Source organism: Mesorhizobium sp. M3A.F.Ca.ET.175.01.1.1 (assembly GCF_004791945.1).
Taxonomy (GTDB): Bacteria; Pseudomonadota; Alphaproteobacteria; order Rhizobiales; family Rhizobiaceae; genus Mesorhizobium.
The window spans coordinates 134,742-247,259 of the sequence record NZ_SRTP01000008.1; the positions used below are offsets into that span (position 1 = coordinate 134,742).

111 protein-coding genes, 1 tRNA gene and 2 pseudogenes (2 of these 114 running past the window's edge) are annotated in these 112,518 nt (G+C 64.7%); 42 read left to right on the forward strand and 72 right to left on the reverse strand.

Annotated features, from left to right (window positions below):
- Positions 1-777, forward strand: the 3' portion of a protein-coding gene (locus tag EN818_RS19280; protein WP_135905058.1) for an LLM class flavin-dependent oxidoreductase. 165 nt of this gene lie to the left of the window's left edge; 777 of the gene's 942 nt are visible here — the last part of the coding sequence; its start codon lies beyond the left edge, outside the window; it ends in the stop codon at positions 775-777.
- Between the two features lie 35 nt (positions 778-812).
- On the opposite strand, the gene EN818_RS19285 is transcribed toward EN818_RS19280, so the two are convergent.
- A complete protein-coding gene (locus EN818_RS19285; RefSeq protein WP_135905060.1) occupies positions 813-1,028 on the reverse strand; it encodes a hypothetical protein in 216 nt (71 codons plus the stop codon).
- 68 nt (positions 1,029-1,096) lie between these two features.
- Here EN818_RS19285 and EN818_RS19290 point away from each other — a divergent pair, with 68 nt between their 5' ends.
- The 6 genes from EN818_RS19290 (at position 1,097) to EN818_RS19315 (ending at position 6,321) form a co-directional block, all read left to right on the forward strand.
- Positions 1,097-1,888 carry an ATP-binding cassette domain-containing protein gene (locus EN818_RS19290; protein ID WP_129553633.1) on the forward strand — a complete coding sequence of 264 codons (792 nt, stop codon included), beginning with the start codon at positions 1,097-1,099 and terminating at the stop codon, positions 1,886-1,888.
- Positions 1,889-1,968: 80 nt separating this feature from the next.
- Positions 1,969-2,883, forward strand: coding sequence for a tonB-system energizer ExbB (gene exbB, locus EN818_RS19295; RefSeq protein ID WP_245420291.1), 915 nt, complete (start codon positions 1,969-1,971; stop codon positions 2,881-2,883).
- A 6-nt stretch (positions 2,884-2,889) separates the two neighbouring features.
- Complete coding sequence (exbD, locus tag EN818_RS19300; RefSeq protein WP_095804788.1) at positions 2,890-3,378, forward strand: TonB system transport protein ExbD; 489 nt, start codon at positions 2,890-2,892, stop codon at positions 3,376-3,378.
- The gene (locus EN818_RS19305) at positions 3,375-4,295 is read left to right on the forward strand and encodes a TonB family protein (protein ID WP_095804789.1); all 921 of its coding nucleotides are present in this window, start codon (positions 3,375-3,377) and stop codon (positions 4,293-4,295) included. The genes exbD and EN818_RS19305 overlap by 4 nt, the downstream gene beginning before the upstream one ends.
- Positions 4,296-4,379: 84 nt before the next feature.
- The gene (locus tag EN818_RS19310) at positions 4,380-5,774 is read left to right on the forward strand and encodes a multicopper oxidase family protein (RefSeq protein WP_135905062.1); all 1,395 of its coding nucleotides are present in this window, start codon (positions 4,380-4,382) and stop codon (positions 5,772-5,774) included.
- Between the two features lie 211 nt (positions 5,775-5,985).
- Positions 5,986-6,321 carry a hypothetical protein gene (locus EN818_RS19315; RefSeq protein ID WP_129553632.1) on the forward strand — a complete coding sequence of 112 codons (336 nt, stop codon included), beginning with the start codon at positions 5,986-5,988 and terminating at the stop codon, positions 6,319-6,321.
- 224 nt (positions 6,322-6,545) lie between these two features.
- On the opposite strand, the gene EN818_RS19320 is transcribed toward EN818_RS19315, so the two are convergent.
- A tRNA-Ala gene (locus tag EN818_RS19320) sits at positions 6,546-6,621 on the reverse strand.
- A gap of 140 nt (positions 6,622-6,761) precedes the next feature.
- Here EN818_RS19320 and EN818_RS19325 point away from each other — a divergent pair.
- Entirely contained in the window at positions 6,762-7,052 is a 291-nt protein-coding gene (locus tag EN818_RS19325) for a YggT family protein (protein ID WP_095804965.1), read from the forward strand.
- A 14-nt stretch (positions 7,053-7,066) separates the two neighbouring features.
- Positions 7,067-7,378, forward strand: coding sequence for a DUF167 family protein (locus EN818_RS19330; protein ID WP_095804791.1), 312 nt, complete (start codon positions 7,067-7,069; stop codon positions 7,376-7,378).
- A 53-nt stretch (positions 7,379-7,431) separates the two neighbouring features.
- Here EN818_RS19330 and EN818_RS19335 read toward each other — a convergent pair whose 3' ends face one another.
- Together EN818_RS19335 and EN818_RS19340 are read right to left on the reverse strand one after the other, a co-directional pair.
- Positions 7,432-8,313, reverse strand: a complete 882-nt coding sequence (locus EN818_RS19335) for a MurR/RpiR family transcriptional regulator (RefSeq protein WP_095804966.1) — start codon at positions 8,311-8,313, stop codon at positions 7,432-7,434.
- 47 nt (positions 8,314-8,360) lie between these two features.
- Positions 8,361-9,131, reverse strand: coding sequence for an SDR family NAD(P)-dependent oxidoreductase (locus tag EN818_RS19340; RefSeq protein ID WP_245420292.1), 771 nt, complete (start codon positions 9,129-9,131; stop codon positions 8,361-8,363).
- Positions 9,132-9,273: 142 nt separating this feature from the next.
- Between EN818_RS19340 and EN818_RS19345 the strand changes: the two genes are divergently transcribed.
- Positions 9,274-10,746: a M81 family metallopeptidase gene (locus EN818_RS19345; protein ID WP_095804793.1), complete on the forward strand. Its 1,473-nt coding sequence runs from the start codon at positions 9,274-9,276 to the stop codon at positions 10,744-10,746.
- Between the two features lie 163 nt (positions 10,747-10,909).
- On the opposite strand, the gene EN818_RS19350 is transcribed toward EN818_RS19345, so the two are convergent.
- The 6 genes from EN818_RS19350 to EN818_RS19375 all read right to left on the reverse strand — a co-directional run bounded on the left by EN818_RS19350 (position 10,910) and on the right by EN818_RS19375 (position 16,287).
- Complete coding sequence (locus tag EN818_RS19350; RefSeq protein WP_129553630.1) at positions 10,910-12,964, reverse strand: M3 family metallopeptidase; 2,055 nt, start codon at positions 12,962-12,964, stop codon at positions 10,910-10,912.
- 136 nt (positions 12,965-13,100) lie between these two features.
- Positions 13,101-13,376 carry a hypothetical protein gene (locus EN818_RS19355; protein WP_348626965.1) on the reverse strand — a complete coding sequence of 92 codons (276 nt, stop codon included), beginning with the start codon at positions 13,374-13,376 and terminating at the stop codon, positions 13,101-13,103.
- A gap of 144 nt (positions 13,377-13,520) precedes the next feature.
- Positions 13,521-14,162 carry a carbonic anhydrase gene (locus EN818_RS19360; protein ID WP_095804795.1) on the reverse strand — a complete coding sequence of 214 codons (642 nt, stop codon included), beginning with the start codon at positions 14,160-14,162 and terminating at the stop codon, positions 13,521-13,523.
- 140 nt (positions 14,163-14,302) lie between these two features.
- Positions 14,303-15,055 (reverse strand): DUF429 domain-containing protein, encoded by a 753-nt coding sequence (locus EN818_RS19365; protein ID WP_095804796.1) that lies wholly within the window; start codon positions 15,053-15,055, stop codon positions 14,303-14,305.
- A complete protein-coding gene (gene pdxY / locus EN818_RS19370) occupies positions 15,052-15,936 on the reverse strand; it encodes a pyridoxal kinase PdxY (protein ID WP_095804797.1) in 885 nt (294 codons plus the stop codon). The genes EN818_RS19365 and pdxY overlap by 4 nt, the downstream gene beginning before the upstream one ends.
- A gap of 99 nt (positions 15,937-16,035) precedes the next feature.
- Positions 16,036-16,287 (reverse strand): hypothetical protein, encoded by a 252-nt coding sequence (locus EN818_RS19375; protein WP_095804798.1) that lies wholly within the window; start codon positions 16,285-16,287, stop codon positions 16,036-16,038.
- Between the two features lie 158 nt (positions 16,288-16,445).
- On the opposite strand from EN818_RS19375, the gene EN818_RS19380 reads away from it, so the two are divergent.
- From EN818_RS19380 to ppa, 5 genes are all read left to right on the forward strand, one after another.
- Positions 16,446-17,084 (forward strand): LemA family protein, encoded by a 639-nt coding sequence (locus tag EN818_RS19380; protein ID WP_095804799.1) that lies wholly within the window; start codon positions 16,446-16,448, stop codon positions 17,082-17,084.
- A gap of 166 nt (positions 17,085-17,250) precedes the next feature.
- Complete coding sequence (locus tag EN818_RS19390) at positions 17,251-18,093, forward strand: YgcG family protein (RefSeq protein ID WP_095804800.1); 843 nt, start codon at positions 17,251-17,253, stop codon at positions 18,091-18,093.
- A 5-nt stretch (positions 18,094-18,098) separates the two neighbouring features.
- Positions 18,099-18,737, forward strand: coding sequence for a TPM domain-containing protein (locus tag EN818_RS19395; protein ID WP_095804801.1), 639 nt, complete (start codon positions 18,099-18,101; stop codon positions 18,735-18,737).
- A 130-nt stretch (positions 18,738-18,867) separates the two neighbouring features.
- A complete protein-coding gene (locus tag EN818_RS19400; protein WP_095804802.1) occupies positions 18,868-19,374 on the forward strand; it encodes a GNAT family N-acetyltransferase in 507 nt (168 codons plus the stop codon).
- 199 nt (positions 19,375-19,573) lie between these two features.
- Positions 19,574-20,107: an inorganic diphosphatase gene (gene ppa, locus EN818_RS19405; RefSeq protein ID WP_095804803.1), complete on the forward strand. Its 534-nt coding sequence runs from the start codon at positions 19,574-19,576 to the stop codon at positions 20,105-20,107.
- On the opposite strand, the gene EN818_RS19410 is transcribed toward ppa, so the two are convergent.
- Positions 20,108-20,698 carry a hypothetical protein gene (locus EN818_RS19410; RefSeq protein ID WP_095804804.1) on the reverse strand — a complete coding sequence of 197 codons (591 nt, stop codon included), beginning with the start codon at positions 20,696-20,698 and terminating at the stop codon, positions 20,108-20,110.
- Between the two features lie 44 nt (positions 20,699-20,742).
- Positions 20,743-21,357, reverse strand: coding sequence for a TetR/AcrR family transcriptional regulator (locus EN818_RS19415; protein ID WP_095804805.1), 615 nt, complete (start codon positions 21,355-21,357; stop codon positions 20,743-20,745).
- 77 nt (positions 21,358-21,434) lie between these two features.
- Here EN818_RS19415 and EN818_RS19420 point away from each other — a divergent pair, with 77 nt between their 5' ends.
- Positions 21,435-22,718 carry an MFS transporter gene (locus EN818_RS19420; protein ID WP_095804806.1) on the forward strand — a complete coding sequence of 428 codons (1,284 nt, stop codon included), beginning with the start codon at positions 21,435-21,437 and terminating at the stop codon, positions 22,716-22,718.
- 142 nt (positions 22,719-22,860) lie between these two features.
- Complete coding sequence (locus EN818_RS19425; protein ID WP_095804967.1) at positions 22,861-24,435, forward strand: alkaline phosphatase; 1,575 nt, start codon at positions 22,861-22,863, stop codon at positions 24,433-24,435.
- A gap of 212 nt (positions 24,436-24,647) precedes the next feature.
- Here the strand turns inward: EN818_RS19425 and EN818_RS19435 are convergent, their stop codons facing one another.
- Positions 24,648-24,935: a hypothetical protein gene (locus tag EN818_RS19435; RefSeq protein ID WP_245420293.1), complete on the reverse strand. Its 288-nt coding sequence runs from the start codon at positions 24,933-24,935 to the stop codon at positions 24,648-24,650.
- Positions 24,936-25,131: 196 nt separating this feature from the next.
- Between EN818_RS19435 and typA the strand changes: the two genes are divergently transcribed.
- The gene (gene typA, locus EN818_RS19440) at positions 25,132-26,961 is read left to right on the forward strand and encodes a translational GTPase TypA (protein WP_095804807.1); all 1,830 of its coding nucleotides are present in this window, start codon (positions 25,132-25,134) and stop codon (positions 26,959-26,961) included.
- 59 nt (positions 26,962-27,020) lie between these two features.
- Here the strand turns inward: typA and EN818_RS19445 are convergent, their stop codons facing one another.
- The 3 genes from EN818_RS19445 to EN818_RS19455 form a co-directional block, all read right to left on the reverse strand.
- Complete coding sequence (locus EN818_RS19445; protein ID WP_095804808.1) at positions 27,021-27,647, reverse strand: DUF1062 domain-containing protein; 627 nt, start codon at positions 27,645-27,647, stop codon at positions 27,021-27,023.
- 419 nt (positions 27,648-28,066) lie between these two features.
- Positions 28,067-28,390, reverse strand: a complete 324-nt coding sequence (locus tag EN818_RS19450) for a YciI family protein (protein WP_095804969.1) — start codon at positions 28,388-28,390, stop codon at positions 28,067-28,069.
- A 229-nt stretch (positions 28,391-28,619) separates the two neighbouring features.
- Positions 28,620-29,183 carry a peroxidase-related enzyme gene (locus tag EN818_RS19455; protein WP_095804970.1) on the reverse strand — a complete coding sequence of 188 codons (564 nt, stop codon included), beginning with the start codon at positions 29,181-29,183 and terminating at the stop codon, positions 28,620-28,622.
- A gap of 140 nt (positions 29,184-29,323) precedes the next feature.
- On the opposite strand from EN818_RS19455, the gene EN818_RS19460 reads away from it, so the two are divergent.
- Positions 29,324-34,102 (forward strand): NAD-glutamate dehydrogenase, encoded by a 4,779-nt coding sequence (locus tag EN818_RS19460; RefSeq protein ID WP_095804809.1) that lies wholly within the window; start codon positions 29,324-29,326, stop codon positions 34,100-34,102.
- A gap of 65 nt (positions 34,103-34,167) precedes the next feature.
- Here EN818_RS19460 and EN818_RS19465 read toward each other — a convergent pair whose 3' ends face one another.
- The 8 genes from EN818_RS19465 to EN818_RS19500 all read right to left on the reverse strand — a co-directional run bounded on the left by EN818_RS19465 (position 34,168) and on the right by EN818_RS19500 (position 42,036).
- Positions 34,168-35,115, reverse strand: coding sequence for an ABC transporter permease (locus EN818_RS19465; RefSeq protein WP_095804810.1), 948 nt, complete (start codon positions 35,113-35,115; stop codon positions 34,168-34,170).
- Positions 35,116-35,118: 3 nt separating this feature from the next.
- Positions 35,119-36,096 (reverse strand): ABC transporter permease, encoded by a 978-nt coding sequence (locus EN818_RS19470; protein ID WP_095804811.1) that lies wholly within the window; start codon positions 36,094-36,096, stop codon positions 35,119-35,121.
- Between the two features lies 1 nt (position 36,097).
- Positions 36,098-37,561, reverse strand: a complete 1,464-nt coding sequence (locus EN818_RS19475) for a sugar ABC transporter ATP-binding protein (protein WP_095804812.1) — start codon at positions 37,559-37,561, stop codon at positions 36,098-36,100.
- Between the two features lie 159 nt (positions 37,562-37,720).
- Positions 37,721-38,737, reverse strand: a complete 1,017-nt coding sequence (locus EN818_RS19480; RefSeq protein ID WP_095804971.1) for an ABC transporter substrate-binding protein — start codon at positions 38,735-38,737, stop codon at positions 37,721-37,723.
- An 88-nt stretch (positions 38,738-38,825) separates the two neighbouring features.
- Entirely contained in the window at positions 38,826-39,716 is an 891-nt protein-coding gene (locus EN818_RS19485; RefSeq protein ID WP_095804813.1) for an SMP-30/gluconolactonase/LRE family protein, read from the reverse strand.
- Positions 39,716-39,910, reverse strand: a complete 195-nt coding sequence (locus tag EN818_RS19490; protein ID WP_095804814.1) for a 4-oxalocrotonate tautomerase family protein — start codon at positions 39,908-39,910, stop codon at positions 39,716-39,718. Before EN818_RS19490 ends, EN818_RS19485 begins: the two co-directional genes overlap by 1 nt.
- A 129-nt stretch (positions 39,911-40,039) precedes the next feature.
- Positions 40,040-40,774 carry a response regulator transcription factor gene (locus EN818_RS19495; protein WP_095804815.1) on the reverse strand — a complete coding sequence of 245 codons (735 nt, stop codon included), beginning with the start codon at positions 40,772-40,774 and terminating at the stop codon, positions 40,040-40,042.
- Complete coding sequence (locus EN818_RS19500; protein ID WP_095804816.1) at positions 40,774-42,036, reverse strand: GAF domain-containing sensor histidine kinase; 1,263 nt, start codon at positions 42,034-42,036, stop codon at positions 40,774-40,776. Before EN818_RS19500 ends, EN818_RS19495 begins: the two co-directional genes overlap by 1 nt.
- Before the next feature lie 225 nt (positions 42,037-42,261).
- On the opposite strand from EN818_RS19500, the gene EN818_RS19505 reads away from it, so the two are divergent.
- The 6 genes from EN818_RS19505 (at position 42,262) to EN818_RS19530 (ending at position 50,120) form a co-directional block, all read left to right on the forward strand.
- Positions 42,262-44,673, forward strand: coding sequence for a glucan 1,4-alpha-glucosidase (locus EN818_RS19505; protein ID WP_095804817.1), 2,412 nt, complete (start codon positions 42,262-42,264; stop codon positions 44,671-44,673).
- 110 nt (positions 44,674-44,783) lie between these two features.
- Positions 44,784-45,797 carry a phosphogluconate dehydrogenase (NAD(+)-dependent, decarboxylating) gene (gene gnd / locus EN818_RS19510; protein ID WP_095804818.1) on the forward strand — a complete coding sequence of 338 codons (1,014 nt, stop codon included), beginning with the start codon at positions 44,784-44,786 and terminating at the stop codon, positions 45,795-45,797.
- Positions 45,798-45,813: 16 nt separating this feature from the next.
- Positions 45,814-47,190 (forward strand): glucose-6-phosphate dehydrogenase, encoded by a 1,377-nt coding sequence (gene zwf, locus EN818_RS19515; RefSeq protein WP_095804819.1) that lies wholly within the window; start codon positions 45,814-45,816, stop codon positions 47,188-47,190.
- A gap of 14 nt (positions 47,191-47,204) precedes the next feature.
- Positions 47,205-47,909 (forward strand): ROK family protein, encoded by a 705-nt coding sequence (locus EN818_RS19520; protein ID WP_095804820.1) that lies wholly within the window; start codon positions 47,205-47,207, stop codon positions 47,907-47,909.
- Positions 47,910-48,116: 207 nt separating this feature from the next.
- Positions 48,117-48,584, forward strand: a complete 468-nt coding sequence (locus tag EN818_RS19525) for a MucR family transcriptional regulator (protein ID WP_135905064.1) — start codon at positions 48,117-48,119, stop codon at positions 48,582-48,584.
- Between the two features lie 297 nt (positions 48,585-48,881).
- Positions 48,882-50,120, forward strand: coding sequence for an MFS transporter (locus EN818_RS19530; RefSeq protein WP_135905066.1), 1,239 nt, complete (start codon positions 48,882-48,884; stop codon positions 50,118-50,120).
- A 15-nt stretch (positions 50,121-50,135) separates the two neighbouring features.
- Here EN818_RS19530 and EN818_RS19535 read toward each other — a convergent pair whose 3' ends face one another.
- Positions 50,136-50,798: a hypothetical protein gene (locus EN818_RS19535; RefSeq protein WP_129553625.1), complete on the reverse strand. Its 663-nt coding sequence runs from the start codon at positions 50,796-50,798 to the stop codon at positions 50,136-50,138.
- A gap of 313 nt (positions 50,799-51,111) precedes the next feature.
- Positions 51,112-51,342 carry a hypothetical protein gene (locus EN818_RS19540; RefSeq protein WP_095804823.1) on the reverse strand — a complete coding sequence of 77 codons (231 nt, stop codon included), beginning with the start codon at positions 51,340-51,342 and terminating at the stop codon, positions 51,112-51,114.
- A gap of 62 nt (positions 51,343-51,404) precedes the next feature.
- On the opposite strand from EN818_RS19540, the pseudogene EN818_RS33700 reads away from it, so the two are divergent.
- A pseudogene (locus tag EN818_RS33700) lies at positions 51,405-51,563 on the forward strand (MFS transporter); the annotation flags it as partial.
- A gap of 196 nt (positions 51,564-51,759) precedes the next feature.
- On the opposite strand, the gene EN818_RS19550 reads toward EN818_RS33700, so the two are convergent.
- The 12 genes from EN818_RS19550 to hemC form a co-directional block, all read right to left on the reverse strand.
- A complete protein-coding gene (locus EN818_RS19550; RefSeq protein WP_129553624.1) occupies positions 51,760-52,452 on the reverse strand; it encodes a hypothetical protein in 693 nt (230 codons plus the stop codon).
- A 32-nt stretch (positions 52,453-52,484) separates the two neighbouring features.
- Positions 52,485-53,666: a hypothetical protein gene (locus EN818_RS19555; RefSeq protein WP_165349954.1), complete on the reverse strand. Its 1,182-nt coding sequence runs from the start codon at positions 53,664-53,666 to the stop codon at positions 52,485-52,487.
- A gap of 79 nt (positions 53,667-53,745) precedes the next feature.
- Positions 53,746-54,468 (reverse strand): TfuA-like protein, encoded by a 723-nt coding sequence (locus EN818_RS19560; RefSeq protein ID WP_095804826.1) that lies wholly within the window; start codon positions 54,466-54,468, stop codon positions 53,746-53,748.
- 5 nt (positions 54,469-54,473) lie between these two features.
- Positions 54,474-55,628, reverse strand: a complete 1,155-nt coding sequence (locus tag EN818_RS19565) for a YcaO-like family protein (protein ID WP_095804827.1) — start codon at positions 55,626-55,628, stop codon at positions 54,474-54,476.
- A 23-nt stretch (positions 55,629-55,651) separates the two neighbouring features.
- Complete coding sequence (locus EN818_RS19570) at positions 55,652-58,813, reverse strand: AAA family ATPase (RefSeq protein WP_095804828.1); 3,162 nt, start codon at positions 58,811-58,813, stop codon at positions 55,652-55,654.
- Positions 58,814-58,849: 36 nt separating this feature from the next.
- A complete protein-coding gene (locus tag EN818_RS19575; protein ID WP_129553623.1) occupies positions 58,850-59,062 on the reverse strand; it encodes a hypothetical protein in 213 nt (70 codons plus the stop codon).
- Between the two features lie 33 nt (positions 59,063-59,095).
- Entirely contained in the window at positions 59,096-59,806 is a 711-nt protein-coding gene (locus EN818_RS19580) for a glutamine amidotransferase (protein ID WP_095804829.1), read from the reverse strand.
- Between the two features lie 17 nt (positions 59,807-59,823).
- The gene (locus EN818_RS19585; protein ID WP_095804830.1) at positions 59,824-60,306 is read right to left on the reverse strand and encodes a TerB family tellurite resistance protein; all 483 of its coding nucleotides are present in this window, start codon (positions 60,304-60,306) and stop codon (positions 59,824-59,826) included.
- Between the two features lie 36 nt (positions 60,307-60,342).
- Positions 60,343-61,908: a heme biosynthesis protein HemY gene (locus tag EN818_RS19590; protein ID WP_095804831.1), complete on the reverse strand. Its 1,566-nt coding sequence runs from the start codon at positions 61,906-61,908 to the stop codon at positions 60,343-60,345.
- A 10-nt stretch (positions 61,909-61,918) separates the two neighbouring features.
- Positions 61,919-63,388 (reverse strand): mitofilin family membrane protein, encoded by a 1,470-nt coding sequence (locus EN818_RS19595; RefSeq protein ID WP_095804832.1) that lies wholly within the window; start codon positions 63,386-63,388, stop codon positions 61,919-61,921.
- A gap of 105 nt (positions 63,389-63,493) precedes the next feature.
- Complete coding sequence (locus EN818_RS19600; RefSeq protein WP_095804833.1) at positions 63,494-64,207, reverse strand: uroporphyrinogen-III synthase; 714 nt, start codon at positions 64,205-64,207, stop codon at positions 63,494-63,496.
- 2 nt (positions 64,208-64,209) lie between these two features.
- Complete coding sequence (gene hemC, locus EN818_RS19605; RefSeq protein ID WP_129553622.1) at positions 64,210-65,136, reverse strand: hydroxymethylbilane synthase; 927 nt, start codon at positions 65,134-65,136, stop codon at positions 64,210-64,212.
- Between the two features lie 210 nt (positions 65,137-65,346).
- On the opposite strand from hemC, the gene tsaD reads away from it, so the two are divergent.
- The 6 genes and pseudogenes from tsaD to EN818_RS19635 all read left to right on the forward strand — a co-directional run bounded on the left by tsaD (position 65,347) and on the right by EN818_RS19635 (position 69,454).
- Complete coding sequence (gene tsaD, locus EN818_RS19610) at positions 65,347-66,432, forward strand: tRNA (adenosine(37)-N6)-threonylcarbamoyltransferase complex transferase subunit TsaD (RefSeq protein WP_176478333.1); 1,086 nt, start codon at positions 65,347-65,349, stop codon at positions 66,430-66,432.
- Entirely contained in the window at positions 66,429-67,448 is a 1,020-nt protein-coding gene (locus EN818_RS19615; RefSeq protein WP_095804836.1) for an NAD(P)H-dependent glycerol-3-phosphate dehydrogenase, read from the forward strand. The genes tsaD and EN818_RS19615 overlap by 4 nt, the downstream gene beginning before the upstream one ends.
- A 19-nt stretch (positions 67,449-67,467) precedes the next feature.
- Positions 67,468-67,764 (forward strand): YciI-like protein, encoded by a 297-nt coding sequence (locus tag EN818_RS19620; RefSeq protein WP_095804837.1) that lies wholly within the window; start codon positions 67,468-67,470, stop codon positions 67,762-67,764.
- A gap of 76 nt (positions 67,765-67,840) precedes the next feature.
- The gene (locus EN818_RS19625) at positions 67,841-68,266 is read left to right on the forward strand and encodes an EVE domain-containing protein (protein WP_095804838.1); all 426 of its coding nucleotides are present in this window, start codon (positions 67,841-67,843) and stop codon (positions 68,264-68,266) included.
- Positions 68,263-68,934 (forward strand): methyltransferase, encoded by a 672-nt coding sequence (locus EN818_RS19630; protein WP_095804839.1) that lies wholly within the window; start codon positions 68,263-68,265, stop codon positions 68,932-68,934. Before EN818_RS19625 ends, EN818_RS19630 begins: the two co-directional genes overlap by 4 nt.
- A gap of 95 nt (positions 68,935-69,029) precedes the next feature.
- Positions 69,030-69,454 (forward strand): annotated as a pseudogene (locus EN818_RS19635) (DUF1761 domain-containing protein).
- Between the two features lie 36 nt (positions 69,455-69,490).
- Here EN818_RS19635 and gcvA read toward each other — a convergent pair.
- Positions 69,491-70,417 carry a transcriptional regulator GcvA gene (gcvA, locus tag EN818_RS19640; protein WP_095804841.1) on the reverse strand — a complete coding sequence of 309 codons (927 nt, stop codon included), beginning with the start codon at positions 70,415-70,417 and terminating at the stop codon, positions 69,491-69,493.
- Between the two features lie 130 nt (positions 70,418-70,547).
- Here gcvA and EN818_RS19645 point away from each other — a divergent pair, with 130 nt between their 5' ends.
- Positions 70,548-70,805 (forward strand): hypothetical protein, encoded by a 258-nt coding sequence (locus EN818_RS19645; RefSeq protein ID WP_095804842.1) that lies wholly within the window; start codon positions 70,548-70,550, stop codon positions 70,803-70,805.
- Positions 70,806-70,952: 147 nt separating this feature from the next.
- On the opposite strand, the gene EN818_RS19655 is transcribed toward EN818_RS19645, so the two are convergent.
- Positions 70,953-71,549, reverse strand: coding sequence for a L,D-transpeptidase (locus EN818_RS19655; protein ID WP_095804843.1), 597 nt, complete (start codon positions 71,547-71,549; stop codon positions 70,953-70,955).
- Positions 71,550-71,634: 85 nt separating this feature from the next.
- Here EN818_RS19655 and EN818_RS19660 point away from each other — a divergent pair, with 85 nt between their 5' ends.
- Positions 71,635-72,318 (forward strand): response regulator transcription factor, encoded by a 684-nt coding sequence (locus tag EN818_RS19660; RefSeq protein WP_095804844.1) that lies wholly within the window; start codon positions 71,635-71,637, stop codon positions 72,316-72,318.
- Positions 72,319-72,568: 250 nt separating this feature from the next.
- Positions 72,569-73,024, forward strand: coding sequence for a cyclic nucleotide-binding domain-containing protein (locus EN818_RS19665; protein WP_095804845.1), 456 nt, complete (start codon positions 72,569-72,571; stop codon positions 73,022-73,024).
- 42 nt (positions 73,025-73,066) lie between these two features.
- On the opposite strand, the gene EN818_RS19670 is transcribed toward EN818_RS19665, so the two are convergent.
- From EN818_RS19670 to tesB, 7 genes are all read right to left on the reverse strand, one after another.
- Complete coding sequence (locus EN818_RS19670) at positions 73,067-73,873, reverse strand: exodeoxyribonuclease III (RefSeq protein ID WP_095804846.1); 807 nt, start codon at positions 73,871-73,873, stop codon at positions 73,067-73,069.
- 202 nt (positions 73,874-74,075) lie between these two features.
- Complete coding sequence (locus EN818_RS19675; RefSeq protein WP_095804972.1) at positions 74,076-74,744, reverse strand: outer membrane lipoprotein carrier protein LolA; 669 nt, start codon at positions 74,742-74,744, stop codon at positions 74,076-74,078.
- A gap of 180 nt (positions 74,745-74,924) precedes the next feature.
- Positions 74,925-77,579: a DNA translocase FtsK gene (locus EN818_RS19680; RefSeq protein WP_095804847.1), complete on the reverse strand. Its 2,655-nt coding sequence runs from the start codon at positions 77,577-77,579 to the stop codon at positions 74,925-74,927.
- 208 nt (positions 77,580-77,787) lie between these two features.
- A complete protein-coding gene (locus tag EN818_RS19685) occupies positions 77,788-78,063 on the reverse strand; it encodes a hypothetical protein (protein ID WP_095804848.1) in 276 nt (91 codons plus the stop codon).
- A gap of 274 nt (positions 78,064-78,337) precedes the next feature.
- Complete coding sequence (locus EN818_RS19690; RefSeq protein WP_095804849.1) at positions 78,338-79,768, reverse strand: ammonium transporter; 1,431 nt, start codon at positions 79,766-79,768, stop codon at positions 78,338-78,340.
- 32 nt (positions 79,769-79,800) lie between these two features.
- Positions 79,801-80,139, reverse strand: a complete 339-nt coding sequence (locus EN818_RS19695) for a P-II family nitrogen regulator (RefSeq protein ID WP_095804850.1) — start codon at positions 80,137-80,139, stop codon at positions 79,801-79,803.
- A gap of 248 nt (positions 80,140-80,387) precedes the next feature.
- Positions 80,388-81,251, reverse strand: coding sequence for an acyl-CoA thioesterase II (gene tesB, locus EN818_RS19700; protein ID WP_095804851.1), 864 nt, complete (start codon positions 81,249-81,251; stop codon positions 80,388-80,390).
- A 108-nt stretch (positions 81,252-81,359) separates the two neighbouring features.
- Here tesB and EN818_RS19705 point away from each other — a divergent pair, with 108 nt between their 5' ends.
- Complete coding sequence (locus tag EN818_RS19705; RefSeq protein ID WP_095804973.1) at positions 81,360-82,622, forward strand: ubiquinone biosynthesis hydroxylase; 1,263 nt, start codon at positions 81,360-81,362, stop codon at positions 82,620-82,622.
- Positions 82,623-82,891: 269 nt separating this feature from the next.
- Here the strand turns inward: EN818_RS19705 and EN818_RS19710 are convergent, their stop codons facing one another.
- The 3 genes from EN818_RS19710 to EN818_RS33260 form a co-directional block, all read right to left on the reverse strand.
- The gene (locus EN818_RS19710; protein ID WP_095804974.1) at positions 82,892-83,422 is read right to left on the reverse strand and encodes a hypothetical protein; all 531 of its coding nucleotides are present in this window, start codon (positions 83,420-83,422) and stop codon (positions 82,892-82,894) included.
- A gap of 173 nt (positions 83,423-83,595) precedes the next feature.
- Positions 83,596-83,952: a YciI family protein gene (locus EN818_RS19715; RefSeq protein WP_095804852.1), complete on the reverse strand. Its 357-nt coding sequence runs from the start codon at positions 83,950-83,952 to the stop codon at positions 83,596-83,598.
- On the reverse strand, positions 83,949-84,176 hold the full coding sequence (locus EN818_RS33260; RefSeq protein ID WP_095804853.1) for a hypothetical protein: 228 nt from the start codon (positions 84,174-84,176) through the stop codon (positions 83,949-83,951). The genes EN818_RS19715 and EN818_RS33260 overlap by 4 nt, the downstream gene beginning before the upstream one ends.
- A gap of 264 nt (positions 84,177-84,440) precedes the next feature.
- Here EN818_RS33260 and EN818_RS19725 point away from each other — a divergent pair, with 264 nt between their 5' ends.
- Positions 84,441-84,866 carry an OsmC family protein gene (locus EN818_RS19725; protein WP_095804854.1) on the forward strand — a complete coding sequence of 142 codons (426 nt, stop codon included), beginning with the start codon at positions 84,441-84,443 and terminating at the stop codon, positions 84,864-84,866.
- A 210-nt stretch (positions 84,867-85,076) separates the two neighbouring features.
- Here the strand turns inward: EN818_RS19725 and EN818_RS19730 are convergent, their stop codons facing one another.
- The 6 genes from EN818_RS19730 to sdhC form a co-directional block, all read right to left on the reverse strand.
- A complete protein-coding gene (locus EN818_RS19730; RefSeq protein WP_095804855.1) occupies positions 85,077-85,703 on the reverse strand; it encodes a DUF480 domain-containing protein in 627 nt (208 codons plus the stop codon).
- Positions 85,704-85,926: 223 nt separating this feature from the next.
- Positions 85,927-86,706 carry a succinate dehydrogenase iron-sulfur subunit gene (locus tag EN818_RS19735; RefSeq protein WP_095804856.1) on the reverse strand — a complete coding sequence of 260 codons (780 nt, stop codon included), beginning with the start codon at positions 86,704-86,706 and terminating at the stop codon, positions 85,927-85,929.
- Positions 86,706-87,140 (reverse strand): DUF3052 domain-containing protein, encoded by a 435-nt coding sequence (locus EN818_RS19740; RefSeq protein ID WP_095804857.1) that lies wholly within the window; start codon positions 87,138-87,140, stop codon positions 86,706-86,708. Before EN818_RS19740 ends, EN818_RS19735 begins: the two co-directional genes overlap by 1 nt.
- A gap of 2 nt (positions 87,141-87,142) precedes the next feature.
- Complete coding sequence (gene sdhA, locus EN818_RS19745) at positions 87,143-88,972, reverse strand: succinate dehydrogenase flavoprotein subunit (RefSeq protein ID WP_095804858.1); 1,830 nt, start codon at positions 88,970-88,972, stop codon at positions 87,143-87,145.
- Positions 88,973-88,976: 4 nt separating this feature from the next.
- The gene (gene sdhD / locus EN818_RS19750) at positions 88,977-89,372 is read right to left on the reverse strand and encodes a succinate dehydrogenase, hydrophobic membrane anchor protein (protein WP_095804859.1); all 396 of its coding nucleotides are present in this window, start codon (positions 89,370-89,372) and stop codon (positions 88,977-88,979) included.
- Positions 89,372-89,794, reverse strand: coding sequence for a succinate dehydrogenase, cytochrome b556 subunit (gene sdhC, locus EN818_RS19755; RefSeq protein WP_095804860.1), 423 nt, complete (start codon positions 89,792-89,794; stop codon positions 89,372-89,374). The genes sdhD and sdhC overlap by 1 nt, the downstream gene beginning before the upstream one ends.
- Positions 89,795-90,311: 517 nt before the next feature.
- On the opposite strand from sdhC, the gene EN818_RS19760 reads away from it, so the two are divergent.
- Positions 90,312-90,668: a hypothetical protein gene (locus EN818_RS19760; protein WP_095804861.1), complete on the forward strand. Its 357-nt coding sequence runs from the start codon at positions 90,312-90,314 to the stop codon at positions 90,666-90,668.
- Here the strand turns inward: EN818_RS19760 and EN818_RS19765 are convergent.
- Positions 90,652-91,851, reverse strand: coding sequence for a GGDEF domain-containing protein (locus EN818_RS19765; RefSeq protein ID WP_095804975.1), 1,200 nt, complete (start codon positions 91,849-91,851; stop codon positions 90,652-90,654). The genes EN818_RS19760 and EN818_RS19765 overlap by 17 nt on opposite strands.
- 107 nt (positions 91,852-91,958) lie before the next feature.
- The gene (locus tag EN818_RS19770) at positions 91,959-93,155 is read right to left on the reverse strand and encodes a GGDEF domain-containing protein (protein ID WP_095804862.1); all 1,197 of its coding nucleotides are present in this window, start codon (positions 93,153-93,155) and stop codon (positions 91,959-91,961) included.
- A 147-nt stretch (positions 93,156-93,302) separates the two neighbouring features.
- Between EN818_RS19770 and EN818_RS19775 the strand changes: the two genes are divergently transcribed.
- Entirely contained in the window at positions 93,303-93,608 is a 306-nt protein-coding gene (locus EN818_RS19775; protein WP_095804863.1) for a hypothetical protein, read from the forward strand.
- A gap of 71 nt (positions 93,609-93,679) precedes the next feature.
- Here the strand turns inward: EN818_RS19775 and leuC are convergent, their stop codons facing one another.
- From leuC to rplS, 6 genes are all read right to left on the reverse strand, one after another.
- Positions 93,680-95,089, reverse strand: a complete 1,410-nt coding sequence (gene leuC / locus EN818_RS19780) for a 3-isopropylmalate dehydratase large subunit (protein WP_095804864.1) — start codon at positions 95,087-95,089, stop codon at positions 93,680-93,682.
- 283 nt (positions 95,090-95,372) lie between these two features.
- Positions 95,373-96,008, reverse strand: a complete 636-nt coding sequence (locus EN818_RS19790) for a class I SAM-dependent methyltransferase (protein WP_095804865.1) — start codon at positions 96,006-96,008, stop codon at positions 95,373-95,375.
- A gap of 110 nt (positions 96,009-96,118) precedes the next feature.
- Positions 96,119-96,931 carry an amino acid ABC transporter permease gene (locus EN818_RS19795; RefSeq protein ID WP_095804866.1) on the reverse strand — a complete coding sequence of 271 codons (813 nt, stop codon included), beginning with the start codon at positions 96,929-96,931 and terminating at the stop codon, positions 96,119-96,121.
- Positions 96,932-97,198: 267 nt separating this feature from the next.
- Complete coding sequence (locus EN818_RS19805) at positions 97,199-97,996, reverse strand: transporter substrate-binding domain-containing protein (RefSeq protein ID WP_095804977.1); 798 nt, start codon at positions 97,994-97,996, stop codon at positions 97,199-97,201.
- Positions 97,997-98,244: 248 nt separating this feature from the next.
- Positions 98,245-99,066 (reverse strand): class I SAM-dependent methyltransferase, encoded by an 822-nt coding sequence (locus EN818_RS19810; RefSeq protein ID WP_095804867.1) that lies wholly within the window; start codon positions 99,064-99,066, stop codon positions 98,245-98,247.
- Between the two features lie 93 nt (positions 99,067-99,159).
- Positions 99,160-99,690: a 50S ribosomal protein L19 gene (gene rplS, locus EN818_RS19815; RefSeq protein WP_095804868.1), complete on the reverse strand. Its 531-nt coding sequence runs from the start codon at positions 99,688-99,690 to the stop codon at positions 99,160-99,162.
- A 403-nt stretch (positions 99,691-100,093) separates the two neighbouring features.
- Here rplS and EN818_RS19820 point away from each other — a divergent pair, with 403 nt between their 5' ends.
- On the forward strand, positions 100,094-100,846 hold the full coding sequence (locus EN818_RS19820; protein WP_095804870.1) for a sulfite exporter TauE/SafE family protein: 753 nt from the start codon (positions 100,094-100,096) through the stop codon (positions 100,844-100,846).
- Here the strand turns inward: EN818_RS19820 and trmD are convergent.
- On the reverse strand, positions 100,828-101,529 hold the full coding sequence (gene trmD / locus EN818_RS19825) for a tRNA (guanosine(37)-N1)-methyltransferase TrmD (RefSeq protein ID WP_095804871.1): 702 nt from the start codon (positions 101,527-101,529) through the stop codon (positions 100,828-100,830). The two genes, EN818_RS19820 and trmD, sit on opposite strands and share 19 nt — an antisense overlap.
- The gene (gene rimM / locus EN818_RS19830; RefSeq protein WP_095804978.1) at positions 101,526-102,122 is read right to left on the reverse strand and encodes a ribosome maturation factor RimM; all 597 of its coding nucleotides are present in this window, start codon (positions 102,120-102,122) and stop codon (positions 101,526-101,528) included. Before rimM ends, trmD begins: the two co-directional genes overlap by 4 nt.
- 95 nt (positions 102,123-102,217) lie before the next feature.
- Here rimM and EN818_RS19835 point away from each other — a divergent pair, with 95 nt between their 5' ends.
- A complete protein-coding gene (locus EN818_RS19835; protein WP_095804979.1) occupies positions 102,218-103,156 on the forward strand; it encodes a tyrosine recombinase XerC in 939 nt (312 codons plus the stop codon).
- Between the two features lie 372 nt (positions 103,157-103,528).
- Positions 103,529-104,593, forward strand: a complete 1,065-nt coding sequence (locus EN818_RS19840; RefSeq protein WP_095804872.1) for a TraB/GumN family protein — start codon at positions 103,529-103,531, stop codon at positions 104,591-104,593.
- Between the two features lie 641 nt (positions 104,594-105,234).
- Here EN818_RS19840 and lpdA read toward each other — a convergent pair.
- From lpdA to EN818_RS19875, 6 genes are all read right to left on the reverse strand, one after another.
- Positions 105,235-106,641: a dihydrolipoyl dehydrogenase gene (lpdA, locus tag EN818_RS19850; protein WP_095804874.1), complete on the reverse strand. Its 1,407-nt coding sequence runs from the start codon at positions 106,639-106,641 to the stop codon at positions 105,235-105,237.
- Between the two features lie 23 nt (positions 106,642-106,664).
- Positions 106,665-107,420 carry an SDR family oxidoreductase gene (locus EN818_RS19855; protein ID WP_095804875.1) on the reverse strand — a complete coding sequence of 252 codons (756 nt, stop codon included), beginning with the start codon at positions 107,418-107,420 and terminating at the stop codon, positions 106,665-106,667.
- Positions 107,417-107,926, reverse strand: coding sequence for a hypothetical protein (locus tag EN818_RS19860; RefSeq protein ID WP_095804876.1), 510 nt, complete (start codon positions 107,924-107,926; stop codon positions 107,417-107,419). Before EN818_RS19860 ends, EN818_RS19855 begins: the two co-directional genes overlap by 4 nt.
- Positions 107,926-108,654, reverse strand: a complete 729-nt coding sequence (locus tag EN818_RS19865) for a DUF4241 domain-containing protein (RefSeq protein ID WP_095804877.1) — start codon at positions 108,652-108,654, stop codon at positions 107,926-107,928. The genes EN818_RS19860 and EN818_RS19865 overlap by 1 nt, the downstream gene beginning before the upstream one ends.
- Before the next feature lie 70 nt (positions 108,655-108,724).
- Positions 108,725-110,011, reverse strand: coding sequence for a 2-oxoglutarate dehydrogenase complex dihydrolipoyllysine-residue succinyltransferase (gene odhB, locus EN818_RS19870; protein ID WP_095804878.1), 1,287 nt, complete (start codon positions 110,009-110,011; stop codon positions 108,725-108,727).
- 67 nt (positions 110,012-110,078) lie between these two features.
- Positions 110,079-112,518, reverse strand: partial view of a 2-oxoglutarate dehydrogenase E1 component gene (locus EN818_RS19875; RefSeq protein ID WP_095804879.1) — the 3' portion only. 548 nt of this gene lie beyond the right edge of the window; the window shows 2,440 of its 2,988 coding nt (coding positions 549-2,988); the start codon falls outside the window, past its right edge — the gene reads right to left on this strand; its stop codon occupies positions 110,079-110,081.

Sequence of the window (112,518 nt, forward strand, 5' to 3'; positions counted from 1 at the left end):
CAGACGCTCGCCCGCACCGGCTCGTTGGAGGTGGTGCTGACACATTGGGCCGGCGTGATCGAGCCGACGGTGGCGGCAAGGCAGCTCGCAGCGCTCCACGCCAGGAGCGATGGCCGGCTGTCGCTCCGCATGCTGAACGAGCCGCTCAAGGATAGCGACGCCGAGGCGCGGCCGGTCGGCCACAGCCTGGTCTGGCAGCGCACCGACGAATATCTGGTGCTGCTGAAACGCCTGTGGTCGAACGAAAGGCCGTTCGACCATGAAGGCGCTTTTTACAGCGTGCGCGGCGGCTACGTGCCGCGCAAGGGACCGCATGGCGCTGATGTCGCCATTCGTCTCGGCGGAGAGTCCGGCACAGCGCTGAAAGCCGCCGGCCGCCACGCCGACATCTTCGAGCTCGCCGCCGGATCGCCTGATGAAGTCAGGCACTTGATCCAGCGCGTGCGGAGCGCCGCCGCCGAGCACGGCCGCGCCGGCAGGCTGCGCTTCGCGCTTCCCGTACGCATCCGTCCCGAGGGCTGGGTCGGTGCCGCCGACCACCAAGCGGTCGATGTTGCGGGACCACCGGCACGGCTTGCCCTGGCACTGTTGCCCTATGCTGCACTCGGCATCGAGGAATTCATGGTCGCCGGCATTGACCGGCCGAGCGAGATCGGCCGGATCGGACGCGAGACGATCACCTTGCTCTCCAATTCGCTGGCGCGGCGCGACGCCGAGATACCGCAGCCCGGCGCCTTCGCCGGGCGCCAGCCGCCGGCCGTTCGTTCGCCCTGGTGAGGCGAAGGTGCCCGCGATTGCTCGGTTAGAGCGGTTCAGCTTTTCTCAGAATCGCTGATCCGCTCTAAAGTTGTTTGTTTTCGCGCAATTCCGGACGGAAAACCGCTACGCACTTTTCCTGGAATTGCTCTAGGCGCGCCTGCCAGCAGCGCCAGCGCGGCTGCCGTCCAGAGCTCATAGCCCAGTCGATCAGCACGCAACGGCGATTCTTGATCGACAATGTCACCTTTAGAGTTGACTATAAAGATCATGTTTTCTAGTCAGGCGGGAATTGCCCGCTTGCGGACAGCCTGAAGCAGCGGCCGCTCGGAGACGGATATTGACCGATACCGGTGCCCAGACAGCCTTCCATGTCGAGGCGGTGCGCTTTGCCGTCGGCGAACGCACGCTGCTCGGGCCGGTCACTCTCGAGCTGCAGCGCTCGCGCGTCTACGGGCTGATCGGCCACAACGGCTCAGGCAAATCGACGCTGATCAAGCTGCTGGCACGCCAGCAGCCGGCAAGCTCCGGCGACATCCGCTTCGCCGAGCGCCCCTTGGCCGGATGGGGCGCGCGCGAGCTGGCGCGGGCGCTCGCCTACCTGCCGCAGACGACGCCGGCGGCAACGGGGCTCACCGTGCGCGAGCTCGCCGCGCTCGGGCGCTACCCATGGCATGGCGCGCTCGGCCGCTTCCGGCCGCAAGACAGAAGCCATGTCGAGGAAGCACTCGCGCTCACCGACATGAGCGCATTCGCCGACCGGCTGGTCGACGAGCTTTCCGGCGGTGAGCGCCAGCGCGCCTGGCTCGCCATGCTGGTGGCGCAGAATGCCGGCGTCATGCTGCTCGACGAGCCGATCTCGGCACTCGACATCGCGCACCAGGTCGAGGTGCTGGCGCTGGTCAGGGATCTCAGCCGCAAGCGCGATCTTTGCGTCGTCGTGGTGCTGCACGACCCCAACATGGCAGCGCGCTATTGCGACGAGCTGATCGCGCTGAAGCAGGGCCGACTGCTCAGGCGCGGGACGCCGAACGAGATCATGCAGGGCGACGTGCTCAAGGACATTTTCGGTGTCGACATGGGCGTGCTCAAGCATCCCGTCACCGGCCAGCCCATCAGTTACGTGCAATGAGGAAGCGAATGCCAGGCTTGTCCCGAAACGGCTTTTCTTTGGCTGCGGCCGCATACCTCGTGTTTTCGAGCAGCTTTGCCATGGCGCAGGCGCAACCGGCGACGCCCACGCAGCCCGCCGCGCAGCAGCCGACGACAACCGCCCCTGCAATCGAACAGACTCCCGCGGCGCAGGCGCCCACGGTCCAGGTGCCGGCGACGCCCTCTGCCCCTGCCCCGGCCGAGCCACCCGCCCAGCCGGCACCGAGCGCGGTCCCCGCCGGCGAGGCGTCCTCCGCTGTCGCGCTGACGCTGCCGCATGACCTCTCGCCCTGGGGCATGTTCATGGCCGCCGACATCGTCGTGAAGGCGGTGATGGTCGGGCTTGGCTTCGCCTCGCTTGTCACCTGGACGATCTGGCTCGCCAAATCGCTGGAAATTCTCGGCGGCAAGCTGAGAGCCCGCCGCGCGGCCAGTGCGATCGGCAATGCCGCGACGCTTATGCAGGCCGGCCGCGCGCTCGGCCATAGTGCCGGCCCCGGCGCGCTGCTGGTGCGTGCGGCGGAGGAGGAGCGGGCGCTTTCGGCCGGCGCGCTCGACCATGCTCCTGGCGACGGCTTGAAGGAACGTGTTGCCTCCCGGCTCTCGCGCATCGAGGCGGCCGCGGCGCGGCGCATGTCGCGCGGCACCGGTCTGCTCGCCACCATCGGCTCGACGGCGCCCTTCGTCGGGCTGTTCGGCACGGTCTGGGGCATCATGAACGCCTTCATCGGCATCTCGCAGGCGCAGACCACCAATCTTGCGGTGGTGGCGCCCGGCATCGCCGAAGCGCTGCTCGCCACGGCGATGGGGCTGGTCGCGGCAATTCCGGCGGTCGTCATCTACAACGTCTTTGCGCGCTCGATAGCCGGCTACAGGCAGATCCTTGCCGATGCATCGGCGGGCGTCGAGCGGCTGGTCAGCCGCGACCTCGATTTCCGCACCGTGCCGCCGGCAAGCGCCTTGGCGGCGGAGTGACTCCCCATGGCTGCGCGGATTCGTGAAACAGCCGACGATCTCGAGGAAAGCCACGAGATCAATGTCACGCCGTTCATCGACGTCATCCTAGTGCTTTTGATCATCTTCATGGTCGCAGCACCCCTGGCGACGGTCGACGTCAATGTCGACCTGCCGGGCTCGACGGCATCGCCCGCGCCACGGCCCGAGACGCCGCTGTTCCTGACGTTGAAAAGCGACCTGACGCTCGCCATCGGCAATGACAGCCTGCCGCGCCCCAGCTTCGCCGCCGCGCTCGGCTCCAAGACCAAGGGCGACAAGCAGACGCGCATCTTCCTGCGCGCCGACAAGACGGTCGGCTATGGCGACCTGATGGAGGTGATGAACCTCTTGCGCGCCGCCGGCTACCTGAAGATTGCGCTGGTCGGCCTGGAGGCGGCGTCCAATGCCGAGAGCGTTAGCCCGGCAGGCAGTGTCCGGGCCACCGGCAGTGCCGCGCCGGGTACCGGCCTATGACGCCCGACATCTTGTCCGAAGTCCGCCAGCCGCGCCTGCGCCTGCGTGTCGGCGGCCTGTGGGCGGGCGCTGCCGCGATCGTCTTTGCCGGTCATGTGGCGGTCGCCTATGCGGTCCAGAACCTGAGCTTTGAAACGCCGGACGGCGGGCCGCCCCCAGCATTGGCGATCGAAATGGCGCCGCTGGTGACGGCGCCGCCCTTGCCGGAAGAAACGGCCATGCTCGACAGGGTGACGCCGGATCGGCCAGACCCGGTCGAGGAGGCGGAAACGGTCACCGACCAGTCGGCTGACGCCGCCGAGGCGGAGCATGTCGAGCAGGCCGAACCGACCGTCGCCGCGCTGAGCGACCAGCCGCCACTGGAAGAAATCGTGCCCGAGCCCATCGAAACGGTCGCGCCGGAGGCGGTCGTGCCACTGCCGAAGCCGGTCGAGACGGAGGTCAAACCAACCAAGCCGGTCGAAGCGAAGAAAAAGGCCGATAAGAAACTGCTTGAAAAGCCGAAAGAGCGGCCAAAGAAGGAAAAGGCGGCCAAACCTCCAAAGGCGATGATGACGGCGAGCATCGATGCCAGAGCAGGGGCGAAAGCCGCCGCACTGCAATCCTCCGACGCGGCGCCGCGCTCAAGCGCCAGCCCATCGCGCTGGAATGCCAGCCTGAAGGCCTGGATCAGGCGGCACACGCGCTATCCAAGCGCCGCAAAATCGAGGAAGGCGGAAGGCAGCCCGAACGTGACCTTCACGGTGGATGCATCGGGGCGGGTGGTCTCGGCCCGGCTGGCGCGATCATCGGGCGACGCGGACCTCGATCGCGCTGCGCTCGCCGCGCTGCAGGGCGCCTCGGTGCCGGCGCCGCCGGCGGAGCTCGGCGCGCCCGTCACCCGCACGGCGCCATTCGTGTTCAGCCTTCGGGACTAGGCTGGGGACGCGGATAGTGATAGGCGCCCGAGCGGGCGGCATTATCGTGAACTGCCCCGGGGGACCTGCCGGCCGGAAAGCCAGATGACCGTATTCACGCGACGCAATTTTCTCAAAGCCAGCGCTGCCGCTGGTCTCGCCGGAATCGGCGCCTCGACGATCGGCAGATTGAGCGGCCTTGCGGCGGCGCGGACCGACCCGGTGGTGCTGAAGACCGCGACCATCGAGGCGCAGTTGATGAACGGCGCGCCGACGAAGAATGTCTTGACCTATGGCGACGCCGTCATGCCGCCGGTTATCAGGATGAGAAAGGGCGAACCCTTCGCCGCGCGGCTCGTCAACGGCATCGACGACCCGACGACGATCCACTGGCACGGCATCCGCGTTCCCAACAAGATGGACGGCGTGCCGTTCATGATCCAGCCCTATGTCTATCAGGGCGACCATTTCGACTATGCCTTCACGCCGCCCGACGCCGGCACCTTCTGGTATCATCCGCACTGCAACACGCTGACCCAGATGGGCCATGGCCTGACCGGCGTGATCGTGGTCGAGAACCCGAACGATCCGGCGTTCGATGCCGAAGTGGTGATCAACCTGCGCGACTGGCGCCTCGGCGATGACGGCCAGTTCATCGAGCAGTTCCGGCCGCGCGACGCGGCCAAGACCGGCACCTATGGCACGCTGCGCACCGCCAACTGGCTCGATCAGCCGCAATATGACGCGCCCGCCGGCGGGCTGGTGCGGCTGAGGGCAGCCATCACCGACGTCACCCGCGTCTATGCGTTTCGCGTCGACGGCGCCGAGGCGGCGGTCATCGCGCTCGACGGAAATCCGGTGCCGCAGCGCTTTGCGCCCGATGCCCTGCAACTCGGACCCGGACAGCGGCTGGAGCTTGCCATCCGCATGCCCGACGACGAAGGCGCGATCGTCAGCCTGCGCGACGTCCGGGGCACCAAGCCGAAAATCCTGGCAACGCTGCGCTCGGTTGGAAAGTCGCTCAAGCGCGATGTTCGCGATCTCGGCCCATTAGAGGCCAATCCGGTCGCCGAGGTGGACCTCGCCGGCGCGCAGCATATTCCGCTGGCGCTCAGCGCCACGGCGGAAAACGTTCCGAACAATGGCATCTGCGGTTCGCTTGGCTACAGTTTCTGGGCCATCAACAAGGTGCCGTGGTCCGGCGACTCACCGGACCCGACCGCTCCGCTGGCGGAGCTCAAGCTCGGCCAGAGCTATGTCGTCGACATGGAGAACCTGACGCCGCATGCGCACCCGATCCACCTGCACGGCATGAGCTTCAAGGTGCTGTCGTCCTCGACCCGGCCGGTCCAGCCGCTGATATCGGATACCTACCTGATCGAGGCCAACGAAAAGGTCCAGCTCGGCTTCGTCGCCGACAACCCCGGCGACTGGCTGCTCCACTGCCACATCATTGAACACCAGAAGACCGGCATGACGAGTTATCTGCGGGTTGTATGAAACGCCGTCGTGCCGGCGCGGAAATCGCGAAGGATTGCTTGCGCCCCGATGAACCGCCAATCGAGCCGAAGTCGTGCTCTGGTCGTCGGTGGTGATGGCACATCATCTGACGCTCATATGTGCGGCGGGAAAGAAAAGTGAATGCGTCCGCCCCAAATCGTCCCGAATCAGGAGGTTTTTCCGGCCCAAACCGCAGACGATGGAGAGGTCGATGAAATTTTCCGTACTTGCCCTTGCGGGCGTCATGCTGGCGCCGGTGCCTGTGGTCCATGCCGCGCCGGTGATTGCTATGCCGGCCAGAGATAGCCTGGTGCAGGAGGCGCACGTGACATGCGCGTACCTGACCGAGGACGGCTACTGCGTGCGGCCGCACAAGAAGCACAAGTACTGGAAGCCCAAGCATCACGATCGGCAAATCTACCGCAGCTATGAACCGGCAGCGCCCGACGAATATTACTGGCGCTATCAGCGTCCACAGCCGGTTATCCGGGTCATTCCCGACTATCCGCGGCAGGATGAAGACGACTGGGACGATTGGGACGACTGAGGCTTTCGAAGCCGAAGGCCGTGCTGCATTCTGCCAAGGAGCCTTCACGGGCCTGGCGGCCTGTCCAGGAATGATCGACGGCGGAGGCTGGCCGACAGGTCGGCACCGCGGGGCAGCCCTGACTCGCCGCCTATCTTGCGGCCAACAAACCGTTTTGGACTGCTCACATATGGAGAGTTGGTCGGCTAGCCCGGCATTCGCCGCGGTGGCGCCGCCGATTCGGCTGGTGGAGCTGAGGGGGATCGAACCCCTGACCTCATCATTGCGAACGATGCGCTCTCCCAGCTGAGCTACAGCCCCGTTCCAGCGGATCGGCTTGTATCGGTCGCGGCGGTTTGATGTCAAGGCGAAACGGTCTGTCCCGCGGGCCGGCGCCGAGCGGCGGGCCTTGCCGGTTCCGCGCGCAATGGCTACATGTCGGCGACAATTTGGAGACCGGCATGATCGCCCTCATTCAAACCATCGTCATGGCGCTTGATATCTACTGGTGGATCATCATCGCTTCGGCGATCTTTTCCTGGCTCTACGCCTTCAACGTCGTCAACTCGCGCAATCAGTTCGTCGGCACCGTCGGCAACATGCTCTACCGGCTCACCGAACCGGCGCTGAGGCCGATCCGCCGCTACATGCCGGATCTCGGCGGTATCGACATTTCGCCGATCATCCTTCTTCTGCTCATCTTCTTCATCCGGCAGTTCCTGCTCACCACCGTGATTTCCTGGGTGGTCTGAGGCCATCCTGATCGATGAACGCTCCGTTTCGCCCGCGCGCGGACGGCATCGATCTCTACGTGCGACTGACGCCGAAGGCGGCGATTGACCGGATCGAGGGCGTCGAGACAGCGGACGACGGACGCAGCCATCTCAAGGCCCGCGTGCGCGCCGTGCCGGAGAACGGCGCTGCCAACAAGGCATTGGAACGGCTTGTCGCCAAGGCGCTGGGAGTCCCGGGCTCGTCGGTCTCGGTGGTGAGCGGTGGCACATCGCGGCTGAAGACGCTGCGGGTGCTGGGCGATCCGGCGGCGCTGGCGAAAAGGGTCGAGGGGCTTTCCGGGTGATCCATGTTGGCGGGACAGCGCCAAGGTCAACGGGAGCGGCGCGACTGCCGTCCTCAATCCCCCAGCGGCAGCCTTGGATCGTCGACCTTAAGCGTGTTCACGCTCTGCTTGATGCGACGCAGGGTCTCCAGCGCCGTTGGGCCGCGCGATTCCGCCACCACGGTGGCGATCATGTCGACGATGGCGAGCAGCGCGTAACGTGACGAGGTGGGCTTGTAGATGTTGCCGTCCTCGACAGGCAGAAAAGCGATGACCGTGTCGGCGGCCTTGGCCAAAGCCGAACCCGGCGCGGTGACCGCGACGGTGGTCGCGCCATATTGCTGCGCAACCTCGACCGCCTCGATGACCGAGCGCGCATGGCCCGAGACCGAGAAGGCGATCAGCGTCGTTTCCGGCGTCGCGGCCGCGGCATACATGCACTGCAGTTGGCCATCCACCTGAGCGAGGGCCGGGAGGCCCAGCCGGAACAGGCGGTTCTGCATCTCGGTCGCCATCATCGAGGAAATGCCGCCGGAACCGATGCAGAGCACATTGCCGGAACCGGCGATGCGCGCTGCCACAGCCGTCAGCGTCGCCATATCGAGGGCCTCGCCGGCGCGCTGGATAGCGGCGATCGCCGCTTCGGTGATGGCGAAGGCAATGCGCTGCTCGCGCGCGTCGCGGCTGAGCGGCGCCGGCGACAGATACGCGCCACCGATGGCGATCGCCTGCGCCAGGTAGAATTTGAAGTCGCGCAGGCCCTCGCAGCCGAGATTGCGGCAGAAGCGGGTGACCGTCGGCTCGCTGACGCCGACGCGCGCGGCAATTTCCGAGATCGCGGCCTTGGAGGCGAAATCGAGGTCGGAAAGCACCAGCCCGGCCAGCCGGCGGTCCGATTTGGTGCCGTCCTGCGACATCAATTGCAGGCGGGTGATGATGTCGGTCGGGGTTTTCATCCACTTGCCTTCACGGACGGCAGGACCATCGCCTTTGGGGCTCACGGTCACGCCCCCAGAATGTCTTCGATGAAAGGCAGGTATCCCGCTGTCACTCCGGCGTCCACCGGCAGCACCGCGCCGGTTATGCCGGAAGCGCGGTCGGAGGCAAGAAAGGCCACCGCTTCCGCCACTTCGGACGGGTTGACGATGCGGCCGAGCGGATAGAGCCGCTTCAGCCGGGCCAGGATTTCGGGATTGTTGGCCAGCCGATGATCCCAGGCGGCGGTGCGGATCGAGCCCGGGCAGACGACGTTGGCGCGCACACCGCTGCGGCCGAGCTCGACGGCGATCGCCTTGGCATAGGCGTTGATGCCGGCCTTGGCGGCGGCATAGGCCGGATTGCCAAAATGCGCGATGGCGTTGACGGAGGAGACGAAGACCGCGCTGCCCGCGCCGCGCCCGGCCATCGCCTTGACGATCGGGTCGGCGAAGGTCATCACGCCGGTCAGGTTGAGATCGAGCTCCTGCTCTATTCTGTCCGCCGTCAGCGCATCGATGGTCTCGGCGCGCGTCCAGCCGGCATTGCTGATGAGGATGTCCGGCACGCCGTCCCTGTCGAGCAGGGCGCGGATCGCCGCCTCGATCGAAGCCCGGTCGAGCAGATCGAAGACGTGGCGCGAGGCGATATGCGGGCTGGCCAGCGCATCGGCCGACCGGTCGCATCCGACGATCCGCGCCCCGCGTTCGGCCAACTGCGCCACAATCGCCGAGCCGAGGCCGCCGCCCGCGCCGGTCACCACAGCGGTCTTGCCCTCGAAATCGGCCTTCAGCGCCACCCGTCTCCCTCCATCACTTCGGTCAGAGGTCACGCTACTCAACGGAATGTAATTTAGCAACATCGCTGGCCGCTTGTATGGCCGCTAAATGATCGATAATGTAGGAAAGTCACACCATATGTGCCTGCCGCCCGGAGCTTTCATGCGCATCTTCACGGCCTCGCTGGCGACGGAAACCAACACCTTCTCGCCGGTGCCGACAGACCGGGCCTCGTTCGAGATGGCCTTCTACGCCGGTCCGGGAAAGCACCCGGAGACGCCGACGCTGTGCTCCTCGCCGATCGTGGCATTGCGCCGACGCGCCGAGAGAGAGGAACTGACCGTGATCGAAGGCACCGCCACCTGGGCGGAGCCTGGCGGGCTGGTGCAGCGGCAAACGTTCGAGGCGCTGCGCGACGAGATCCTCGATCAGCTCAAAGCAGCCCTGCCGGTCGATGCCGTCATCCTCGGCCTGCATGGCGCGATGGTGGCGCAAGGCTATGACGACTGCGAAGGCGATCTGCTCGAGCGCGTGCGCGCCATCGTCGGGCCGCAGGTGGTGATCGCCTCGGAGTTCGATCCGCACAGCCATTTGACGCCGAAGCGCGTGGCGGCCTGCGATGTCATGGCCTATTTTCTCGAATTCCCGCACACCGATTTCTACGAGCGCGGCGAGCATGTCGTCGAGCTCGGCCTGGCCGCGGCGCGCGGCGAGATCAGGCCGGTCATCTCCACCTTCGACTGCCGCATGATCCAGGTGCTGCCGACCAGCCGCGAGCCGATGCGCTCCTTCGTCGACAAAATCAAAGCTTTGCACGGCAAGGACGGCGTGCTGTCGGTCTCGGTCGTCCACGGCTTCATGGCGGCCGATGTGCCGGAAATGGGCACGCGCATTCTGGTCGTCACCGACAATGACAAGGCCAAGGGCGACCAGCTCGCCGAGACGCTGGGGCGCGAGCTCTACGGCTTGCGCGAAAAGACGGCGATGACGATGCTCTCTGCTGCGGAAGGCATCGAGCGGGCGCTTGCCGCGCGTGCCGAGCGCCACGACATGCCGGTGGTGATCGCCGACATCTGGGACAATCCCGGCGGCGGCGTGCCGGGCGACGGCACCATCGTGCTGCGCGAGCTGCTGGCGCGCGGCGTCGACAATGTCGGCGTCGCGACGATCTGGGATCCGATCGCGGTGACGTTTTGTCAGGCTGCCGGCGAGGGCGCGGTCATCGACCTGCGCTTCGGCGGCAAGGCCGGGCCGCAGGCCGGCGAGCCGATCGACGCGCGCGTCACCGTGCTCAAGGCTGTCGGCGAAGGCTGGCAGAGTTTCGGGCCGAGCCGGGTCACATTGGGGCCGTCTGCTGTGGTCCGCATCGAGGGTACCGAGGTCGACATCATCCTCAACACCAACCGCACGCAGGCCTTCGAACCGGACATTTTTTCCAATCTCGGCATCGATCCGCTGTCGAAGGGCATCCTGCTGATCAAATCGACGAACCATTTCTACGCCGGCTTCGCCCCGATCGCCGCCGAGATCATCTATGTCGCCGCGCCGAGTTCCTATCCGAGCAATCCGGCGCTGACGGACTACAGGAAGCTGAAGCGGCCGATCTGGCCAAGGGTGGCGGATCCGTGGCGCTGATAATCTCCCTCCTCGAGGGGGAGATGTCGCCGAAGGCGACAGAGGGGGTCGGTACGACTGGGCTCGGTCTTCCTGCTGCAAAGACCGTCGGCGCTTCACGCGCGAGGACCCCCTCTGGCCGCTTCGCGGCCATCTCCCCTCAAGGAGGGAGATCGGCCCGGCGCTACACCAATCCTCTCTTCACCATCATCGCCTCGGGCGAAGGCATCTTGCCTCGAAACGCGGTGTAGAGCTCTTCCGGGTCCTTCGAGCCGCCGGCGGCGTAGATGTTCTTCCGCAGCCGCTCGGCGAGTTCAGGATTGAAGGGGTCGCCGGTTTCCTCGAAGGCGGCGAAGGCATCGGCGTCGAGCACCTCCGACCACATGTAGGAGTAATAGCCGGCCGAGTAGCCGTCGCCTGAAAAGATATGGCCGAAGTGCGGGGTACGATGGCGCATCGCGATCGTCTCGGGCATGTCGAGCTTGGCGAGCGTTTCGGCTTCGTAACGAAGCGGCTCGGCCGGAGCATCCGGCCGCGCATGATAGGCCATGTCGATCAGCGCGGACGCGGTGAACTCGACGGTGGCGAAGCCGGCGCCGAAGGTGCGGGCGGCCAGCATCTTGTCGAGCAGGTCCTTCGGCATCGGTTTGCCGGTCTTGACGTGCAGCGCGTGCTTTTCCAGCACCGCCGGCACCGTCAGCCAGTGCTCGTAGAGCTGCGAAGGCAATTCGACGAAGTCGCGGCTGACCGACGTGCCGGAGACCGACGGCCAGGTGACATCGGTCAGCATGCCGTGCAGCGCGTGGCCGAACTCGTGGAACAGCGTCTTCGCCTCATCGACCGAAAGCAGCGCTGCCTCGCCGGCCGGCGGCTTGGCGAAGTTCATGATGTTGTAGATCACCGGCTTGGCGCCCGGCCCGAGCTTGTAGCCGGATTTCAGCGCGCTCATCCAGGCGCCGGAACGTTTTGACGGCCGTGCGAAATAGTCGGCCAGGAACAGACCACGCTCGCTGCCGTCAGGGTTCTTCACCACGAAGACGCGCGCGTCCGGATGCCAGGCAGTGATGCCCTTCTTCTCCTCGAAGGTGACGCCGAACAACCGCGTCGCGACATCGAAGCAGGCGTCGATGATGCGCTCCAGCTGCAGATACGGCTTCAGCTCCGCTTCGTCGAAGGCGAATTTTTCGGCGCGCAGTTTTTCCTGATAGAAGCGCCAGTCCCAGGCCGCGAATTTTTCGTTGCTGCCGGCTTGCGCCGCCAGCCGCTCCAGCTCCTTCTGGTCGCTTGCTGCCTTCTCCAAGGCCTTTTCCCAGACCGGGTCGAGCAGATCGTTCACGGCCGTCGGCGTCTTCGCCATCGTGTCGTCGAGCTTGAGCGCCGCGAAGGAGGCGTAGCCAAGCAGCTTGGCCTTCTCGGCGCGCAGCTTCAGCATGTCGCGCACCACGTCGGTGTTGTCGGTGGCGCCGCCGTTCTGGCCGCGCATGATGAAGGCGCGGAACGCGGTCTCGCGCAGGTCGCGGCGCTCCGAAAAGGTCGAGAACGGCTCATAGATCGAGCGCGACAGCGTGACGGCATAGCGGCCCTTCTGGCCGCGCATCTCTGCGGCCTCGGCCATGGCGCTCTTCAGGAAATCCGGCAGGCCGGCAAGGTCCGTCTGATCGAGGAACAGCGCCCAGTCGCGTTCGTCGGCGAGCACGTTCTGCCCAAACTTCGTGCCGAGCGAGGAAAGCTCCTCGTTGATCGCCGCGAGCCGTTTCTTGCCCACCGCATCGAGCTTGGCGCCGGATCGCACGAACCCCTTCCAGGTCCTTTCCAGCACGCGCAGGGTCTCGGGATCGAGATTCAGGCTATCACGGCGCTGATAGAGATCGTCGATGCGGGCAAACAGCTTCTCGTTCATCGAGATCGCCGAGAAATGCCTGGACATCTTCGGCGAAATCTCGCGCTCCAGCGCCTGGATGTCCTCGTTGGTGTGGGCGCCGGCCCGGCACCAGAAGATCGACGAGACATGGTCCAGCGGCTCGCCGGCGAGTTCCAGCGCGGCCAGCGTGTTCTCGACTGTCGGCGCCTGTGCATTGGCGGCGATGGCATCGATCTCGGCCTGATGCGCCTCCAGCGCAGCATCGAATACGGCGGCGAAATCGCCATCGCCGATCCGGGTGAAATCCGGCAGGCCGAGCGGCCCTTGCCAGAAGGTCAGCGGATGAGCGGTGAGGTCGACGGCTTTTGCAGATGACATGGAAAAATCCGGCACAGGGGGATGGGTGGAGGCAGGCTGCTCCGATGTAGGGCGATGTCGCGCACGGCGCAACAAAGTGTTTACGCAATTCCGGACGGAAAGCCGCTGGGCACTTTTCCTGGAATTGCGATGCGACTCAATAGTCGTCGCAGTCCTGTGCGATCGCCATCTGGGTGCTGGCGGTGATGCGGCCGCCCACCACGGAGAAGGTCTCGCGCATCAGCGTGTCGTTCTCGGGAAAGTCGTAGCAGGCAATGACCGTCGTCTTGCCGTTCTCGCTCTTCTCGATGCGGTGGCGGATCGCGGCACCTGCGACCGCGCCCTGCCATTCGTCGATGGACTCGATGAAGTCCTGCTTGTCCTGGATGACGCCGATGTCGTCGAGCTTCATGCGCACGTCGTCGGCAAGCAATTGCGACAGTTCCCCGCTGTCAGCAGGGCCGAATACCAGCGGTCGATGAGGGCGCCGTCATCGGCGCTGGCGCGGACAACCATGGACAGCAGCATGGCTGTCGAAAGAAAGAACCTCCGCCAGCTCCGAAGCATCACACCTCCACTACAATTCCGGCCGCTCGAAATCGCCCGTTTCCTTGTTCATCACCCAGAGCTCGCCGGTCGAGATGTCGAACCAGGCGCCGTGCAGCGTCAGCCGCCCCTTGCCTTCGAGAATGGAGACGCAGGGAAAGGTGCGAAGATTGGCGATGGAATAGCGCACCGAAATGCGCTCCAGCGCGGTCTGGCGCTCCGTCGCCGTCATCATCGTGCTTGCGGCCACGGTCTCGGCCGCCGGCGCGATCAGGCTCATCCATTTGCCGATGAAGTCGCCCGGCGACAGCGGCGCCGAATTGGTGTCGAGCGCGGCGCGGATACCGCCGCAGCGGCCGTGCCCCATCACCACGATGCTCTTCACCTTCAGACTCTGCACGGCGAATTCGAGCGCCGCCGAGGTCGAGTGGAACTCGCCGTCCGGCTCGTAGGGCGGCACCAGATTGCCGACATTGCGCAGCACGAAGAGCTCGCCCGGCCCGGCGTCGAAGATCGCCTCCGGAGCGGAGCGGGAGTCGCAGCAGGCGACGATCATCGTTTCGGGCGCCTGGCCCTCGCGCGCCAGCGAGCGATAGCGATCGCTTTCGCTGCGATAGCGGCCGTTCATGAAGTTGCGATAGCCGGTCAGCAGATGTTCGGGGAGGTGAGGCATGGGCGGCGTCTGGACCCTTTCCGGGTTGGATGCGGCAGCTCTTTTGCAGTCGAGAAAGGCTCTAGCGGCAAAAGCCGGGTGCAAGCAATGCCGAATTGCGGACGACTTCGTCGCAACCGTGATGGGGCGGACACGCTCGGTTAGGCCCAGATGGCGATTGGAATGCCGAAGCGGTCGCTCAGCGGCGGATCGGGCGAAGGGTGCGCCTCGCCGCTGGCAATGCGGCCGGCGATCAGCATCATCGCCGCCGCGTCGAGGAAGTCGTCGCTGGCGGCGCCCTTCGGCGGCGGCTGGTCGAGGAAGCTCTTCTCGTAGCCATGCCGGCAAAGCAGCGCCTTGCGCTCCTCCATGCCAGGCGGATTGACCACGCCTTTGATCTTCTTCGGCAGCGTCATCGCCGCACCGCCGTTCAACCGGCAGAAGGCCACTTCCGGATGCGATTCGAAGATGCGGCCGCGCAAATCTGGCTGCGCGATCAGCAAAGCGTCGATCTCGCGGATCTTGGCAAAAATGCCGAAGGCCTGGATCGAGACCCCGCGCGGCGGATCGGAGGTGGCAATCCCCACCGCGCTTGCCCGCCGGTGCGCGGCATACCAGGCTTCGACCGTGGTGAAGTCGCCGGTGTCGGCATAGAGCGCGTCGCGCGAGGGAATGGCAAAGACGCTCGACTGCCGCGCCCCGAGCAAAGGCCGCACCAGCGCTTCCGGCCCCCGGCCGCCGCGGCGCGAGAAGTCCGGCAGGCCGATCGGCATGTCGACGGCAACGATAGCGTCGGGTAGTGCATCGAGCAGCAGCTTGAAGCTCGGGAAAACCGAGACCGATGGTTCGGTCCCGGCTTCACGATGAACGACGATCCAGCCCGCCTTGCAGCCATCGACGCCGGCGAGTTTCACGCCCGCTTGTCCCGTCCGGGATGGAGCAGATGGCGAAGCTGCACCATGGCCATCGGATGCGACAGGCTCTGCGCATCGGTCTCGAGCTGCAGCTCGTCGCCGCCGCGTTTTGCCGTGCGCGCCAGGATCTCGTAGACGGCGGCCGTGGTCGATTGCAGCGCCTTGACCGGCGGCTGCCCGGAAAGGACGCGGGCGAGATAGACCGCCGCCGTCAGGTCGCCCAGCCCGTTCGGCGGCTTCTCGATCAGGCGGTGCTCGGCCAGCAGCGCCTGGCCGCCGTCGAGCAGGAAATTGCCGGTGCCGCCTGCCATCATCGACGGCGCCGAGGTCACCAGCATCGTCGAGGGGCCGGCAGGCAGGGCCGCCGCCATCACCGACTTGATATCCGGCAGCGGCGCTCCGGCCATCCATTCGAGCTCGTAGCGGTTGGGCGTGGCAATATCGGCGATCGGCATCAGCATGTCGCGCAGGGCAGCTGCCGTCGGTTCCGGCACATAAAGGCCGCCGGAATCGCCCATCACCGGGTCGCAGACATAGAGGGCGTCCGGGGTTCTGGCCTTCACGGCGGCGACCAACGAGGCGACGGCCTCGGCCTGGCCGGCCTCGCCGAGATAGCCCGAGAGCACGGCCCGGACCTCGCCCAGCCACGGCGCGCGTTCGAGATCGGCCAGCAGCGCCTTGAACTGGTCGAGCGGCGGCACGATGCGCGTCGCGCGGCTGTGGCCGGGGTGCCAGGGCAGGATGACGGTCGGCACCGCCCAGACCGGAAAGCCGAGCGTCTCCAGCGCGAAGACGGCCGCGCGGTTGCCGACCGATCCGCGGGCGACATGGCTGGAGATGACGATGACCGCACGCGGCGCGTCGCTTCTTGCTGCATTCATGGAATTCGATTCCTACTGCATGTCGCGTAAAAGTGTGCAGCGGTTTTGCGAAAACAAAGACCTAAATCGCGGCCTGGATCCGTTTCAGCGCGACGCGCCTTAGCCGCCCCGCGAGGCGACATACACCAGCCAGGCCAGCAGCCCAATGGCGATGATGAGACCGAGCATTCGGCCGATGCGGGTGCCCCAATATTCGATCGGATCGGAGCGATCGACGTCCGCGGCGGTGACGCGGTCATGCGCACCCTTCACCGTTCGGGCGATGAAAGACTTGCCGCCCGGCGTCGTCTCGCGCGCCACGCGCTCCAGGATGCGGCGCGATTCCGTGTCATCGTCCCGGCGCTCGGCCATGGCAAATGTCCTTTCTCACCGAAAGCTTAGCCGGTTCGCGCCGCCATTCACAGGGTGTTGTCGCGTCGGGACGGCAACGCGCCATAACGGCCAGGGTCATTTTCTTGAGCCTCGATTGTGGTATTGCTTCGGCCTGCATCTTCCATCGAGGGACCATCATGTTTGCCCAGCGCCTCTCCCCACCCTCCGTCTTCCGCACCCTTCCAGCCTTGCTGATGATGGCGTTCGTGCTGCCGCTGCTTGCCGGCTGCGGCTACAACACCATTCCCACGGCGGAGGAGAATGCCAAGGCGGCTTGGAGCGAGGTGCTGAACCAGTACCAGCGCCGGGCCGACCTGATCCCGAACCTGGTCGAGACGGTCAAGGGCTATGCGTCGCATGAGAAGGACACGCTCGACGCGGTGGTCGCGGCACGCGCCAAGGCAACGCAGATCACGGTGACCCCGGAAACGCTGAAGGATCCGGAAGCCCTCAAGAAGTTCCAGGATGCCCAGGCCGGGCTGACCAGCGCGCTGTCGCGGCTGATCGCTGTGTCCGAAGCCTATCCCGACCTCAAGGCGAACCAGAATTTCCTCGCGCTGCAGGCGCAGCTCGAAGGCACCGAGAACCGCATCGCGGTCGCCCGCCGAGACTACATCCAGGCGGTCAAGGACTACAATCTGACACTGAGAACCTTCCCCTCGGTGCTGTGGGCGACCTTCTGGTTCCGCGGCAACGAGCCGTTCGCGAACTTCACCGTCGAGGAAGACAAGATGCAGGTGCCGAAGGTTGATTTCGGCACCAAGCAGGGCGGGTGAGCGGCTACTGGATCTATCGAGCTCGCCGACTTTGCGTTCCTTCGCGCCCCCCTCTGTCCTGCCGGACATCTCCCCCACGAGGGGGGAGATTGGCTGTCGCATCCACCTTCGCCAATCTCCAACGTCGGAAGGGGAGATCCGACGCTTAAGCTGCCAATCTCCCCCCTTGAGGGGGAGGTGTCCGGCAGGACAGAGGGGGGCGCGAAGGAATGCTTCCCTCACCCTTCTTGGCCTCCTTTGCCTTCTCCTCCTTCCCCTTGCCGCGCTCGCCGCCGACCTTCCCGCCCTCACCGGCCGCGTCGTCGACAATGCCGCCATCATCGACGCTGGCACCAAAGCCGCGCTGACCCAGAAACTCGCCGATTTCGAGAAGAAGGGTTCCGACCAGATCGTCGTCGCCACCATTCCCAGCCTCGGTGGCGAGGAGATCGAGCCCTATGCCAATCGTCTTTTCCGGTTCTGGAAGCTCGGCCAGGCCAAGGAGAACAACGGCGTCCTGCTGCTGGTGGCCCCGAACGACCGCAGGATGCGGATCGAGGTCGGCTATGGCCTGGAAGGTACGCTGACCGACCTGCACACCAAGCTGATCATCGAGAACGACATGGTGCCGGCCTTCCGCGCCGGCGACTTCTCCGGCGGCATAGCCAAGGCCGTCGACGACATGATCATGGTGCTGGAGGGCAATCCGGAAGAGCTCGAGGCGCGCGGCAAGCGCAACGAGCAGGCGCCCTTCAACTCGGACGACCTGTTCTTCACGATCTTTATCACGATCTGGATCATAATCCTGGTCGGCAGTCTTGCCGCCTCCATCCTGCCGCCGATCTTCGGCCAGAAGATCGGCCCCGGCCGCTACCGCTGGCTGGGGATGACCTTCGAGCCGGGACGGCGGTCGTCCAGTAGCGGCTGGTCGTCAGGCAGCTCCGGCGGCGGCTGGTCGTCCGGCGGCGGCGGCGGGTTCTCGGGCGGCGGCGGCTCCTCCGGCGGCGGCGGTTCCTCGGGAAGCTGGTGAGATCCATGGCAACACGACCGATCAGCCCTGAGGACCACGAGCGCATCGCCGCCGCGATCAGCGCGGCCGAGGCAAAGACCGACGGCGAAATCTATTGCGTCGTGGCGCGCGCCAGCGACAGTTATTTCTTCCAGGCCGCCTTCGCGGTCTCGCTCGCCGCGCTCATCGTCAGCCTCGGCGTGGCGTACGGGCTGGAAGCGTGGTGGCTGACCATGCGCTTGCCGCATTTCGTCCTGGCCGAACTCCTGGCGCTGGCCTCGGTGCTGGTCCTGTTGTGGGCGCTGCCCGGCCTGCGCATCCATTTCGTGCCGAGAAGGCTGCGCTACCAGGCGGCGCACGACAATGCGATGAAGCAGTTCCTTGCCCGCAACGTCCATCGCACCGCGGCGCGCACCGGCGTGCTGATCTTCGTCTCCATCATCGAGCGTTATGCCGAGGTGGTGGCCGACTCAGGCATCGACGCCAAGGTCGGCCAGCATGTCTGGGACGGTGTGGTGCGGGATCTCACCGCGCATGCCGGCGACGATCGCCTCGCCGACGGTTTCGTCAAGGCGGTCGAATCAGTCGGCGCGATGCTGGCCGAGCACTTCCCGGTCACCGCCGACGACGTTAACGAGCTCGAAGACCACCTCGTCGAAATCTGATCGAGCGAAAAGCCCGTCCGAGGCCGTTTTCCGCGCTTTCGCCACCTGTCAGGAACGATTGTGCGAAAGAGCAAGCGCCCTCGGGCGGACTCTTTGCAAGCGGCCGATGCGGGTTTATGGTTAAGAAATCATGAACACGCTGATCATCGACATCAGGAAAGCCGAGCCACGCGATGCCAACGCCATCGCCGAGGTGCATCAGGAGGCCTGGCGCGGCGCCTATTCCGGCATCATCCCCCATCGCACGCTGACCTCGATGATCAATCGGCGCGGCCCCGACTGGTGGGCCAATGCGATTCGCCGCGCGGCGACGGTGCTGGTGGTCGAGATCGGCGGCACGATCGCCGGCTATGCCACGATCGGCAAGAATCGCGCCAAGGAACTCAGGCAGCAGGGCGAAATCTATGAGCTTTACCTGCGCCCGGAATATCAGGGCATCGGGCTGGGCAGCCGGCTTTTCAGGGCAGCGCGGGGCCGCCTGGCAGACCACGGTCTGAAGGGTCTGGTGGTTTGGGCCCTTGAAGACAACCAGAACGCGCTCGCCTTCTATTCCGGAGCAGGCGGCCGCGATATCGCCGAAGGCGTCGAGGTATTCGAGCAGAAGGCGCTGAAGAAGATCGCTTTCGTTTGGGAATGAAAGGCGCCGGACGCGCGGAAACGGATTGTCTGTTTCGGCGCATGTCTTCTCCCAAAACCGCTCCGTACTCGGGCCGGCCTGCATCAGGTTACAAACCATCACAAACTGTGCGCGTCCATTAGCATTCGGCGCTATTCGACGCATTGCACCATGATGCGTCCCCCGCTATCGGTCTTGCAACCGAGAGAGGGACCACGCCATGCGTATCGAAGCGATTGCCACGGGGAAGAACCCGCCTGAGGACATCAACGTCATCATCGAGGTGCCGATCGGCGGCGAGCCGATCAAATACGAGATGGATAAGGACGCCGGCACGCTGTATGTCGACCGCTTCCTGCACACCTCGATGCGCTATCCCGGCAATTACGGTTTCGTGCCGCATACGCTGTCGGGCGACGGCGACCCGATCGACGTTTTGATCTGCAACACGCGCGCGCTGGTGCCGGGCTGCGTCATCAATGTGCGGCCGATCGGCGTGCTGATCATGGAAGACAATGCCGGCCAGGACGAGAAGGTGATCGCGGTGCCCTCGCCGAAGCTGACGCTGCGCTATGAGAACGTCACCGAATACACCCACCTGCCCGAGATCACGCGCCAGCAGGTGCAGCACTTCTTCGAGCACTACAAGGATCTCGAGCCCGGCAAATGGGTCAAGATCGAGGGCTGGCACGATTCCAAATACGCCAAGAGGATGATCGTCGAGGCGATCGAGCGGGCGAAGACGGTCAAGTAGTCAGTTGTCGACCCGGCCAAAGTCGGGGACGCTGCCGATCACCTCACGCTTGTCCTTGCCGCAGGCGAAGCCCTTCGCCTTTTCATCGGCGAGTTTGCGCGCCTGATCGTTGGCCTGGGGATTGCCGGTGGCGAGCACCAGGCCGATCGTGCAGCCGCCATGCTCTTCCGGCTGCGCCACCTTGGCGACGACCAGCACCTCGGTCGGCTTGTTCTCGTTGTCGGGATTGCTGATCTCGCGGCGATGAATGACGGCGAAGGGCACGGCTTTGTCGCCATTGGTCTCGATCCGCCATTCGACCTTCGGCCCCGCGGTGTTGAGGCCGGAAAAGCTCTCCCAGACGGCGGTCATGTCGTCGGAGGGAAAGCCGTAATAGAGGGATTCGCGTGCGTCGTCGTAAGCGATCAGCACCGGATAGCCGCGATAGCCCGAGCAGGCGAGGCTCGCCCAGTCGCCTTCGCCCTCCTCGGATTGGGCGTAGGTCACGCAGTCCTTCTTCCAGTCGAGATCGGTGTAGACGCTGGAAATCTCGCCCGCACGCGCCGCCTGGCAGAGACCGGCAACGGCAAGCGAGATCAGAAGAGCACGCATCGCTGACAACTCCCATTTGAGTTGTCGAAGCGTAGCGCCACCCGCTATTTCTTCAAGCTCGCTTCGACCAGCAGGTCGGCGTTGCGGGCGACCGATGCCGCCGGTCCGCCGAGGCCGAACAGCTGGCCGCTGATATAGGCGCCTTCGATGAGGAGCAGCAGACCGTCGCCAAGCGTGTCCGGGTCCGCCGCGCCCATCGCCGCCGCCATGGCGCGCAGGCGCCGGCGCAGTTCCTGCTTGTTGGCCTCGCTGACGACGCGCGCCGGATGGCCGTGCTCGGGATATTCGACCGCGGCGTTGGTCATGCCGCAGCCGCGGTAATCCGGCCGCTGCGTGCGTTTGCCGACGCGGGTCAAAAAAGCACCGATCTGCGCGCGCGGGTCACCCGGATGGGCCTCGACGGCCTCGTCGAAGCGCTGCCAGAATTCGCGATCGTATTGGCGCAGGTAGGAAGCCGCGAGCTGGTCCTTCGACGGAAAGCTGCGGTAGAGGCTGGGCTTGGTCACACCGGCGCGCTTGACGATCTCGTCGACGCCGATCGCCCGGATGCCTTCGCGATAGAACAAGTCGCGCGCCACGCCGAGGATTTTGTCGGCGGCCTTCGGCGTCGAGGCAGGCGCCTCGCTGATCGATCCTTCAATTTTATTGTCCGATGGCATCAACCAACTCGCTTGACAATGTTACTGACCGGTACGTATGTATGGCGCCATCCCATTGCAACGTACCGGTCAGTAACATGATAGCTCAGTCCCGCCCGTTTGGCCAGCGCTACGCTTTTGTCGTCGTCGCGGTCATCTTCTTCTGCCTGCTCATCGCGGCCGGGCTCCGCTCGGCGCCGGCCGTCATGATGCTGCCGCTGGAAGAGAGTTTCGGCTGGCGGCGCGACGTCATTTCGATGGCCGCCGGCGTCGGCATCCTGCTCTATGGCCTGACCGGCCCGTTCGCCGCGGCATTGATGGAACGCATCGGATTGCGCCGCACCCTGCTTGCCGCGCTGCTGATCATGTCGGGCTCGACGGCGCTCAGCCTGCTGATGAGCAAGCCCTGGCATCTCTTCATCACCTGGGGCGTGTTTTCCGGCATCGGCTCGGGCGCAGTGGCAAGCGTGCTCGGCGCCACCATCGTCAATCGCTGGTTCAAGACCAATCGCGGCCTCATGATGGGCCTGATGTCGGCGTCGAGCGCCACCGGCATGCTGGTGTTCCTGCCGCTCATCGCCTCGCTGGCGCAGGCCGGCGGCTGGAAGCCGGTGGCGATCGCCGTCTCGATCGCGACGGCAGCGCTGGTGCCGCTCGTCCTTCTGCTGGTGCCGGAGCGCCCGGCCTCGATCGGTCAGGTCCGCTACGGCGCCGACGCCGACGACGTTCCGCCGGTCTCCCCCGCTTCGCAGGGCAATTTCCTGACGCACACGCTGAACACGCTTCGCCGCGCTGCCGGCACGCGGGTGTTCTGGTACCTGTTCGCCACTTTCTTCGTCTGCGGCTTCACCACCAATGGTCTCGTCGGCACCCATCTCATCGCCTTCTGCGGCGACATGGGCATCGGCGAGGTGCAGGCGGCCGGACTCTTGTCGATGATGGGCATCTTCGACCTGATCGGCACGACGCTGTCGGGCTGGCTCACCGACCGCTTCGATCCGCGCAAGCTGCTCGGCGTGTATTACGCCGTGCGCGGCCTGTCGCTGATCTACCTGCCCTATTCCGGTTTCTCAGCCACCAGCCTGATCATCTTCGCCGTGCTCTACGGGCTCGACTGGATCGCCACGGTGCCGCCGACGCTGCGGCTCGCCAACGAGGCCTTCGGCGACCGCAGCGGTCCGATCGTGTTCGGCTGGATCGTCGCCGGGCACCAGGTCGGCGCGGCAGCGGCAGCAGCCTTCGGCGGCACGATGCGCGAACTCCAGGGCAATTACGAGCTTGCCTTCTTGATAGCGGGCATGACCGGCATTGCCGCCGCCTGCATCTCGTTGCTGATCAACACCAGCAAGCCGGCCTTCGAGGCGGAACCGCAGGCGGCTTGAGGCGCCAATCTCCCCCCTCGAGGGCCCTCGAGGGGGGAGATCGCCTGTTCACTGTTATCAAAACTTCATGGTTCCGAGATGCGCCTGAAACATTGAGGCGGGAGCTTGGCCGGCGATGTTCAATGCCATCCCGGAGACAGCCATGAACAAGTTCTCGTTGACCCGCCGCGCTTTCGTCACTTCGGCCAGCGCACTCGGCCTTGTCGGTGCCTCCGGGCTCGCGCTGCCTTACTATTCGCGCGCCAGCCAGCGGCCAGTCTTCACCCATGGCGTCCAGTCGGGCGATGTCGATGCCACGTCCGGCATGGTCTGGACCCGCACCGACCGCCCGGCTCGCGTCATGTTCGAAGTGTCGTCGACGGAGAGCTTCGCCAACGCGACCAAGCTCGCGCCGCTCGATACGTCGCCGGCCAGCGACTACACGGTGAAGCGGCTGCTCGCCGATCTCGCCGCCGACCAGGACATCTTCTACCGCATGGTCGCCGCCGACCTTTCTGACATCAACGCTGTCTCCGAGCCGATCGTCGGCCGCTTCCGCACCGCGCCTGCGTCCAAACGCGATATCCGCTTCGCCTGGTCGGGCGACACTGCCGGCCAAGGCTGGGGCATCGACGAGACCGGCATGAAGACCTACGCCACGATCGGCAAGCACACGCCCGACTTCTTCCTCCACTCCGGCGACACGATCTATGCCGACGGCGTGATGAAGGACGAGGTCGACCTGCCCGGTGGCGGCAAGTGGAAGAACGTCGTCATGATCGACGGCAAGCGCAAGGTAGCCGAGACGCTGGATGAGTACCGCGACCAGTGGAAATACAACATGATGGACAAGAACGTGCTGGGCTTGAGCGCGATCTGCCCGACCTTCTACCAGTGGGACGACCATGAGGTCGTCAACAACTGGTCGGATTCGAAGGATCTCACAGCCGACGACCGCTACTCGGAAAAATCCATCCATGTGCTGGCGGCCCGCGCGGCGCGCGCCTTCCACGAGATGACGACGATCCGCTACGAGCCGTCGGAACCGGGTCGCGTCTACCGCAAGATCGCCTATGGACCATTGCTCGACGTGTTCTTCCTCGACATGCGCTCCTATCGCGGCCCGAACGGCCCGGGCATGGAGGACACGATGACGCCGCAATCGCGCTTGCTCGGCGAGCAGCAGACCAAGTGGCTGAAGCGCGAGCTCGCCAATTCCAGGGCGACCTGGAAGATCATCGCGGCCGACATGCCGCTTGGCCTCGTCGTCTGGAACGACGCCGCCAAGAAAACCGGCGCCGAGGCACTCAGCAATGGCGACAACGGCTTGCCGAAGGGCCGGGAGCTCGAGATCGCCGACCTGCTGCGCTATATCAAGAATGCCGGCATCAGCAACACGGTATGGCTCACCGCCGACGTGCACTATACGGCGGCCCACTACTATAACCCCGACAAGGCGCAGTTCCAGGATTTCAGCCCGTTCTGGGAATTCGTCTCCGGCCCGATCCACGCCGGCACCTTCGGCCCCAACAATTTCGACATGACTTTCGGGCCGGAGCTCAAGTTCATCAAGGCGCCGACCGCCGAGCAGGGCCAGAACCTGCCGCCTTCGGCGGGCCTGCAGTTCTTCGGCCTGGTCGACATTTCCGGCGCCACCGAACAACTCACCGTGCGGCTGATGGACCGCGACGACAACGAGCTCTACAAGGTCACGCTCGATCCTGTGCGGTCGGCCTAATCTGAATACGTCGGCGGGACAGCACCCCCCTCTGCCCTGCCGGCCATCTCCCCCTCAAGGGGGGAGATCGGATTTCGCATTAGCTTTCGCCAATTTCCAACGCTGCAGGACGCGGCGGTGGGGGCAAACTGCCAATCTCCCCCCTTGAGGGGGAGATGCCCGGCAGGGCAGAGGGGGGGTGCTGTCCCGCCAGGGTTCCTGTGGCGCCGTCGTCAATCCGGGTAGCAGGTCGAGGGAATATTCGGCCAGACGGCCGTGTCGCAGTTGGCCGCCTGCTGCCGCTGCTTGAAGGCGGCGCTGACCGGGCCGGTGACGATCGGGTCGACGCCCTCGGGGGCGTCGGCGAACATCTGCTGAGCCGTCTGCGTGCCGGACGGCCGCGCCGGATTGGCTTCCTTCAAGGCCGCGGCCGACTGCGCGGCTCCTGCCGCGATGAGGACGCCAAGCGCCGCCCACGCGAAAACCGGACGCAATCTGGACATCTGATCGGTCATGAACATCGAACTGCCCGGCCCCGCAAAGGTTCCGCCTTGGTTAACGGAATCATTTCACACCAAGACGTTTAAGAATCAGTGACCATGTATTTGGGGCGCGGCGTCCCCTTTCGCAAATGCGAAAAACCTTGTATGAGCCGCGCAACCGAAAATGGCGGCGCTTGTTAAGCCTGCTGCCTGCAACGCTCCCGAGACCAGACAAATGAATCTCCGCAATATCGCGATCATCGCGCACGTCGACCATGGCAAAACCACCCTCGTCGACCAGCTTCTCAAACAATCCGGCGCCTTCCGCGACAACCAGCGCGTCGCCGAGCGCGCCATGGATTCCAACGACCTCGAAAAGGAACGCGGCATCACCATCCTGGCCAAGGCGACCTCGGTCGACTGGAAAGGCACCCGCATCAACATCGTCGACACGCCCGGACACGCCGATTTCGGCGGCGAGGTCGAACGCATCCTGTCGATGGTGGATTCGGCGATCGTGCTGGTCGACGCCGCCGAAGGGCCGATGCCGCAGACCAAATTCGTCGTCGGCAAGGCGCTCAAGGTCGGCCTGCGGCCGATCGTCGTCATCAACAAGATCGACCGGCCGGACGCCCGCCACATCGAGGTGGTCAACGAGGTGTTCGACCTGTTCGCCGCGCTCGACGCCACCGACGAGCAGCTCGATTTCCCGATTCTCTACGGTTCGGGCCGCGACGGCTGGGTGTCGGAGAATCCGGAAGGCCCGAAGGACCAGGGCCTTGCGCCGCTGTTCGACCTCGTCGTCAGGCATGTGCCGGCGCCGACGGTGCATCCCGGTCCGTTCCGCATGATCGGCACCATCCTGGAAGCCAATCCGTTCCTTGGCCGCATCATCACCGGCCGCATCGAGTCGGGCTCGCTGAAGGCCAACCAGCCGGTCAAGGTGCTGCACCATGACGGCACCCAGATCGAGACCGGACGTGTGTCCAAGATCCTCGCCTTCCGCGGCCTCGAGCGCCAGCCGATCGACGAGGCCCAGGCGGGCGACATCGTCGCCATCGCCGGCCTGTCGAAAGGCACCGTCGCCGACACCTTCTGCGATCCGACGGTGAGCGAGCCGCTGCATGCGCAGCCGATCGACCCGCCGACCGTGACCATGTCCTTCCTCGTCAACGACAGCCCGCTTGCCGGCACCGAGGGCGACAAGGTGACCAGCCGCGTCATCCGCGACCGCCTGCTGCGCGAGGCCGAGGGCAATGTCGCGCTCAAGATCGAGGAATCGGCGGAAAAGGATTCCTTCTTCGTCTCCGGTCGCGGCGAACTTCAGCTTGCGGTGCTGATCGAGACCATGCGCCGCGAAGGTTTCGAGATCGCCGTGTCGCGGCCGCGCGTCGTCATGCAGAAGGGCGAGAACGGGGAACTGCTCGAGCCGATCGAGGAAGTCGTCATCGACGTCGACGAGGAGCATGCCGGCGTCGTCGTGCAGAAAATGTCGGAGCGCAAGGCCGAGATGGTCGAGTTGCGTCCGTCCGGCGGCAACCGCCAGCGTCTTGTCTTCCACGCGCCGACGCGGGGCCTGATCGGCTACCAGTCGGAGCTGTTGACCGATACGCGCGGCACCGCGGTGATGAACCGCCTGTTCCATGCCTATGAGCCCTACAAGGGCGAGCTGCCCGGCCGCACCAACGGCGTGCTGATCTCCAACGAGCAGGGCGAGTCCGTCGCCTATGCGATGTGGAACCTGGAAGACCGCGGCCCGATGATCATCGACCCGGGCGTCAAGGTCTATCAGGGCATGATCATCGGCATCCACTCGCGCGACAACGACCTCGAGGTCAACGTGCTGAAGGGCAAGAAGCTCACCAACATCCGCGCCGCCGGCAAGGATGAGGCGGTGAAGCTGACGCCGCCGGTCCGCATGACGCTGGAACGCGCCCTGGCCTGGATCCAGGACGACGAACTGGTCGAGGTGACGCCGAAGACCATCCGGCTCCGCAAGCTCTATCTCGACCCGAACGAGCGCAAGCGTTTCGAGAAGTCGGCCAGGGTGATGGGCGCGGCGTAAGCCCAACCCGAAGCAGTCATACAGGGAGGGAGGGAGCAGCTGCTCCCTCCCTTTTCACTTCAGCCGCATGCGAGCGCGATGATGGCGTCGCGGTCGGCCTCGCCTGCCAGATCGATGCGGATCGTCATGCCGTCTCGTGCCCGCCTGCGCAGGGCTTTGGCGCCCTCCGGCTCAACGGCCAGCGCGCGCCGCTCTTCCCAGGTCTGAAGCCTCGATCGCGAGATGCCCAACTCGCCGGCAAGCAGCCGATCCAGCCGTAAGGGTGTTGCGGCCTCGAGACGAAGCTCGAGCCAAAGCGCGCTCGCGCATTGTGGTCTCCCCTCGACAAGCTCCTTCCGCACCGTGATGTCGGGAAATTCCTTGACGCGGGCAATCCGGCTCCGGAGCCCGGCAGCGTCGAATGCATGGCGACGCGCCAGCGCCGGATCATTGCATTCCAGCGCCGCCAATAGCGCGGGCTCTATGTCGCGGCGATTGCAGCGCTCGAAAATGGTGCGGTTCCAGGAGTTTTCGCAGCCTGTGCAGCGATAGATCAGCCAGACGTCTATGCGCTTGCCGTTGGCGTTGACGCGGAATTTGCCGCTGCATCGATACGGTCTGGTGCCGCCGCAGCGATTGCAGTTGATGAAAGGTCGAGGCGCGATTTCGGGCGCGATCGCCCAGCGGATACGCAACAGTCCAGACATGCCGGTAGGCCCTTCCCGTTGGGAAGTCCGTCAGGCCGGCATTGTCCGAGATGCCCTATCTCTTTGTTGGCATGATCTTTTCCGAAAACCGGGTTGCACTTTTCGGGATCATGCCTGCGGGCACGGCGTGGCGAGAGCTGCGGCGGTTGGATGTCTGGCGTCGCGAGTTGCGCGCGACAGCGGCTCAGCAAGTGCCAACCGGTCTCGAACCCGCCGCCTGAAGAACACGTGAAAATGATGCAAGCTGCCGCCAAAGCTGCGCCTGCGGTGTTTTCGGGGGAGTAGACGAGACCGGCGGTTACTGAGGCAAAGTGAGGCTCGAAAAATGGATAAGGGTCGGTTCTTCTAGCCGCGAGGCGGCAGGCAGGCAAGTCCAGCCCTGCCTGCCTTCTCTCGGCGGCAATCGCCGCGCCCTGCCGTCACGTCATCTCGATGATCGGCGCGATCTCGACGCTGAAGGCAGGATCCATCAGGATCGGGCAATCCTTGGCCTTGGCAACGGCATCGTCGATATCCCTGGCCTCGACGATGGTATAGCCGGCCGTGGGATTGCTGCCGCCGTTGTTCTCGACCTTGCCGCCGGGCAGCACAGTCTTAGACATGCCGACCGGATTGCCGCCGTCGATCACCGCCGAGCCAAGCTTGCCGTACCAGCCGGTCCAGGCGTCCATCGCCGCTTTGCGTTCGGTCTCGTCGGTCGGCATCTTGCCGGAGCCGTGATAGACATAGAGAAATTTCGCCATGTTCTCCTCCTTGTCGGCGGCGTCGAACCGGCATGCGGCCACGCCGCGTTGGCTGTTTGTTTGGCGCAATTTCGGGCGGCAAACCGTTCACACTTTCCCTGAAATTGCTCGCGATATGCGGCCAGACCGCAATCCGATATGCGGGCCATGCCGCAATCGTTGATCATCGGACCAAACGGGCGGACATGCAACGAGAATGCACGGTTGCCAATTCAGGACCGAGGTCGCCTCACCGGGCCATCGCATGGTATTCGGCATTCGGCCGCATATCGACGGCGGCAGCCACCCGGTTCGACATGTTGAAGAACGCCGCGGTCGAGGCGATGTCCCAGATGTCGCAGTCGCAAAAGCCGGCTTCGCGCAACGCCGCGCGGTCCGCCTCGACGATCTTGGCCGGTTCTTCGGTCAGCTTGACCGCGAACTCCAGCATCGCGCGCTGGCGCGCCGACAACTCGGCGGCGCGGAAATTCATCACCATCATCTCGCCCAGCGCCGGCTCGCCGGAAAGCTGGCGCACTGCCGCGCCATGCGCGGTCAGGCAATAGTAGCAATGGTTGATCGAAGAGACGACGACCGCGATCATCTCGCGCTCCAGCTTCGACAGGCCGGAATCGCCCAGCATCAGCTCGTTGTACATGTCGGTGAAGGCGCGCAGCTTCTTCTCGTCGAAAGCGTAAGCCAAGAGCACGTTGGGCACGAGGCCGAGCTTCTCCTCGCATTTGGCGAAATAGGCTTTTGTCGCCTCGCCGAGTTCGGCCTGGACCAGATTGAGCGCGGTGATCTTGCCGGTCATATTCACCCTCCTCGCACGCTTCGATGCCGGCTCGAGGCCGAGCGTCATTTTTCTTGCTACGCCGTCAAACCTTTGTCGCCAAACGGCGGTCATCTGCTACCATAGCCGCAAAAGCATATGACGGGAGGGAATTAAGCATCATGGCCAGCGTGAAATCCAAGCCGAAGAAGAAGGTTGCCGCCGCCGCGAAAGCAGACGAGAAACCCGAAGGGCTTGCCAACTATCTGCTGGCCCGCGCACCGGCCGAAGACATCGCCGCCTATGATGTGGCAGACCTGGAACGCGCCGCCGAACTGGCGGGCCGGGCGGTTGCCCGCCATCGCAAAGGCGAGAGCGTCGTCGCCGTCGATGCCGAGTCGGGCGTTTCCTGCGCCGGACGGCCGGTGACCGTCATCACCGTCGTCAACGACAACATGCCGTTCCTGTTCGATTCGATCCTTGGCGAGATCGCCGAGACCGCCGGCGAACCGACCCTGGTGACACATCCGATCGTCACCGTGCGGCACGACAAGACCGGCGTCGTGCAGATCCTGGCCGACAGCGCCAAGGAGGACGACGATCACGACAGGCTGAGTGTCGTTCACGTCCACATTCCGCGATTGACGGCGGAACAGGCGAAGGGGCTCGCCGAGCGGCTGCGCAAGATTCTCGACCAAGTGCGCGCCGCGGTCGTCGACTGGAAGCCGATGCTGGCCCGGCTCGACCAGGCCATCTCCGAATTCCGCTATTCGGCCGTTCCTCTCGACAAGAAGAGCGTCGCCGAGGCCATCGCCTTCCTGGAATGGCTGCGCGACGACAATTTCACCTTCCTCGGCATGCGCGAATTCAAATATGTCGGCGGCGAGGAGAGCGGCACGCTGGAGCGCGCCGACAAGCCCGGCCTCGGCATCCTCTGCGATCCGGACGTGCTGGTGCTCAGGCGCGGCACAGAGGCGGTGACGACGACGCCGGAGATCCGTGCCTTCCTGCATGGGCCGGAAGCGCTGATCGTCACCAAGGCGAATGCCAAATCCTCGGTGCATCGCCGCATCTATCTCGATTACATCGGCGTCAAGACCTACACCCCCAAGGGGGCACTCGCCGGCGAGCTGCGGATCGTCGGCCTGTTCACCTCGACCGCCTACACGCGCTCGGTGATGAAGATCCCCTATCTGCGCTCCAAGGCCGAAACGATCATAGCCAAGTCGGGCTTCGATCCGCAGGACCACTCCGGCAAGGCGCTGATCAATACGCTCGAAAGCTATCCCCGCGACGAGTTCTTCCAGGTTCCGATACCGATCCTGAGGAAGCACGCCAGCGCCATCCTCGGACTGATCGAGCGACCGCGCGTCAGGGCGCTGATGCGTGTCGACCAGTTCGACCGCTTCGTCTCCGTCATCGTCTTCGTGCCGCGCGACCGCTACGACAGCGTCGTGCGCGAAAAGATCGGCGCCTATCTCAAGACCGTGTTCGAGGGCCGGCTATCGGCTTACTATCCGGCATTTCCCGAGGGCGCGCTGGCGCGCGTGCACTTCATCATCGGCCGGTCCGGCGGCAAGACGCCCAAGGTCGACCCTGCCACCGTCGAGGCGGCGATCCGCGATATCGTGCGCACCTGGGAAGACGCGCTTTCCGAGGCGGCCGAAGCAGCCGGCAGCGACCCGGCATTGAAAAGCATCGCGGCGCGTTTCCCGGAAAGCTACCGCGATACCTTCTCGGCGTCGGTGGCGCTGGCCGATGCCAGGCGCATCGCCAAGATCGATCCGGAAAACCAGATTGCCATCGACTATTACCGCCGCACCGACCAGAAGCCGCATCAGGCGGCGCTGAAGATCTACCACTATGGCAGCCCGGTGGCGCTCTCCCGGCGTGTGCCGGTGCTGGAAAACATCGGCTTCCGTGTCATCAGCGAGCGCACCTTCGAGGTTGGCGGCGAGGCCTCCGACACGGTCTTCATCCACGACATGGAGCTTGAGAACAGCTACGGCAGGCCGATCGACCTAACCGATGGCGGCGGCCTGTTCGCGGACGCATTCCTGTCGGTCTGGCGCGGCGACGTCGACAATGACGGCTATAACGGGTTGGCCCAGACCGCCGGCCTGTGGTCGGGCGAGATCACCATCCTGCGGGCCTATGGCCGCTACCTGCAGCAGGCAGGCATACCGCAGAGCCAGGATTTCATCGCCGCCGCGCTCAACCGCTACCCGGAGATCGCGCGCGGCCTGCACCAGTTGTTCGTCGCGCGTCTTGGGCCGACGGCCGAAGCCGAAGGCGACGTCGCCGCCAAGCACCTCAAGGCGAAGATCAAGGACGCGCTGGAAGAGGTGCCCAACATCGATGACGACACCATCATCCGCCGCTACCTCAACCTGATCGAAGCCTCGCTGCGCACCAATCATTTCGTTGCCGATACAAAGGAAAAGGGGCAGTCGCTGGCGATCAAGCTGAACTCGCAGGCGATCGACGGACTGCCGGCTCCCCGGCCATGGCGCGAGATCTTCGTCTACGGCTCAGAGGTCGAAGGCGTGCATCTGCGCTTCGGCCCGGTCGCGCGCGGCGGCCTGCGCTGGTCGGACCGTGCCCAGGACTACCGCACCGAGGTGCTGGGCCTGGTCAAGGCGCAGCAGGTCAAGAACGCGGTCATCGTGCCCGTCGGCGCCAAGGGCGGCTTCTATCCGAAGCGGCTGCCGGTCGGCGGCAGCCGCGACGCCATCTTCGAGGCCGGCACCTCGGCCTACAAGAACTTCGTCTCCAGCCTGCTCTCGATCACCGACAATATCGGCGTCGACGGCGTCATTCCCCCGGCCGGCGTGGTGCGGCGCGACCAGGACGACCCGTATTTCGTCGTCGCCGCCGACAAGGGCACGGCGACCTTCTCCGACACCGCCAACGCCATTTCCGAGAAGCACGGCTTCTGGCTGGACGACGCTTTCGCCAGCGGCGGCTCGGCCGGCTACGACCACAAGAAGATGGGCATCACCGCCAAGGGCGCCTGGGAAGCGGTCAAGCGGCATTTCCGCGAGATGAACCGCGACATCCAGACCACGCCCTTCAGCGTCGTCGGCGTCGGCGACATGTCGGGCGATGTGTTCGGCAACGGCATGCTGCTGTCGCCGCAGACCCGGCTGATCGCCGCCTTCGACCATCGCGACATCTTCATCGATCCGGATCCGGACGTCGCGGCCTCGCTCGCCGAGCGCCAGCGCATGTTTGCGCTGCCGCGCTCGTCCTGGCAGGACTATGACAAATCGAAACTGTCGGAAGGCGGTGTCATCGTCTCGCGTAACCAGAAGTCGATCACCCTGCCTCAGGCGGCCGCCACGGCAATCGGACTTGGCAAGACGACGGCAACGCCGGTCGAGATCATGAATGCCATCCTCAAGGCGCCGGCCGACCTGTTGTGGTTCGGCGGCATCGGCACCTATGTCAGGGCCTCCGGCGAAGCCAATGCCGATGTCGGCGACCGCGCCAACGACGCCATTCGCGTCACTGCGCTCGACGTGCGCGCCAAGGTCATCGGCGAGGGCGCCAATCTCGGCGTCACGCAGCGGGCGCGCATCGAATTCGGCATGAATGGCGGCCGCTGCAACTCCGACGCCATCGACAATTCGGCTGGCGTCAACTGCTCCGACGTCGAGGTCAACATCAAGATCGCGCTGGCTTCGGCGATGCGCAAAGGCTCGCTGGCGAGGCCGGCCCGCAACAAGCTGCTCGCCGAGATGACCGACGAGGTGAGCGGGCTGGTGCTGTCCAACAACTACCAGCAGACGCTGGCGCTCTCGATGGCGCGCAAACGCGGGCTGGCCGACATCGCGCACCAGGCCCGGTTCATGACGGCACTGGAAGCGCGCGGCCTACTCGACCGCGCGGTCGAGACGTTGCCCTCGCCGGCCGCCCTTGCCGAGCGCGAGGCGCGCGGCGAGCCGCTGACGAGAGCCGAACTCGGCGTGCTGCTCGCCTATGCCAAGATCGTCCTGTTCTCCGACATCGTTGCCAGCGACGTGCCGGACGATCCCCATTTCGATCGCGACCTGATGGGCTATTTCCCGGAACGCATGGCAAAGAAATTCGCCGGCGAAATACGGGAGCACCGGCTGCGGCGCGAGATCATCGCGCGCGTCGTCGCCAACGACCTCGTCAACCGCGGAGGGCCGTCCTTCGTCAACCGGCTGCAGGAGGCCACGGGCCGCACGGCGGCCGACGTCGTGCGCACCTTCGCGGTGGTGCGCGACGGCTTCGCCCTGCCCTCGCTCTATCAGGAGATCGACGCCATCGACAACCAGATCGACGGCCAGACCCAGCTCGATCTTTATCAATTGGTCAGCCGGCTGATCTTCATGACCAGCGGCTGGTACCTGAAGAACGACGCAGGCTCGGCGCCGCTCGGTCAACGCATCGCCGAGCTGCAGGACGCGCGCAAAGCGCTGGAGCCGAAGCTGGTGTCGCTGCTGCCCGCCTTCTCGCGCGAGCGGGCCGAGGCGCGGCGCCATGGCCTGTTCAAGGGCGGCGCGCCGGAGAAACTGGCCGAGAAGCTGGCTCTGGCCGAGGTAGGGGAACTGATCCCCGACATCGCGCTTACCGCGCGCATGGCCAACGCCGATATCATCGGTGCCGCCAAGGCATTCTTTGGTGTCAGTGACGCCTTCCGCATCCCGCGCGTCGAGGAGGCGGCGCGCTCGATCATGCCGCCCGACTATTACGATCAGCTCGCGCTGTCGCGCGCGACCGACACGATCGGCGCCGCAAGGCGCGGCATCGCGGTCGCGGCGCTCACCGCTCACGCCAATGCGGCCGATCCGGTCGCGGCCTGGCTGGAGGCCGGCGGTGAGCGGGTCGCGCGCATCCGCGAGCGGCTGCAGGCCCTGACCGAGGGCGGCGAAATCACTGTGTCGCGGCTGTCGGTGGCTTCGGGCCTGATGAGCGACCTGACGGGAATGTGAGCAGGCTCGGGCGGAGCTGTCCTAAAGCTTAAAGCGCGTCGGCTGAATCCTCAGCCCGACGCGCCTCAGCGCACCGCCTTCTCGCCACCCGCGGCCGTGATCACCCCGACGATGATCAGCCCCGTCAGCACCAGCCGCACGCCGGCGCTGACGCCGAACGTGTTGAGCATGGTGAGCAATAGCACCAGGAACAGGCCGGCGCCCCACACGCCGGGCACGTTGGCCTTGCCGCCTGCGACCGAGGTGCCGCCGATGACCACGACCGCGATCGAGGCAAGCAGGTATTCGTTGCCGATATCGACATTGGCGCCGCGGAAATAGCCGGCAAGTAGTGCGCCGTCGATGCCGCCGAGCGCGCCGCACAGCGTATAGGTGAGGAAGCGGATGCGGCCGACATTGACGCCGGCCAGCCAGGCGGCGCGGATGTTCTGCCCGATTGCCAGCACCGAGCGGCCATAGATCATGCGCTGCAGCGCCAGCGCGGCGCCGATGGTGAAGAGCACCGTCAGCATCGCCAGCACCGGGATGCCGAGGACCTGCCAGTTGGTGAAATCGGCAAAGCCTGGCGGCGGCTTGATCTGCAGGCCGCGGCCGTAGCTGATGTCGACCGACTGGATGATGAAGCTTGCCGACAGCGTCGCGATGATCGGCGGGATGCGCAGCGCCCAGATCAGCAGATAGTTGACGGCGCCGATTGCAGCCCCGCACAGAAGTGCGGCGAGCAGGCCGACCACGATCATGGAATCGCTGCCGCCCATGACCTTCATAGCCACGGCGCTGGCCAGCCCGATATTGGCCGGCAGCGATAGGTCGACATTGCCCGGCCCCAGCGTGATGACGAACATCTGGCCGACGCCGACGATGACGGTGAAGACGGCAAGCGAGAGCGCGGCCGTGACCATGCCGCCGGCGCCATAGCCGCCGGTGAAGGCAACGGTCGCCGCCCATACAAGAAAGGCGCCGACGAAGGACCAGAGCCAGGGTTTTTCGAGCAGCATCCGCAGCGAGGCCATCTCTCACCTCTCCCTGCGGCTGATCAGGACCCGCGCCGCCAGCACGATGATCAGGATCGCGCCGTTGGCGGCGACCTGCCAGTCGGGCGGAATGTGCATGAAGGTCAACAGCGGCGATGCGGCCAGCGCCAGCGTCAGCGCGCCGATGATGGCGCCGATCGGCGACACCCGGCCGCCGACGAACTCGCCGCCGCCGAGAATGACTCCGGCGATCGAAAGCAGCGTGTAGCCGTTGCCGATATTGGCATCCGCCGAGGTGGTGATGCCGATCAGCGCCAGGCCCGACAGCACACCGAACAGGCCGGTCATCGCAAACAGCACGATCTTGGTCCGGAGCAGCGACCAGCCGGCGCGCCTGAGCGCCGCGGCGTTGCCCCCGGAGCCGCGCAGGATGACGCCATAGGCGGTGCGCATCAGGCCGAAATGCACGACGACGGCAATCAACAGCGCGGCAAGGATGGGGAAGGGGACGTAAGGCGGCTTCAACGCCATGATCGACAGCAGCCAGTCGGGCGCCTTGCCGCCGGGCTTCGGCAGGATGAGGATGGCAAGCCCCTGCCAGACAAAGCTCATGCCGAGCGTCACCACGATCGATGGCAGGTTGCGCAGATGGATCAGCGCGCCGAGCAGCGCATAGACGCCGACGGATCCGAGCAGCACTGCGATGCCGAAGAGCGGCGCGTCCTTCAGCCATGTCGCGGTGACGCAGCCGACGAAGCCGACGAACGTGCCGATCGACAGATCGAGCTCATTGCCGGCGATGACGAACATCTGCGCGATCGTCGCCAGGGCGATCGGGATCGCCAGATTGAGCATCAGGTTGAAGCCGAAATAGGAGATGGCGCGCGGGTTCAACCAGGCGATCGCAAGCAGCACCAGAGCCAGCGACAATGCCGGCAAAAGGCTGCGCAGCATGCGCGCTTTGGCGGCGCTGCCGCGCGAGGACGATCTTGGAAGCGTGCCGGGAGCGATCGCCGTCATCTCAGGCCGCGTCGCCGAAGGAGGACTGGATGATCTTCTCCTCGGTCAGTTCGTCGCGCCCGAGATTGGCGACGATCCGGCCGTTCTTGAAGACATAGACGTGATCGCAATTGTCGAGCTCCTCGGTTTCGGTGGTGTACCAGAGGAAAGTTCTGCCCTTGGCGGCCTCCTCGCGCACGAGGTCATAGACTTCGAGCTTCGTGCCGACATCGACACCGCGCATCGGGTCGTCCATCAGCACGATCTCGGCATCGGAGCCGAGCGCGCGGGCAAACAGCGCTTTCTGCTGGTTGCCGCCCGACAGCGAATAGATGTTGTTGTTCAGGTCCGGCGTACGGATGCCGATCTTCTTCTTCCAGAACTCGGCCAGTTCCGCCTCGCGGTCTGGTGCGATCAGGAAGCCGCTGCGCAGACGCGCAAGCGAGCGGATGCCGATGTTCTGCGCGATCGACCACTGCGCAAATATGCCGTCGGATTGGCGGTCGCCGGCCACCAGCGCCACCGGCGCGGTCACCTCGATGCCGGCCTTGGCGCGAGAGGCTGCGGCGAAGATCGCGAGCAGCAGGTCCGTCTGGCCGTGGCCGGCAAGACCCGCGAGCCCGATGATCTCGCCGGCACGGGCGAGAAGCTCATTGCTGTCCTGCTGCCGTGCCGGCCGGGCGCGCACCCTTAGCGGCCCGGCCGTGACCTTCCGCGTCTCGGAAGCGGTCCTTTGATGGGCTTCGGCGCCGCCCATGGCAGCGACCAACCTGTCGCGGTCGAACGCGGTTGCGGCGTCCGCGGCCACCACCTTGCCGTCGCGCATCACCACGATGCGGTCGGCATTCTGCAGCACTTCGCCCAGCACATGCGAGATCAGGATGCAGCTGCCGCCGGCCTCGACGAAGCGGCGCACGAAGGCGAGCAATTGGCCAGCCGTATGCGCATCGAGCGACGAGGTCGGTTCGTCGAGGATGACCAGCTGCAGCGGCTCGCGCGTCAGCGTGAAGGCGCGCGCCACCTCGACCATCTGCCGCCTGCCAATCGATAGGTCACCGGCAATGTCGGAAGCGGAAATGCCGTGGTCGGGAAAGATCTCGTCGAGCTTGGCGGCGATGAGATCCGCCGCCTTGCGGCGCCAGCCGAAGCCGCGGAGCGAGGGATGGTTGATGCGGGTATTCTCGGCAACGCTGAGGTTGGGGCAGAGCGACAGCTCCTGGAAGACGCAGCGTATGCCGAGCTCGAGCGCGCGCGCCACGGAATAGCTCGCTTCCTGATTGCCGCGCACGGCGATCTGCCCGCCGTCCGGCCGCAGCGTGCCCGCCACCATATGCATCAGCGTCGACTTGCCGGCGCCGTTATGCCCGACTAGCCCGACGCACTCGCCGGCGCCGACATGGAAGTCGACGCCATTAAGGGCCCGAACGGCGCCGAAATGTTTTTCGGCGCCGTCCAGTCTGACGATGTCTGCGATAGCCTGGAGCATCCTCAACGATATCCGGTTGGCGATGCGCCTGGCAACGTCGGCAAAGTGGCATGACCCTTCTTCGAATCGTCATCCCACTTTATCGCTTGCTGGAGCATGATCTTTTCCGAAAACCGCTCACACTTTTTGCTACGCTGACCTTCGGTTCGGGATCATGCCCTATTGCTTGATATTGGCCTTGATGGCCGCGATGGCTTCTTCCTGCGTGTATTCGTGCGTGGCGACGCCACCCTCCTTGATCTTCGGCAACGCGGCCTCGAAATCGTCCTGAGTGAAGGCGAGATACGGCACCAGCAAGTCGTGCGGGATGTCCTTGCGACCGTCGAGCACCTGCTGCGCCACCCAGAAGGCGAGCGTCGACACGCCTGGCGCGATCGAGGCCGACCAGGTCGTGTATCCGTCCTTCTCCTTCTGCTCCTTCCACCACTTCAGCTCGTCCTGACGGTTGCCCATGATGATGGTCGGGCGTGGTTTGCCGGCGGCAGCGAATGCTTGCGCCGCGCCATAGCCGTCACCGCCCTGGTCGACGACGCCGACCACATCCGGCAGCGACGGCAGGATGGTCGCCACCGCCTTCTGCGCCGTGGTCTGGTCCCAGTCTCCGGTCACCGAGCCGACGATCTTGAACTCTGGATGCGCAGCCACGCCCTCGAGGATGCCGGCATGGATGGCTTCGTCGATCGAAGTTCCGGCCAGGCCGCGGATTTCGAGCAGGTTGCCGCCCTTGGGCTGGAACTTGGCCATCTGCTCGACTTCCTGCTTGCCCATGTCCTTGAAGTCGACGACGACGCGATAGGCACAGGGCTCGGTGACGATGCCGTCGAAGGAGACGACGACGATGCCGGCGTCGCAGGCCTGCTTGATGGCGCCGTTGAGCGCATCCGGCGAGGCGGCGTTAATGACGATGGCGTCATAGCCCTGCAGGATCAGGTTCTGCACCTGCGCCGCCTGGGTCGGCACCTCCTTGTCGGCAGTGGTGAAGACATCGGCAGCCGCGACCACCTTGTCCTCGACGGCCTTCTTGGTGACGATGCCGTAGCTGTCGAGCATCGCCTGGCGCCACGAATTGCCGGCGTAGTTGTTGGAGAAGGCGATCTTCTTGCCGCTCGTATCGGCAAGCGCGGTGCCCGAGGCAAGCATGGCTGCAAGGGCGCTCAAGACCAGTAGTTTCTTCATGTCATAGTCCTCCCAGATGTTTTGACAGCTGCACTTCCATCGGCCCTTGCGGGCCGGCTTCACTTCCATCCGATCTGAGCGCTCCCGCTCAAAACAGCCTCAATCCCGGCACGCGCACCCTCAGCCGGTAAAGCGACGTCGACGCGGCGATGTAAAGGCCCCGCAGATCCTCGTCGCCGAAGGTGAAATTGGCACAATCTTCCGGCGTCGCAATGACGCCGAGCAGATCGCCGGAGGCGTCGAAGACATGAATGCCGCCTGGCCCCGTGCAATAGAGATTGCCGCGGCTGTCGATCTTCATGCCGTCCGGCGCGCCTGGCATGTGGCCCTCGGTAACCGCCCACACCGCGCCGCCATTGAGGTCGCCATTCGCTTCCACGCCGAACACGCGGATGTGGCCGCGTGCGGTATCGTTGACGAACAGCCTCGACTCGTCGAGCGAAAAACACAACCCGTTCGGCTGCGCGAAATCGTCGGCGAGCAGCGTCAGCCGCGCGCCGTCGCCGTCGATCCGGTAGACGCCCTGGAACGCCAGCTCCTGCGGCCGCGGCACGCCGTAGAATTCCAGCCGGCCGTAGGTGGGATCGGTGAAATAGATCGATCCGCCGGTAGCAACGACGATGTCATTGGGACTGTTGAGCTGCACGTTCTGGTAGTGAGCGGCAAGGACCGTCGTCGCGCCGTTCGGTTCGGCGCGGGTGACACGGCTGGTCGCATGCTCGCAGGTCACCAGGCGTCCTTGCCGGTCGAGCGTGTTGCCATTGGCCATCTGGCTGGGATCGCGGAACAATTCGATCTCGCCCGAAGCGCCGCGCCGATATATACGGTTTCCCGGAATGTCGGAAAAGACGAGCCATTTCTCGTAAGGATGCCACACCGGCCCCTCGAGGAAACCATAGCCGGTGGCGAGCCGCTCCATCGCAGCATTGCCGACGACGTCATCAAAGCCGGAGTGACGGGCGCGCGCGGGCATCGACATTACGGAGCCTTTGGCTCGCGCACCGGCTTGCCGCCGACGAACCAGTCGCTGCCCGGCACGTCCTCGATCACCACCCAAATGGCTTCCTTGGGCAATTCGGCGATCTCGCTGATCGCTTCGGTGACGCGTCGCGAGATCTCGTTCTTGCGTGTTTGCGAATGGCCTTCGAGTATCCGGATGCTGACGAACGGCATGGGCTACCCTCCCGATATTCTTGTTCTTGGTCGGGAGCGTATTCGGGGTCAGGGTCCTGCGATACAGGTCAATGCGCAACGCCGACTGTGTGTTTGCACAGTCGCGGCGGTCGGCGTGCCGGCGCTGGGCTATTCGTGCAGCGGCACTTGCGCCAGCCAGGCATCCAACTGGTCCTGCTCGCGGCGCAACGCGTCGACGTTGATCAGGCCGCGCGCAAGGGCGAGATAGATTGCCCGCGTGCGCGAATTGAAGACCGACGCCTCGCCGGCGCCCTCCTCCGGCGGCGCGATGCCGAGCTTGTCGTAGACATGCTTGATGCGGCTTTGCGCGCCGCGAATCGACAGGCCGCGCCGCGCCGCGATCGCCCGGTCCGTCAGGCCGAGCGCGATGTCGATCAGGCTTTCATACTCGCCGTCGGTGATGCCCTCGAACCGGTCCTGGACGCGGTGCTGGATGCCGCGGATCTCGCGGTCGATGATGCAGTGGCCTTCGCTGAAGACACCGCGCAGCGCCGAGCGCATGCCCTCTTCGGTCGCCGATTTCAGCACATAGCCATAGACCGATCCCGGCGGCACGATGCGTGCGACGCCGCGCACATAGGCTTCGTCGGCGAAGTTCGACCAGAACAGGATATGTGTGCCGGCGCGGCGGCTCCAGATGGCGCGCGCCACCTCGATGCCGGTGGCCTTCGGCAGTTGGAGGTCGAGCACGACATGCGGCGGCTCGTGCGACGCGGCAAGGCTGATGGCGTTCTCGCCGTCGGCGGCCTCGATCACCTCGACATCGCCGGGCCACAATTGCTCGACCGTTCGCCGCGCGAAACCGCGGTGCAGGCCGTCATTCTCCGCAATCATGACCAGCATCACAATGCCTCCGCCACCGCCCGTTCAGTCGCCGCCGTTTGCCCGGGCTTCGGCGCCTCGCGGTCGATCTCGATGACGACCCGCGTGCCGCCCTTGCGGCTCGCCGGCTCGAAGCGCAGCCGCGCCCCGACCAGCGCCGCCCGCGTGTGCATGTGGCCGATGCCGCCCTGCGCGCCGGGATCGACCACGCCGCAACCGGCCCCGTCATCGCTCACGGCCACGCTGAATGTCGTCGCTGTCGATGCCAGCTGCACCTCGATGCGGCTTGGTCCGGCATGGCGCACGGCGTTGTTGATTGCTTCCTGCACGATCCGGTAGAGCGCCGTGCGCAGCGTTTCCGGCATGGTGTCGGCGCTGCCGTCGCTGCTGTCGGCTATGCGCACCGCGATCGGCGGCTTGGCCCTTGCGACGCTGCGGTTGAGATGCGCCTCGACGGCGTCGCGCAGGCCGAACAGCTCGAGCACGCTCGGCCGCATGTCGTCGACGATATGGCGCAGTTCCGCCAGGCAGCCCGCGACCTCCTGCTCGAGATCGGCAAGCTGCGCCGCCCGCGCCATACCCCGGCTGCGGAACGCCGACACCTGGCGCGCGATGCGGGCGAGGTCGCCAAGCGTCTGGTCGTGCAGGTCCATGGCCATGCGGCGGCGCTCGCGCTCCATGCCCTCGGTCAGTTGCGAGGCGCCGACCCTCAGCAGCTCCGCCCGGTTGCGCGCCTCGCTTTCGGCCAGCATGGCGCGGCGCGCCTCCTCGGTCTGGATCAGCGCGAAGATATAGGGCGCGATCAGGTCGGCGCATTGCTGGGCCACCGCCACGTCGGCCTGCGTGTAGCAGCCGGCCTCGTGGCGGCTGATGTTGAGCGCGCCGATGACGCCGCCGCGCGCCCGGAGCGGCACGATGATGCGGCTGCGCAGCTTGGCGGCGAAGATCGGTTCGTCGAACGCTCCCTCGAAATGGAAGCGGTCGTCGACCAGCGCGTTGTCGGACAGGAGGTAGGGCGTCTCGCCCCACAGCACGCGCCGGATCGGGCTGCCCGCCACCGGATGCTGCGCCAGCTCGCTCCAGCTGGTGTGGAATCCGGCCTCATAGCAGGCGTGCATGCGCCCATCGACCGCCAGCACCGCCAGATCGATATGGTCGTGCGGAATGAGCGTGCCGATCTCGATCGCCGTCGCCCGGAACGCCGAGCCTGGATCGATGTGTCCGGCCAGCGCCCGCGAGATCGCCAACAGCCGGTCGATCAGCTGGGGAGATACTTCCGACATGTCTCCTCCCTTGCCGCGCGGGCAATCCACGGGAAGGATCCGCCACCTGGACGGCTAATTCCTCGTCCGGATTTCCTCCCGCGGCCCTCCCTGGGAGCGAAATAGTGGACGCTTGCCGGCGCGGCTGTCAACGACAGCTGATGGGCGATGGGCCGATCAACTTGCGGTGCGATGATTGAAAAGCCTGCGGCTCCTGGTTTAGGAACGGCGGCAGGAGACCAATGCATGGCAGTGACGCCGACTGTTGCCCAGGGCGCTCCGGGAATCCCGGCGCGCTGGACGTCGAGTGCCAAGAGCGGCGTCGGCACCGCGCTTTCGCCCGCCAGCCGCGTCTGGTTCACCATCAGCCACGGCATATTGAACGAGCTCTACTACCCGCGCCTCGACAGTGCCTGCACGCGTGACCTCGGCCTGATCGTCACCGGCCCGAACGGCCATTTTTCTGAAGAGAAGCGCGACACCAAGCACACCATCGAAGCCTTCGAGGACGGCATTCCCGGTTACCGGCTGACCAACACCGCCGGCGACGGCGCTTACCGCATCGAAAAACAGATCATTACGGATCCGAAACGGCCAGTCCTGCTGCAGGAGCTCACCTTCGTCCCGCTGAAGGGCGCGCCCGGCGACTATCGCGTCTACGCATTGCTGGCTCCCCACCTCGTCAATGCCGGCATGGGCAACACCGCCTGGATCGGAGAGCACAAGGGCGCGCAGATGCTGTTTGCATCGGGCCGCGGGGTCTCCATTGCGCTCGCCGCTTCGCTGCCCTGGCGCGCCTGCGCGGCCGGCTATGTCGGCTTCTCCGACGGCTGGCAGCAGCTTCAGAAGCATGGCGTGCTCGACCCCGCATGCCAACGGGCGGAGGACGGCAATGTGGCGCTGGCCGGCGAGATCGGCTTCTCCGCCGGCAAGACCACGGCCTTGCTGGCGCTCGGTTTCGGCGCCTGGCCGCAAGAGGCCGCCGACATGGCCCTCGCCAGCCTGGAGCAGGGCTTCGATGCCGCAGCCGAGGCCTATGTCGCGAACTGGCGGAGATTTCAGGCAGGGCTGGAGAAGCTGGACAGGCGCGCAGCCTCGGGATTGAACACCTACCGCGTCAGCACGGCGGTGCTGGCCACGCACCTGTCGGTCGCCAGGCCGGGAGCCGCGGTCGCCAGCCTGTCGATTCCCTGGGGCTTCAGCAAGGGCGACGACGATCTTGGCGGCTATCATCTGATCTGGCCGCGCGACCTGGTCGAGACGGCGGGCGGTTTCCTCGCCGCCGGCGACGCCAGGCAGGCGCTGCAGATCCTGAGCTATCTGCGCTCCATCCAGCAGCCGGACGGCCATTGGCCGCAGAATGCCTGGTCCGACGGCACCGCCTATTGGCGCGGCATCCAGATGGACGAGTGCGCCTTTCCGCTGCTGCTTGCCGATGCCCTGCGCCGCGCCGGCCATCTTGCGCGCGCGGCGCTCGCCGATTTCCTGCCCATGATCGAGAGCGCGGCCTCCTATGTCGTGCGCAACGGTCCTGTCACCGGCGAGGATCGCTGGGAGGAGGACGCCGGCTACAGCCCGTTCACGCTTGCGGTCGAGATCGCGGCGCTGCTCGCCGCCGCGGACATGCTGGACGCGCTCGGCAAAAGTGAGCCGGCGAACTATTTGCGTGAGACCGCCGATTGCTGGAACGACCAGATCGAGCGCTGGACCTATGTCGGCGGCACGGACCTTTGCCTCCGCGAAGGCATCGACGGCTATTACGTGCGCATCGCGCCGCCCGACGAGGCCGGCGCCGCTTCGCCCAAGGACGGCTTTGTGCCGATCAAGAACCGACCGCCGGGCGACACCGAAAAGCCGGCCGACGCCATCATCAGTCCCGATGCGCTGGCGCTTGTCCGCTTCGGTCTGAGGGCGGCGCACGATCCGCGCATCCTGAATACGGTCAAGGCCATCGACGCCTCGCTGCGCTGCGACTTGCCGCAAGGGCCGGTCTGGTACCGCTACAGCGGCGACGGCTATGGCGAGCATGAGGACGGCGCACCCTTCGACGGCACCGGCAGAGGCCGGCCATGGCCGCTGCTCACCGGCGAGCGCGCCCACTATGAGCTGGCGGCGGGACGGCCCGAACAGGCCGCCGAATTGCTCGAGACCTTCGAGCGCTCGGCCGGCCTCGGCGGCCTTCTGCCCGAACAGGTCTGGGACGGGCCCGACATGCCGGCGCGCGAGTTGCACCTGGGTGCCCCGTCAGGCAGCGCCATGCCGCTGGTCTGGGCGCATTCCGAGCACATCAAGCTGCTGCGCTCGCTGCGCGACGGCGCCGTATTCGACATGCCGCCGCAAGGCGTCGAGCGTTACATCAAGGGCGAGATCATCTCGCTCTTCAGATCATGGCGCTTCAACAACAAGATCCGCTCTCTCCCCGCCGGCAAGGTGCTGCGCGTCGAACTCTCGGCGCCCGGCGTGGTGCACTGGAGCAGTGACAAATGGCTGACGGTACGGGATGACAGGACCACCCAAAACGCCTTCGGCGTCCATCTGGTGGATTTGCAGACAGCCGGTCTGCCGCCGGGATCGACCATCGTCTTCACTTTTTTCTGGCCCGACAGCCACCGTTGGGAGAATGTCGACTTCACTGTCGGCATCGATGCTCGATCATGATCCCGAACCAAAGGTCAGCGCAGCAAAAAGTGGGAAGCGGTTTTAGGACAAGATCATGATCAACGAGTATGGCCAGGAGCTTTCCTTTCCTCGAACGACTGGGTGACACCATGCAGATCGGAATGATGGGACTGGGCAGGATGGGCGCCAACATGGTGCGGCGCCTGATCCGCGACGGCCACGAATGCGTCGTCTACGACATCAACCCGGCGAGTGTTGCCGGCCTGGTCAAGGACGGCGCCATCGGCACGGCCTCGATGGAGGAGTTCATCGGCAAGCTCAGCAAGCCGCGCAGTGCCTGGCTGATGCTGCCGGCGGCGATCACCGGCAGGATCGTCGGTGAGGTGGCGGCGCTGATGGAACCCGGCGACATCGTCATCGACGGCGGCAATTCCTATTACCACGACGCGGTCGACCAGGCCGCCAAGCTCGCCGCCAAGGGCATCAACTTCGTCGATGTCGGCACCAGCGGCGGCGTCTGGGGCCTCGACCGCGGCTATTGCCTGATGATCGGCGGCCCCGACGAGGCGGTGCGTCATCTCGATCCGGTCTTCGCAACGCTGGCTCCCGGCGCCGACGCAGGCGCCAGTCCCCCGAAGGATGCCGGCACCGCGCCCTTCGGCTACCTGCATTGCGGCCCGAGCGGCGCCGGCCATTTCGTCAAGATGGTGCACAACGGCATCGAATACGGCGTCATGGCCGCCTATGCCGAGGGCATCAACATCCTGAAATCGGCGAATGCCGGCAAGCGGCCGCGGACGGCCGACGCCGAGACCAGTCCGCTGGAAAATCCGCAATATTACCAGTTCGACATCGACCTGCCCGCTGTCGCCGAGGTCTGGCGGCACGGCAGCGTCATCGGCTCCTGGCTGCTCGACTTGACGGCGGGCGCTCTGAAGAACGACCCGGGGCTTACACAGTTCGGCGGCCGCGTTTCCGATTCCGGCGAAGGCCGCTGGACGCTGAAGGCGGCGATCGACACCGGCGTGCCTGCGCCGGTGCTGTCCTCGGCGCTGTTCGACCGCTTTTCCTCGCAGGGCGAATCCGCCTTCGCTGACAAGCTTTTGTCCGCCATGCGCTACGCTTTCGGCGGCCATGTCGAGAAGCCGAAGGGCGGCGCATGAAGGGAGTGCAGAGGCGATGAGCCAGGAACGCTCCGACACGCTGGTGCTTTTCGGCGCCACCGGCGATCTCGCCCACAAGAAGATCTTTCCAGCGCTCTACCAGATGGTCGCCAAGGGGACGCTCACCGAGCCGGTGATCGGCGTCGCCTTCGACCCCTGGGAACTCGCCAAGCTGGTGGAGCGTGCCCGCGACGGCATCGCCAACACGCTTGGCAGCGTCGATGAGAAGGTCTTCGCCAAGCTCGCTTCGCTGCTGCGCTATGTCAGCGGCGATTACCGCGACGGCGCCACCTTCGAGAAGCTGAAAGCGACGCTCGGCTCTGCGCAGCGGCCGCTGCATTACATGGCGGTGCCGCCGAACATGTTCGAGACCGTGGTCCAGGGCCTGGAGCAGTCGGGCACCGCGCGTGGCGCGAGGCTGATGGTGGAAAAACCCTTCGGCCACGACCTGCAGTCGGCGCGCTGGCTGAACCGCGTGCTGCATCTGGTGTTCGACGAACAGTCGATCTTCCGCATCGACCACTATCTCGGCAAGGAAGCGATCCAGAACCTGCTCTATTTCCGCTTCGCCAATTCCTTCCTCGAGCCGATCTGGAACCGCAATTTCGTCGAAAGCGTGCAGATCACCATGGCCGAGGATTTCGGCGTCGAGGGACGCGGCCGCTTCTATGACGGCGTCGGCTGCATCCGCGACGTGATCGAGAACCACCTGCTCAACATTCTTTTGCTGCTTGCCATGGAGCCGCCGGTCGGCCGCTCGGCCGACGACCTGATCGACGAGAAGGTGCAGGTGCTACGCGCCATCCGCACCTTGACCAAGGCCGATGTCGTGCGCGGCCAGTTCGACGGCTATCTCGCGGAGCCGGGCGTGGCGCCCAACTCGCCGGTCGAGACCTTCGCCGCGGTGCGCTTCTTCGTCGACACCTGGCGCTGGCGGGACGTTCCCTTCTTTATCCGCGCCGGCAAGAACATGCCGGTGCACGCGACCGAAGTGATTGTGCGGCTGAAACGGCCGCCGCTCGACGTCTTCGATCCGATCGATCCGGACGATGCCAACTATGTCCGCTTCCGCATCGACCCGCAGGTGGCGATCTCGATCGGCGCCCAGCGCAAGCGGGCCGGCGACGACATGATCGGCGAGCAGGTGGAACTGACCGCGCTCGACGACAGCAAAGGCGACATGCCGCCCTACGAGCGGCTGATCGGCGACGCCATGAACGGCAACGGCCAGTTGTTCACCCGCCAGGACGCGGCCGAGCTTGCCTGGCGCATCGTCGGCCCGGTGCTTGGCGACACCACGCCGCCGCCGGTCTACGCGCCGAAGACCTGGGGGCCGGCCGATGCCATGAACGGCTTCGGCCCGCCCAATGGCTGGATCAATCCGTCGAATTGAGCGGAGGACGAGAAATGCCCAGGACGAGGACGCCGGCCCCGGCGAATAGCGGGCAGGTCGTGCTCACGATCGATGTCGGCGGCTCGCATGTGAAGATCCTCGCCAGCGGCGGCGGCGAGATGCGCCGCGCCGATTCCGGACCGGGCCTGACGCCGCGGCGGGTGGTCGCCTCGGTGAACGAACTCGCCGAGGGGCTGGACTATGACCTGATCGCGATGGGCTATCCTGGTCCGGTCAGGGACAACAAGCCTTCGCGCGATCCCTTCAATCTTGGCAAGGGCTGGGACGGCTTCGATTTTGGCGCCGCCTTCGGCAAGCCGGTAAAGGTCGTCAACGACGCGCTGATGCAGGCTATCGGCAGCTATGAAGGCGGGCGCATGCTGTTTTTGGGGCTCGGCACCGGGCTCGGCGCGGCGATGATCCTCGAGAATGTCGGCCAGCCGATGGAACTCGCCCACCTCCCCTATCGAAAGGGCGGCAGCTTCGAAGACTATGTCGGCGAACGCGGCCTGGACAAGCACGGCAAGAAGAAATGGCGCAAACATGTCTTCGACGTCGTCGACAGGCTTCGCGCCGCCCTGCAGCCAGACTACGTGGTCATTGGCGGCGGCAACGTCGACAAGCTCGACGAATTGCCGGCAAAATCCCGGCGCGGCGACAACACACGCGCGTTCGAAGGCGGATTTCGACTGTGGCGCGACAAGGCATTGATCGTCTGATCTGTGACGAATCAGTATAATTGTTCAAAATAACGTGTAATAGCGTCGCGCAACGTTGCATCATGCAGATTTGCCGACTAGGAAGTCGCCAGCCTGCAGCACCTCGCGCCATCCTGGACACGCGAGAACAAGTAGCGCTTCCACAATCGCGCCTTTCGAAAGTCGAGAACGATTTTCGCGGCGTTGCGGCACTGACGGAGGTATGACGTGGCCGAGGACGACACCAACAATCGCAAGGAAATCGACCTGCTCGGGCTGACCGCTCACATCGTGTCGGCCTATGTCGAGAAGAACCAGCTGCCCGCTGCCGGTCTGAGTGACCTCATCGCCAGCGTCAACGCCTCGCTGACCGCCCTCGGCAAGCCGTCGGCGCCGCCCGCGCCGCCGCCGACCCCCGCCGTCAATCCAAAACGATCGGTGACGCCGGACTACATCATCTGCCTCGAGGACGGGAAGAAGTTCAAATCGCTCAAGCGCCACATCGACGTCCATTTCGGACTGACGCCCGAGGCCTACCGAACCAAGTGGGGCCTGCCGGCCGACTATCCGATGGTCGCGCCGAACTATGCAGCGTCGCGCTCGGAGCTCGCCAAGTCCATCGGCCTCGGCCGCAAGGCAGCGGAACCCGAGCCGGTCAAGCCCGCCAGGGGCAGGAAAGCCAAGGCATCCGCCTGAGCCACTTCAGGGTCCGTGCAATTTTTTCTGGAGGCCTGCCGACGAGATCGGCAGGCCTTCGCGCTTTTGTGGCTTGGACACACCCGTGCCTCGGGAGGCAGATCGACGAGCTGGTAGTCATCTCGCGGCTCCCAGGGACTGGTCTGTTGCCTTGCGAACGACGACTCCGCCTTTCGTTGATCCAGCGCGGATTTTTTGCGCGCACGGCAGCACGAACTGGGCTAAAGGGTTCTGGCCGGACCAGCGCCCATCGTGGAAGTGCCCCGCCGGCCGATGCCATAACGGGGCCCTTGAACAATGACCGCCGAAGCTACTTCACCCGACCAGCGCTACGCCGCTTTCCGGCATAGACCTTTCCTCAGCTACTGGACGGCGCGCTTCCTCACCACTTTCGCGACCATGATCGTGTCCGTCGCCGTCGGCTGGCAGGTCTACGACCTGACGCGCAACCCCTTCGACCTCGGCATTGTCGGCATCGTCCAGTTCCTGCCGTCGCTGCTTCTGGTGCTGGCCACCGGCGTGGTCGCCGACCGCTTCGGCCGACGCCTGATCATGACACTGTCGTCGCTGGTCGAGGGTGCCTGCGCGCTGGCGCTTCTGTTCTTGACGCTCCGCGGCCTGACCAGCCCGCTACCGATCTTCGTCGTGCTCGCCATGTTCGGCATTGCCCGCGCCTTCTACGGGCCGGCTTCGTCCTCGCTGTTTGCCAATCTGGTGCCGCAGGAGGATTTCGCCAACGCGATCGCCTGGAACTCGTCCGCCTGGCAGACGGCGACCATCGTCGGCCCGGTCGCCGGCGGGCTGCTCTACGGCCTTTCGGCGGAAATCGCCTATGGCACCGCCACCATTCTGATGCTGGTGGCTGCCTTGCTCGTCTTCGCCATTCCCAAGCCCGCCCAGCAGACCGCCACCGACAAGCCGACGCTTGAGACGCTGTTTGCCGGCTTCCGCTACATCTGGAGTGAGAAGATCGTGCTCGGCGCCATCTCGCTAGACCTCTTCGCCGTGCTTCTATCCGGCGCCACAGCGCTGCTGCCGGTTTATGCGCGCGACATTCTCGAACTCGGCCCCTGGGGTCTCGGCCTGCTGCGCTCGGCGCCCGGGATCGGCGCCATCGCCGTGGCGGTCTGGCTCGCCGGCCATCCGCTCCGCGACCATGCCGGCAGGATCATGCTGGGCTTCGTCGCCTTGTACGGCGCTTCGATAGTGCTTTTCGGCCTCTCGACCATCACCTGGCTGTCGATCGTGTCGCTGGCCTTGCTCGGCGCCACCGACATGTTCAGCGTCTATATCCGCGAGACGCTGATCCAGCTCTGGACGCCGGATGAGGTGCGCGGACGCGTCAGCGCCGTCAACGGGGTCTTCGTCGGCGCCTCCAACGAGGTCGGCGAGTTCCGCGCCGGCACCATGGCGGCGCTAATCGGCACCGTGCCCGCAGTGGTCATCGGCGGCGTCGGCGCCATCGCCGTCGCCGGCCTCTGGGCCTGGCTGTTCCCGGCGCTGCGGCAGGTAAGGCACTTGAACAGCCGCAATTGATAAGCGCAGTTCTTCTCACTTGCTTCTGGCGCGGTAGACCCCGCCATCCCGTGCGAAAGGCGCTATATCTCGACAACTAGGCGGTGCTTTGGCGGCGGCCAGCCTAGCCAATAGGTACGGAACCCGAAACTCGTCCCTATTGCTTTCTTGGATCTTATTCACGGCGACCGAACTGACAGAGTAGTCTGGACAGGTTATGGAAGCCCCGAGATATCCACCCCATGCCACCGCTGCTGCGTAGATTCTGTATTGTGAACTGCCACGCGGCGTCGCATTGAGTAGACTTAGCATCTCTTGGCGGGGATTCGGAGTTCCAATATCGAAATCTAGAATTTCGGCGCTAAGGTCATCACACTCTATTCCAGGTATCCCACCGTCTTTAGCTCTCCAGGTGCTTTGAGCGTCGAGGTAGGTTTTTTGTACCAGAGCGAGATCTGAAGGGCTAAGGCTCCAAGTCAGATTTTTGTAGTAATTTTCAAATGCCTTAATATCTATCAGTGGAACCAAATTGCATTTGTCGTCAAATTCTTTGTGTAGCGTCAGCGCGTTCATCATGCTGCCGAGTATGTTGGCGCGAATCAACGAATCACGGCTGGCCACGTTGTGATAGACCTCTTTTGCCAGAAGGGTCGACGATGCTAGAGAAGTGAGAAACGACAACAAAAGGATGAGACGCACTTCGAGGCCCTTCCCGTGAACGTAGCCATTCTACGATGCAGCAAACCTAGTGAAGGACTGATCTCAAAACAATGTAGGGGCGAAACAGGGAGGTTCGAACTTACCCATTTCTTTTCATGGCAGGCAATTCGAGGTGATCGAGTGGGAACAACGCCTGCTCGCGCGAAAGGGGTGCGGCTCAACCCCGCCGATGTCTGGTTTCTGAGAGCGGACCGACCTCCGGAATGATCGATGTGAGGCGCAGACCCCTGTCGTTCGCGCCTCGGCCAATCAAGCTGCACCGTCGATGAACGAGTTAGAGGCGCGAGCAGATCTACTCCGAAAAACTCACGCTGACGCCCCGCTGCCGAAAATAGGCCTGCATCAATTTGCGCCCGGCGCGATTGTTCTGCGCCAACTTGGTCGGATCGAACACCGCCTGCTTTTTCCCCTCTCGTGCCAGCGCTGCCTTGAGTGTCGCGATATGGGCATCGATGTCGGCATTGTCCGCTCGGAGTGAGGCGTAGATATTTTCGATCGCCTCGGCCACGGTCAGTTCGCTCACAGCTGTCGTCCTTTGGTTGATTGGGCGGCCCCTTAGCACAGATTGCGGTTCCGTCGATACCGAACGAGGTCGGTGAATTCTGAGCCGGCACGTTGGCTGCGCTCATCGGCACTATTCCTGCCGTGGTGGTCGGCGGCTTCGGCGCCGTAGCGCTCGCAGGATTGTGGGTCCATCTATCCCCGGCGCAACGGCGGGGGCGGCATCTGAACAGCCGGAAATGAATGAGCGCCCGATCAAGCCGCAGGGATCCGACACTCAGGCCTAGTCAGCTTGCGCCGACAACGGCTGACATGGGGCCGCCTCCTGCCTGTCCGGTTTCGGGCGGCAGCATTAGGAAAGCGGACACAGTCGTTGCATGGCAAACCTGCAAAGCAGGCGAGCCTTCATGCCTTCAACCCTGACAGGGAACATGAGAGACTAGTCGTTCAGCTTTCCGCCACGGTGTCCGATCGTCATCTTGGATGCGTACATCGTCGGTGAACGTTTGCCTGGAAGGTTCGCCTCGAGGACGATCTGTTCGACAAAGCCTTGGTTCATCTCCAACTCCACACATTCGTCGAGCTTATCAACGAGCCAAACCGCGTAGCCTTCAGGTTCCTTCGCGTCAAATTCCGAATCGTCCGCTGGTATCTTGGGCTCCGGAAACGCCGGGATGATCATTATCTTGGGCTTTGGCAAATCGTAGGTATGTCCCTCATAGGCATAACCGACGATTATTCCGCACGATGTTTTCTGTTCTGGAGATGATCCGAGCATGAATGTACTTCCTACCGTGGAAAGGATCGCAGTTCCAAAATTCTTCAGGTCGATCTTGAAATGATAAGAGACTCTGATTGGTATTTCTGGGAATGGAATAATTCCATTTAATATATCTTGGCGGCCTTTGTTGCTGTTATATTTCTCCAACACGTCAAGTGCGTTGACACGTTGCTCGTCAGTGATGGATGCCCCAGGCGCGGTTTCGACATACATGCCGGTGTCCCCAAAGGGTGCTGGCGCACCGGGCACGCTGAGTCCAATTTCCGCCCCCAAGCCATAGAGCCTGACCTGTGTTGCGTTGTAAGCGCCTGATGGAAACGTTAGTGTCGGTCGGTGATAGTCGTCGCTCATGTTCCTCGCTCCTTTTTGCTGCATCCTTCAGTTCACAAGATCTCCCGCCAGCTGAAGTTCTCATCGAATTTTTCCGCGAGCATCGGCGCGACGCGATCGCTGGCGTCCACCACCAACGCCGCGGCCTTTTCGAACGACAGGTCATCCGCATCGAGGCGTGGCCATGCCTGAGCAAGTGCGAGAGCCACCTCGTCCCTTGCTCTGATCAGCATGCTCTTGAACATGAAGGGCCGAGCGTGGAAGGCGCGGGACGTGAAATCCGAGATGCGCTGCATGTCGGATTGGTCGAGACCCTTGATATCGATCCCCAGCAGCCGCTCGTCGGCCAAGCCCTCGTGCACCAATGCCGCGTGGTAGATGTCGACGATCGTGTCGAACACAGCTCCCGTGAACGGCCGTGACCTGTCATGGATTTCCGCCGTCACCTCCGACATACGGCGTGCGTTGCTGGCGAGGCGGATCTGCCGATCGCCAGTCAATTCGGCAATCCGGTTCAATTCATTGAGAACAAGCAGGTTGCCGTCGCAGTGCCGCAGCAGCCGGTCCATGCCGCTGTCGAAATTCAGGAAGGACAAGAGCGAGACCAGATCCGAGCAGGCTTCGTGGAACGGTCCGAAATCGCCTTGAGTCAGGGCGCCGGCTGGTGTCCCGAACAACGAAAACAAGATTGCGTGGCCGACCTCATGTGCGATCACATCAAAGTTGAGCGCATAGGGATACTTGCCTCCGTCGATGCCGCGCTCTCGGCCGAGTTCCAGATAGCCATAGCCCGATTGCGCGTTCTCCCAGTCGACGAAGGGGATGATTTCGAGCCGCTCGTACGTCTCGGCAAAATACCAGACAATCGGTTTGCCGAGGTAGCTTTCCCAGATGTCCAGCACGCGGCTGACCGAGGCGAAAGCGTGCGCAGAAAGGAACTGTCGCGAGGTTAGGGAAAGCTGATCGAAATGGCCGTCAAAGCCAGCCTCTGCAGGCGGAAAGATTTCCCCGACAAACGGTGGCAGATAAGGGTAGTCGTAAGGCTCCTTGTCGAGGAGCGGATCGCGAACGTAGATGCGGTGATCTTCCGGGCCGGAGCGGATCAGATCGGGTGGAGTTGAAATCCATACTGTTTCGGGTGTTCCGTAACCCGAAAGATGAGGGACCTGCGGGTAGACTAGGAACCGCGTTCCCAGAAACCGATCTTGCGCAACGACACGATCGACCGCGTCCAATTGCTTGGCCCCCTCTGACGCTAGCACGCTATCACGGCGCTTACGTTGCGTAAATCGCCGGCCGCCAAGAGGTCACGGCCTAGAGCGCCAGCCCCGCATCGTCCATATCCTTGGAAAAGGCGGAGGTTAGCTGCAATTCCGGCATGGGGTGTGCTTTTTCAAATGCTTGGTCCCGCAAAAGTTCGAGTGCCCGCAGGGCATCTTGCTTTTTTTGCTGGACGAAAGCCGCGCCGAGCTCCCTGCACAATCTCCCGACGTCGTCCTTGTCGTCGTGCGCATCCCGGACCATCCGTGCCAGGGTGCGTTCGCGAAAGTTGAAGGCCTGTGCCGCACTCTCGAGCCTCGCCTGCTGTTCGGGTGAAATCACGCCGCGCCGGCAAGCGGCGCGAAGGGTCCGGCGCAGGTCAATCAGCGCATGCGTCAATTGAGCGAAATTCACCTCGGCCGGTCCATGCAATACCGCTACTGCGTCGTCGGGTGCAAAGGCGAAGCGACGATACCATCGGTAGATAAGCCCGACGCCTTGCATATGGGGGAACAGCTCGGCTGCTCGAAGGGCACCCATGCTGGCCGCGCCGACGACATGGATGCCGCGGCTGAGAGCCCACAGGATTTCCTTGTGCCGAACCGCCGGCTCAGCCTGAAAACCGCCGTCTATGATAAGGATCGCACTCGGGTCGAAATGCTGCACGGCCGAAACGATCGAGCCTTGCACGGCGGGCGGAAGGCATACCGCATCGACGACCTTCAATGCGTCGGCATGGGACACGGTAGGGCCGGTGAAGACGAGTTTCGGGCGCATAATCTCTACCCCTGCAAAAGCGGCTGCAAGGCAGGAATGACGATCCTGACAACCGACAGGGCATCGAACGGTCGCGTTCGCACCCGGACCAGGTGAACCGCATCGAACCCTCTCTCTTCGAGAATTGCCAAGAGGACCGACAGCCCGTCCGACGCCGTGTTGAACCTCTGCTCGGTCACCGCGCGCAAATCCACGCTGCGCGGTCCATCGCGGAGGAGCCGGCGATGCGCTGCGATCATCTGCCGATCGGGGTATTTCGGATAGGACGCGCGTGTCAGGTCATCGCGTGCGCCCGAGATCGCCGCTAGACGGGCCTGGGCCGCTTCGTAGATGGCGTGCGCCGCCGCGCCGGCAAAACTGAAACCCGCAGCCGAGCCATCAGCCGGATGATCCAAATGGACGGTTTCCGTCGGTTCGTCTTCCAGCAGATGACACCACACCACCGGGATGCCCAACGGCGACAAAGCCTGCCAAAGGCCGACCAGCACGTTCTTGGCCGCCAAAGTTTCCAGGAGATCGCGGAGCGACGGATCATCGATCGTCTCGGGATCGATGCGTTGACGGTGGAAAAAACCGTGGGTCCGGTATGCCGTGGCGATCGCATCGCGTTCGATGCATTCAAGCATGCCATGAACGATGGCATCCGGCTCCTCGAAGCCTGCCGCCAAACCGCTCGTCGATGCCGCGAAAATGCCGTCGTGGGGCAGGGACGGCAACACATACGCGGTGTGCGCGAGCTCGAACGGGACCAGGTCGCGGCTGCCGGTAAGAAGATTATCCGCGGCTACCCACGCCGTGTCCCTACCGCGCCATCCGGGCGCGGCGCCCCCCTGGAGATGCCTTTCGAAACGACCGGGCGGGATGCGCAATTGATCGGCGGAGCCGACGACTATGTCGAAATTCGCCACCTGCTCTGCAAAGAAGGTCTCGGCCGATTCCAGCATGGCCGATATCGCGGCTTGCGCCAGCGTGGCGCCCTTGCCTTGCGCGACCGCGTTGGAGAGCGAGAAAGGTCTTGTCACCTGCACGACCGGGATCCCGAGTTGGTCGAGTCCGGTAATGTCGGCGATCCGCGTAATGCCAAGGCCTCCGCGCATCTTCATCAGCCTCGCCAGCGCCTCGTCGGGCGGCGGACCGAGGCGTTTGTATCGCTCCAGCATAGCGGATGCTCTTGCAGGGTCAGCTAGCGCCGAACAGCCGGTTCGGGATTGACGATCAGCGAGGCGCCCGGCTCGAGAGCGGATTTCGCACGTTCGACCCGATCGCGATAGCGTGACGACAGTTCAGGTGACAGGCCTGATGATTGAAGGCTTTCGTATGTACTGACGAGGAAAGGCACGGCGCCTTGCTCCGCGGCTATGGCGATGCTCTTTTCGAGGGCAGCGACTACGTTCGCGTTCGCATCGCCCTGGAGAAGGAGTAGCTCCGCTCTTCGCCTGTAGAGTTCTGCCAGCCAGAAGCGGCTGCCGCCGGCCTTGGCCTGCGCCACGGCCGAGTCCAGCAGAGCGAGCGCCTCATCGACCTCGGCAGTTCTTGTCAAAAGCTCCGCCAGCATGCCGCAATAGACCGGTTCGTCCTCAGGCGTCTGGAACTCCCCATGGAGGCCGAGGCCCTGCCGCATTTTATCCCTGCCGCCCTCGACCTGGCCGGCGTTGCCGTCGCACCAGCCTTCGAAGATCTGCACTGCGGCGGCGAGGGCGGGCATATGATGACGCCCGGTCAAGTGGCGCAGATCCGCTATCACGCTTCGCAGCATCGAAAAATCGCGGCGATAGCAATGCAGCATCGCCTCGTTGAGGTAGGCATGCGCTATGCTGCTGGCATGTCCGGTTTGCTGCGCCCAGCTCCTAGCTTCCGACATCGAATGGAGCGCGCTTGCCGGCTTTCCGACGAACCACATTGACAAGGCGCGGTGGGCGAGCCCGCAGACCCTCGCATCATGCCCGCCGAACAACGCAGCATGGGCTTTGCCCTGGCCGTGCTCATAGAGCGACAGTCCGGCGTCGACGGCCGCGATGCAGCGGTCGTGGCGGCCAAGATTGAAGTCGATTGCCCACACGCAATGCCTGGCCTGGAGTTGCACTTCGGCATCCTCGACATCCCTGAGATCGCTGAGCACGACCTCCGCGCGCTCGCCGTCCATGACGGTATCCGTAAACCACCAGCCCCAGTAGATCGGGAACCACTTGGCCCGCTCGGCCACCGGCCGCCGCCGGGCGATCACCACGCCGTCCTCGTATAATTTGCGGGCGGGCGCCGAGTTCGGACCTTCGACAGCGGTCAGGATGGGACCGAGCACGATCATTGCCGATAGCCGCAGCGCGTCTCGCGTGTCGGCTGCCGCAACGCGCCCGCAGAGCGCCAATGCATGCTCTAGTATCTGCCTCGCTTCCGCCATCGCCGAGCGGGACGAGCTTTCCGTGCCTGCGATCACGAACTGAGCGATCGCGTCCTCCAGAAGGCCTGCGCGCTCTGCATGCTCGGCGACCTCGGCGGTGCCCAGCCACCCGGCCAGGTTTCGATTGCGGCTCACCGCGGCAAACAGGCGGCGATGCAAGGCCTGCCGTCTCTTGCGCAGCGTTGCGTTGTAGATCGTCTCCTGGATAAGCGCATGGCGCACGCCGTAGACCGGAGCGCCGGAAGGCCGCACACGGATCAGGAACCCGGCCTCACTCAGCAAATCCAGCGCGTTTGCGATGATTTCGTCGTCGAGCTCCGGCAACAGCGCGTGCAGCAATTCCTGATTGAAGCGATTGCCCGCGACGGCCGCAGCGCGCGCGACTTCGCGTGCCGGCCCCAGCGTTTCGAGCCTGGCCTCGATCACGCTTTCGAACACCGAGGCATGACTGCGCGTCTCGGTCTGCGCCAGCCGATCCGTTGCTGAGGCCGCGTTCTCGGTCATCCACTGGCAGATTTCTTCGATGAACAGCGGGACGCCTCCGGTCACGCGTTCCACCACGTCGAGCAATTCCGAGGAAGTTGACGGCTTGCCTTGCGGCCACATGGCCGCGATCGCCAGCCGCGTTTGCTCGCGATTGAGCGGATTTAGCGAGATATGCCTTGGATTCGATGCTGCCAGCCAGCTCCCGGATTCAGGGCGCGTGGTCGCGATGACAAGCGCCCGGAAGTGACGGGCCGCCTGTGCGAGTTCAGCCAACAATTGTCTCGACGTCAGATCGATCCAATGGATGTCCTCGACCACCAGGATAATCGGCCCGCTGGCGCACAGGGCTTCGAGCGCGTGGCGAACCGCCCAATTGGCTTTCGCGCGCATCGCCTCGGCGTCGATCTCCTTGAGCATCGGATCGGCTCCCGCTGCGCCGAGCAGGAACGAAAAGATATCGATGATTTCAGGATCGCGGACGTCATTATCGCGGAATGCTTCCGCCACGGCGGCAGCGCTCAGCTGTCCTTCGTTGCCGGCGAGATCGCCGCGTACGTTCTGCAGCAGCGGATGCAGCGCCGAGCGCGAGCCGGCGGGCGTGCACTGGAAGAACAGCAGTTTCGCGCGCTGGTGACGCGTGCGCCGGCGCACTTCGTGAAGAATGCGCGACTTGCCGATCCCCGCCTCGCCCTCGATCACCACCACGCCGCCGTTTCCCGCAATGGCGCTGTCCCATGCTTCGGCGATCGTGGCGAGCTCGGCCTCGCGATCGATGAGCGGACTGCTCAGCCGCCCGAAGGCGAAGAAGCGGTCGACCTCGCGCTTGTGACTGAGCGCGCGCCAGACCAGCTCCGGCTCGGCAAACCCCTTGATCGCATGGGCGCCCCTAAAGCTGAACACATGCGACCGTCGCGCCAGGTTGCGCGTCGCGTCCGAGACCACCACCGTGTCCGGCTGCGCGATGGCCTGGAGCCGCGTGGCCATCGCGAAGGCCGGCCCGGTGACATTGTCGTGACCGGTATCGGCGTCACCCTTGTGGATCAGGGTCATCGATGTCGCGATTCCGACTCGGACATGCAAATCGGCGCGGCCTTTGTCCGAGCCGACGTGCCTGCAGGCGTCGATGATTTCGAGCCCTGCCCGGATCGCCAGCGATGCCGCGTCCTTGGCGTCTATTTCGGCAGGAAACAAAGCAACGCCGCCATCGCCGACCTCAACCTGGACGGCACCCGAGCATGACGCGACTGCCTGTCTCGTCGCCCGCTGGAAGGCTGATATCAGTTCCTCGAACTCTTCGATGTCCAGGATAGCAAGAAGGTCAGTCGATCCGACCAGGTCGTAGCAAAGCGCGGTCAGGATTCGACGCTCATGCCGGGCTTCGGACGGATTGTTGCCGTTGCCGCCCAGAAAACCTGTTGCCACCGGCGCCGCCGGCAACGCGACCGGACTCCTCTCCGACATGCTGCGAATTCCTCGCCGAGTGCAGTGACGGCAATATTAGCAAAGTGCGATGCTGTCCACAAAACACTTGATCGGTGGCAAGGGCTGGAAAAAGCCGATGCTGACATCGTTATGAGAGAGATCCTCACGGCGCAAACTCTCCTTGGCGTTGACACCAGCTGTGACCGCTTTTGGTGGGCGGTCGGGATGACTTTGATGACCGAGATAAGGCGCAAAGCGGTCGTGCACGCCTCGGCAGACGTAAGCCATCTTCGGTCAAAACCGACCGTTCAGACTTTGGCTCTATCCCACCGCCGGCTTGCCAAAGATCAGGCCCAAAAATTCACCCAGCCAGCGCTTCAGATGCATGTCCCAGATCAGCCGGCCGCCGAGATGGTCGCGGCCGGGCTGCGCGCCGGGCAGCTCGAAACGATGCGCGCCGCGCACCACCCAGCGCTGCATCATCAGCCGTGTCAGCTCGCCGTGAAACTGGATGCCCCAGGCATTGTCGCCATAGCGAAAAGCCTGGTTGGGATAGGTTTCGGCGGTCGCGAGCAGCGTCGCGTCCTTCGGCAGCGAAAAGCCCTCGCGATGAAACTGGTAGACCATCTCCGGCCAGTGCAGCAGCTGCTTGCCGGCGTCTGTCGCCTTGAGCGGATACCAGCCGATCTCGACCAGGCCCTCGCCATGGCCCTCGACCTTGCCGCCGAGATGATTGGCCAGCATCTGCGCGCCAAGGCAGATGCCGAGGAAGGGCCGATTTTCCTTGAGCGGGATTTTCAGCCAGTCGGTCTCGCGGCGAACGAACTCGTCCCCGTCATTGGCGCTCATCGGCCCGCCGAAGACGACCGCGCCGGCATGGCCGTCCAGAGTGCCGGGCAATTCGTCGCCGAGCGGCGGCCGGCGGATGTCGAGGTCGAAACCTTCTTCCAGAAGCATGTGGCCGACGCGGCCCGGACTCGAGGTCTCCTGATGCAGCACGATCAGGACTTTCGGTCTCCGGGCAGGTGGCATGGAGGGAGGGCGCCCGCTTATTCGTCGCTCGATGTGCCGCGCGCGCCCGGCGCCTCGGCTGCCGCCTGCTGCCTCGCCTCGATGCGATCGCGGCGCTCGACACCGATCAGTTCGGCAACACGCCAGACCGTGTTGTCCTCAAGCTCATGCAGTTCGCCGTCGGCATAGACGATTTCCCACATCAGCCCGACAAAAGCCTTGCGCGCATCGGCGTCGAGATGCCGCTTGAGCACGCTGGTGAAAGCATAGAGGTCGATCGCCTCGTTGTCGGCGCGCTCGCCCGCGGCCGCCAGCGCGTCGAGTTCCGCGCCGCTGACCGAATAGGTCTCGGCCAGCACCGTCTTGAACTTTTCCCATTCGACATCCTGGCGCACGCCGTCGGCACTCATCACATGGTAGAGCAGGGCCGAGGCCGCCACGCGCGGATCGTCGGCGCTCGGCTTGCTCCCGCCGCCGGCAACAGGCAGGTCCCTCAGGAACGACAGCACCCGTTCGAACATCTAGATCATTCCCTTCGGCCGGATGTTGCCCGAACCTCAAAACAAACGAAACCGGCGCGGCGATTTTTCCGCTTCGTCTTCGGGCGTGACACCCGGGTCGTCCGGCAGCCGCGGCAGCTCGGACGCCTGTTCGACGGCTTCGGTTTCGTCCTCCGGCGCCGCCGTGACGTCCTTCTCGCCATCGGCCGAGGTTGCGACCGGCTGTTTCTCGTCCGGAGCAAGGTCGATTGGCCGCTCCTCGACCGGCACGGACGGCGCGGAAACGGCAATCGCCGGCATCGCGGCGTCCTCATGACTGTCGATCAGCTGCCCGAGCCGCTCCATCGGCGCGCGCCAGGTGAAGGCGTCGAGCTTGCCGGTCACCGGCGACACCGGCGCCCAGCGTTCGGAAACCACCCCATCGGCAACCCAGGCCGGATCGCGCGGCGCACGCACCGCCTTCGACAGCAACTGCCGTACCTTGCCCTGGTCGCCGGTCTCCGCCTCCTCGATGTCGGCGAGCAGCAGATAGGCGCCCTCGCGGCGATCGATGCGGATCGCGGCCTCCGCCTCGCGCCGGGCGGTGGCGAAGTCCTGCGCCTCGAGCGCGGCGCGCGCCACCGCCATCGACGACTCGGCATGGTTCCGCTTCATCTCCTGCAGCTTCTTTGCCCGGTTCAAGCGATCGAGCACCGCGTCGCCGGGTCTTGCATGGGTGTAGAGCTCGGCGATGTCCGGATGCGGCTCGGCCCTCCAGGCGGCCTCCAGGATCCTGGCGCCCTTGCGCACGTCGTTCTGCTTGAGCAGCAGATTGGCCGCGATGACCGCGGCGGGCACGAAATCAGGCGCCAGCCTGTTGGCTTCGACGGCGGCAGTCCTCGCGGCATTCGGATCGCTGTCGACGAGCGCCTGCGCCTTGGCGGTGAGCAGCACGGCGCGGCGCCGGTTGGCCGCGTCGCGCTCGATCTGCCTTGTCGATTTCTGCGCCTCGACCAGCTTCAGCGCGCCGTCCCAGTCGCCGCGCTCGGTCAGCTCCTCGAGCGTCGATTCCGCCGCCCAGGCGAGCTGCGGCGCCACGGCAGCGGCGCGGCCGGCATAGTGGCGCGCTGCGTTGCGGTCGCCCAGCCGTTCGGCCTCGAGATAAAGTCCGCGCAGCCCGAGCAGCCGCATCTCCGGATCGTCGAGCATGCGCTCGAACTTCTCGCGCGCGCCCTCATGGTCGCCTTCGAGCAGCGAGGCCTGCGCGTCGAGCAGGTTGATCAGCGGCTCCTGATCGGATCGGATCAGTTTGGCCGCTTCCTTGGTCTTCTTCCGAGCCAGCGCCCCATCGCCGGCGCCGGCAGCGATCATGCCGGTCGACAGCGCCTGGTAGCCGCGGTCGCGGCGTCGCACCCGGAAATAGCGCGAGATCGTGTAGGGACTGTTCCACAGCGATTTGAGCAGCCACCAGACGATCATCACCGCGGCGACGACGGCGACGATCGCCACCGCCGCCACCATCAGCGAGACCGTGTAATTATAGCCGTTGAAGGTGATGAGCATCTCGCCCGGGCGATCGGCCAGCCAGGCAAAGCCAAGCCCGAGCGCGAAGACGACGGCGAGAAAGATGAGCATGCGAATCATCTATCGGTCCTCACGCCTTCATCGCGCCGGCAATCAGCGCATCGAGCTGCTTTTCGACCTCGAGCCGTGCCTTGAGTTTGCTCGCAAAATCGGCGCCCGCCGTCTTCGCCGTGTCCGGCAGGGTATCGTATTCGCTGAGTGCCTTGGCGTAGTCGCCCTGGTTCACCGCGACTTCGATCCGCGCCACGGTTTCGGGGACGCCCTTGCCTTCGACGGCGCCCACCGGCCGCACCTTGACCAGCGATTTCGCGCTCGACACCAGGCTCTGGAAGAGGCCGGCATCCGGGTCGACCGGCGTCGCCGCCTCGACCATGGCGCTGGCGGCCGCATCGACTTCCGAGGCGATCGTGGCCCGGGTCGGCACGCCCTTCTCGGCATAGGACCGCAGGGCCGCGATCTCGGGAGCATCGGGCGCGATGGCCGCGAAGGTGTCGAGCTCGGTTGCGAATGGCGCGCCGCGATCGAGTGCCGCCTTCAGCGCCGAGGCTGCGATGGCGAGCGCGATCTTCGGCTGCGAGGCCTGCGCCTCGACCTTGCCCGAGAGCTGCGACACCGATTGCTCCAGCGCCGCGATCCGGCCTTCCTCGGCCTTGGCCGCCTCGCCGGCGGACTTCACCAGCGCATCGAGCCCGGCAATCTTCTCGTTGAGCGGTCCGAGATCGGCAGGGGCGGCGTTGCCGGCCTTCTGCAAATCGGCAACGGCCGTATCGATCTGGCCGACCTTGTCGCTGAGCGTCTTGAGCGCCGTACCGTCGCTGCCCTGTCCGGCCGAGGATTTGAGCGACGCGACATCCGACTTCATCTGCTCCAATGCCGATGCCAGGTCATCGACCTTGGCGGAAGCGCCGCTGTCGCCCGCTTGCTTCAGCGCCGCGACCTCGCTTTTCAGCGAAGCGATCTCGCCATTGACGCTGTCGAGCGGGGCTCCGCCGGAAACCGGCGCGCCGAGCAGGCCGACCGCCTGCAGCAGGCCGGCCCCGGCCAGCGCAATGACGCCACCGACAATCCCCGCAGCTATGGTGCCGACGCCGCGCCGGGGCGGCGTGGCGATGCGCTCGTCGCTCCGTGGCTCACTGGCCCTCGGCGCCGCGGTGCCAGAGCTGGTCTTGGCCGTCGACGCGTCCTCGAAATCGTAGTCGGACCGCTTCGCCTCGCTCTCGGCTGCGTCGGAGCCGCCGGGATAGGGCGCATCCGCCTCGTCCTTGCTCTTGGCCTCGGCCTCGGTGTTTCCGGCTCGCGCCGCATCGGCGTGTTCCCACGGCTCGATGTCGGCCTGCTCGGCATGCATGGGCTCTTCCGGAGCTTCCGGCTGCGAGGCGGCGGCGGCTTCTTCGGCCTTGGCCTCATCGGTGCGCGCCAGATCAGGCCCGGAGTTGGCGGCATCCTCGTCGCTGATTCGCGATACGGCGCCGGGCTCGAGCTCGATCGTCACCGGCTCGCGGCGGCTCTTCGAATGTCGCACCTTCGGCGTCTTGACCATGCTTGGGCTCCGCGAATTGGCTTGAGGATGGTTCAAAGGATCTAGAGCTCAAGGATGCTCTAGCACATCACCCAGCGGTGAAAAGGGGCGGTGTGATGACGCGGCCTAGCGCGAAAGCGACAAAAGCCTGAGCAGCGCGTCCTCGTCGGGCTGCGGCGCGATATGGATTCTGCCCTCGGCGATCCCGTCCAATGCTCCGCCAACGCGCGCGGACAGCGCGAAAAACGCTGCCTTTTCAAAAACCCCGCGCAAAGCGGGCCGGCGCGCCAGACGGCTCAATGCCGCAGCCGCATTTGCCGAATAGAGCAGCACCATATCGGGCGACCAGCCCGAAAGACGCGCCTGTATCTCTTCGTCGGTATAACTCAATTGCGCCGTGTCATACGTCTCCATGGCATGGACCTGCACGCCGGCAGCGGCGAGCCGCTCCTCGAAGACCGGAAACCGAACACGGCCGCACAGATAGACGATCGCCTTGCCGGCAAGATCGCTGCCGATAGCGGCGGCCAGCGCCTCGGCGTCGCCCGCCGCTTCGCTGACAGACGAAAATCCCGCCGTCCGGCAGGCTTCGGCCGTTCTTTTCCCGACCGCATGGCAAGGCAGGGCTGCGAGCGCCGCGATCAGTTCCTTCGGGGCGTGGCGAACCGCATTGGCGCTGGTGACGGCAACCGCTGCGGCGCCGCGCACGACGTCAGCCTCGACCGGCAATGCCCTGGTTGTGGTCAAAGGCAGCAGGACCGGCTGAAATCCCTGTGCTTCCAGCCGCCGCGCCGTGCGCGAGGCGCCCGGTTCCGGCCTCGTCACCAGGACGCCGACCATGCTCAGGCCCAGCCGTCGAAGAATTTGGCGCCCGCCCTGGCGCGCACTGTCCGCGCGGCCTCCGCTCCAATTTCCGCCGCAGCCGTCGCCTGGCCGTCCAGCCTGACATCATGCGATTCCCTGCCGTCGGGCGAGATGATCAGCCCGGCGAAGGTCAGCATTTCCCCCGAGACGGTGGCATGGCCGGCGATCGGCGTGCGGCAGGAGCCGTCGAGCGCGGCAAGGAAGGCACGCTCGCAGGCCAGCGCCTGCCCGGTCGGCGCATGGCGTATAGCCGCCAGCATTCTATCCACCGCGCTGTCACCGATCCGGCTTTCGATACCGATCGCGCCCTGCCCCGGCGCCGGCGGAAATGCCTCCAGCGACATCAGATCGGTGATGACATTGTCGAGCCCGAGCCGCTTCAGCCCGGCATAGGCGAGGATGGTGCCGTCGGCGACGCCTTCGTCGAGCTTTCGCAATCTGGTCTGCACATTGCCGCGGAACATCACCACCTCGAGATCGGGCCGCATGCGCCGGATGAGCGCCTGGCGCCTCAGTGAGGACGAGCCGACCCTGGCGCCATGCGGCAGGTCGGCGATCCGCTGCGCCGCCTTGCCGATGAAGGCGTCGCGCGCATCCTCGCGCGGCAGGAAGGCGGAGAGCTCCAGCCCTTCGGGGAGCACGGTCGGCATGTCCTTGGACGAATGCACGGCGATGTCGATGCGGCGGTCGAGCAGCGCCTCCTCGATCTCCTTGGTGAACAGCCCCTTGCCGCCGGCTTCCGACAGCGGCCGGTCCTGGATGCGGTCGCCGCTCGTCGATATGACCACCACTTCGAAGGCCTGCTCCGGAAGGCCGTGCGCCTCCATCAGCCGCGCTCGCGTCTCATGCGCCTGGGCCAGCGCCAACGGGCTGCCGCGGGTTCCGATTTTCAAGGTTGTTTGCATGGCGCGCAGTCCGTGATAACCCCCGGCAAACTGAGGTCTGCCGAGATTCAGGTCAGGCCGGGTCGAAAATGCAGGGTTCTGGGAACAGGAGCGGAGCGTACGTGAAGTACGTGAGCACCGGAAGCCCAGGAACCCGCCATTTGCAGGCCGGCATCACCTGAATATCGATAGACCTCCGGCGACACAATCTTCGAGGACAGCGACGAATTGATCCGCGTTCTGGGCATTGAGACGAGTTGCGACGAGACGGCGGCCAGCGTGGTGGCGCTCGACAGCGGCTCCGCGCCCGAAATTCTGTCCAACATCGTGCTGAGCCAGATCGAGGAACATGCCGCCTTCGGCGGCGTCGTGCCGGAAATCGCGGCGCGTGCCCATGTCGAGGCGCTGGACGGCATCGTCGAGGCAGCTCTTGCCGATTCGGCCGTGTCGCTCGACGAGGTCGATGCGATTGCCGCCACCGCCGGGCCGGGTCTCGTCGGCGGGCTGATCGTCGGCTTGATGACGGCAAAGGCGATCGCCGCCGCCGCCAACAAGCCGCTGATCGCCATCAATCACCTGGAGGGCCACGCGCTGACAGCGCGACTGACCGACGGGCTCGAGTTCCCCTACCTGCTGCTGCTCGTCTCCGGCGGCCATACCCAGATCGTCGCGGTGCGCGGCGTCGGCGACTACCAGCGTTGGGCGACGACCATCGACGATGCGCTCGGCGAAGCATTCGACAAGACCGCCAAGATGCTCGGCCTGCCTTATCCAGGCGGGCCTAATGTCGAGAAGACGGCCGCCACCGGCGACGCCAGCCGCTTTGCCTTTCCACGCCCGATGAAAGGCTCGGCGCAGCCGGACTTCTCTTTCTCCGGGCTGAAGACCGCCGTGCGCCAGGCAGCAACTGCGATCGCGCCGCTCAGCGACCAGGATGTCGCCGACATCTGCGCCTCCTTCCAGGCGGCGGTGGCGGACGCGCTGGGCGATCGTGTCGCACGGGCGCTTGCTCGCTTCGGCCAGGAATTTCCCGGTTTGCAGAATCCGGCCCTGGTCGTCGCCGGCGGCGTCGCCGCCAACCGCACGATCAAGGCGACGCTGGAGACGCTCTGTTCGGAAGCCGGCTTCGCCTTTGTCGCACCACCGCAAAAACTCTGCACTGACAATGCGGCGATGATCGCCTGGGCCGGCATCGAGCGGCTGCGCGCCGGGATGGCCGGCGACAATGCCGCCGACTTCGTGCCGCGCTCGCGCTGGCCGCTGGACAGCATTTCAACTCCTTTGGTCGGCTCGGGCCGGCGTGGTGCCAAGGCATGAGCAAGAAGGCCACGAGCGGCAACAGGCAAGCCAGCGGCTGGCGCGTTGCGGTGCTGGGCGGCGGCGCCTGGGGCACGGCGCTGGCGCTCGCCATGCTGCGCGCCGGCCATGACGTGCGGCTCTACGCCCGCGACGCGGAAACCGTCGCCGCGATTCGGCGCGGCGAGAACCCGCGCTATCTGCCCGGCATCGTGATCGACCCCGGCATCGCCGCGACGACCGATCTTGCCACCGCGCTGGACAATGCCAATTGCGTGCTGGCGGTGACCCCGGCGCAATCGCTGCGCGCGGTGCTGGCCGCTGCACGCGATCACGTTCCTGGAGGCGCGCCGCTGGTGCTCTGCGCCAAGGGCATCGAACGCGCCACCGGCGCGCTGCTGTCGGCGATCGTCGAGGAGAGCCTGCCCGGGAACCCCGTCGCAGCGCTGTCCGGTCCGAGCTTTGCCAGTGACGTCGCACGCGGCCTGCCGACGGCCGTGGTGGTTGCCGCCCGCCAGGCAGAATTGGCGGCGCAGCTTGCCGTGCGCTTTTCGGCCGAAAACCTGCGCTGCTATTCCAGCGAAGACCTGATTGGCGTCGAGATCGGCGGCGCGCTGAAGAATGTCTTCGCCATCGCAGCGGGCGCCGTCACCGGCGCCGGGCTCGGCGCCAGCGCCCAGGCCGCCATGGTGACACGCGGTTTCGTCGAGCTGCGCCGCATCGGCGCCGCCTTCGGCGCGAAGGCGGAAACGCTGATGGGCCTTTCCGGTCTCGGCGACCTGCTGCTCACCTGCTCCTCGGCGCAATCGCGCAACTTCGCCTATGGACTGGCACTCGGACAGGGCAAGCCTCTTGCCGGCCTGCCGCTCGCCGAAGGCGTGCCCACGGCGGGCATCGCCGCCCGCATCGCCGCCGAGCGGCAGATCGAGGCTCCGATCATTTCCGCCGTCGCCGCCATCCTCGACGGCAAAGTGACCATCGACCAGGCCGTCACCGCGCTGATGACGCGACCGCTCAAAACCGAAACCGACATCTGAACAAGCGGAGCTTGAAGACATGCTGTTTGCGTTGATTTGCAAGGATAAGCCAGGCAGCCTGCAGCTGCGTATCGACACGCGACCGGCGCACGCGGCCTTCCTGGAGGGTCTGATCAGCGAAGGCAGGCTTGCCTTTGCCGGCCCTTTCCTCGACGCCGACGGCAAGCCCGACGGCAGCCTTGTGATGATCGAGGCCCCGGACATGGCCGGCGCGCAAGCCTTGGCCGCCGCCGATCCCTATGCCAAGGCCGGCCTCTTCGAAAGCGTCGAAATCCGTGCCTGGAACTGGGTCTTCCAGAAGCCCGTCTCCCCGTAGGGACGACGCGAGGGTAAGGATAAGACGATGCAACGCTGTGCGTGACGATCCGGCAATGGCAACGGGATAAAGTGGGATGAACTACTGGCTGTTCAAGTCCGAACCCTCGGTCTTTTCCTTCGAGGCCCTGAAAGCCAAGGGCAAGGCCGGCACGCAGTGGGACGGCGTGCGCAACTATGCCGCGCGCAACAACATGAAGGCCATGCAGATCGGCGATCTCGGCTTCTTCTATCACTCCAACGAGGGGCTCAACATCGTCGGCATCGCCGAGGTCTGCGCGCTTGCGCATCCCGACAGCACGACCGACGACCCGCGCTGGGAATGCGTCGATATCCGCGCTTTCAAGGACGTGCCGAAGCCGGTGACGCTGGAACAGGTCAAGGCCAATCCGAAGCTTGCCGAGATGGCGCTGGTCCGGCTTGGGCGGCTCTCCGTGCAGCCGGTGACGCCGGACGAATGGAAAGAGGTCTGCCGCATGGCTGATCTCAACCCGGCCCCGTGAAGAGGCTCACGCCCAAGACCGCGAAGAAATTCATCCTCGACAACACGGCGCTGCTGGCGCCGCCGCATGTGCCGGAAGTGCTGCTGAACCTGGCTGATGAGGCGCATGATCTATGGCTGCGCACTGAGGAGGAACTGGCCGAGATCGGCCTGCCGCCGCCCTTCTGGGCCTTCGCCTGGGCCGGCGGCCAGGGCCTTGCCCGCTATGTCCTCGACCATCCGGCAACAGTCCGCGGCAAGCGCGTGCTTGATTTCGCCTCCGGCTCAGGCCTGGTCGCCATCGCTGCGCTGAAGGCCGGCGCGCGGCAAGTCATCGCGGCCGATATCGATCCTTTCTGCGAGACGGCGATTGCCATCAATCTCGAAGCCAACGGACTGGAGGCAAAATTCCTGGGCGTCGACTGCGTCGGCGCGGACGACGACTGGGATGTCGTACTTGCCGGCGACGTCTTCTACGACAAGGCCTTCGCCGATCGGCTGACGCCGTGGTTCGCGAGCTTGGCCGCGCGCGGTGCCGACATCCTCATCGGCGATCCCGGCCGCGCCTATCTGCCGAGGACAGGATTGCAGTCGCTTGCCGTCTATCAGGTGCCGGTGACGCGCGTGCTGGAGGACGCGGAAGTCAAGCGCACCACCGTCTGGCGATGGGGTTCGGCCGTTCCCGCTTGACGCCGCCGGCGAACAGGGATTCCCTCTGCCGAGTCGATATCACGCATCGTTGTCTCCGCAATCCAGCTTTGAGCGACATGCGTTCGGAGGGGACCATGGATTTTTCAACCGTGAACTGGCTGGCGGTGATCGTCGCCGCCGTCGCAGCATGGCTGTTCGGCGCCGCCTGGTACATGGGTTTGAGCAAGCCGTGGCTGAAAGCGGCGAAGCTCGATCCGGCCGCCATGAGGCGCTCGTTCGCTCCGTTCATCATAAGCTTCATCGCCGAGTTGATCATGGCCTTGATCATGACGCTGGTGATCGGCGCCATCACCGGCGGCGAGCCCAACCCGGTTGCCGGAGTGATCTTCGGTTCCTCCTGTGGCTGGGCTTCGTCGCCACCACGCTTTCGGTCAATCACCGCTATCAGGGCTTCGGCTGGGACCTGACGCTGATCGACGCCGGCCATTGGCTCGGCGTCTTGCTGATCATCGGGGTGGTGATCGGCTGGTTCGGCGCGCCGGCAGCCCCGACAGGCTGAAGCTGTGTCGCGAGACTGCGCGGCCGTTGAGCATCGCTACGCGACGTCCGCTTCTTTCGCCACCTCGTCCAGAAGCCATTCGCGGAAGGCGACGATACGCGCATCGTCCTTGGCTTCTTGCGGGTAAACCAGGAAATAGGCGAACTCCGGCGCCACCTTGATGCCGAGCTCGAAAGGCCTGATCAGCCTGCCTTGGGAAAGGTCGTTGGCCACCATCGCGAAGTCGGCCAAGGCGACGGCATTGCCTTCGAGCGCCGCCTGGGCGGCGTCGGTCGACGATCTGAAGACGAGGATTCGGCTGTCGTCGAAATCATCGACCCCGGCCGCGTGCATCCACATCTGCCAGTTCGGCCATGTCACGCCCTGTTGCGACCATTCGATATGCGCAAGCGTATGGTGGAAGAGATCGCGCGGCTCCTTGAGCGGCGGGCCTGACGCAAGCAGCGCCGGGCTGCACACCGGAATGATGATGTTATCGAACAGCCGGTGCGCGCACAGCCCCGGATACTTGCCGGCTCCAAAGCGAATGCCGGCATCGACATCGTCGCGCTCGAAGTCCCTGATGTCGTAAGTGATGTCGAAGCGCAGCTCGACGCTCGGCTTGTGCCGGCGAAAATCGTCGACGCGCCGCATCAGCCACTTTGTCGCGAACTGTGCGTCGAGCGTCACTTTCAGCAGCGAGGTGCCCCGCGTCATCTTGCGCGCGCGGCTGACGGCGCGGTTGAGCAGGTCGAGCGCATCGATCGACGCCTCGTGAAGCACATTGCCCGCCTCCGTCAGCCGGATGGTGCGGCTGGTGCGCGTGAACAGCACCAGTTCGAGCTGCTCCTCAATCTCCTTGATCTGGTGGCTGACCGCCGCCGGGGTCAGGCCGAGCTCGTCGGCGGCGCGGGTGAAATTGAGATGCCGAGCTGCTGCCTCGAAGGTCCGCAGCGCTCGCGTTCCGGGCAGCAGGCGAGACATCCGATCTCCAAATAAAACTTGATGATCAGAAAAGAACTACTCGTTTCCCGTTTGTTTTTCAATCCCGCATGATTGCGGCATCGAAACACTATCAAACCGGATTTGACGCCCGGAGAATATGGATAAAGCCATGACCGACCTCGTTCTGAAGTCCCGCGCCGCCCTGAAAACCCGCTCTGGCATCGCAGCGTGGCTGCGCGCCACGATTGATTGGCTGCGTCAGGCGCGAGTTGCCGCCGGGCGTCGTCCCGAATCCATCGAAGATCTCTCGGAGAGCCTGCTGCATGACATCGGCGTCGAGCGCCAGGACGTCGCGAAGGCGGTGAACCGCGACCTCGGTCGCATCGGATTGCTGGATACCGGTTGGCAGAAGCCGGGGAGGAAGTAAGGGAGTAGGGGAGTAGGGATGTGGCAGCAGATGAACACGCCCCCTATTCCCCTATTCCCCTATTCCCCTATTCCCCTATTCCCCTATTCCCCTATTCCCCTATTCCCCTATTCCCCTATTCCCCTATTCCCCTATTCCCCTATTCCCCTACCTCACCACCTTCACCACCGTCCGGTCCGACAACAATGGCAACAGCCTTGCCATGGTGCGTGCCGTCACGCCCACGCAACCTTGCGTCGGCGTGAAGCCGGGACGCGCCAGGTGGAAGAAGATCGCACTGCCGCGCCCGCGCCGGCGCGGCGCGATGTTCCAGTCCAGCACCAGGCACACATCATAGAGGCGGTCGGCACGCCGCATCCGCTCGTGGCTTGCACCGTAGGGGATCTTTACCGGTCGATTGTAGTTGCGGTCGTCCGGCACCTCGCACCAGCCGAGATCCGGTCCGATCGGCGCCATCGGCAGCCTCGTTCGGCGCCCGCCGGGAAATTGGTCATTCCGGAAATAGCCTGAAAGAATGCGCATCGCGGCCAACGGCGTCGCGCCGTCGCCCTCATGCTTGTTGGCCGATATGCCGCCGCGCCCGAGCGCGCAGGGAAAAATCATGTTGCCCGCCTGCAGGAAGCCCTGACTAGGGTTGCCGGGTCTCGCCCGCACAACCAGCACGCGCAGGCCTTTTGGCAAAAATGCGTCCGCCTCATTGCGCGCGCGTTTTTTCTTGTATGATCGTGTCACGGAACAAATCACTGTGATCGGCTGTTGCGCCGGTGAGCTTCCGCATAAATGGGGGGGAGGTCAACTGATTATTCTTTTTAAAACAACGGATTGATCCATGACATCACGTACCATTCTGATCGTTGACGACGACGACGACCTGCGAGCCACGCTCGTCGAGCAACTGGCCCTCTATGAGGAATTCGACGTTCAGCAGGAAGCCACCGCCGCCAAGGGCGTCGCTGCGGCGCGCGGCGGCCTCGTCGACCTGCTCATTATGGATGTCGGCTTGCCCGATATGGACGGCCGCGAGGCGGTGAAGATCTTGCGCAAGGGTGGCTACAAGGCGCCCATCATCATGCTGACCGGACACGACACCGACTCCGACACCATCCTCGGGCTGGAGGCTGGCGCCAACGATTATGTGACCAAGCCTTTCCGCTTCGCGGTGCTGTTGGCGCGCATCCGCGCACAGCTGCGCCAGCACGAGCAGAGCGAGGACGCCACCTTCTCGGTCGGCCCCTATACGTTCAAGCCCAGCCAGAAGCTGCTGATCGACCCGCGCGGCGCCAAGGTGCGGCTGACCGAAAAGGAGGCTTCGATCATCAAATACCTCTATCGCGCCGACCAGAAAGTGGTGACGCGCGACGTGCTGCTGGAGGAAGTGTGGGGCTATAATTCCGGCGTCACCACGCACACGCTGGAAACCCATGTCTACCGGCTACGCCAGAAGATTGAGCGTGATCCTTCCAATGCCGAAATTCTTGTGACAGAAAGCGGCGGCTACAAGCTGGTTCCTTAAACATTTCATGATCTAGAGCAATTCCAGGAAAAGTGTGAAAGCGGTTTTCCGGCCGGAATTGCGTCGAACCAAACGGATAGAGCGGTCGGGGCGGAACCGCTTCGGGTACGATCCTGATGCTGGAGGGAGATGGATCGGCTCGCCGGGCGCATCATACGGTGCGTGATCGAAACTGTTGGAGCGTGCGCGCCCGCAAAGGCGCGGCGCTCCAAAGGAGGGACTGGACTGACCGCTCGGGGACACAGCTAGGATGGCGCTGGATGACGACATCCGCATCCTGTCCGCCGTGAAGCTCTTTCAGGGCTTCACGCAGGAACAGCTGCGCCTGCTCGCCTTCGGCGCGGAAAACACCTTCCTGCAGGCCGACCGCAAGCTCTATCTCGAGGATGACGACGCCGATTCCGCCTATATCGTGGTCAGCGGCGAGATCGCGCTCTATCGCGAGTTGGGCGGCGAGCGCGTGCCCATCGGCATGGCGGGTCCGGGCGCCGTGCTCAGTGAACTCGCTTTGATCGCCGACACCAGGCGCGTGACCAGCGCCTCGGCCGCGACGGATGCGGAAGTGATCCGGCTCAGCCGCAAGATGTTCCGCCGCATCCTGGAGGAGTATCCGGAGCTGGCTATGCAGCTGCACGAGCGCATCCTGGAAGAGTTCCAAGAGATGATCGCCCGGATCGAGCAGCTCGGCCCGCGCTTTTCGGAGTAGGATGGCGAAGACGGCTCAAGCAGCGGCCATCGCCGCTGCGCCCTACTCCAAGTCAAACTTCGCGATAACCGGCACATGGTCCGACGGCTTCTCCCACCCGCGTGCCGCCTTCAGGATTTCATAGCCGCAAAAACGCGGCACCAGATTGGCCGACGACCAGACATGGTCGAGCCGCCGCCCGCGGTCGGAAGCTTCCCAGTCCTTGGCGCGGTAGCTCCACCAGGTGTAGAGCTTCTGCTCGGCCGGCACGTTTAGCCGCATCAGGTCGACCCAGCCGCCGGCCCGCCGCATCGCTTCGAAGTTTTCCGTCTCGACTGGCGTGTGGCTGACGACGTTGAGCAGCTGCTTGTGCGACCAGACGTCATGCTCCAGCGGCGCGATGTTGAGGTCGCCGACCAGGACCGAGGCGGAGGCCTCGTCCTGGCTCGCGGGCACGCCGTTCATCTCGTAGACGAAATCGAGCTTGTGCCGGAATTTCCGGTTGATCTCCGGGTCCGGCTCGTCGCCGCCGGCCGGCACGTAGAAATTATGCAGCAGGATCGACTTGCCTCCGGCTCGGACTCTGACCGACAGATGCCGGCTGTCCTCGATCTCGCAGAAGCGCCGCTTCTCGACCAGCTCGATCGGGCGCCGCGCGACGGTAGCGACGCCGTGATATCCCTTCTGCCCGTGGAAGAGGATGTGCTCATACCCAGCCTTGCGAAACGCCTTCTCGGGAAAGAGCTCGTCCGGGACCTTGGTTTCCTGCAGGCAGAGCACGTCCGGCGCGTGCTCCTTCAACAGCCGCTCGACGATCGGCATGCGCAGCCGCACCGAGTTGATGTTCCAGGTGGCGATGGTGAAAGGCATGCGGCGAGGTCCGGGACGGCGTAAGTCGCCGAACTACTGCCAGCCGCGCGCCGGAAAGACAAGCACTGCAACAATAGCAGAGGTCAGCGCCGCCCCTCATTGCCCTGCCGGGCATTTCTCCCCCGTTCACGGGGAGACGAGGGCAGTAGCCAGATGATGGGCGGCGCCAGCGTGCGGGAAAACCTCCGACAGCGACGTAAGCTTACCGCGTCTTCGTATTCAGCTCGCGGTTCGCCGTGTAGTCGATGGCAAACATGTCGGGCGGGATGCTCACGCCTTCCTTGACGTTGAAGATCATCACCGTCGTGTCCTTGCCCTGCGCGTCCGTGATCGTCCACTGGCGCAGCTCATAGCTCTTCGGATCGAACATCATGGTGATCTTGGCATTGCCGAAGACGGACTTGTCGGAGAGCTGGATGGTGGTGAGGTCGTCCTCCTCCTTGACGCTCTTCACCCGCCCGCCGGAGAGATCGATCCGGTCGTCCAGCAGCAATTTGAGCGGCGTCTTCGACAGCGGATAGAGATCGGAGGTATTAAGCTTCTTGTTGAGGATCACCACCGACTTGCCGTCGGAGATCACCCGGAAATTGGACGACCCGTCATAGTTGAAGCGGATCTTGCCCGGCCGTTCCAGGAAGAACTTGCCGCCGGTCTGCTCGCCCTTCGGCCCGAACTGCACGAATTCGCCGCTCATCGATTTGACCGAGGAGAAATGGTCGGCGATCTTCTGCGCCGTCGGCGGCACCGCTGCCTGCGCCGACGCCAGCAGTTGGAAGCCCGGCACCACATTGATGGCTGCCGTCCCCGCAAGCACAAGACCGAGGCCAAGCACCTGGCGGCGGGTCGGGGCGAATTCTCTCTGGGTCTTCATGCCGGTCACTTTCTGTGTTTCGTCCTGGTCTGCGTCTCTGGACCCCCAGTTGGGCCTAAGTTTGGCGGGTCCGACGGCGCTCCGTCGCATGAACGCGCCAGAAGGTTCAAGGTTGCCGATCGACGGAGCCGGGTGTGTTGAGCTTGAGGTCAGGCCGGCATCACCTGAATATCGGCATGCCTAGAACTTGTCGTCTTCCGTCGGCACCAATATCTCGCGTTTGCCGGCGTGGTTGGCCGGACCGACAATGCCTTCCTTCTCCATCTTCTCGATGATCGAGGCGGCGCGGTTGTAGCCGATACCGAGCCTTCGCTGGATATAGCTGGTCGAGGCCTTGCCGTCGCGCAGCACCACGGCCACGGCCTGGTCGTAGGGATCGTCGGAATCCTCGAAATTGCCGCCGCCACCGCCGCCCGAGCCTCTGCCGGAGGAGCCTTCTTCCTCCTCTTCCTCGTCGTCCTCGGTGATGGCGTCGAGATATTCGGGCACGCCCTGCAGCTTCAGATGCGCGACGATCTTCTCGACCTCGTCGTCGGAAACGAATGGACCGTGGACGCGCTGGATACGGCCGCCGCCGGCCATGTAGAGCATGTCGCCCATACCGAGCAGCTGTTCGGCGCCCTGCTCGCCCAGAATGGTGCGGCTGTCGATCTTCGACGTCACCTGGAAGGAGATGCGGGTCGGGAAGTTGGCCTTGATGGTGCCGGTGATGACGTCGACCGAAGGACGCTGGGTCGCCATGATGACATGGATGCCGGCGGCGCGCGCCATCTGCGCCAGGCGCTGGACGGCGCCTTCGATGTCCTTGCCGGCGACCATCATCAGGTCGGCCATCTCGTCGATGATGACCACGATATAGGGCATCGGCTCGAGATCGAGATCCTCCGTCTCGTAGATCGCCTCGCCGGTCTGGCGGTCGAAGCCGGTCTGCACCGTGCGCGAGATCTTCTCGCCCTTCTTCTCGGCAAGTTGGACGCGCGCGTTGAAACCGTCGATGTTGCGCACGCCGACCTTGGACATCTTGCGGTAGCGGTCCTCCATCTCGCGCACGGTCCACTTCAGCGCCACGACCGCCTTCTTCGGATCGGTGACGACCGGTGTCAGCAGATGCGGGATGCCGTCATACACCGACAGCTCGAGCATTTTCGGATCGATCATGATCAGCCGGCATTCCTGCGGCGTCAGCCGGTAGAGCAGCGACAGGATCATGGTGTTGATGGCGACGGACTTGCCCGAGCCGGTGGTGCCGGCGACCAGCACGTGCGGCATCTTGGCGATGTCGACGATCACCGCTTCACCATTGATCGTCTTGCCGAGCGCCAGGGCGAGCTTCGCCTTGGTCGTCTCGAAGTCGCGGCTGGCCATGATCTCGCGCAGGTAGACCGTCTCGCGCTTGGCGTTCGGCAACTCGATGCCGATGGCGTTGCGGCCGGGCACGACGGCGACGCGGCAGGCGATCGCGCTCATCGAGCGGGCGATGTCGTCGGAAAGGCCGATGACGCGTGAGGACTTGATGCCGGGCGCGGGTTCCAGTTCGTAGAGGGTGACGACCGGGCCCGGGCGGACATGGATGATCTCGCCCTTGACGCCGAAATCCTCAAGCACGCCTTCCAGCAGGCGCGCGTTCTGCTCCAGCGCGTCCTTCGACAGGCTCGGATCGCGCGCGACGTTCTTCGGCTCGGACAGGAAATGCAGCGACGGCATCTCGAACCTGCCGGAGCCGATCAGCGAGGTCTGCGCCTCGCGCTGCACGCGCGCGCCCTGCACCGGACGCGGCGCCGGCGCCTCGACGCGGGTTGCCGCATCGGAGCGGAAATTCCGCACATTCGCGCGGCGCTGGACAGGCTCCTCGTCGTCGAAATCGTCGACGTCGGCGTCTTCATCCTCCTCGCCGAAATCCTCATCCACCGGATCGACCGAGGCGCTGCGGTCGTTGACCATGGCGGCGAAGAATTCCGGCTCGACGCGGGCGCGGCCCGGGCCCATCCGCGATTCGGCGAATTCGGCCGATTCGACGCGCTCGGCAGCGCGCCGCCAGGCGCTGGCGCGCGGCTCCATCTGCGGCTCGAACTCGTCGCGCTCCCGCCTGCGACGCGCGGCGCGCCGGTGCAGGAAGGCGCGCAGCGACAGCCACCAATGGGTGATGGCGCCAAGCGCCAGAATGCCCTCGTCGCCTTCGTCCTCATCCTCTTCGAACAGCAGGTTGTCCCGCTCGCGCGGATCGGGCTCGGCGGCGCGTTCCATGACGGCAAAGCCGTTCCTGCGCGCGATCAGCGCCGAGCCGTAGGCAAAGAGCCACAGCGCCGGCGCGGCCAGAATGAGCGCGATGACGCTTGCGAAAAGGCCTCTCGGATAGCCGCCGACGGCTATGCCGGGAATTTTCAGCACCATGTCGCCGAAAACGCCGCCGAGGCCGGTCGGCAGCGGCCAGGTGTTGGGCGGCGTCACGCATCCGGTCATCGCCGCGGCAAGCAGCGCGAAACCGAACCAGGCAAAGCCGCGCTTCGGCAGCTTGTCGACCCCACGGGCGGAGAACAAGAGAAAGCCCCAGACCACCGCCGGCACCAGTCCGGCCACGGCGGCCAGGCCGAAGAACTGCATGGCAAGGTCCGAGAACACCGCGCCCGCATAGCCCATGGCGTTGGTGACGATGTTGTTCGTCGCATGCGAGAAGCTCGGATCGGCGACATTCCACGTGGCAAGGCTGGCAACGCCAAAAGCGGTGAACACGAACAGGCCTGCGCCGACCAGCCGCCCAACCTGACGCCGCGCGAACGCCTGGATGCCATGCCCCGTGTCGGCCAGCGCGAGCGGTGCTGAAGCGCCTGAACGCATGCTCTTCCCCGTAAGTCGTTGCCTGGCCGGGCGCATGGCGCAGTCCGGCAGATTCGGAGACAAGACTATGGGTGGGAAGGTTAAGGCCGCATTAACCATGGGCCTTTACCGAGATGACCCTGTGAAACGGAAATGGCGGGTCGAAGCCCGCCATCTCTCGCTCGCAACTAGGAAGCGAACCGCGCCCGTCAGGACACGATCTCCCGCATCACTTGTGACCGGCATACATCATCAGATTGGCGCAGAACTCGGCGTGGGGCTTGCTCATCGCCGCGTCCTGGCACTCCTTCATCATTGCATCCTGCTTGTCCTTGGCCATCGAAGCCCAGGCTGCCTTGAAGTCCGCCTCGGCCTTCATGGTCTTCATGCTGGAGTCGGTGAAGAACGGCGCCATGTTGTCCGGCTCGTCGAGTGCGCCGGCAAGTGCAACACCGCTGACCATCGACAGAGCCATTGCTCCCAGCAGGATGTTCTTGAAGTTCATCAGTTGGTTCCTTCTCTTTTGTTTGCGGGCGCCGCAACGGCGCTCGCTACCCCCCAAGTACGGAAGCAGTGAGCTGTATGTTTCTTGGCTTTCGCGCATCACGGAAACGTGATCGCGCAGAAAACGATTCCTCGCTCCCTTCGTCGCAGCCATACGATTTCCAAAAAAGAGGCCCGGATTGCTCCGGGCCTCAATGCGTGAGCCCTCTTTCGAGAGCGTCACGACGGGATGGGAGGATGCGGGGCGGCACAGGGCCGCCCGGCACTGGCGAGGCTTACGGATGATAGGCCGCTTCGCCATGCGAGGTGAGGTCGAGGCCTTCGCGCTCTGCGTCGGCCGACGGACGCAAACCGACGATCATGTCGACGATCTTGTAGAGGATGGCGCTGCCGATGCCCGACCACAGGACGGTCACCAGCACGCCCTTGCCCTGCGCCAGCAGCTGGGTAGCCGTTCCGGCATAGCCAGCAGCGAAGTCGGCCGTCGAATAGTCAACGATGCCGGCGCCACCGAGGGCGGGATTGACCAGAATGCCGGTGCCGAGCGCGCCGATGATGCCGCCAACGCAGTGGACGCCGAAGACATCCAGGCTGTCGTCATAGTCGAACGTGTTCTTCACGACCGAGACGAAGAAGTAACAGACGAAGGTGGCGACGATGCCGAGCACAATAGCACCCATCGGCCCGGCGAAGCCAGCGGCGGGCGTGACGGCGACGAGGCCGGTCACCGCGCCCGAGGCAACGCCGAGCATGGACGCTTTGCCGCGCAGCAGCGATTCAAGCACGATCCAGGTCAATGCCGCCGCCGCCGTGGCAACGAAGGTATTGATCATGGCCAGCACCGCATAGGAGTTCGCCTCCAGGTTCGAACCGGCGTTGAAGCCGAACCAGCCGACCCACAGCAGTGAAGCACCAACCATGGTGAGCGTCATCGAGTGCGGCGCCATGATGTCCTTCTTGTAGCCGATGCGCTTGCCGATCATCAGCGCTCCGACGAGGCCGGCGATGCCCGCATTGATGTGAACGACCGTGCCGCCGGCGAAGTCGATGGCACCGAAGCCGAAGATCAGCCCGGACGGGTCGGAATAGGCGCTCGGGCCGCCCCAGAACCAGACCATATGTGCAATCGGGAAGTAGACGAACGTCACCCAGAGGACGACGAAAAGGATCACAGCGGAGAATTTGACGCGTTCGGCGAAGGCGCCGACGATCAGCGCAGGCGTGATGCAGGCGAAGGTCATCTGGAAGACGACGAACACCAATTCAGGAATGGCGACGCCCTTGGTGAAGGTTTCCGACAGCGTCGATACGCTGACACCGGAGAGAAACGCTTTGGACAGGCCTCCGACGAAGGCATTGCCGGCGGTGAAAGCCAGGCTGTAGCCGTAGAAGACCCAGATGATCATGACCAAGCAGGTGATGGTGAAGACCTGCATCAGCACCGACAACATGTTCTTGGTGCGAACCAGGCCGCCGTAGAAAAGGGCAAGGCCGGGAATGGTCATCAACAGCACCAGCACGGTGGAAATCATCATCCACGTGGTGTCGCCCTTGTCGACGGTGAAAGCGGGAGCTGCCGGCGCGGCCGCGGCAACGGCGGGAGCCGCTTCCTGCGCCAACGCGGCGACAGTGCCCAATGCTCCGAGCGCGAACGAGCCCAGCAGCGCGGAGCGCGCCACCGACTTCAAGGTGGAAGGTATGTTCATTGAACTCTCCATTGGAATACGTGCTCGCCGCTCTAGAGCGCGTCGGTGTCTGTTTCGCCGGTGCGGATGCGCACCGCCTGGTCGATGCCGAAGACGAAGATCTTGCCGTCGCCGATCTGGCCCGTCTTGGCGGCCGAGGTGATGGCTTCGACGGCCTTGTCGACCATGTCGGAACCGACCGCGACCTCGATCTTGATCTTGGGCAGGAAGCTGACCGCATATTCCGCGCCGCGGTAGATTTCCGTATGCCCCTTCTGACGCCCGTAGCCTTTGACTTCGGTGACGGTCAGGCCCTGGATGCCGACGGCGGTGAGCGCTTCGCGCACCTCGTCGAGCTTGAACGGCTTGATGATTGCCATCACGATTTTCATAAGGTTTCACCCTTTTGCTGTTGCGGTCGCCCGCGTTTGCACGACTTCGCGGATCCCGCGGGAACCGGAGAGTGATCGACAGGATTCAAGCTCCGTGCCAATTGCCAAGGCAGGACAGTAACTTGTTGCAAACAAAGGAGATTGAAGGCGGCTGCACGTTATTCGTGCACAGCCGCGTCAAGGCACCTGATTAAGAAATAGGCAAAATTGTCAAAACGCCTATTTTACAGGCTTCCCCGCAAGCCGGCTCACCGTTTGAGCCGGATCAGGCCTTCCTGCGCGACCGACGCGATCAGCGTTCCGTCGCGCGCGAACAGCGATCCGCGCGTGAATCCTCTCGAGCCCTGCGTGGACGGACTATCCTGCGTGTAGAGGATCCAGTCGTCCAGCGCATGGCTGCGGTGGAACCACATGGCGTGGTCGAGGCTTGCCGCCTGGATGTCGCGGTCGAAGATGGCGCGGCCATGCGCGAAGGTCGAGGTGTCGAGCAGCGTCATGTCGGAGAGATAGGCGAGCACTGCCGCCTGGGTGGCGCGGTCCTCCGGCACCGGACCGGTGGTGCGGATCCAGATGTTCTGCTCCGGCTCCAGTTTCTCGCGGCTGGTATAGTGCTTCAGCATCACCGGTTTCATCTCGATCGGCCGGTCGCGTTCCCAATAGCGTTTGATGCCTTCCGGGACCGCCTCGCCGAACTTGCCGAGCAACTCGCGCTGCGACAGCAGCGTGTCGGGCGCCGGCACGTTGCGCGGCATCGGCAGCTGGTGTTCGAGGCCGACCTCGTCCTGCTGGAACGAGGCTTCCAGCGAGAAGATCGCCTGGCCATGCTGGATCGCAACCACGCGGCGCGTGGTGAAGGAGCCGCCGTCCCGAATGCGGTCGACCTCGTAGACGATCGGCACCTTGGTGTCGCCGGGGCGCATGAAATAGCCGTGCAGCGAATGCACGTGGCGCTCCGGATCGACCGTGCGCTGGGCGGCGACAAGTGCCTGGGCGATGGTCTGGCCGCCGAACACACGCTGCCAGTCGAGCTTGGGACTGCGACCACGATACAGGTTGTGTTCGAGCTGCTCGAGGTCGAGAATGCCCAGAAGCTCGTCCATGGCCGCCGTCATGTTCCACGTCCTTCGAAGATGTGCCATGGCGGGTTTCGGACAGGACAGGCAGTCAGTCAAGCTGCTATGGCCGCCGCAGCGGTCTCGAGCCGCGAAAGGGAAAGTGCCATGGTCGACGGCAATGCGGGTGGAGCGGACGAGGCCGCGCTGGACGTGCTGGTGGCAGGCGCCGGCTATGTCGGGCTCGCCGCAGCGGTGTCGCTGAAGCAGGCGCGCCCGAGCCTCGCCGTCGCCATCGTCGATGCGGCACCGGCCGGGGTCTGGCAGAAGGACGGCCGCGCCTCGGCGATCGCCGCCGCGGCCTGCCGCATGCTCGAGCAGCTCGGCGTATGGGAAGAGATCGCGCCAGAAGCGCAGGCGATCACCGAGATGATCATCACCGATTCGCGCGCCGCCGATCCGGTGCGCCCGGTGTTCTTGACCTTCGACGGCGAAGTCGCGCCCGGCGAGCCTTTCGCCCATATGGTCGCCAACCGGGATCTAAACGGCGCGCTGCGCCGGCGCGCCGAAGAGCTCGGCATCGATATCATCGAGGGCATGGCGGTCAATGCCTTCGATACCTCTGGAACCGGCATCACCGTGCATCTGGCCGATGGCGCTGCGCTCAAGGCGCGACTGCTGATCGCCGCCGACGGCGTCAATTCCAAGCTGCGCGACATGGCCGGCATCAAGACGGTGAAATGGGAGTACGGCCAGTCCGGCATCGTCTGCACGGTCGCGCATGAACGCCCGCACAACGGTCGCGCCGAGGAACATTTCCTGCCGGCCGGCCCCTTCGCCACGCTGCCGCTGAAGCCGCGCAAGGATGGGACCAACGCCTCATCGATCGTCTGGGTCGAGCGCACGCAAGATGCGCAAACGCTTGTCGACGGCGACGAGTTCGTCTTCGAGCACGAACTCGAGCAGCGCTTCGGGCTCAAGCTCGGCGAGATCCGCGTCGCCGACAAGCCGCGCGCCTGGCCGCTCGGCCTCACCCTCGCCCGCGCCTTCGTTGCAACCCGCATCGCGCTCGCCGGCGACGCCGCCCACGGCATCCACCCGATCGCCGGCCAGGGCCTGAACCTCGGCTTCAAGGACGTCGCCGCATTGGCCGAAGTGGTGGTCGAGGCCGACCGGCTCGGCCAGGACATCGGCGCGCTCGACGTGCTGGAGCGCTACCAGCAATGGCGCCGCTTCGACACACTGCAGATGGGCGTCACCACCGACGTGCTGAACCGGCTGTTCTCCAACGACATCGGCCCGTTGCGCGCCGCGCGCGACATCGGCCTTGGCCTTGTCGAACGCATGCCTAGGCTCAAGGATTTCTTCATTCGTCAGGCCTCGGGCCTGTCTGGCGACACGCCGCGGCTGCTCAAGGGCGAGGCGATCTGAGGGTTTCGCGGAGGCCGAGGCCCACGCGATATCGTCATCCACGGGCGGAGCGGGAGCGAGGCGGACGCGAAGACCCGCGGATCCATGCCGCGCCCTTGGTCGAAGAGCGCAGCCGACCAGAATTCTGCACTGCTGCAACGCTTATAGGTAACAGAATGGATTCTATGGTCTGCGCCACGTCGCTTCGCTCCTTGCTCCGCCATAGAATGACGACGCGAGAGGCGTTTCGCCCAATCACCAAGGAGCGGTCAGGCCGCCGCGGCTTCAGCTCAATTCACCTCGAAACCGAGCTTCTGCCTGAGCCTCAGCATGCGCTGGTCGCCGATCCGCAAACTCTGCTCGCCGCCTTGCGCCACACGGTTCAGCATTTGCAGCAAGTCGTTCCTCTCGTTCGGATCCAGACGTTCGCGCAGGAACGGCGCCAGCTTGTCGATGACGATCGTCGTGTCGTCGACCTGCGCGGCCGCCCATTTGGCGTAGACCACCGCCTCGTCGGTCTTCTTCTGGCTCTGCGCAATCTCCGCAATCACCTCGCGGATCACGCCTTCGCGCTGCGGCAGGATCGGGCCTTGCTCGGCAATGATCGCCGTGATCAGCGTCGCGGCAGCCACCACGGGATCGTCGATCGCCGTCAATGGCGAGAGCGCTGCCTGCTTGCGCAGCTTCTTGCGCCGGATATTGCCTTGCACGCGCCCGACGACATCGGCGACTTCGCGCGCGGCATCGTTCATGGCCTTCAGCCGATACCACCAGAACGCCGCCGCGCCGAGCAGGCCAAGTATAGCAATCAAGAACGGCATGCCGAATTCCCCCGAATCCCGGCGACGATAAGAGAAGTGCAGCATCGCTTCAACACGCAACAGTTGCCGCGATGAAGAAACTCCTAAGTCAATGCATGTCGCCCAAAGTGCGCAGCGGCTCTTGGAGAACGACATGCATCAAACGAAGACTGCGCAATCGCCATACACCGGGATCATGACCCCGGGATGTCGTAGGCCGCCCGGATCTCGATGGTGCCTAGTTCGGCAAGCGGAATCCCGTCGGCGATCTCGAGCGCTTCGTCGAGATCGCGCGCCTCGACCATGACGAAGCCGAGCAACTGCTCCTTGGTCTCGGCGAATGGACCATCGGTGACCAGCCGCTTGCCCTTGCGCCGCCGCAGCGACTTCGATGCTCTCACCGGTTGCAGCGCCTGCGCGATGATCAACTTTCCCTGTTGGTCGAGCACCCTGTCATAGGCGAGCGAGTCGACATCGAGTTTGGCCGACCTTTCCGCAGTAAGCGCGAAGAGGACTTTCTCCTCGCCATAGACCAGCAGCACATATTTCATTTTCTGTTCTCTTGCTTTGATGAACCATATGAGGCGACGGCGACACTCTCAGCCTTGCTCCCGACCGCCGCAGCATGATCGAGAAGCCATGCCGCGAAGGCGATGATGGCCACCGCCGCCGCCAGCCGGACGAAGCCGGATGCCGGCGGGTCGAGCCAGAAATCTTCGGGACGCCGAGCCCTTTCGGTTGGACGCCTCCAAAGCGCGAAGAACAGATTGTCCATCCTGAACCTCCATCGGCCGGAACTCCGTGGCCGCACGCAGGACGGTTGGGCGGGAGGGAAGTCGACATTTTGCACGCGTAATTTTCTCAGCCATTTTCTTCCCGCGCCGCGAACGTGGGCGGGAGGCGAGATTCAGGTCAGGCCGGCCTCACCGGAATCTCAACACGCCTCAGTGCATGGATGGTCTTCCGACGCTCCCGCGCTATAGTCGAGGAGAACGCCGGCGCCCGCCGGCGCGAACCCCGACATCCCAGGAGGATTTTCATGGACCGCACCGCAAACGCCGTCTGGAAAGGCAATCTCAAAGAAGGCAAGGGCACGCTGGATAGCCAGAGCGGAGCGCTGAAGGGAACGCCCTATTCGTTCAAGGCCCGTTTCGAGGACGAGAGCGGCAAGTCCGGCACCAACCCGGAAGAGCTGATAGCCGCCGCGCACGCCGGCTGCTACGCCATGCAGCTGTCGCACTTCCTCGCCGAAAACGGCACCCCGGCGGCCGAACTTGACGCCAAGGCGGTGGTGACGCTGGTGCCCGGCACCGGAATCACCGGCAGCGCCATCACCCTGGTCGGCAAGGTGCCCGGCATCGATGCGGCGAAGTTCAAGGAACTGGCCGAGAAGGCCAAGGCGGAGTGTCCGGTCTCGAAGGCGCTTGGGGCGATAAAGGTGTCGCTCGACGCAAGGTTGGGGTGACTGGCGTTTTTATCTGAGCTCCTTCGCGCCCCCCTCTGCCCTGCCGGGCATCTCCCCCACTTGTGGGGAGATTGGCGGCTCCAGCGCCGGCGCTCTTCTTTCTAACGTCGGCGATTGGCGAAAGCCGGCATGACCTCTGATCTCCCCCCTCGTGGGGGAGATGTCCGGCAGGACAGAGGGGGCCGCTGTCCCGCCGACATATCGGCCCAGCTAGCCGCCCAGCGCCTCAATCTTCGCCCGCAACGCGGCGACCTCTTCTTCGAGCGCTCGCAACCGCGCTTCGAGATCGGAATCCGATGACGCCGGCGGCTGCCATAGCGCTGCTGCCGCCGATGCCTCCACCGGCCCGCTCAGCAGATGCACATAGCGCTCCTCGCGCTGCCCGGGCGCACGTTCGAGCAGCAGAATGAGCGGTGGCCGGCGGCCGATCAGAAGGTCGAGATTGTCGCGCAGTTCCTCGACCGAGGCAAAGCGCGCCATGCGTTCGGCGCGCGCCAGCAATTCATGCGCGGTCTGCGCGCCGCGCAGAAGCAGCAGGCCTATGATGGCGATCTGCGGCGTGGTCAGCGAAAAACGCTGCGCCATCAGATGCTCGTAGCGCTCGACCCGCGATGCGAAGGCCTGCCGCACCAGGCCCTTCTGCTCGAGCGTGCTCAGCGCCCGCCTGACCTCGGTGAGTTCCAAGGCCATGACGGGTTCCCGCGCCGTCTTCTGGTTGGCCGCCTGATGCGCGCCGTTGAGCGTCAGCGGGTAGACGTCCGGCGTCAGCTCCTTCTTCTCGATCAGCGAGCCGAGCACGCGCGCTTCGACGGGGGAGAGGGTGGGAAGATCGGTCATGGGCGCAATCCTTTCTGACGCTGGCGGGACAGCGCCCCCTCTGTCCTGCCGGACATCCGCCAACTTGGGAGATCAGCAGCTTCGCCGACAGCGCTTCATCCTTCAACCTCTGAGATTGGCGAAAGCCGCGATGACAGCCAATCTCCCCACCCGTGGTGAAGATGTCCGGCAGGACAGAGGGGGGCGCTAAGGATCGCTACCAAAGACGCTGAGCGGCCAGATTCTAAACCCGCCGCTCCACCATCATCTTCTTGATCTCCGCGATCGCCTTGGCCGGGTTGAGCCCCTTGGGGCAGGTCTGGGCGCAGTTCATGATGGTGTGGCAGCGATAGAGCCGGAACGGATCCTCGAGGTTGTCGAGCCGCTCGCCCTTGGCCTCGTCGCGGCTGTCGATCAGCCAGCGATAGGCCTGCAGCAGCACCGCCGGACCGAGATAACGGTCGCCGTTCCACCAATAGCTCGGGCAGGAGGTGGAGCAGCAGGCGCACAGGATGCACTCATAGAGCCCGTCCAGCTTCTCGCGGTCCTCATGGCTCTGCAGCCACTCCGTGGCGGGCGTCGGCGACACCGTCTTCAGCCACGGTTCGATCGAGGCGTGCTGGGCATAGAAATTGGTGAGGTCGGGCACCAGGTCCTTGATCACCGGCATATGCGGCAGCGGATAGACCTTGACCGCGCCCGAAATGTCGTCGCAGCCCTTGGTGCAGGCCAGCGTGTTGGAGCCGTCGATGTTCATGGCGCAGGAGCCGCAAATGCCCTCGCGGCAGGAGCGGCGCAGCGTCAGCGTCGGATCGATCTTGTTCTTGATGTAGAGCAAGGCGTCGAGCACCATCGGCCCGCAATCGTCCATGTCGACGAAATAGGTGTCGATGCGCGGATTCTCGTCATCGTCGGGCGACCAGCGGTAGATGCGATATTCGCGCAGGTTCGTGGCGCCCTCCGGCTTCGGCCAGGTCTTGCCCTGCTTGATTTGCGAATTCTTCGGAAGCGTGAGTTCGACCATTACCTGCGGTCCTTTCGGATGACGAGCTTCAGCCCGGACCAGATTTCGTTAACGGCTGCGACCTTGACGTCGACCAGATCGCGCTTGAGCGCCTCGGCGCGGATCACGTCCTCGGTGACGTCGGTCGGCACCTTCGAGGCCTTCTTCGGCCAGGAAACCCAAACCATGCCGTCGCGCTTGATCGCCGCCTCGATCCCGGTAAGTCCGCCCTCGATCTCGGCTCTCTGCCGCGTGAAGGCATGCACGGCATCGTATTTCTGATTGCCCGAAATCGCGGCCCATTCGGCCAGCCGGTCCACTTCGGCAAAATCCACGGCTTCAGCCAGGCCTTCGAGCTCGGCCGGCAAGGCGATGAAGGCGGCAACCATGCCGTCCTTCAGGCCGAGCTTGGCCGGCAGGGGCGTGCCGGAATATCCCGCGGCCGCCAGCGCCATGGTCAGTACACCCGCGCCTTCGGCGCGATCTTGGCCAGGCTGATGCCGCCGTCCTTCTCCGCCAGCTGCGGCTCCGTGTGCACCGGCCGGTAGCTGAGCGTCACCCTGCCGTCCTCGCCGACATGGGCCAGCGTGTGCTTGCGCCAGGCGGCATCGTCGCGGGCCGAGAAATCTTCGCGCGCATGTGCGCCGCGGCTCTCCTTGCGCGCCTCGGCGCCGTAGACGGTGGTGATGGCGTTGACCATCAGGTTTTCCAGTTCCAGCGTCTCGACCAGGTCGGAATTCCAGATCATCGAGCGATCGAAGACCTTCAAGTCCTTGAGCTCGCCCCAGATCTGCGAAATGCGCTGGCAGCCTTTCTCGAGCGATTCCTGCGTGCGGAACACGGCCGCGTCTTCCTGCATCGCCCGCTGCATCTTCTCGCGCAAGGCGGCTGTCGGCGTCGAGCCGTTGGCGTGGCGCAGCCTGTCGAAGCGGTCCATGATCTTCTCGACCGAAGCGGCATTGGGCGACGGGATCTGCGACTTGCGGTCGATGACCTGGCCGGCGCGGATCGCCGCGGCGCGGCCGAACACGACGAGATCGATCAGCGAGTTGGAGCCCAGCCGGTTGGCGCCGTGCACGGAAGCGCACCCGGCCTCGCCCACGGCCATCAGCCCAGGCGACACGCGGTCGGGGTTTTCCAGGGTCGGGTTCAGCGCCTCGCCCCAGTAATTGGTCGGCACGCCGCCCATATTGTAGTGCACCGTCGGCAGCACCGGGATCGGCTCCTTGGTGAGGTCGACGCCGGCGAAGATCTTGGCCGATTCCGAGATGCCCGGCAGCCGCTCGGCGAGCACGGCCGGATCGAGATGGTCGAGGTGCAGGAAGATGTGGTCCTTGTTCTTGCCGACGCCGCGGCCCTCGCGGATCTCCAGCGTCATGCAGCGCGAGACGACATCGCGCGAGGCAAGGTCCTTGGCCGACGGCGCGTAGCGCTCCATGAAGCGCTCGCCTTCGGAGTTGACGAGATAGCCGCCCTCGCCGCGCGCACCTTCGGTGATCAGGCAGCCGGCGCCGTAGATGCCGGTCGGGTGGAACTGCACGAATTCCATGTCCTGCAGCGGCAGCCCGGCGCGCGCTGCCATGCCGCCGCCGTCGCCGGTGCAGGTATGCGCCGAGGTGGCGGAGAAATAGGCGCGGCCGTAACCGCCGGTTGCCAGCACCACCATCTTCGCCGAGAAGCGGTGGATGGTGCCGTCGTCGAGGTTCCATGCGACCACGCCGGTGCAGGTGCCGTCCGGCTCCATGATCAGGTCGAGCGCGAAATACTCAATGAAGAACTGGGCGTTGTTCTTCAGCGACTGGCCGTAGAGCGTGTGCAGGATGGCATGGCCGGTGCGGTCGGCGGCCGCGCAGGTGCGCTGCACCGGCGGCCCGTCGCCATAATTCATCATGTGGCCGCCGAACGGCCGCTGATAGATCTTGCCCTCTTCGGTGCGCGAGAAAGGCACGCCGTAATGCTCGAGTTCGTACACAGCGGCCGGCGCCTCGCGCACCATATATTCCATGGCGTCGACGTCACCCAGCCAGTCCGAACCCTTGACGGTGTCATACATGTGCCACTGCCAGGAATCGGGCCCCATGTTCGACAGCGAGGCAGCGATGCCGCCCTGCGCCGCCACCGTGTGCGAGCGCGTCGGAAAAACCTTGGTGATGCAGGCGGTGCGCAGGCCCTGCTCGGCCATGCCGAGCGTCGCGCGCAGGCCGGCGCCGCCGGCGCCGACGATCACCACATCGAATTTGTGGTCGACGAAATCATAGGCGGAAGCCGAGGTGTTTGCGTTGGCCAAGGCTTCAGCCTCCGAATGCGAGTTTGAGCAGGGCGAAGAGCGAAGCGACGCCGACAGCGATTGCGAAGAATGTGTTGAGGGCGATCAGCGCAAGCCTCATGCCCTCGCCATGCACATAGTCCTCGATGATCACCTGCATGCCGAGCCGCATGTGGTAGAGGGCGGAGATGAGCACCAGGGCCAGCACAAGCGCGACGAACGGATTGGCAAGGGCTGCCCGCACCTCCGCATAGCCGTGCCCGTTGATGGCAATGAGAAAGCCGACGAAGAACAGGATCAGCGGGATATTGGCGACCGCCGTCAGCCGCTGGCGCCAGAAATGGCCGGTGCCTTCCCGGGCCGAGCCGAGGCCGCGGACCTTGCCGAGCGGGGTGCGCATGTCCGTGTTGTTCGCGCTCATTACAAAGCCCCCCGCGCCATGTAGCCGGCGACCCAGATCAGCAACGTGAGCGCGATCGAGCCGGCGAGCGTTGCCCAGGCGATCCTCGAGGCGGTGTGTTTTTCGAGCCCCGCCCCGGTGTCCCAGATGAGATGACGCAGTCCGCCGAGCATATGGTGCATCAGCGCCCAGGTGTAGCCGAAGAGGACGAGCCGGCCGAGCCAGGAGCCGAATGCCCAGTTGACCCAGTCGAACGCGGCCTGCGAGCTCGACGCCGCGATCAGCCATGCCGCCACCAGCAGTGTGCCGAAGTAGAGCGCGCCGCCGGTGATGCGATGGATGATCGACATCGTCATGGTGATTGGCGGGCGATAGATGGTCAGATGCGGCGAAAGCGGCCGTTCACGTCTGGCAGATGCGCGGGTGGCTGGTGATTGGCTCATGGCTCCCCCAGTTCGGCGTCGGCGTCCCGGAGCTTGGAATGCGGCATGGCCGCTTTCCGGATGCGACTTCGGACAGCCGGTTTCTAATGCGCTTTTTGCACCGCGTCAAAGCCGGAAAATCGTTTTGGAAAAGTCATTTAGTCTGAAAAAAGGAGAGGAATTCGCTTCAATCGATTAGCGCGCCTGTGCCAACCCGGCGCAGCGTCGCTGCAGTGCGAGATGCCGAGGAGGATTTGGTCGCGCCGCCATCTGCAGATCAGTGGCGCCGAGGCCTTTCTCGTCACCAGCGCTTCTCGCGCCCCAATCACGTTTGCGTCATGGGCCATCTTAACGTCACCCCACTGGCAGAGCGGTCGTCGGGATGTGCGCCGCCGCCCGCAAAATTAACCATGTTTATCAAGATATGGCCGCAAAACCTGCCTGGCTCTTAACAAAGGTTAAGAAAGGGTTAATTTCTGATTCGAACGAAGTCCGGAACGCGATTCATCAGGGTCGCACCGAATGATTGGAGGGCGACATGCGTTCGAATTCCATGCGTACGAGCCTTGCAGCACTGATGTTGGCCGCATGCGCCATCGCAGTTGCGGTACCGGCCGAAGCCGGCCTGCGCCACCACGACCGCGTCTATGCCGATTCCTTCGGCAACCTCGTCATCGACAGCGCCGCCGGCTACAAGCGCATCATCGTCGGTGAGGGCAAGCTGGCCAAGGAAATGTCGGGCTACACAGGCGGCGCCCAGCCAGGCGTGATCTACGACGAATCGGACGACGCCTGGGCTCCCGGCTGCTACCAGCCCCCGGTCTTCGTGAAGGGCCGCAGCTACATGTACGGGCTTTCCGACGGCGAGATGCCCAATCTCAGCCCTTGCCGCTGATCGGCTTGTTCTGCCGTCCCGTAGGTCCGGGTGAAACCCGGACGCAGTCGCGACCGGCGCCCTTGGCCTGATAAAGCGCCTCGTCGGCGCGCCGCAGGAGGCCTGAAAAATCTTCTTCCGCGGCCAGTTCTGCAACGCCGAAGCTCGCGCTGCAGCGGTATTCGATGGGCAGGCCGTCAATCGGCAGAGCGCCGAAAGCGCTGCGCGCGCCCTCGGCAAACAGCCGCGCGGCGGCCAGATTGGTGCCCGGCAGGATGATGGCGAATTCTTCGCCGCCGATGCGGCCGGCCACGTGGTGCTCGGCCGCCGCTTCGCGCAGGAAACCGGCAAAGGTCTCGATGACGAGATCGCCGCAGGCATGACCGTAGCTGTCGTTGATGCCCTTGAAATGATCGAGATCGGCGATGACCAGCGCCACCGGAACCCCTTGGCGGACGGCGTCTCCCATGGCGAGCTCCGCATGGCGCTCGAAACCGCGGCGGTTGAGCAGCCGCGACAGCACGTCGGTTTCGGATTTCGACGTCGCTTCGGCAAGCACGTCGCGCACCAGGATGGCCAGCGCCAGCAGCGCCAGGGCCAGGCCGAACACGGTGCCGAGCGACTGTGAGACAAGCGCATAGCTGGTCTGCACGTAGGATTGCGGATTGGCGCCCCAGCCGCCGAGCGCGCCGGCGATGAAAGGCTTCGAGGCGAACTGGATGGCGCTGGCAGCCAGCACCGTCATCAAAAGGTGATCGAGCCGCCCGCGCCTTTGCCTCGATGACCCGACGATAATCAGAGCGGTCGACTGCATGGCGGCATAGGGGAGCTGGTAGGCCATCATGCGGGTGAGCGAGTGGCGCGGCAGATCCTGAACCGTGAAGACGCCGACCGATGCGACAGCGAGGAAGAACAGCATCGGCGCCCAGGGTGGCGCGACGCCATATTTGTGTGCAAGCCCGCCATTGAAGGCGATCGTGGCCGCCAGGAAGACGGCAAAGGCGGCAACGACCGGCAAGCGCGCATCGTCGAAGGCGGGAATGGCGAACTCGGCGGCGAAATAGGCCATGCCGAGCATATAGCTGAAGGCCAGCCAGCGAGCGGCAACCCGGCCGACCTCATGTATAGCGAGCGTCATGAAGGACGCCGCCAGCAGCCCGGCGACGAACAGATTGATCACCAGGATGATGTCGGCGCTGCCCATGATTCTTTCGAAGGATATGCCGGCAGAGAAGACCATCCAGGCGCGAAAAAGAGGTTAACGCGCGCGGAAGGCGTCTGGGAGTTTCCGCCCCGGAACTGGACTGGCTTTCACCCGACGCCGAGCGGTTCGGCGACGAAAACGGTTTCCGGCCGCTCATACGACAGCCGCACGCTGTCGCGGCCGTTCTTCTTGGCCTTGTAGAGCGCCTCGTCGGCGCGGCGCATCAGCGGCACCAGCCCCTCGTTGCCGGTGCGGGCGGCGACGCCGAAGCTGGCGGTCACCCTGGTGCCCGGCGGCAGCCCGTCGATCGCGCCGACCGAATAGAAGGTGCGGATCGCCTCGGCGAAGAGGCGGGCCGAGGCGAGGTCGCTGAGCGGCAGCAGCACCGCGAATTCCTCGCCGCCGATACGGCCGGCGGCGCCGCGGGTTCCCGTGGCGAAGCGCAGTTTGGCGGCGAAATCGGCAATCACCCTGTCGCCCGCCTCATGCCCGTACTGGTCGTTGAGAGCCTTGAAGTGATCGAGGTCGGCAAGCACCATGGCGACCGGGAACCCGGCCTTGCCGCACTGCTCAAGCAGTTGCGCCGCCCGTTCCTCGAAGCCGCGGCGGTTGAGCAGTCCGGACAGCGGATCGGTATGGGTCTCGGCCTTCAGCGCCTTCATCACGTCGAGCGCCGCCGCCGTGAACAGGCAGAGCGCGATGAGCAGCGACAGCAAGGCATGCGAGAGCAGCGCCGTGGTCCAGTAGGACGAGTCGTAGAATCCGTCATAGCTCGGGAATGGTCCATGCGCGATGACGACGACCAGTGTGCGCAGGATGAAGTTCAGCCCGGAAAGCAGCGACAGCGCGAACAAGATTTTTTGGGTCGGGCCCTCGTTGCGCACGGTCCTGAGTTCGGCGGCGACCACCAGGCTCAAGGCGCCGAAACCGAAATTCATCGAAAGGATACGCCAGGCGAGATCCGGCTGGACGAACATGAACCACGAAAAGGCAGCAAGCCCCCCGCCGGTGGTGAGCGCGATGCCGACAAAGGGTACGCGCCTGCCGAAGCGCGCCACGACCGCGCTGGATAGGCAGCAGGCCGCAGCCGTGAAGCAGATGTTGGAAATGAGCTTGGTCGGCATCATGCCGACGGGGAGAGTGAAGTATTGGAACAGGAAGCCAAGCGCCGAGAGACAGTAGCTTGCCGCCAGCACCGCCAGATAGGGACGATGGCGCTGATGGAACCACAGCACGAGGAACGCAGCGCCGAGGGCCAGCGCTATCGTCGGATTGAGCAGCGCTATGAGCAGACCGGTGTCCAAAGGACTGTGGCTTTCCCCGCTTGACCCTGGGGCAGATGCTAGACCGGAAGCACGAACAAGCCGTTAAGCGAAATCCGAAGGATCTCAGCAACCCACCGGAACCGGCACCCGCAAGCGGCGTTTTCCGGCCAGACAGGAGTGATGCCTATGGCCGACACAATCACCTTGACCGATCACGACGCGATCCGTTCCTGGGCGGCGGCGCGAGCCGGTTTTCCGGCCATTGTCGACGTCTCGCCCGAAGCCGGGACGCAGGCCATGCTGCGTCTGGTGTTTGGCCAGCACGCCTATGAGGACGACGACCGGCCGGAGCGGCCGATGAATGCCGGCGGCTACGAACTGGTCGAATGGGACGAGTGGTTCAAGGTCTTCGACGAACGAAAATTGGCGCTGGTGGTGGCCGCCGACGAGCCCGGCCGGCGCGAACAGTTTCACAAGATCGTTCGCAGGTAACCGACAAGCCTGCAAGCAGAAGGCCCGGACCGCAGCGCGATCCGGGCCTTTTTTGCATTTGGTGCCGGCGACTATTTCCAGTCGCGGATGTCCACGAAATGGCCGGCGATCGCCGCCGCTGCCGCCATCGCCGGCGACACCAGGTGGGTGCGGCCCTTGAACCCTTGGCGTCCCTCGAAATTGCGGTTCGAGGTCGAGGCGCAGCGCTCATGCGGCTTCAGCCGGTCGTCGTTCATGGCCAGGCACATCGAGCAGCCCGGCTCGCGCCAGTCGAAGCCGGCGGCGACGAAGATCTTGTCGAGCCCCTCGGCCTCGGCCTGTTCCTTGACCAGGCCGGAGCCCGGCACGATCATGGCATTGACGCGCGGATTGACCTTCTTGCCCTCGACCACCTTGGCGGCGGCGCGCAGATCTTCGATGCGGCCGTTGGTGCAGGAACCGATGAACACCCGGTCGAGCGCGATGTCGGTGATCTTGGTTCCCGGCGTCAGCCCCATATAGTCGAGCGCGCGCAGCTTGGATGAGCGCTTGTTCTCGTCGGCAATGTCTTCCGGATTGGGCACAACGCCCTGCACCGAAACGACGTCCTCCGGCGAAGAGCCCCAGGAGACGATCGGCGGCAGCTTCTGCGCGTCGAGCACGACCACCTTGTCGAAATGCGCGCCTTCGTCCGAATGCAGCGTCTTCCAATAGGCCATTGCCGCGTCCCAGGCCGCACCCTTCGGCGCGCGCGGCTTGTCCTTGACATAGGCGAAGGTCGTCTCGTCCGGCGCGATCAGGCCGGCGCGCGCGCCGCCCTCGATCGACATGTTGCAGATCGTCATGCGGCCTTCCATCGACAGCGAGCGGATCGCCTCGCCGGCATATTCGATGACATAGCCGGTGCCGCCCGCGGTGCCGATTTCGCCGATGATGGCGAGGATGATGTCCTTGGCGGTGACGCCTTCCGGCAGCGTGCCGTCGACCCGCACCAGCATGTTCTTGGCCTTGCGCTGGATCAGCGTCTGCGTCGCCAGCACATGCTCGACCTCCGAGGTGCCGATGCCATGCGCCAATGCTCCAAAGGCACCGTGCGTGGAGGTGTGGCTGTCGCCGCACACGATGGTCATGCCGGGCAGGGTAAAACCCTGTTCCGGTCCGATGATGTGGACGATGCCCTGGCGGATATCGTTCTCGGAGTAGTAGTCGATGCCGAAATCCTTGGCGTTCTTGGCCAGCGCCTCGACCTGGATGCGGCTCTCCTCGTTCTTGATGCCGAACTTGCGCTCCGGCGAGGTCGGCACATTGTGGTCGACCACGGCGAGCGTCTTTTCCGGATGCCGGACCTGGCGGCCGCTCATGCGCAGGCCTTCGAAGGCCTGCGGGCTGGTGACCTCGTGCACGAGGTGGCGGTCGATATAGAGCAAGCAGGTGCCGTCGTCCTGGCGGTCGACGACATGGTCGTCGAAGATCTTGTCGTAGAGGGTGCGCGGTGCGCTCATGTGCGTAAATCCGTCGATGTGAAAATGGGAAGGTGCCTGTGCCGAACCATGCAACCCGGCAAGGGCGAGGAGGCGACGTCGGCTCAGCTAAGTCGGCTGGTGAGCGCGCCGCAGACGCGCGCGGCAAATCGCGACGGCAGGCGCTTTCTGTCCTGCAGCACGAAACCCTTATAGGCCGGATCGCCGAAAAGCTCTTCCATGGCGGGGTAGATAGCAATGTTTTGGCTTTTCGGCAATTGCGGTAGCTTTGCCTTCTCCGCTTGTGGGAGAAGGGAAGCCGCCCTCACAACACCTCGAACACAAAAGTCCGCACCAGCGCTTCCGGGTCGCCGATCGCATAGCAGCGGAACCACGGGCTCTGCTCGACCAGCCGCCATTTCTTCGCCTGCGTGAGCTCATCGAACACAGCCTGGAAGCCGCCGCTCTCGAACACCTGGTCGCGCACGGTGAAAATGGCGTGGCCGCCGCTTTTCGTGATCCGCACCAATTCATGCAGGCCGGAAGCCGGTGCGTGGCCGATCGTGAAGACGCCGGCCGAGAAGAAGGCACGAAAATGCCCGTCCGGCCAGGGCATCGGGCCGCCGAGCATCGCCTTCTTGAGCTCGCTATAGGCGTTGCGGCTGCCGGCAAGCTTGAGCATGTCGTCGGACAGGTCGAGCCCGGCGATGTCGCCATAGCCCAGCGCCTTCAGCGACGGCCCCGACAGGCCGGTGCCGCAGCCGGCATCGAGCAGAGGCCCTTCGCCCGAAGGCACATGGCGCGCCACCCAGGCGGCGATCAGGAACGGCAGCAGATAGCCGAGCGAGGCGGTCTCGCTGTCATAGGTCGCCGCCCATTCGGCGTAAGCCTTGGCCAGCGCTTCCGGCGTGTCGGACGTATATACCGAGTCCAGCGCCGCATTGGCCTTGTCGAAATTCATCGGTCGGTTTCCTCCGCGCCGGGATGCATGTCGCCCAAAACTGTGCAGCGGTTTTGGGACAACGACATGCATCGAACAACGACAATCGTAGCGCCGTCTTCGCCCGCCGGCTATTCCTGATGCTGGCGGCGCAACCGCCGCTCGAACGCCCGCAGCGCCAGCGACAGGCCGACGGTCAGGATGAGGTAGATGTAAGCGACGATCGAATAGGTCTCGAAGAAGCGGAACGAGCCGGCGGCATAGACCTTGCCCATCTGGGTGATGTCGGCGACGCCGAGCACCGAGACCAACGAGGAATCCTTGACCATCGCGACGAAATCGTTGCCGAGCGGCGGCAGGATGGTGCGGATCGCCTGCGGAAACACGATCAGCCGGAAGCGCTGCACCCGCGACAGCCCGAGTGCTTTCGCCGCCTCGATCTGACCCTTCTCGACGGCCTGGATGCCGGCGCGGAAAACTTCCGAAATGAAGGCCGAATAACCGATGGTCAGCGCCATGATGGCGCGCCACAAAAGCGAGACGTCGCGGACCAGCAATTCGCCGAGATAGCCGGCGCTCTGCAAGGGCGCCGTCAGCGCGTTCCACGCCGCCACGAAGGCCGGCGCGCCGGCAAAGGCGATCCAGAACAAAAGCACCAGGATCGGCACGCCGCGGATGATCTCGACATAGAAGCGCGCGACCTGGCGCAGCAGGCGCGAGCGCGACAAGGCCATCAGCGCCAAGCCCAGCCCGATCGCGGAGGCCAGCGCGAAGGCGACCACGGTGACGAAGATGGTGATGCCGATGCCCTTGGCGACGATGGCGAAGACCTGGGCATAGAGATCGCTGGTGGCGATGAAGAGCGCCGTCGCCAATGCCAAGGCAAGCGTGGCTGCCAGCCACCAGGGGAATTCGGGTCTGGTGGTGGAGGTTGCGGGCGGCATCAAGCGGCGCCGGCGAGATAGTCGCGGAAGCTGCGTTCCGGCACACCCCCCTCTGCCCTGCCGGGCATCTCCCCCGCAAGGGGGGAGATCAGATGTCGCCTCGGCTTTCGCGAATTTTCAACGCCGCAGAATTGGGCGAGAGGCCAAGACTGCCAATCTCCCCCCTTGCGGGGGAGATGTCCGGCAGGACAGAGGGGGGTGTGAAGGAATGAAACCTTTGCAGGCTTCGGCCCGCCACTGTCGCGTGTCATTGACAGCAAAGGAGGCTCACTGCCCCATCTTGTAATCAAGGAACCACTTCTTGTTGAGCGCATCGAGCGTGCCGTCGGCCTTGAGCGCGGCGATGGCGGCGTTGACCGGCTTCACCAGCTCCGAGCCTTTCGGGAAGATGAAGCCGAAATCCTCGGTGCCGAGCGGGCCGCCGATCAGCTTGAGCTTGCCTTCGGAAGCGTCGACATAGCCCTTGCCGGCGGTGCCGTCGGTCAGCACGACGTCGACGTCGCCCGACTTCAGCGCCTGGACGCTGGCGCCGAAGGTCTCGAACAGCTTGATGCGCGGATTCTGCTCGTTGCCGTCGAGCACGCTGTAGACGGCGGTATAGAAGGGCGTGGTGCCGGCCTGCGCGCCGATCAGCCCGTCTTTGAAGGCGGCAAAGCTCTTGGCGTCGGTGAAGCGGCTCTCGTCGCCGCGCACCAGCATGAACTGCTCCGAGCGCATATAGGGATCGGAGAAGTCGACCTTCTCCTTACGCTCGTCCTTGATGGTGATGCCGGTCATGCCGATGTTGTACTGGTTGTCGGAAACCGCCTGGATCATCGCGTCCCAGGAGGTGTTCTGATATTCGACCTTGAAATTCAGCCGCTTGGCGATCTCGTCCATCGCGTCATATTCCCAGCCGATCTGCTTGCCGGTCTTCTTGTCGACGAACTGCAGCGGCGGGTAGGCATTCTCCGTCACCACCACGACCTTCTTGCCGCCGAGGTCGGGCAGCGTGTCGGCCAGCGCCGCGACGGGCGCAAGAAGGCAGGCCAGCATGGCGGCCAGCAGCAGTTTCGACTTGGTCATGACAAACTCCCCGCAGGTGATTGGCCGCGCATTGGCCGCGCGCCACCAGAAAAAATCCGGCGCCGACTTTAGCCTTCCGCAAGCGCCTTGCAAGCCGATCCGCTGCGGCGATGCGCGTGGGCGTGGCTTCCCATCCTTCCGAACGGTCGCTTCGAGAACCCTCTTTCCGCGATCAGCCCGACCCGACGCCTCGCGCAAGCCGGCCATATTGGCCGTCAACACGCGAGCGATTTTTCTCCGAGCTCGATTCAGCGCTTGGTGGCGCCGATCGACACGGAAAGCGGGATCTTGGTGACGTCGGCCGGGAGCGCGTAGAGCCCCTCGCCTGCCTCGACCATATAGGGAAATTCCTTCCACCCCAGCATGGCATGCTCGTTGAGGAAGTCGATCGCCATGTCCGATGCGATGAGCGCATTGATGACGTCGCTCAACGGGTGGATCCACTCATAGTTCAGGCGATGGGTCAGTGGCCGCTCGTCGCCCGTATAGGTATGCGTGTCGTGCCATTCCAAGGGCGCCTGCCGTGGTGTCCGCCAATCGAGCAGCAGACCCGGCCGGTCGGTCTTGCGGCCGCATTGGAACATCGTCGGATGGCCGTCGAGAAAATAGAGTTTCCCGCCAGGCCGCAGCAGGCTGGCGACCACCTTGGCCCAGCTGAAAATGTCGTCCAGCCAGATGGTGGTGCCCCAGGTGACATAGACGAGATCGTAATAATCGTCGAGCGCCGCCACCGCGTCATAGACCGAGGCCTCGACGAAGCGCGCCTCGACGCCGGCCTGCTCGGCAAAGCTGCGCGCCGCGGCCAGCGCCTTGGGCGCGAAGTCCAGTCCGGTCACGCTTTTCGCGCCAAGGTGCTTCAGGCTTATCGTGTCGAGCCCGATATGGCATTGCAGATGGGCAATATCCTTGCCGGCAATTCGGTTGCCGACCTCCCGCATCTCCAGCGCCGTCAGGCTTGTACCGCCGGCCAGCACCTTGTCGATCGGATAGTATCGGCGCGCTGCATCGCTGGTGTGCAGTTCTGCTCGATTATTCCAATTGGAGCGATTTGCCCTCGCAAAAGCATCCACCCAAATCACCCCCAAAGCAAATAAGGCGGCCGAAGCCGCCCCTATTGCTAAGAGATGTTATGTAAAACGCAAGAGACGTCGTTAAGAAATTATTTACTCTGCCGCGGCTTCCTTGGCAGCCTCGGCGGCGGCCTTCTTCTCGGCGGCATCCTGCGCGGCCTTCTCGACGGCCAGCGCCTCGGCGGCGGCGACCTTCTCGGCCTCGATGCGGGCACGCTCGGCGTTCAGCGCGTCACGTTCCTCGTCGTTGAGCTTGCGGGCGCGAACGCCGGTATTTTCCGAAATGCGGGCCGACTTGCCGCGGCGATCACGCAGGTAATAGAGCTTGGCGCGGCGCACCTTGCCGCGGCGCACGATCTCGACGCCCTCGACCATCGGCGAGTAGACGGGGAAAACGCGCTCGACGCCTTCGCCATAGGAAATCTTGCGGACGGTGAAATTCTCCTGGAAGCCCGAGCCGGAGCGGGCGATGACGACACCCTCATAGGCCTGGACGCGGGTGCGGCTGCCTTCGGTGACGCGAACCTGGACACGCACGGTGTCGCCGGGCTGGAATTCGGGCAGCTTGCGCTTGGCTTCGATCTTGGCGGCCTGCTCGGCCTCGAGCTGACGGATGAGATCCATCTCAAAAATCCTCTTCTTGTTCTTCCGACAGTCAGAGCGTCCTCATCTCGCCTTGCAGTTCCAACGACCGCTCGGCTATGCCCTTTGCGATAGCATCGGACAGGGACGGCTACACCGCCATTGTTGACGGGCCCGAAAGATCGTTCTTCCGGTTCGGGCGGCCACATACCGCTATTTCGGCGCTTTGTCACGCCTTATTGCACGTCGCCCGCAAGTGTGTGCGGTTCTGGCACGACGACATGCATCGAAACAAGGACTTATAAGCGCGCGCCGCTCTTCAGCGCGACGCGCCTTGAAGGCATATTTTTCGCGCCTATGGCATCATCGTATTGTGTCCGTGTCGGGTTGCGCCAGCCGCGCAGGCTTCCTAAGCGGGGAACGGTCTAAGTCCCTCGGGTTCCCAATGACATTCTTCGATGCCTTCCTGCTCTTCCTCGCGGGCTTTGTCTCTGGCGCGGTCAACGCCGTCGCCGGCGGCGGCACCTTCATCACCTTCGGTGCCATGACCCTGGTCGGCCTGCCGCCGATCGTCGCCAACGCCACCTCCTCGGTGACCCAGTTCCCCGGCTACATCACCTCGACGCTGGCCTATCTCGACGACATCAGGCATTTCTGGCGCCAGGCGCTCCTGCTTTGCCTGATATCCGCCTGCGGTGCGCTGGCCGGCTCGCTCATCCTGCTCGCGCTCTCCAATCCGTCCTTTCGCGCGCTGGTGCCCTGGCTGCTGATCGCCGCGACCGCTTTGTTTGCCGCCGGACCGTGGTTGAAGCCGGCGGCGGGACCCGAGCACCAGGCCTCGCTCGGCTCAGTCGCCGGGTCGCTGGCGCAATTCCTGACCTCGGTCTATGGCGGCTTCTTCGGCGCCGGCATGGGCGTCATGATGCTGGCGACCCTCGGCCTGACGCAAGCCGGCGACTATCACAAACTGAATGCCCTGAAGAACATGCTGGCCGTGGTCATCGCGGCCATCGCCATAGTGGTCTTCGTTTCCGGCGGAGTGATCGCCTGGCCGCAGGCGATAATCATGATCCCGGGCGGCGCTTTCGGCGGCTATGCCGGGGTGTGGATCGCCAGGCGCGTGCCGCAAGGCGTCGTGCGTGGCTTCGTCGTCGGCGTCGGCCTGTTCCTGGCGTTTTATTACTTCACCAAGGGGTGAGCCGCCGTCAGCAGGTCCGGGCGCCGCTCCCTGGTCAGCTTCAGCGCCTCGGCGCGGCGCCATTCCGCGATCTTCTTGTGGTTGCCGGAGTTCAGCACCTCGGGGATCGGCCTGCCTTCGAATTCCTGCGGCCGCGTGTAATGCGGATGCTCGAGCAGGCCACACTCGAAACTCTCTTCCTCGCCCGACACGGCATTGCCCATCACGCCAGGCAGGAGCCGCACCACGGCGTCGAGCAGCACGAGTGCCGCCGGCTCGCCGCCCGACAGGATGAAGTCGCCGATCGAGACTTCCTCCAGAGCTCGCGCCTCGATCAGCCGCTGGTCGACGCCCTCGAAACGGCCGCAAAGGATGACGGCGCCCGGCCCGGCGGCGAGTTCCCGCACGCGCGCCTGGGTCAGCGGTCGCCCGCGCGGGCTCATCAGCAGGCGCGGGCGCGGATCGCCCGGCGGCGAGGCATGGTCGACGGCCTTGGCCAGCACGTCGGCGCGCATCACCATGCCGGCGCCGCCGCCGGCTGGCGTATCGTCGACGGTGCGATGGCGATCGGTGGCGAAATCGCGGATCTGGATCGCCTCCAGCGACCAGGTGCCCGCCTCCAGCGCCCGGCCGGCGAGCGACAGCCCGAGCGCGCCCGGAAACATCTCCGGATAGAGCGTCAGCACCGAGGCGGCAAAGCTCACCGGTTGCCCCCGGCATCCTTCGGCCCGCGCGGCCGGCCCTTCGGGTCGAACCCGGGCTGACCGGGCGCCTCGCTCTCCTCCTCCTCGACCAGTCCCGCCGCCATGGGATCGACCTGGACAAAGCCATCGGCGATCGACACATGCGGCACCGCGGCCTGGGTGAACGGGATCAGCACGCCCTTGCGACCGGCAATCGTGACGTCGAGTATGTCGCCGCCGCCGAAATTGTGCACCGCGACGACCCTGCCGATGACACCGGTATCGTCCCTCACCTCCAGGCCGATCAGGTCGGCGTGGTAGAACTCGTCCTCCTCGCCATCGTCCGGCAGCACCGAGCGGTCGACGAACAGCTCCGTGCCGGCAAGCGCCTCGGCGGCGTTGCGGTCGCCGATCCCTTTGAAGCGCACCACCACGACCGTGCCTGCCGGCCGGATATCGAGGATGTGGAAGACGCGGCCGTCCTTGGCCTGGAGCGGTCCGTAATCGGCCAGCGCCAGCGGATCGCCGGTGAAGGTCTTGACCCGCAATTCGCCCTTGATGCCGTGCGCGGCGCCGATCACGGCCATCTGGACGGGGTTCTGGAGCTTGGACATCGGCATTTCCTTTGCTTTGCTCTAACGCCGGCCAGCCGCCATTTCAATGATCGCCTATTCACGGCTTGCTAACCACGCTGCCCGAAGATGCCGCCATGCAGGAATTCCTCATCCCGGCAAAGCCCGATCTTCAGAGAGCGCGCGAGAACTGGCTGAAGATGCTGGCGCGCGAGCGCCGGCTGTCGCCGGAGACGGTGGAGGCCTATGAGCGCGACACGCGCCAGTTCCTGCAGTTCCTGACCGGACATTGCGGCGGCCCGCCCGGAATTTCGGACATTGCCGACCTGCGTCCGGCCGATCTGCGCGGCTTCCTCGCTGCGCGCCGCAACGAAGGCGTCGGCGCCCGCACGCTCGGCCGCGGCCTTGCCGGCATCCGCTCGCTGCTGCGCTTTCTCGAAAAGCGCGGCCTCGTCAACGCGGCCGGTGCGACAGCCCTTCGCGCACCGCGCCAGCCGAAATCGCTGCCCAAGCCGCTGACCGCGAGCGATGCAAAACAGGTCGTTTCCGTGGAAGGCCAGCTCGCCGAAGAGCCCTGGATCGCGGCTCGCAACGCCGCCGTGCTGACGCTGCTTTATGGCTCCGGCCTGCGCATCTCGGAAGCGCTCGGCCTGTCGGGAGCGGATCTTGCCGCCGAAACCGACACCGTGCTGCGCATCACCGGCAAGGGCGGCAAGACGCGGCTGGTCCCGGTGCTGCCGGTGGCGCTCCGGGCGGTCGTCGAATACCGCCGGCTCTGTCCCTACCACATCGATCCGAAGGGGCTGCTGTTCCGCGGCGCCCGTGGCGGTCCGCTCAATCCGGCCATCGTCCAGCGCGAGATGGCCAGGCTGCGCTCGGCCCTCAACCTGCCGGACACGGCGACGCCGCATGCCTTGCGCCATTCCTTCGCCACGCATCTGCTCGGCCGCGGCGGCGATCTGCGAACCATCCAGGAACTGCTCGGCCACGCCAGCCTGTCGACCACGCAGGTCTACACCGGCGTCGACACGGCAAGGCTGCTCGAAATTTATGAGCAGTCGCATCCGCGGGCGTGACCGCTAGCGGCGCGCTCTCGTCGAGGGACAACATGGGATTGGGGCGAAGCCGCCACACGTCGTCATACCAGGGCGAAGCAGGAGCGAAGCTCCGTCGCGGAGACCCTGGTATCCATGCCGTGACCCTGGCCGAGGAGTGCAACGGAGCAGAATACTGCACCGTGGCACAGCGCAGAAGTCGCGGCATGGATCCTCGGGTCTGCGCCGCGTCGCTTCGCTCCTTGCTCCGCCCGTGGATGACGAGGGATGGGCGGCCTAACTAACCATCAGATATTCCGTCTGAGAACTAGGCGATTGTCAAAACTGCACCCGGAAACAATTTCACCCCGCCGGTTAACCGTTTTGCCGCTTTTTGAGCTTAAGAAGCGAGCCATGAAACGCGTCATCGCCATCGCCGACCGCGCGGCCCTAGTCTCGTTGAAGCTGCTTGCAGCACTCAACCTGCTGTTTTTCCTGTCCTTCATCCTTGTCCTGCTGCTTGCCGGCAGAGCGCATGCGGAAGCGCCCGCCTGCGGCGGCGCCGATCTACTGGCCGGTCTCGAGAAGACCGATCCCGCCGCCTTCAAGAAGGTCGAGGCCGAGGCCGCCGCGGTTCCGAACGGCAAGGGCCTGCTGTGGAAGCTGGAGAAGTCAGGCGAAAAACCTTCCTATCTGTTCGGCACCATGCACGTGACCGACGCGCGCGTCACCACATTGCCAACCGTGGCGCAGCAGGCTTATGACGGCGCCGACACGATCATCATCGAGACCACCGAAGTGCTCGACAAGAAGAAGATGATGGCCGCCATCGCCGCCGATCCCAACCTGATGATGTTCACCGACAACACCACGCTGTCGTCGCTGCTCTCGCCCGAGGACGCAGCCGTGCTGAACAAGGGGCTCGATGCGCGCGGCATTCCGCCGGCGACGGTTGCCAAGATGAAGCCTTGGATCCTGTCGGCGATGGTGGCGCTGCCCGCCTGCGAAGTCGCCCGCCAGGCCGCTGGAGAGCCTGTGCTCGACGTCAAGCTCGCCTCCGAGGCCAAGGCCAACGGCAAGGCGGTCGAAGGCCTGGAAACCGTTGCCGACCAGCTGCGCGCCATGGCTTCGCTGCCGCTCGCCTTCCACATGAAGGGCCTGGTCGACACGTTGCGGCTTGGCGACAAGGCCAACGACCTCAACGAAACCATGATCATTCTCTACCAGCGCGGCGAGATCGGCATGTTCTGGCCGCTGTTCAGCACCGTGCTGCCCAACGCGGAGGACGATCAGGCCGGCTACGCCGCCTTCGAGCAGACCATGATCACCAGCCGCAACAAGGTGATGGTGGACCATGCCCAGCCGATTCTGGCCAAAGGCAATGTCTTCATGGCGGTCGGCGCGATGCATCTTCCCGGCCCCGAAGGACTGGTCGAGGATTTCCGCAAGGCAGGGTATACTGTTACCGCCGTCAACTGAGTCGTCTGGCGGCTGGGGCCCGGAAAACGCCGGTTTTTCAGCGCTTTCCGTCCGCCGGCGTGAAACCGAATCGCGGGATCGCGCGTTGATGGCTGTTGATTGAAGGCTTTCATTCCAAGGAGGACACGTTTTATGGCGAACCCTAACGATCCCTTCACCCCTCCGAGCACGCCGCCCTCGTCGAGTGGCGGAGGTGGCAGCGGATGGCTGATCGCCCTTGTTGTCATTATCCTGGCCGTTGTTGCGTATTATGTCTTTGGCAGAAGCGGCGGCGAGCATGCCCCGGCGCCCGCTGAACCGCCGGCAGCAAGCACGCCGGCCCCTGCACCGGCGCCTGCTACGCCTGCTCCTGCGCCAGCCCCGGCGCCCGAGCCTGCCCCGGCCCCAGCACCGGCCCCCGCGCCGGCTCCCGCGCCTGCACCGGCTCAGTAATCAGGCCCAGCTCAATGACGAACGGCCCGCCGAGAGGCGGGCCGTTTTGTTTCGGCTGTGACCTGGCAGAGGCCTTTTTAGAAAGCCGCTCCGGTGAGTCAGCTGGCGTGGTTTTCGAGAACCGGAGCGGAGCGTACTTAAAGTACGTGAGCACCGGAAGCGCAGAAAACCGCGCCAGATGGCCGCCGGAGTGGGTTTATGAAAGGCCTCTAAATATGGATCGGCTTGAAGAACGTGGCGAGTGCCGCTTCCTTCACCGCTTCCGACATCGTTGGATGCGCATGGCAGGTGCGGGCGAGGTCCTCCGAGGAACCGCCGAATTCCATCAGCACCGCCGCCTCATGGATCATCTCGCCGGCGCCGAAGCCCATGATATGAACGCCGAGCACACGATCGCTGGCCTTGTCGGCGAGGATCTTCACGAAGCCGTCCGTATGCAGCATGGCGCGGGCGCGGCCATTGGCGCTGAACGGAAATTTTCCGACCTTGTAGTCGATGCCGCCCTTCCTCAGTTCCTCCTCGGTTTTGCCGACGGAGGCGATTTCAGGGCTGGTGTAGACGACGCTGGGGATGACGTCGTAGTTCACATGGCCGGCTTGGCCGGCAATCGTCTCGGCCACCGCGACGCCCTCGTCCTCTGCCTTGTGCGCCAGCATCGGCCCGGCGATGACGTCGCCGATGGCATAGATGCCGGGCACGTTGGTCCGCAGATGACCGTCGGTCTTGACCCGGCCGCGTTCGTCCATCTCGACGCCCGCTTCCTTGAGTCCGAGGCTGTCGGCATAGGGACGGCGGCCGGTGGCGATCAGCACCACGTCCGCCTCGATGGTTTCCGCGGCACCGCCCTTCACCGGCTCGAACGTGACGCTGGCCCCCTTCTTGGTCTTGCCGACGCCGGTCACCTTGGCGCCGAGCCTGAACTCGAAACCTTGCTTGGACAGCAGCCGCTGGAACTGTTTCGACACTTCGCCATCCATGCCGCCGAGGAGGGTGTCGAGGAACTCGACGACTGTCACCTTGGCGCCGAGCCGCGCCCAGACCGAGCCGAGTTCCAGGCCGATGACGCCGCCTCCGACCACCACCAGTTGGCCAGGCACCTTGGGCAGCGACAGCGCGCCGGTGGAGGACACGATCACCTTCTCGTCGAAGTCGACCTTGACGCCGGGAATACCGGCGACGTCGGAGCCGGTGGCAATCACGATGTTCTTGGTCTCGATCTCCTCGACCTTGCCGTCCTCGCCGGTCACCGACACCTTCCCGGCACCGACCACCTTGCCGGTGCCGCGGAAGCTATCGATCTTGTTCTTCTTGAACAGGAAGGCGACGCCGCTGACGTTGGACGCCACCGTCGCATCCTTGTGCGCCAGCATCTTCTTCAGGTTGAGCTTCGGCGCACCCACCTCGATGCCGAGCGTATCGAAGGCATGGCCGGCCTCGGCGAACATCTCGGAGGCGTGGAGCAGCGCCTTCGAAGGAATGCAGCCGATGTTGAGGCAGGTGCCACCGAAGGTGGCGTTCTTCTCGACCACCGCCGTCTTCAGCCCGAGCTGCGCCGCCTTGATGGCGCAGACATAGCCGCCCGGTCCCGACCCGATGATTACGACGTCATAAGCCATGATCTTGTCCCTCTATCCGGCCTTCAGCGGCCGCCGCTCACATTCAGGATCGCGCCCGTTATATAGGAGGCTGCGTCCGACAGAAGATAAAGCACGGCGCTCGCGACTTCGTCGGCCGTGCCCGCCCTCTTCATCGGCAGCATGTCCTGCATCCGCGCCACCCGATCCGGCTGCCCGCCGGAGGCATGGATCTCGGTTTCGGTGATGCCGGGGCTGACCGCATTGACGCGCACGCCTTCGCTCACCACCTCGCGCGCCAGCCCGACGGTCATCGTGTCGATCGCGCCCTTGGAGGCGGCGTAGTCGACATACTCGCCCGGGGCGCCCAGCCTGGCGGCGGCGGAAGAGAGGTTGACGATCGCGCCGCCCTTGCCGCCGTGCCGGGTCGACATGCGCTTCACCGCCTCACGGGCGCAGACGAAGGAGCCGACGACATTGACGCGCATCATCCGCTCGACCCGCTCGGCGCTCATCTCGTCGATGCGCGCCTTGACGTCGACGATGCCGGCATTGTTGACGAAGGCGTCGAGCCGGCCAAAGGCCCGGTCGACCGCCTTGAACATCGTCATCACATCGGCCTCGTCGCCGACGTCGCCCTTCACAGCGATGGCTTGCCCGCCAGCGGCTTGGAGCTCGGCGACCAATGCATCGGCAGCCAGCCGGTTGGAGACATAGTTGACCGCCACCCGGTAGCCGGCCTGGCTGGCCTGCCGGCAGATTGCGGCACCGATGCCCCGGCTGCCGCCGGTGACCAGCAGCGTCTTCTTGTCCGCGCTCATTCCTGGCAGCCTTTCAGCGTAAAGACGTCCCACGGCACTTTGGAGAAACCGGCGGGACCATAGGCGGCCGACATCTCGAGCGACGGCCCGAGATCGGGAAAAATCAGGCTCTTCGGTGCATCGGTGCCTTCGGCCGGCAGCAGGCCTATCCCGCCCTTGTCGTCGGAACTGTAGATCACGCCTTCCCACACCGTGCAGGCGGCAAGCTCCTCGCCGGTGACATCTCCGGTCGGGCATTTGTACATCAGCGAGCCATGCGGCCGGCCCTGGCCCTCCGTCCACATGGCGATGCCGTCGAGCACGGTATTGTTGTCGAGAACCATGCGGAACGTGTTGGTGATCGTCGCCGAGGTGCCGCTCGGGGTGAAGTCGATCTCGGCGCCGCTCTTCGCCTCGCCATAGACGGCAAGTTGAATCGGGCAGGCGGCCTGGGCGGTGGAACTCGCGGCTGTGAGAGCCAGTGATCCGGCCAGAAATCCGATCAACGGCGACGCGACGTTGGTCATCAGTTAGCCTGAACGCCTTCGCGGCCATCGGCGTTTTCGAGCACTTCGAAGTCGGTCATCAAGACCAGCGGCTCGCCGGCCGCGTCCAGTCCCCAGAAGGATGGATAGATGCCGTCGCCCCAACCGCTCCAGAACATCGCGATGTTGGCTGGATTGCCGGTGACGGGGTGATGCATAACGAACCTGTCCTGGTTGGGCGCGAATTCGGCCGCCAACACGTCATCATAGTAATTCTGGTCGGGTTTGAGCTTGTCCTGTGCGGCCGACATCAGGGCCATCGCCGTCTTGTCCATGAACGAGCCCAGACCGGCATCGACAGGATAGCCGAAGACTTGGTCGCCATTCAGCGTCGAAACGTCCTGGCCGGGCAACGTGGCAAGCTCCCAGCGCACCGGGACGCCGGGACGAAAGCGAAGGAATGCCGCCGCGACACGACCCTGCGCCTCGAACAGCGAGACCCGGTAGCGCCCAGGCTTGACCTTGCGATCTAGCGCTGGCCAGTCGTCACCGGTCACCAGAGGATCGCAGGCGATGATCTCGCCGGTCGGCAGCTCGAGGTCGCCAATCGGCGTGACGGTGATCTTGCGCTCCGCCAATTGTGCATCGGTGAGCGCAAATATGCCGAGATTGCTGCTGGCCTTGGCCGGATCCCAATCGGCAAATGCAAGCGGCGGAATGGCGGCGGAGATTCCAAGCGGGACGATGCTGCGCCGAAAAACCCGCCGCAAGCCGCGCGCTGCCCGACCTATCCCGAACCCTAGCTGCTCCAGCCAGCCGCTCACGACGCGACCGGTCCGATCACAGATCGAGCACCAGCCGCTCCGGATCCTCCAGGCTTTCCTTGACGCGCACCAGGAAAGTCACCGCTTCCTTGCCGTCGACGATACGGTGGTCGTAGCTGAGCGCCAGATACATCATCGGGCGGATGACGATCTGGCCGCCGACCACCACCGGCCGGTCCTGGATCTTATGCATGCCGAGAATGCCGGACTGCGGCGCGTTCAGGATCGGCGTCGACATCAGCGACCCGTAGACGCCGCCATTGGAGATGGTGAAGGTGCCGCCCTGCATATCGGCGACGGCGAGCTTGCCGTCGCGCGCGGCGAGACCCAGCCGGCCGATCTCCTTCTCGATCTCGGCAATCGACATCTGGTCGGCATCGCGCACCACTGGCACCACCAGGCCCTTGTCGGTGCCGACGGCGACGCCGACATGGGCGAAATTCTTGTAGATGATGTCGGTGCCGTCGATCTCGGCATTGACCGCCGGGATTTCCTTCAGCGCATGCGTCACCGCCTTGGTGAAGAAGCCCATGAAGCCGAGCTTCACGCCGTGCTTCTTCTCGAACACGTCCTTGTACTTGGTCCTCAGCGCCATCACCGCGCTCATGTCCACCTCGTTGAAGGTGGTGAGCATGGCGGCCGTCGACTGCGCCTCCTTGAGGCGGCGCGCGATGGTCTGGCGCAGCTTGGTCATGCGCACCCGCTCCTCGCGCGAGGCATCGTCGGCCGTGGACGGCGCGCGGGCCGCCACAGGCGCGGAGGCCGGAGCCGCCTTCGGCGTTTCGGACGGCTGCGAGGGCGCGCCCTTGGCGATGGCGTCGAGCACGTCGCCCTTGAGCACCTGGCCGCGCTTGCCGGAGCCGGTGATCTGGTCCACCGCGAGATTGCTCTCGGCAATCAGCTTGGCTGCCGCAGGAGCCGGCGGCATGGTGCGCGGCTCGATCGGGCCGGCGTCGCCGGCCACCTTGGCGGTCTCGGCCGCGGCCTGCTTGACCGTGGAGGCGGCATTCGGGCTGGAAGCCTGTGCCACCGCCTGCGGCTTGGTCGCCGGCGCGGCCGCTTCGCCGCCTGCCGCAATCGAGCCGAGCAACGCGCCGACATTGACGGTTTCGCCTTCCTTGACGGTGATCTCGGAGAGCGTTCCGGCGCCCGCGGCAGGCACCTCCACCGTCACCTTGTCGGTTTCGAGCTCGACCAGCGGCTCATCGGCGGCGATCGCGTCGCCGACCTTCTTGAACCACTTGCCGACGGTCGCCTCGGTGACGGATTCGCCCAGAGTGGGGACGCGGATTTCGGTAGCCATTGTGCCTGTCCGTTCTCTTGTCTGCTTGAGGTCTGTTTCGCCCGATCTGCCTGTTCACCCGGCCCGCTTATCCGCCGAGCGCGTCGTCGAGCAGGGCAGCAAGCTGGCTGAGATGCTTCGACATCAATCCGGTCGCCGGCGAGGCGGAAGCCGGCCGGCCGGTGTAGCGAACGCGCTGATGCTTGGCGTCGATATGCGCCAGCACCCATTCGAGATAGGGATCGATGAACGACCAGGCGCCCATGTTCTTGGGCTCCTCCTGGCACCACACCATCTCCGCGTTGCGGAAGCGCGACAGCTCGGTGATGAGCGCCTTGGCCGGGAATGGATAGAGCTGCTCGACGCGCAGCAGGTAGATGTCGTTGATGCCGCGCTTCTCGCGCTCCTCGTAGAGGTCGTAATAGACCTTGCCCGAGCACAGCACGACGCGGCGGATCTTGGAATCCTTGACCAGCTTGATCGGCTGGTCGGCGAGCAGTTGCGCATCGTCCCACAACAGCCGGTGGAACGAGCTCTCGCCCGACATTTCCGGCAGCGTCGACACCGCCCGCTTGTGGCGCAGCAGCGACTTCGGCGTCATCAGGATCAGCGGCTTGCGGAAGTCCCGCTTCAATTGCCTGCGCAGGATGTGGAAATAATTAGCCGGCGTCGTCACGTTGGCCACCTGCATGTTGTCCTCGGCGCACAGCTGCAGGAAGCGCTCCAGCCGCGCCGACGAGTGCTCGGGCCCCTGGCCCTCATAGCCATGCGGCAGCAGGCAGACCAAGCCCGACATTCTGAGCCACTTGCGCTCGCCGGACGAGATGAACTGGTCGAACACGACCTGGGCGCCGTTGGCGAAATCGCCGAACTGCGCTTCCCAGAGCGTCAGCGCCTTCGGCTCGGCCAGGCTGTAGCCGTATTCGAAGCCAAGCACCGCCTCTTCCGACAGCATCGAGTTGATGACTTCGTAGCCGGCTTGCGCCGCCGACAGATTGTTGAGCGGGATATAACGCGTCTCGTCGCGCTGGTCGTAGAGCACCGAATGGCGCTGCGAGAAAGTGCCGCGTTCCGAATCCTGGCCGGAGAGCCGGATCGGACTGCCGTCGAGCAGGATGGCGCCGAAGGCCAGCGCCTCGGCCGTCGACCAGTCGATGCCTTCGCCGGATTCGATCGCCTGGCGGCGGTTCTCGAGAAAGCGCAGGATCGTCTTGTGCGCCTCGAAACCCTTCGGCACCTCGGTCAGCTTCTTGCCGATTTCCTTCAGCGTGCGGACCGGAACGGCGGTCTTGCCGCGGCGCTGTTCGTCCTGATTGTCGGCCGTGCGCAGGCCGGACCAGGCGCCGTCCAGCCAGTCGGCCTTGTTCGGCTTGTAGGACTGGCCGACTTCCCATTCGGCTTCCAGATGCGCGCGCCAGTCGGCCCGCATCTTGTCGACTTCCGCCTGGGTGATATGGCCTTCGGCGATCAGCCGGTCGGCGTAGGTCTGCACCGTCGTCTTATGGGTGCGGATCTTGCGATACATGATCGGCTGCGTGAAAGCCGGCTCGTCGCCCTCATTGTGGCCGAAGCGGCGGTAGCAGAACATGTCCACCACCACCGGCTTGTGGAACTTCATGCGGAACTCGGTCGCCACCTTCGCGGCGTGCACGACGGCTTCCGGATCGTCGCCATTGACGTGGAAGATCGGCGCCTCGATCATCTTGGCCACGTCGGACGGATAGGGCGACGAGCGCGAGAAGCGCGGATTGGTGGTGAAGCCGATCTGGTTGTTGATGATGAAATGCAGCGTGCCGGCGACGCGGTGGCCGCGCAGGCCGGACAGGCCGAGGATCTCGGCAATCACGCCCTGGCCGGCAAAGGCGGCATCGCCGTGCAACAACAGCGGCATCACCTTGGCGCGCTCCGACAGCGGCACGATCTCGCCGCGCTCGCGCCCGGCGAGCTGGTCCTGCTTGGCGCGCGCCTTGCCCATCACCACCGGGTCGACGATCTCCAGATGCGAAGGATTGGCGGTCAGCGACAGATGCACCTTGTTGCCGTCGAACTCGCGATCCGACGAGGCGCCGAGATGGTACTTCACGTCGCCCGAGCCCTCGACCTCGTCCGGAGCGGCCGAACCGCCCTTGAATTCGTGGAAGATGGCGCGATGTGGCTTGGCCATCACCTGGCTGAGCACGTTGAGGCGGCCGCGATGCGCCATGCCGAGCACGATCTCCTTCAGGCCGAGCTGGCCGCCGCGCTTGACGATCTGTTCCAGCGCCGGGATCAGCGACTCGCCGCCGTCGAGGCCGAAGCGCTTGGTGCCCTTGTACTTGACGTCGATATACTGCTCGAAGCCCTCTGCCTCGATCAGCTTCGACAGGATCGCCTTCTTGCCGGCGGCGGTGAAGGTGATCTCCTTGTCGGCGCCCTCGATGCGCGCCTGGATCCACGCCTTTTCCTCGGGGTCCGAGATGTGCATGAATTCGACGCCGAGCGTCGAGCAATAGGTGCGGGCGAGGATGTCCAGCATCTGCCGGATGGTG

Coding starts and splice junctions, on each gene's coding strand:
- EN818_RS19285 (WP_135905060.1), bottom strand. CDS start 1,028: ATGATCTTTATAGTCAACTCTAAAGGTGACATTGTCGATCAAGAATCG.
- exbB (WP_245420291.1), top strand. CDS start 1,969: ATGGCGCAGGCGCAACCGGCGACGCCCACGCAGCCCGCCGCGCAGCAG.
- exbD (WP_095804788.1), top strand. CDS start 2,890: ATGGCTGCGCGGATTCGTGAAACAGCCGACGATCTCGAGGAAAGCCAC.
- EN818_RS19305 (WP_095804789.1), top strand. CDS start 3,375: ATGACGCCCGACATCTTGTCCGAAGTCCGCCAGCCGCGCCTGCGCCTG.
- EN818_RS19310 (WP_135905062.1), top strand. CDS start 4,380: ATGACCGTATTCACGCGACGCAATTTTCTCAAAGCCAGCGCTGCCGCT.
- EN818_RS19315 (WP_129553632.1), top strand. CDS start 5,986: ATGAAATTTTCCGTACTTGCCCTTGCGGGCGTCATGCTGGCGCCGGTG.
- EN818_RS19325 (WP_095804965.1), top strand. CDS start 6,762: ATGATCGCCCTCATTCAAACCATCGTCATGGCGCTTGATATCTACTGG.
- EN818_RS19330 (WP_095804791.1), top strand. CDS start 7,067: ATGAACGCTCCGTTTCGCCCGCGCGCGGACGGCATCGATCTCTACGTG.
- EN818_RS19335 (WP_095804966.1), bottom strand. CDS start 8,313: ATGAAAACCCCGACCGACATCATCACCCGCCTGCAATTGATGTCGCAG.
- EN818_RS19345 (WP_095804793.1), top strand. CDS start 9,274: ATGCGCATCTTCACGGCCTCGCTGGCGACGGAAACCAACACCTTCTCG.
- EN818_RS19350 (WP_129553630.1), bottom strand. CDS start 12,964: ATGTCATCTGCAAAAGCCGTCGACCTCACCGCTCATCCGCTGACCTTC.
- EN818_RS19360 (WP_095804795.1), bottom strand. CDS start 14,162: ATGCCTCACCTCCCCGAACATCTGCTGACCGGCTATCGCAACTTCATG.
- pdxY (WP_095804797.1), bottom strand. CDS start 15,936: ATGAATGCAGCAAGAAGCGACGCGCCGCGTGCGGTCATCGTCATCTCC.
- EN818_RS19375 (WP_095804798.1), bottom strand. CDS start 16,287: ATGGCCGAGCGCCGGGACGATGACACGGAATCGCGCCGCATCCTGGAG.
- EN818_RS19380 (WP_095804799.1), top strand. CDS start 16,446: ATGTTTGCCCAGCGCCTCTCCCCACCCTCCGTCTTCCGCACCCTTCCA.
- EN818_RS19395 (WP_095804801.1), top strand. CDS start 18,099: ATGGCAACACGACCGATCAGCCCTGAGGACCACGAGCGCATCGCCGCC.
- EN818_RS19400 (WP_095804802.1), top strand. CDS start 18,868: ATGAACACGCTGATCATCGACATCAGGAAAGCCGAGCCACGCGATGCC.
- ppa (WP_095804803.1), top strand. CDS start 19,574: ATGCGTATCGAAGCGATTGCCACGGGGAAGAACCCGCCTGAGGACATC.
- EN818_RS19410 (WP_095804804.1), bottom strand. CDS start 20,698: ATGCGTGCTCTTCTGATCTCGCTTGCCGTTGCCGGTCTCTGCCAGGCG.
- EN818_RS19415 (WP_095804805.1), bottom strand. CDS start 21,357: ATGCCATCGGACAATAAAATTGAAGGATCGATCAGCGAGGCGCCTGCC.
- EN818_RS19420 (WP_095804806.1), top strand. CDS start 21,435: ATGATAGCTCAGTCCCGCCCGTTTGGCCAGCGCTACGCTTTTGTCGTC.
- EN818_RS19425 (WP_095804967.1), top strand. CDS start 22,861: ATGAACAAGTTCTCGTTGACCCGCCGCGCTTTCGTCACTTCGGCCAGC.
- EN818_RS19435 (WP_245420293.1), bottom strand. CDS start 24,935: ATGTTCATGACCGATCAGATGTCCAGATTGCGTCCGGTTTTCGCGTGG.
- typA (WP_095804807.1), top strand. CDS start 25,132: ATGAATCTCCGCAATATCGCGATCATCGCGCACGTCGACCATGGCAAA.
- EN818_RS19445 (WP_095804808.1), bottom strand. CDS start 27,647: ATGTCTGGACTGTTGCGTATCCGCTGGGCGATCGCGCCCGAAATCGCG.
- EN818_RS19450 (WP_095804969.1), bottom strand. CDS start 28,390: ATGGCGAAATTTCTCTATGTCTATCACGGCTCCGGCAAGATGCCGACC.
- EN818_RS19455 (WP_095804970.1), bottom strand. CDS start 29,183: ATGACCGGCAAGATCACCGCGCTCAATCTGGTCCAGGCCGAACTCGGC.
- EN818_RS19460 (WP_095804809.1), top strand. CDS start 29,324: ATGGCCAGCGTGAAATCCAAGCCGAAGAAGAAGGTTGCCGCCGCCGCG.
- EN818_RS19465 (WP_095804810.1), bottom strand. CDS start 35,115: ATGGCCTCGCTGCGGATGCTGCTCGAAAAACCCTGGCTCTGGTCCTTC.
- EN818_RS19470 (WP_095804811.1), bottom strand. CDS start 36,096: ATGACGGCGATCGCTCCCGGCACGCTTCCAAGATCGTCCTCGCGCGGC.
- EN818_RS19475 (WP_095804812.1), bottom strand. CDS start 37,561: ATGCTCCAGGCTATCGCAGACATCGTCAGACTGGACGGCGCCGAAAAA.
- EN818_RS19480 (WP_095804971.1), bottom strand. CDS start 38,737: ATGAAGAAACTACTGGTCTTGAGCGCCCTTGCAGCCATGCTTGCCTCG.
- EN818_RS19485 (WP_095804813.1), bottom strand. CDS start 39,716: ATGTCGATGCCCGCGCGCGCCCGTCACTCCGGCTTTGATGACGTCGTC.
- EN818_RS19490 (WP_095804814.1), bottom strand. CDS start 39,910: ATGCCGTTCGTCAGCATCCGGATACTCGAAGGCCATTCGCAAACACGC.
- EN818_RS19495 (WP_095804815.1), bottom strand. CDS start 40,774: ATGCTGGTCATGATTGCGGAGAATGACGGCCTGCACCGCGGTTTCGCG.
- EN818_RS19500 (WP_095804816.1), bottom strand. CDS start 42,036: ATGTCGGAAGTATCTCCCCAGCTGATCGACCGGCTGTTGGCGATCTCG.
- EN818_RS19505 (WP_095804817.1), top strand. CDS start 42,262: ATGGCAGTGACGCCGACTGTTGCCCAGGGCGCTCCGGGAATCCCGGCG.
- gnd (WP_095804818.1), top strand. CDS start 44,784: ATGCAGATCGGAATGATGGGACTGGGCAGGATGGGCGCCAACATGGTG.
- zwf (WP_095804819.1), top strand. CDS start 45,814: ATGAGCCAGGAACGCTCCGACACGCTGGTGCTTTTCGGCGCCACCGGC.
- EN818_RS19520 (WP_095804820.1), top strand. CDS start 47,205: ATGCCCAGGACGAGGACGCCGGCCCCGGCGAATAGCGGGCAGGTCGTG.
- EN818_RS19530 (WP_135905066.1), top strand. CDS start 48,882: ATGACCGCCGAAGCTACTTCACCCGACCAGCGCTACGCCGCTTTCCGG.
- EN818_RS19550 (WP_129553624.1), bottom strand. CDS start 52,452: ATGAGCGACGACTATCACCGACCGACACTAACGTTTCCATCAGGCGCT.
- EN818_RS19560 (WP_095804826.1), bottom strand. CDS start 54,468: ATGCGCCCGAAACTCGTCTTCACCGGCCCTACCGTGTCCCATGCCGAC.
- EN818_RS19565 (WP_095804827.1), bottom strand. CDS start 55,628: ATGCTGGAGCGATACAAACGCCTCGGTCCGCCGCCCGACGAGGCGCTG.
- EN818_RS19570 (WP_095804828.1), bottom strand. CDS start 58,813: ATGTCGGAGAGGAGTCCGGTCGCGTTGCCGGCGGCGCCGGTGGCAACA.
- EN818_RS19575 (WP_129553623.1), bottom strand. CDS start 59,062: ATGGCTTACGTCTGCCGAGGCGTGCACGACCGCTTTGCGCCTTATCTC.
- EN818_RS19580 (WP_095804829.1), bottom strand. CDS start 59,806: ATGCCACCTGCCCGGAGACCGAAAGTCCTGATCGTGCTGCATCAGGAG.
- EN818_RS19585 (WP_095804830.1), bottom strand. CDS start 60,306: ATGTTCGAACGGGTGCTGTCGTTCCTGAGGGACCTGCCTGTTGCCGGC.
- EN818_RS19590 (WP_095804831.1), bottom strand. CDS start 61,908: ATGATTCGCATGCTCATCTTTCTCGCCGTCGTCTTCGCGCTCGGGCTT.
- EN818_RS19595 (WP_095804832.1), bottom strand. CDS start 63,388: ATGGTCAAGACGCCGAAGGTGCGACATTCGAAGAGCCGCCGCGAGCCG.
- EN818_RS19600 (WP_095804833.1), bottom strand. CDS start 64,207: ATGGTCGGCGTCCTGGTGACGAGGCCGGAACCGGGCGCCTCGCGCACG.
- hemC (WP_129553622.1), bottom strand. CDS start 65,136: ATGCAAACAACCTTGAAAATCGGAACCCGCGGCAGCCCGTTGGCGCTG.
- EN818_RS19615 (WP_095804836.1), top strand. CDS start 66,429: ATGAGCAAGAAGGCCACGAGCGGCAACAGGCAAGCCAGCGGCTGGCGC.
- EN818_RS19620 (WP_095804837.1), top strand. CDS start 67,468: ATGCTGTTTGCGTTGATTTGCAAGGATAAGCCAGGCAGCCTGCAGCTG.
- EN818_RS19625 (WP_095804838.1), top strand. CDS start 67,841: ATGAACTACTGGCTGTTCAAGTCCGAACCCTCGGTCTTTTCCTTCGAG.
- gcvA (WP_095804841.1), bottom strand. CDS start 70,417: ATGTCTCGCCTGCTGCCCGGAACGCGAGCGCTGCGGACCTTCGAGGCA.
- EN818_RS19645 (WP_095804842.1), top strand. CDS start 70,548: ATGACCGACCTCGTTCTGAAGTCCCGCGCCGCCCTGAAAACCCGCTCT.
- EN818_RS19660 (WP_095804844.1), top strand. CDS start 71,635: ATGACATCACGTACCATTCTGATCGTTGACGACGACGACGACCTGCGA.
- EN818_RS19665 (WP_095804845.1), top strand. CDS start 72,569: ATGGCGCTGGATGACGACATCCGCATCCTGTCCGCCGTGAAGCTCTTT.
- EN818_RS19670 (WP_095804846.1), bottom strand. CDS start 73,873: ATGCCTTTCACCATCGCCACCTGGAACATCAACTCGGTGCGGCTGCGC.
- EN818_RS19675 (WP_095804972.1), bottom strand. CDS start 74,744: ATGAAGACCCAGAGAGAATTCGCCCCGACCCGCCGCCAGGTGCTTGGC.
- EN818_RS19680 (WP_095804847.1), bottom strand. CDS start 77,579: ATGCGTTCAGGCGCTTCAGCACCGCTCGCGCTGGCCGACACGGGGCAT.
- EN818_RS19685 (WP_095804848.1), bottom strand. CDS start 78,063: ATGAACTTCAAGAACATCCTGCTGGGAGCAATGGCTCTGTCGATGGTC.
- EN818_RS19690 (WP_095804849.1), bottom strand. CDS start 79,768: ATGAACATACCTTCCACCTTGAAGTCGGTGGCGCGCTCCGCGCTGCTG.
- EN818_RS19695 (WP_095804850.1), bottom strand. CDS start 80,139: ATGAAAATCGTGATGGCAATCATCAAGCCGTTCAAGCTCGACGAGGTG.
- tesB (WP_095804851.1), bottom strand. CDS start 81,251: ATGACGGCGGCCATGGACGAGCTTCTGGGCATTCTCGACCTCGAGCAG.
- EN818_RS19705 (WP_095804973.1), top strand. CDS start 81,360: ATGGTCGACGGCAATGCGGGTGGAGCGGACGAGGCCGCGCTGGACGTG.
- EN818_RS19710 (WP_095804974.1), bottom strand. CDS start 83,422: ATGCCGTTCTTGATTGCTATACTTGGCCTGCTCGGCGCGGCGGCGTTC.
- EN818_RS19715 (WP_095804852.1), bottom strand. CDS start 83,952: ATGAAATATGTGCTGCTGGTCTATGGCGAGGAGAAAGTCCTCTTCGCG.
- EN818_RS33260 (WP_095804853.1), bottom strand. CDS start 84,176: ATGGACAATCTGTTCTTCGCGCTTTGGAGGCGTCCAACCGAAAGGGCT.
- EN818_RS19725 (WP_095804854.1), top strand. CDS start 84,441: ATGGACCGCACCGCAAACGCCGTCTGGAAAGGCAATCTCAAAGAAGGC.
- EN818_RS19730 (WP_095804855.1), bottom strand. CDS start 85,703: ATGACCGATCTTCCCACCCTCTCCCCCGTCGAAGCGCGCGTGCTCGGC.
- EN818_RS19735 (WP_095804856.1), bottom strand. CDS start 86,706: ATGGTCGAACTCACGCTTCCGAAGAATTCGCAAATCAAGCAGGGCAAG.
- EN818_RS19740 (WP_095804857.1), bottom strand. CDS start 87,140: ATGGCGCTGGCGGCCGCGGGATATTCCGGCACGCCCCTGCCGGCCAAG.
- sdhD (WP_095804859.1), bottom strand. CDS start 89,372: ATGAGCGCGAACAACACGGACATGCGCACCCCGCTCGGCAAGGTCCGC.
- sdhC (WP_095804860.1), bottom strand. CDS start 89,794: ATGAGCCAATCACCAGCCACCCGCGCATCTGCCAGACGTGAACGGCCG.
- EN818_RS19760 (WP_095804861.1), top strand. CDS start 90,312: ATGCGTTCGAATTCCATGCGTACGAGCCTTGCAGCACTGATGTTGGCC.
- EN818_RS19765 (WP_095804975.1), bottom strand. CDS start 91,851: ATGGGCAGCGCCGACATCATCCTGGTGATCAATCTGTTCGTCGCCGGG.
- EN818_RS19775 (WP_095804863.1), top strand. CDS start 93,303: ATGGCCGACACAATCACCTTGACCGATCACGACGCGATCCGTTCCTGG.
- leuC (WP_095804864.1), bottom strand. CDS start 95,089: ATGAGCGCACCGCGCACCCTCTACGACAAGATCTTCGACGACCATGTC.
- EN818_RS19790 (WP_095804865.1), bottom strand. CDS start 96,008: ATGAATTTCGACAAGGCCAATGCGGCGCTGGACTCGGTATATACGTCC.
- EN818_RS19795 (WP_095804866.1), bottom strand. CDS start 96,931: ATGCCGCCCGCAACCTCCACCACCAGACCCGAATTCCCCTGGTGGCTG.
- EN818_RS19805 (WP_095804977.1), bottom strand. CDS start 97,996: ATGACCAAGTCGAAACTGCTGCTGGCCGCCATGCTGGCCTGCCTTCTT.
- rplS (WP_095804868.1), bottom strand. CDS start 99,690: ATGGATCTCATCCGTCAGCTCGAGGCCGAGCAGGCCGCCAAGATCGAA.
- EN818_RS19820 (WP_095804870.1), top strand. CDS start 100,094: ATGACATTCTTCGATGCCTTCCTGCTCTTCCTCGCGGGCTTTGTCTCT.
- rimM (WP_095804978.1), bottom strand. CDS start 102,122: ATGTCCAAGCTCCAGAACCCCGTCCAGATGGCCGTGATCGGCGCCGCG.
- EN818_RS19835 (WP_095804979.1), top strand. CDS start 102,218: ATGCAGGAATTCCTCATCCCGGCAAAGCCCGATCTTCAGAGAGCGCGC.
- EN818_RS19840 (WP_095804872.1), top strand. CDS start 103,529: ATGAAACGCGTCATCGCCATCGCCGACCGCGCGGCCCTAGTCTCGTTG.
- lpdA (WP_095804874.1), bottom strand. CDS start 106,641: ATGGCTTATGACGTCGTAATCATCGGGTCGGGACCGGGCGGCTATGTC.
- EN818_RS19855 (WP_095804875.1), bottom strand. CDS start 107,420: ATGAGCGCGGACAAGAAGACGCTGCTGGTCACCGGCGGCAGCCGGGGC.
- EN818_RS19860 (WP_095804876.1), bottom strand. CDS start 107,926: ATGACCAACGTCGCGTCGCCGTTGATCGGATTTCTGGCCGGATCACTG.
- odhB (WP_095804878.1), bottom strand. CDS start 110,011: ATGGCTACCGAAATCCGCGTCCCCACTCTGGGCGAATCCGTCACCGAG.